Consider the following 87,898-nt stretch of genomic DNA (forward strand, 5'->3'; position numbering starts at 1 on the left):
GGTGTCCCAATTCCAGATTTCGTCAGACCGATGCCTCCATCTTAAAGGAAACGAGTAAGGCCGGATAGACCTTACTCGTACATTATGAATTCCAGCTTTGTTTGTATATTCTGCTGACTGCGTATAAATCATCGTTCTCATTCAGCAGCCGTATCTTCATATCCATTGCTCCCCCGCAAGTTTCCATTTAGCCGTCCGCATTAAGACCGCTTATTGCAGCTCTTTAAAAGGGTATTTTTTGCAGTCACCGCAAGAGGAGGCCATGCGTCCAGGGGGAACACGCTCTCTTCAAATCTCTGCCGCCTGCCCGGGTGTCAGAAAATACAGGACCCGCCGGACGACTCGCTTTTCCAATACCTGCTCCAGTGCCCGGCTATATGCCTCCAATTGGGAGCGGTAATGCTCTGCCCGCCGGGCGGTCTCTGCCGCTGTCCGCACATAGTCGGTTTTAAAGTCCACCACAGTGATTCCGGCCTCTGTTTCAAAGCAGCAATCCACCACACCCTGCAGCAGGATACTGTCGCCTCCTGTAGCGGCAGGGTCATACTCCCTGGCATCCATCAGCAGCGTAAAACGGTATTCCCGCAGGACATTCTTTCCGTTTCGGATGTCCTCCGCCAGAGGTGATGTTAGAAAGTGCTCCAGCGCCCGGCAATCTACAGCTGCCGCCTGTTCCTCTGTCAGCAGCTGGCGCAGCCGCAGCCGATCCACCTGATCCGCTACATCAAAATCCCTAAAGTCCAGATACTGCAGAACCAGATGCGTGGCGGTCCCGCGCTCCGCTGCGGTCAGACCCTGGCGTTCCTGGAAAAACTTCGGGCGGGTCAGCGGCCGGATGTAGGGCGTGTGAGCCGCTCGTTCCGCAATTTCCTCATCCAGATTCCTTCCCTTCAGCTGAGTGGCCGTCACCTTTGCCGGCAGATAGGTTTCCCGTTCGTAGGGATACTTGAATTCCAGGAGACTTGCATCAAATGCCGCCGTGTCTCCCGCCTTTTCCGCCTCTGGCAGAAACCGTCGGACAGGGCGCTCCCGGAAAGTATCGCCGTCATGGCAGACTATCTTCCAGGGCATGGTGTCTCCGGTATAAAGGGCATCCACTGTCAATCCTGCCAATGCCCGCAGGGGAGCTGCCTCCGGGCGGCACAGCAGTGGAAGCAGAATCCAATCTCCCAAGCTCTTCCCAGCCGCTACGGTCTCCGGCCGCACCGGGCAGGATGCCTCGGATGCCAGCTTTTGCAAATGCCCCGGGGCATGGTACAGGGCGTCTACCAGAATCAGCTTTTCCTTGGGCCGGGTCACCGCCACATAAAGAATTCTCTGTTCTTCAGAAAGGTTCTCCCGCCGGAGCTTCTCCTCCAGTGCCAGCCGGGCCAGTGTGGGATACTTGATTTTCCTGTTCAAATCCACACGCTTTGGCCCAAGCCCCATCGATGGATGCACCAGGACGGGTGTATCAAAGTCCTGCCGGGAAAAGGCATGATCCAGATCCGCCAGAATTACAATGGGGAATTCCAACCCCTTGGATTTGTGAATGCTCATAAGACGCACACCTGCCGCGGCTGCTGCGCCGCGGGTGGCCGGTGCCTGATCCTGTTCCAACAGCCGCCGCAGCTGGGTCACAAAGGCGAACAGCCCCTTGTAGCCGTTGGCTTCAAATTTCTCTGCATGCTGGCTCAGGGCAATCAGGTTCTCTCTCCGCTCGGCGCCATTGTCCATGGCGCCGAATACCCCCAGCACATTCAGCCGGTTGTAGAGATGCCAAATCAGCCGATAAACGCTCATGTTCCGTGCGGAAGCCCGCAGACCTTCCAGCATCTCCAAAAACGCCGTACACTCCGCTCCTTCATCGGCAGCCACCGCATCGTAAAAATCTCCATCCGGCTCTTTTCCACGAATCAATGCCAGGCGATCTGGCGTAAAGCCAAAGAGGGGTGAGCTCAAAACAGCAATCAGCGGCACATCCTGCCGTGGATTGTCAAGAATCTCCAGCAGCGAGAGCATTACAGAGATCTCCATGGTGTGGAAAAAATCTCCGCTCTCCTGGAAGGAACAGGGGATCTCCTGTTCGGCCAGAGCCTCCGCAAAGGCCGCCGTCCGGTTGCCCGGGGAGCGCAGCAAAATCACGATGTCCTCCGGGCGGCAGGGACGCAGGATGCCATCCTCCCCTGTGACGGGATACGGCTCATCCAAAAGCTGCCGGATACGGGCTGCCACAAACCGGGCCTCTGCTGTGAGCTTCTTCACCGGGCGGTCATTTTCCGCCGACTTCTGCCAGACGGAAATCAGGTGGAACTCCGTGTCGCAGTCCTGGCGCTCCGGGTAGTAGGCGGCGCCGAAATGCAGCGCCTCATCCTCGCCATAGGTCATCTCGCCCATATCTTCAGAGAGAATATTCTCAAAAATAAAGTTGGCGCTATCCAGAATCTCCCGCCTGGATCGGAAGTTCTGGGACAGGAGAATCTTCCGCGGCTCTCCCTCCTCTGCCTCCGTATAGAACCGGTACCGGTTGTACTTTCCAAGGAAAATGGTCGGATCTGCCAATCGGAAACGATAGATGCTCTGCTTCACATCGCCCACAGTGAACAGATTCTGGCCTCTCTTGGAGACCGCCTGAAAAATGGCATTCTGCACCTCGTTGGTGTCCTGGTACTCATCTACCAGAATTTCCCGGTACCTGGCCGCCACCTGTTCTCCCAGACTGGTCTGTCTGCCGTCCCCGTCCACCAGCAGCCGCAGGGCCAAATGCTCCTGATCGGAAAAGTCCAGGCTGTTCAGCCTCAGCTTCTCCCTCTGATAGTCCTCGGAGAATCGCTCCGTCAGTGCCAGCAGCGCCGTCATGGCGGGTGCCACCGCCCGGAGATCCTCCATTGCCTCATCCCCACTGACGTTCAAAAGGCCATCCAGCTTTTTTGCCGCCTCCTTGCAGTTTTCCCAGACCTGTTTGAGCGTGGCTACATCCGGGTCATCCTTTCGTCCCTTTGGGGTGGCAAGGCGCGGAAACACCACTTCTTCCGCGGCATGCCGCGCGGCTTCCCAATCATTCGCCAAAGCCAGCGCGTCAAAGGAAGCAGCCGCACTCAAAAATTTCTCCCCATAGCCCCGGGAGAGGGCCTCGTCCCCCTCTGTCCGCTGGGCAGCGGATCGCAGCAGATCTGCACAGTGCCCCGTCTTCCGCCGAATCACCGCCAAAAGCTCTCTGGTATAGGGCGTATCATCAAAGGCACCGTCCAACTCCGTCCATGCTATCCGGTTTTCCGCCAGCCATCCGGCAGGATCCGCGTGGCTCTGGAGCTTTTCATACAGCTCCAGGACCAGATCTGCCAAGGCTCTGTCATCCCGTCCCGCGCCAAGCGTATCCGCCAGCTGGGCTCTGCCGTCATCTAGTGTCTCGTAGAATTCATTCAGCACCCGATTCAGAACCCGCTGCCGCAGCAGCTGCGCCTCGTTGCCGTCCAGCACTCGGAAATCCGGTGTCAGGGCATGACGCTCCCCCTCCATGGCCAGCAGATGGGTGTTCTCACGCAAAAGGCCGGTACAGAAGGCGTCCACCGTCTTGATATCCGCCTGATATACCCGCAGCAGCTGCCGTTTGAGCAGCAGATCCCCTGGATTCTCTGCCAAACGCTTACTCAGTTCCGCAGCGATCTTGCTCCGCAGCTCTGCCGCGGCCGCTTTGGTATAGGTGATGATTAGGAAGTCGTCGATGTTGCAGCGCTCCTCTGTCACATACCGGAAAAGGCGCTCCACCAACACTTTTGTCTTACCGGATCCTGCGGCGGCAGAAACCAGCAGCGCTCCGCCCCGATTCTCCACCGCCGCCTGCTGGGCGGCTGTCAAAACAAGCTTTGCCATGTCAGGTTTTCCCTCCCTTCTCCTCTTCCTCCAGCATCTGCCAAAAGACCTCCGCCTTCACCGGCAGGATGTAGTTGAGATGGTCTCTGTCCCGGCCGTCCTGGAAATGGCAGGCACCAGACCAGTCGCAGAATTTGCAGAAGCTGTCATCCTCGCTGTGGCAGCAGGGATCTGCGTCGATGTTTCCATCCCGCACCTCGCGGGTAATCTGGTGCAGCAGCTTTTCCACATACTGCCCCAGCCTGCCCAGCTGGGCAGCTGAAGCCAGACTCCCCGCCACATTGCCGTCCCGGCTCACCCGCAGCGGCAGAAAGCGCGGGGTCTCCAGGGCTTCATGCTCCATGGCCTGCAAAACCTCCGGTTCGGACAGCAGCAGCCCCGTGCGGCGCAGCTCTTTTTCCCGCTGAATCTGCAGCCTTTCCGGCGAAATGTTTCGCTCTGCCGCCAAAATCTCATCCCGGGCCGGCAGATACAGGACACCCGCCGGTTCAATTTCCATGCCAAACCGCTGCTTTCCTTCCTTCTGCAGTGCAAACAGGTACAGAAGCATCTGGATGTCCAGGCCCATCCGCACCGCGGCCAAGTCAAAGGCCTTCCGGCCGGATTTGTAGTCCACAACCCGGAGGTACAGCTTGTTGTCTTTTACCCAGCCATCCACCCGGTCGACCTTGCCGCCTACCCGCATCTCACCGTCTGGCTCTGCAATCACTACTGCCGGTAACTGGCCGTTGTCACCAAAGCTCAGCTCAAACTCCAGCGGAATGAAATCCGAATGGCGCATCTCCTGTGCAATCTGATCCACCACTGCATAGGCAGTGTTCCGCAGCCGGGCAAAGAGATAGCGGAACCGGGCATTCCGGTTCTGAAAGTTGTGAAGTTCCTGCTCCACATACTGGTCAATATAGCGCCGCACCAAGGCGTGGAGTTCTTCCACTTCCACTTGGGCAAAGCCACCCCTGCCCAGCACCTCCTTTGTCACATGTTCCAGCAAAAAGTGGAGGAAGGTACCAATCTGCGGCGCATCAAAGGCGGCGGCCTCCCGGGGCCGCGCCTTCAGTCCGTATTCCATAAAGTAGGCAAAGTGGCAGGATCGCAGCCGCTCCAGCCGGGAGGCGGTCATCCGGATGTGACTTCCGTACAGGGCCTGTACCGCCGCCGGGGACAGCGCCCCCCGCTTCAGCCCAGCGGCCCGTTCCATGGCCGTAAGCCGTTCCCGGAAGCAGTCTCTCTCCTTAAAATACCGCCAGAGGCTTCCATCCGGTGCTTCACCAGCCGTCTCCAGAGCGGGTACAACTGCTGATAGGCGATACTCCTTTTCAGATGTATCTCTTTCAAGCCGAAGCGAAGGAAACAGGGCCTGCATCCGGCCGATCACAAAGGCAGGACGCAGTTCTGTGCCGGAGACATCTGCCGTCGGATAGCTGACAGTTAAACCGGCCGTGGGTTGTGCCAGGGCCGCATAGAGATTCTGCAGCTCAATCCCCATTTGTTCCATACCGGTGGGTGCCAGAGTGATTCCCCGCTGTGCCAGTTCGTCCCGGTCTTCCTCGTTCAAAATGCCGCCTCTCTGTCCGGCATTTGGCAGCACATGGTCATTGGTGCCCAGCAAAAACAGATAGCTTGTGGTGTGGCGGTCATTCCGGGTAATTTCCGAAACGCTGACCTGATCCAATGACACTGGGATTGTTCCCACGCTGTATTGGGCCGCCACCTGCTGCAGCAGTCTGAAAAATTCATCCAGTTCTATCGGTTCATCGCCCAGAATCTCTGCAAACTGGTCTAGTATGCCGCAGAGAATTTCCCACAGCTGCGCCGTCTCCTCCGCCTCCTGAAGCTGCCCGTTCTCCGCCTGGGCCTGCATCTGCTGTTCAAGTGTTGCCTGTAGCTTCAGATCTTCCATAAAGCTGTAAAGTACATGCACTTTATCAAGCGCTGTCTTTCCATCCTTCAGGCCACGAAACAGCTGCAGAAGCGGTTTTTGCACCCGGCGGCGCAACAGGTTGATTTCCTCCAGCCGTGCCTGCTGCCGATCGTTCCAACGTGCACCGTATCCCTCGGGGTGATCCGTCCAATCCGTCTCCCTCAGCCACATCTGACCATGAATTTCCCATTTCAGAACATAGTTCTCCAGCACATCGCACTCTTCTGGACGCAAGCCCGCCAAACCTGTTTTCAGCCAGCGGAACATATCCTCGTATTCAAATCCGTTCTCAATTGATGACAGCACGCCTATCAGCAGACTCCACACCGGCTTTTCCAGCATGTCGCTGCGGCGGCTTAAATAAACCGGGATGCCATACCGCTCGAAAATCACTTCAATCAGACTTTCATAGTCTCCCATGCGGCAGGTTCCCACCGTAATGTCCCGATAGCGGCATTTTCCCGCAGCCACCAGGCGGCGGATATCTGCCGCAGTCTGTTCCACCTCGGAAAAGGCGGTATCCGTCTCCCGGATATGGATGGGCGCGGCATCTCCCTCATAGGAAAGATTCTCCCCAAAAAAGTACTGCTCCAAATGGCCAAGGGCGCTGCGCTCCTGCACTGTCAAATAGACGCACTCACAGCTGCAGCCAGCCTGCTGTGCCAGACGCACCAGCTGATCCCTTGTTTTCAGAGAAGCTTCAAACATCTCCTCGTGACTGTCTTTCTCTCCCAGAAGTGTCACTGTGACGGACGCCGCCTGCCGCAGTATAATTTCCAGCGCCCGCCGCTCTTGGGCATTGAAATAGGTGAAACCATCAATAAAGAAATCCTTTCCGACAGCGTAACCGGACTCCTCCAGATAATCGCACAGCTTGCTCATCCGGTCCCGCCGGTCAAAGCCTGGCCGGCAGAGCCGGGCCTCATAGGCACCGTACAGCAAGCTCAGATCCAGCAGCTTCTCCCGGGTGGCCCCCTGGATTTCCTCGGCCTGGGTATAGAGCTTCTCCGGCGTTACCTCATAGCTGCGCAGTTCGTCAAACAGATCCAGCATCTGCTGCAGAAAGGCCGCCTTTTGAGAGGGCCTGCGGTAAACCCGCAGCTTCGGCGCCACCTCCATCAACGCTTTCTGCAGCGTCAGCAGCTTTCCTCCGGCATCCAGCGTTACCTGAGAAATCCCGCCGGTAATCGACAGCACCCGGTCACTGAGACGCCGGAAGCTCAGCACCTCCGCATGACGGCTGGCCGTGGGGCCGCAGACGCGGCAGAGATCGACCTCTGCCTGGTGGGAAGCGTGCTCCGGCACCAACAGAATCTGCCTGCCTGTGTCCCCCAGATCTGCAATCCGGCGGAGTACGTAATCCGATTTTCCAGTCTTGGCCCGGCCGATTAAAATGGTCAGCATGGCGGACCTCCTTGCACCGTTTTTTTGATATGATACCACAATTTTCGCCTTGTTCATAGCCCCGTTGTCTTTTTCCGCCCGGTGTGTTATTCTGAGAAAAATGTCAAAACAGGAGGCTCCCGCCATGCATATCCCCCAGGGAACAACCGAAACCCTGCAGCTGGAATTGTTCCAACCCGCGCTGGAGGCTGCGCTGCAGCCCGCGCCCGACTATGACGTCAGCCGCTGGCTGTATGTCCCCAACCGTTATTCTGAGTACCGGTACATTCTGGGCACCAGAGGAGAGCGGCCTTTAATCTGTGTAGGTATCAATCCCTCCACCGCCGCACCGGATGACCTGGATCCCACCCTTCAATCCGTGGAGCGGATTGCGCGCTCCAATGGATATGACAGCTTTTTGATGTTTAATGTCTATGCGCAGCGGGCCACCCGGCCCGACGATATGGAGCCATCCTGCAATGCCGCCCTTCACGCTGAAAACCGGCAGGCCTTCCGTTATCTGCTGTCTCTTTCCAATTCTCCATCTGTCTGGGCTGCCTGGGGCAACATTATTTTGAAGCGGGATTACCTGATGGACTGCATGCGGGACTTTGCCGCCGACGGTGCTGCGGCAGGGGCCCGGTGGTATACCGCCGGCCCCCTGCTGAAATCCGGCCAGCCCCACCATCCCCTCTATCTGAAGGGGGACACCAGGCTGCTGGACTTCGACATCGAGGCCTATCTGAAAAGGAGGTGAGAACATGAAGCAAGCTGTTTTGTCTGCTTTGATCGTTCTGCTCTGCGGCTTTCTCGGGTGCTTTCTCGACCTTGCAGGCTGCATTTTGTCCGCTGCGGCAGCCTCCACAGGCTGCATCGTTTACGCAATTGCCTCTAAAAATACCTAAATGCAAAAAAGGTGCCGCCGGGCAATGCCCGGCGGCACCTTGATTTTATTTCAGCCAGCGGCGTACCGACTCCAACGGCACCTCCATCCGCTTGGCAACGCCCTCTTCCGTAAGCCCTGCGTCACGGAAACGCTTTGCCACCGCCGGGAGCGGCTCTCCTACCTCCACGATGTGTCGGTCCGGATCATATAACCGTACCACCTGCTGACCCCAACGGTGTTCCATCGGCGGCCGCACCAGCTCCACCTCGGGGTGGCTTTTCAAAATCTTCAAAAAGGCGTCAAAGTCCTCTGCCACAAAACAGAGCTCATCAGCATTCCCGTCAAATGCAATCTCCTCCGGCCGCTTTTCCAAGCATTCCGCCCAAGCCTCCAGCGTCTGAAGAGACAGTCCTCCGCTCAGCACTGCGCTGGCACCATAGACATTGATGGCCTCCAGACCCAAAATGTTCCGGTAAAACTCCAGGGATCCCTGCAGATCACGCACGGCCAGAAGGGTGTTCTCCAATTTCATGTTCGATGCCCCACCGCAATCACTCAAACCTCTCCTTCAACTGGCCCCACAGCTCCATGGTTTTGAATTTCAGCACATAACCCTCGTTCTCCTCGGTGATAAGTCCCACCTCATTCTCTGAGAAGCCGGCGGCCAGGGCCGCTGTGGGCACGTCCTCCGCCGCCGCAGTGCACAGCGGCGGAAACACCACACACCACCAGTTCTGCCCTTCTCCCTTACCGATGACAATCCGCAGTGCCAGATAGTCCCCTGCCGGCAGGGTAAAACCATCGTACTCCTTGGTTGGAAAGGCCGTGTCCGCTAACTGGGCAGTTACGGAGTAGTCATATCCGGCAGCCGAAATCTCTTCCGCAGCAATACGCTCCAGCTCCAGCAGCTGCCCCCGCAGGCGTGCCTCTGCTTCCTTCCGGTCGGCAGACTGCTCTAAAATCTCGGTTGCTCTTGCCAATACCACATCCCGGACCTGCAGCTTCAGCGCCTGATCCTCCTCGGAATCCGAATTGGCCAGCACATGGAGCCGCACCACCTTGTCCGCCAGCTCCGCCTGGCTCCGAAGCGACATGGTGCCGATCAGCAAAAATACCGCTGCTCCCGTCAGTAAAATGATTTCAATTGTTCTCCAAGCCTTGGATGGCCTTGCTGCAGTTTTCATCGTCATTTCCGTCCTTTTTCCTATGTAGGCCGCAAAGGCCTTTTCTGGAATCATGGACGGAAATTTTCATTTTTATTCGTTTCCTTCACAAATTTTTTTCAAAGGCCTGGCCTGAAACACCTGCATATACCGACCTTTCAGCACATCTTCTGCTTGCTTGGCGGAAGTAGCCTCCTCAAAAATTCCAAACACCGTGGGACCCGATCCGGTCATGGCGGCGTTCAGTGCACCACCGTGCAGCATCACATCCTTAATCAATTGAATCTCCTGCCGCTCCTCTGGCGCCAGCACTTCTTCAAACACGTTGCCAAGTTCTCCGGCAATGGCGGAAAGCGCTCCCTTTTCCAGTGCAGAGGCCATGGCATCCAGATCCGGATGGTTTTTCAGCGTCTCCACCCGCACCCGCCTGAACAGGTCCGGCGTGGGCAGGTCAAATTCTGGCTTGCAAATCAAAATCCGGCAATCCGGCAGCGGCGGCAAAGCTGTCAGACTCTCTCCCCGCCCCTCCGCCATGGCCGTTCCGCCACGTATGCAGAAGGGCACATCGCTGCCTACCGTCAGGCCGATTTTCTCCAACGCCGCGTCAGATAGTTCCGGCGCATACCGCCTCCGCAGCGCCCGCAGCAATGCCGCCACATCGGCGCTGCCCCCTCCCATCCCAGCATAGGCGGGAATCCGTTTCTCCAAATGGAGCCGCAATCCGGGCATGGGGCAGCTGATTTCTGCAAAAAAGGCCTCTGCTGCCTGCTCCTCCATCGTCTTTTTTCCCTTCGGAAGCAAAATTCCATCCGCCTCCATCATAAATCCTGCATCCGACTCCCAAACAGTCACCGTGTCGCAGAGAGAGACGCTCTGCATCACCATCCGCAGGTCGTGATAGCCGTCCGGCCGTTTTCGGAGAATATCCAGCGCCAGATTCAGTTTGGCCGGAGCCTTCTCTGCCGTAACATGCATTTGCCATCGCCTCCCATTCTGTCAGGAAACACTATACCATAGTTTTGATCGAAGGAAAAGCAGGAGGCTCCGGGAAAATCCCGGGGCCTCCTGCAGCGGACATTCTAAAAAATGCCCCGTTTCCTTTGGATGGCTTCCATGATGATATAAACCACACTGACTGATAATTGGAACACAACCGGCAGGAGCAGCAGCGCAATCAAGACTGGATTCCCGCCAAAAACACTCTGCAATCCTCCAAACATCATTTGCTCCTTTCTCCAAGCTTGGTGATAATTGCCAAGCGCCGCACAGTTTCGCCATCCTCCTTTGGTTAAATTTTAACACCTTCTGAACAAAAAGAAAAGCCCCTGCGTCAAAAAATTTTTCGACGCAGGGGTCTGTACGACTGTCTTATTTGATTTTTCGTGCCTCTACATAGTAGCGCTTATCCTGGGCATGGCCCATGGAGAAGGTCTTTCTAGGCAGGACACCGTCTGCAATCACAGTCTTGAACAATTGTTCCTTGCCCATGGCGGGCAGCTTGAAGCCGATGTTGCCCGGCTTTCCGCCCAACTCATCCGTCACCTCGTCGCCGTGGATGTAGTCCACCTCGCCGCCGTTTTCCTTGAGGTAGGCGTCAATAAAGGCCTGCAGCGTTCCCACCGCCAGCTGCACCTTGGGCTGCGGCACCGTCAGGAAACCCTGGTGCCCGGCGTAGGTATAGGCAATGGTGTGACCGTTGCCCTGTCCTTCGTAGGCGCCGGGATAGAAGGCCTTGAATGCCTCCAGCATCTTCTCCGGCTCCACACCGAAGACAACCCGGTGAATCGGTTCGAACTGGAGAGCGCTGTCGTGGTTGTTCACTACCTCCACCAGAGCGTACCGGGCGGGGAGACTGGCCCACTCGCTCTCCGGCGTGACCTTCTTCAGATTTTCATAGCACTGCTTGGCAGTGGCCAGGGAGTGGTTTCCGTCACCCACGGCAAACAGCAGCGGTGCCGCGCCCTTAACGCCGTACTTCTTCTCCATCTCCGCCTCGCTGCACAGGGCAGTCAGCGCATCCGCCGCGGCGTCCACCTGCCCGTCCGTCAGCTTCCAGCCGGTCAGATGACCGCCGCCCTGCTGCAGGTCAAAGTCATAGACCTTCTCCATCCGGCCGCTCTGGGCAGTCATGGGTTCAATCACTGTCCGCTCGGGGTCATCAATCAGCAGCATCACGTGAGGCAGCTCAATGGGCGCATCCTGGCGGACCTTTACCCGGGGCGGGATGCGGGAGAGGACTGTGCCTTCCGTGGCCCGAATCAGTGCGCCGCTGCCGGGTGTAAAATCATACTGGTCCAGATCCACCATGCCGATGAGTCCGTGGCGGACAAGCCCGTCAGACTGGGTCCGCTCAATATACAGCAGGGAATCCGGAAGCATCCGGAAAAAGCCGCTGTCCAGATAAGCCTTCATGGAGGCGTTGATTTCCGCAATGTGGGCATCAACCTCCGGATCGTTTAGCTTGGCCTCTGGCAGAATCAGCCGCAGCGTGGAGGGAGCCTCTCCAACCGTCTGCTCCACTGCCTCCCAGTACTCCGGCTGAGAGGTAAACTGATCACAGGCCACCACGGCCCAGCGGGTCATGTCTGCGTCCTTGGGCAGCAGGATATCAGCGGGATAAAAACCGAGCTTTTCAAATTTGGGGTTCATACGGCGTCATCCTTTCCTTATTTCCATTTTTTCAATTCCCGGATCGTTTTCGCAATAATATATATGAGAACTGCCGCAAGCAGAATCAATGGAGGTACAATCCAGATCACCAGAATGGGTTTTCCGAATATCTCATTGAAAAAAGCCGCAAACATACCCATGTCATTTTCATATAACATAGCAGTTCCCTTCCAGCACCTCTTTTACAGGGCAGCCTTGATGGCGGCCAACAGGTCGTCAAACTCCTCATAGGCGGGCAGCTCTGGGTGATCTGCCTTAATCTTCTCCGTGCTCTTAAAAAGGAAGCCGGCCTTGCTGGCCTGGATCATGCCCAGATCATTATAGCTGTCGCCGCTGGCGATGGTTTCATATCCAATGGACTGCAGCGCCTTTACGGTGGTCAGCTTGGACTGTGGGCAGCGCATCTGAAAGCCGGTGATCTCACCGCTCTCTGCAACCTCCAGGGAATTGCAGAAGATGGTAGGCCAGCCAAGCTTTCGCATCAGGGGCTTGGCAAATTCCTCAAAGGTATCGCTGAGAATAATCACCTGCGTGAGGGAACGGAGCTCGTCTAAAAATGCCTTCGCACCAGGCAGCGGATCGATTTTTGCAATGGTCTCCTGAATCTCCCGCAGGCCGAGGCCGTGCTCTTTCAAAATGCCAAGGCGCCACTTCATCAGCTTATCGTAATCCGGCTCGTCCCGCGTTGTCCGCTTCAGCTCTGGAATTCCGCTGGCCTCAGCAAACGCGATCCAGATTTCGGGCACCAGAACACCCTCCATATCCAAACATACAATATTCATACATATTCCCCTTACCATTGGAATTTTTGTGCGGTTTCCACTTTTTTCATACGGCTATAATACCAAAACATTCCGCACTTTTCAACGCAAAAAGCACCGGACAGGGGTATTCTCCGTCCAATATTTTTATTATACATACCACCACACTTTTTTTCAATTGAAATTACATTTTTTGGGGAAACGGATCATTTCTGCTTTTCTCTGTATGGTTTTTTGAAAACCGGACAGACTAATGCCAAATCCCTGCCTGACGGCATGATAGGAGGTTTGAACATGGTAATTGACAAGATTGCACTGATCCTGGCCATCGTCGGTGCCCTGAACTGGGGCGGTATCGGCCTTTTTGGCTTTGATACGGTGGCCTTTCTCTGCGGCGGCCAGATGGCCGTGCTGTCCCGGGTTATTTATGCTCTGGTGGGTTTGGCCGGCCTGTGGTGCATCACGCTGCTGTTCCGCACCAATGAGGAAACCGGACACGCACCTCACACAGCCTAATCATACAAAAGCCAGAAGGGCGGGGCGCCGTTTCGGCACCCCGCCCTTCTGTGATCCGTGTAATTATTTTTTTTGAAGTTTCTTTACAAGTGCCGCATCCGGGGTGACATTGACTGTTTGATAGGTGGGGTAAATCACCATACCAGGCCGCGCGCCTGCCGGTTTTTTTACATATTTTACTTGGGTGTAATCCACAGGGACATTACCGCTCTCCCGGGCTTGGGAGTAATAGGCGGCAATTTGGGCCGCCTCCACCAGCGTGTCGTCGTCTACCGTCCGCCCCTCCGTGCAGAGAATCACATGGGAACCATGGATTTTCTGGGTATGGAACCAGAGATCCCGGTGATCGGCATCCTTCAGGGTCAGCTTGTCATTCTGGCGGTTGTTCCGTCCCACCAGCACCCGAAAGCCGGTGGAAGTACAAAACTCCCGTGGTCTGGCCGTGCGCTTCAGCTCCTTTTTCCCTTTTCCCTGCCTCCGCAGGAACCCGGCGTCCTTCAGTTCGTTGCGAATATCGATGAAATCCTGCTCTGTCTCTGCCTCCGCAATCTCTTCCAGCACACTCTCAAAATAGGTGAGATCCCGCCGGGCAATCTCCATCTGCTCTTTGAGATAACGCTCCGCCGTTTTGGCCTTGGTGTATCTTTTATAATATTTTGCCGCGTTTTGCTGGGGTGTCAGCAGCGGATCCAAAGCAATCGTGACGGATGGGCAGTCCGCCTCATAAAAATTTTCGCAGGTCAGCTTGCTCTGTCCACGCTCCATGCGATAGAGGTTTGAGGTAATCAAATCGCCGCAAATCCGCAGCTGATCCCGGTTTTGCGTCTCGGCGTAGTCCTTTTCCTGCAAAGCCAGCTTTCTGCGCAGCCGGTCCCGGCTGCCGGCCGCTGTTTTCACCAGATCCGCTCCTCGCTGACGCACCCTCTCCTGCTGCTCCCGCGCCTCATAAAAATCATCCAGCAGCTTGGAAAAGCTTTCGTACTCCACCTGCTCCATGGCGGCGCCGTACTGGGCAATGGGAAGGCAGGAAAACTCCGCCGGCTTCCCGTCCCGCCGCAAGCAGAATGGTGTAAAGTTATTTTCCTTTATAATTGTTATATACTGTCCCAATTCCCGCCAGAGTGCGTTTTCTGCCGCGGTATCCAGTTCAAAAATTCTGCGATCCGTCTCCCCTGCCGATCGGAATGCCAGTTCCCGTGCCGTCAACGGGGATATGCCAAAATAAGTGTCCAATAAGAACGCATCCAGCTGCCGCTCTGGATTTGCCGTCTTCAGCGCGGCGCGGAACCCCTCCTCCGTCTCCTCCGTCACTGGCAGCCGTCCGGTGGGGGCGGGCGGATCGTAATAAAGCCCCGGCAGAATCTGGCGCTGCGCCGACATCTCCGCATCCACCCGGCGTAAGCAGTCGATGACCCTGTCCTCTCCATCCAGCAGAATCAAGTTGGAGCGCCGCCCCATGGCCTCCAGCACCAATGTACGCTTTCCCGGACGGCCGAAGTCGTCTGTGATCTCCAGCTCTAGCCGCACCATCCGCTCCAGCAAAGGCTGCTGAAGGGCTGCAATCTTTGCGCCGGTCAGATGCTTTCGCAACAGCATGCAGAACATCGGCGGCTCTGCCGGGTTATCCCGAAGCTGTTCTGTCAACTGAATGCGGGGTGCGTTGGCGCCGGCATTCAGCAGCAGCCGTTTCCCCCGCAGCAGCAAAATCACCTGATCCTTTGCAGGCTGCTGCACTTTGTCAATACGAAGCCCCAATACCTGGGGGCGCAGCTCCTCCACGATTGCCTGTAAACAGACGGCATCCAATGGCATCTCATTATTCCTCCATCATCATGCAAAACAATTGATTGATGCGTTCCCGCCGGCCCTGCAAATACAGCCAGCCCAGCAGCGCCTCCAGGGCGGTTGCCTCTCCATACTGGGCCCGGCTGGCATGGCCGGGAACAGAGTGGACCTGGGCATTGCGGCCCCGCTTGAACACCGCCAGTTCCTCCTCTGTCAAAAGCGGCAGAATCCGCTGCGCCTTCTCAGACTGAGACTCTGCACACACCAGCCGGATGGTAGCCTGGTGCAGTCCCTTCCCGGTGGCCTTTCCGTGAGCGCACAGCCACGTGCGTACCAGAAGCTCAAATACAGCGTCACCGAGATGGGCCAAGCCAATCGAGCTGATGGTGCGGATCTGATCCGCCGTCAGCGTTGTCTCAAAGTAGTTTTCCATAGGATTCTCCTTGTGTTTTGCAATTTGCGAAAAATTATACCACAGCTTTTCACATTTGTCACGCCGGACTGCAGCGGCTTTCCCCGGTATGATACCGCCATCCGCTCCCATCTGCAGATCACGGTCCACGGCAGGCATATCCGCGCTTGATTGGTTAAGTTGAGAACCGCCTTGGTCCGTCCTAGCAGGTTTACGCCCCTCCCCGTTCTTTTTTCGTACAGGCTTGTAAACACCGCCTTTGGCATGGTATAATACGTTCAACTTCACCGGCCGATTCCTTCATGGCTACAGGCAGTGCCGGATAACAATCAGACGAAAGCTGGAATCATTTTATGACGACAATCCATCCTCAATCTTGGAAAGACGACCTGCCCGCTTTCCGCGAAAAAGCGGCGGCTTTCTACGCAGGAACTGTGGACAAGGCCGCCTACAAGGGCTTTTCTGGTCTGTACGGCAGTTATGCCCAGCGGGGCGGAAAGGCCAGTATGCTGCGCCTCCGGATGACGGCAGGCCGTGTGACAAAGGAAAAGATGGCATTTGTTGCCCGTGCCATCCGGAGTTATTCGGTGCCGCGGATGCATTTCACCACCTGCCAGACCATTCAGCTCCATGATTTGCAGTTGGAGCCCCTGTGCGCCATTATGGAGCAGGCGCTGGATCACGGCATTGTCACCATGGGCGGCGGCGGTGACTTTCCCCGCAATGTAATGTGTTCTCCCCTCTCCGGCGTGGAACAGAACGAGTACTTCGATGTCTCCCCTTGGGCGGAAGCCGCCGGCGACTATTTGATGACCTTCATCAAAGCGGAAAAAATGCCCCGCAAGCTGAAGGTCGGCTTTTCCAACTCTCCCGACAATGTGCCCCACGCCACTTACCGAGACCTCGGCTTTGCGGCCCGGCCGGACGGACTGTTTGATGTGTACAGCGCCGGCGGCCTTGGCAACAATCCCCGTTTCGGCGTGAAGGTCGCGGAGGCAGTTCCGCCCGAGAAGATCCTGTATTATATCAAGGCCATGTGGCTGACCTTCCGTACCTATGGCAACTATGAAAACCGCGGCAAGGCCCGCACCCGCTACATGCAGGAGGCACTGGGCGGGCCGGAGGCCTATGCCAAGGCATATGCCGAAAAGCTGGAAGAGGTTTTCAAAAGCGGCGAAGATTTGGATTTGCATCTCTCCCCCCGCACAGTTGAAAAAAATGGGGATGGATCAACCGCGGACGGTCCCCGCATTCTCCCCCAGAAGCAGTCTGGGCTCTATACGGTTGTGTGGCATCCCCTGGGCGGGCAGCCTGATCCAAAGGTCTTTTGTACGCTCAGCGATATACTGGCGGAAATTCCGGAGGCAGAATTGCGTCTTTCTCCGGATGAGACAGCTTACATCGTGAATCTCACCGGCGAAGAGGCCCGCCGCATACTGGCAGTGACGGAAGACGGTGCGCACAGCCTGTTTGAAACCTCCGTCAGCTGCATCGGCGGCGTGACCTGCCAGGTTGGCACCCGGGACTCTCAGGGGCTTCTGGCCGCGTGCATCGCCGCTGTCCGCCAGGCGGATCTGCCGGACGGTGCGCTGCCTCAAATCCACATCTCCGGCTGCCCCTCCTCCTGCGGAACCCATCAAACCGGAGTTCTCGGCTTCCGCGGCGCGTCCAGGCAGGTGGACGGTGTGCCTCAGGCGGCCTTTGCCCTGTTTGTCAACGGCGAAAGCCGCCAGGGTCAGGAGGCCATGGGCCGCAAGGTGGGTGTTCTGCTGGAACGGGATATTCCCGGCTTTTTGATAGCTCTTGGCCGCGAAGTCGCCGCCAGCGGAATGGATTTCTCCGCGTGGAAGGCGGCGGTTCCGGATGGTGTGGACCGGCTGGCCGCTCCTTATCTGGCATAAAACCGGTCCGTTTTCCCTGTTTTTAACCAGCCGCCTTTTAAAGGCGGCTGGTTTTTTGAATCCGCCCCGCATCTCTTTTTCATCCCATTTTCATTTAGGAGGTGGTCTGATGGGATACTTTCCATTTTTCATGGAGCTCTCCGGCCAGCCGGGCCTGGTGGTAGGCGGCGGCGCCGTTGCGCTGCGCAAGGTCCAGAAGCTGCTGCCATATGGTCCTTCTCTCACCGTTGTCTCTCCGCAGTTCACGCCTGAGCTGCTGGCTATTCCCAATCTGACGCTGGTGCAGCGCCCGTTTCAGGCCCAGGATTTGGACACTGCGCTCTTTGTCATCGCCGCAACGGATCAGGTTTCGCTCAATCATATGGTTTCCAACCTGTGCCGCTCCAGGCGGATTCCCGTCAACGTAGTGGATGACAAGAATGCCTGCACCTTTCTCTTTCCGGCCCTGGTTCAGAAAGGCCCCCTGTCCGTCGGCATTTCCACCAGCGGAAGCAGCCCCGCGGCCGCAGTCTGGCTGAAAGAGGAAATCGATGCCCTGCTGCCCCGGCGGATGGAAGACATTTTATTCTGGCTGGAATCGCAGCGTCCGTTGTTGAAGGCGCGCTGTCCGCAGGCATCTCAGCGGGCAGCCCTCTCCGCCCGGCTGTTTTCGGCTTGTCTTGCCGCCGGGAGGCCGCTGGATAAGCAGGAGCTGTTCTGTATATTGGATGGGGAGGTGCGCCCATGAAAAATGGCTGTGTCTATCTGGTCGGGGCCGGCTGCGGAGAAGCCGACTTGATCACGCTGCGGGGAATGCGCCTGCTGCAAAACTGCGACGCGGTGGTATATGACGATTTGATTGATCCGGCGCTGTTGGATCTGGCTCCCACCGCTGCAGAACGGATTTATATGGGAAAGCGGTGCGGAAAACACTCTGCCGCACAGGCGGATATCTCCTCCAAGCTGGTAGCATTGGCCCAGGCCGGCAGTCGGGTGGTCCGCCTGAAGGGCGGCGATCCCTTTGTGTTCGGCCGGGGTGGGGAAGAAATTCTGGCGCTTCAGAAAGCCGGTGTTCCCTATGCCGAGGTTCCCGGTATCTCCGCTGCCATCGCCATCCCGGCGGCGGCCGGGATTCCCGTCACCCATCGGAACGTCAGCCGCAGCCTCCATATCATCACCGGCCATATCGCCGACGATCCCGACGCACTTCCCGCTCAGGTTGCCTGGCTGGCCCGCTCAAAGGGCACACTGGTCTTTTTGATGGGCCTGCGGCATCTGCGGCAAATCTGCAGCCAGCTGATGGAGGCCGGGTGTCCCCCGGATACTCCGGCTGCCGTTATCTCCGGTGGAAACGCCTCCCATCCCGCCACGATCCGAAGCGTCCTGTCCAATCTTGCGGAATGCGCCGCTGGCCTCTGTCCTCCCGCGGTCATTGTCGTGGGACAGGTGGCAGCCCTTGACCTCTCCTCCCGGATTTGCCGTCCTCTGGAGGGCGTCCGCATTGGTGTAACGGGTACCCAGGCCGTTGTCGGCAAGCTCTCCCGCTCCCTGGCCGATTTGGGCGCCCGGGTAGCCTGGGTGGAACGCGCCCTGCCGCAGGAGCTGCCGGTGGAGCTTGACCTGCTTTCCCTGTGTACAGAGCTCTCCCACTGGGTCGTTTTTACCAGCGTCAACGGCGTAGACCTGTTTTTCCGTTCCCTTGCCAGACAGCAAGTGGATCTGCGGCGCCTTCGCTGCCGTTTTGCCGTCATCGGCGAGGCCACCGGTGAGGCGCTGACGCGCCGTGGAATCTATCCGGAGATCTGCCCCGCCGTCCATACCAGCCACGCCCTTGCCGATGCGCTTCTGGCTGCGGCCGATCCGGATGAGGAGATCTTTCTCTTCCGCTCCGCCCATGGCTCTCCGGAGCTTCCCCGGAAGCTGACGGCTGCGGGACTCCATGTGCGGGAACTGTCTGCCTACTGCCTTCGGTCGGACCCCGGTGCCGCTGAAACCTGGGCAGAGACCGTCTCTCATCTGGATTATCTGGTTTTTTCCAGTGCCGGCAGCGTGGAGCGGTTTCTTCAGCAATACGGCAGTCTCCCGGGACGGGCCGTCTGCGTGTGCATTGGCCCCGTAACCGCGCAGGCACTCCGGCAGGCCGGATGTTCTCCTCTGGTGGCGGCGGAAATTTCTACCGCCGGCATCATAAAAACCATTTTAGAAGCACACGCACAAACAGCAGAGGCCGGTGTCTGACCGGCCTCTGTGTTTTGTATCCTTATTCGTAATAATAGCGCCAGCCCTTTTCCGTCTTTACCCGGCACAATGTGATTCCAAAGACCCGGTTCAATATACCGCTGCGATAGATCTCCTCTGGCGTGTCCGCGGCACACAGCATGCCGTCCGACAGAACCGCCAGACAATCCGCCGTCCCCATGGCCAGGCAGAGATCATGCAGCGCCAGTGCGACCGCCTTTCCCTGTTTTGCCAGGCGGTGCGCCATTTCCATCACCGCCAGCTGGTGGGCCACATCCAGATATGTTGTCGGCTCATCCAGAAAGATCGCCGCAGTGTCCTGGGCAAGAGCCATTGCCAGATACACCTTCTGGCGCTGTCCGCCGGAAAGCTCCGTCATAGGCCGATCCGCCAAATCCGCCGCATCCGCCTGCTCCATTGCCTGGGCAGCCAGGAGGCGATCCTCCGGGCGGTACCGCCTTGGGTAGGGCAAATACGGAAACCGCCCGTGGAGAACCATCCGGAAGGCGGTGATGTTTGGAACATTGCGGGACTGGGCCAGATAAGCCGCCTTCTGCGCCAGAGCGCGGGGAGACAGCTGCTCCACCGGAGCGCCGTCTATCAGGATGTCTCCGCCCAGCTTTGGCTGCAGCGCCAGCACTGTTCGGATCAGCGTGCTCTTCCCACTGCCGTTTGGGCCAACCAGCACCGTGACCTGCCCCGGCCGGAAAGTCAGGCTGACATGTTCCAGCACCAGACGGCCCGGATAACCCACCTGCAGATCCTTCAGTTCTATCATAGGATCCGCCCTCCTCTCTGCCACAGAAGAAGCCAGATAAAAAAGGGGCCGCCTGCCAGCGCAAGCACAATGCCGACCGGCAGCTCATACGGGAGAAACAGGATGCGGGCGGCAAGGTCGCACAGCGTCAGCAGCACCGCGCCGCCCAGCGCAGAGGCCGCCGTCAGCAGACGGCTCTCCTCCCCCACCAGCCGCCGCATTATATGGGGCACAATCAGCCCCACAAAGCCCAGCAGTCCGGAAAAGCTGACCGCCGCCCCCGCCAGTGCGGCGGAAATTGTCAGCAGCACCAGACGGGACCTCTTCGCAGACAGCCCGAGGCTCTGCGCTGTATCCCGCCCCAGAAGAAGCAAATCCATCTCATCCGCCATGGAAAGGGCTGCCGTCAACGCAGGGAGAATCACCCATGCTGCAGGCAAAAGTCTTGCCATCGTCAGTCCGGAAAGGCCACCGATGCGAAAGTCCGAGTACCCGTTCAGCGCCTCTGGGACAAAGGTGACCACCGCATCAATTCCAGCGCTGAAAATACTGGAAACCGCTACTCCCGCCAGCACCAGCGTAAAACGGGACGCTCCTGTACGCTCCGCAATCAGCAGCACCAGCAGCACCCCTGCCAGCGCTCCCAAAAACGCCATCACCGGCACATAGGCCGCCGCTGTCGGCGCTATGGCACAGCTCAGTGCCACCATCAGCCCCGCCCCGGAGTTGACGCCGATGATATTGGGCGCTGCCAGCGGGTTGGAGAGCACATTTTGGATAATGACGCCGGAAACCGCCAGGGCTGCGCCGGCCAGCAGGCATCCGCAGGTGCGCGGCAGCCTGGCATAGTGGATGATATGTGCCGTTGGGGTGTTTTGAAGCTGTCCTGTCAGCGCCCTCCACAGATCCCCCGGCGGCACGGATACCGCGCCAAGAGAGATGCTCAAGAACGCCGCCAGACAGGTCAGTACCAGCAGGACGGGCAGCACCGCCCTCCTACGCCCCGCTGTCCGGATAGAGAATGTTCGCCAGCTTTTCATACGCCTCGCCCCATCGTGCATTTGGTTTCAGATTATATAGGTGGTCGTCCATCATATAGCAGCGCCCCTCCTTGACAGCCGTCAGGGTCTGCCAGGCCGGGTTGGACAGAAGTGTCTGCTGCAAAACCTGTTCCGCGGCTGTAGAATCCGCTCCCTGAAGGACCATGAATATGTAATCCGGGTCCTGCATGAGGATTGTCTCCAGGCTCAGTTCCTCCAAAAGGCTGTTTTCGCTGTCCGCAATATTGACGCATTCCAGATCCGACAGCATCTCTCCCAGCACGCTGTCCCTGCTGTTTTTCACCTTGCAGCTGGAACCAGTGGCCCGCACATACAGCACGCGGGGGCAGGAGCCGTCTGCCTGTGCTCTGGCTGCTTCCACCTGCTCCTCAACTGCCCGGCCGTATTGCATGAATCGCTCTGTCTGTCCTGTGAGCCTGGTGCAGATCTCCAGCATGTTCAGATACTCCGAAAAGCTGGCAACCTTGAAGTAAGCGACAGGAATCCCGGCCTGCTCAAAGGTATCCAGCAGCTCCACATCTGCCGCAGTGTTGCTGCTGGCCAGAATCAAATCCGGATCCGATTCAAACAGGCGCTCTACATTCGGCTCCTTAATTGCCCCTAAATTGACAACCTCTTCTCCAAGATCCAGAGCAAAGCTTGTCCAGGCGTCGTTGGCGGCGGCGGCCAGCGTTTTGTGACCTCCCGCCAGACACCAGATGTCCGCAAAGCTCCCTATCATGGCCGCCACGCGCTGTGGCCTGGCCACACACACCGTCCGTCCCAAATCATCTGTAAATGTAACGGTATCTTCTATATCGGCGGAGTCCAGCCGCTGTACCTCATCCCCGCCGCAGCCAGTCAGCAGCAGGCAGCACAGCAGAATCGCTGTCAAGTATCTTTTCATTCCATTCCTCAGTTTTCTGTGTTCTGCGGAAACATTCCTCTACAAGTTAGCGTCCATTCCGTGCAGCAGCAGTTCCCGCGCCATATATAACAAAAAACTCGTTTTGTTTCCAAAACGAGTTTTTCTGGTGGAGATAAGCGGGATCGAACCGCTGACCTCTTGAATGCCATTCAAGCGCTCTCCCAGCTGAGCTATACCCCCATATTGTCTTGTCCGATGTCTTGAACTCGGAACATTTGCTAGTATAGCAAAGCATCTTTCAATTGTCAACATCATTTTTTATTTTTTTCATTTTTTCTTTTCACCTCCGGCTGTTTCAAATATCTCCAAAATCGTTTTTACTTTTTAAGGTTTTCTATGCTTCTGGCAGCTTTCATAAAATGCCCTTGCAATCTCGCTGGTTTATTGTTAACATAGAAATGATCCTTTTGTGTATGGAAAAGAGGTGATCATCCATGGTAATCCACGAATCTGCAGAAGATTATCTGGAATCGATTCTGGTTCTGCAGGAACGGCGCGGCCAGGTACGATCCATCGATATTGTCAATGAGTTGGGCTATTCGAAGCCAAGCGTCAGCATTGCAATGAAAAAGCTGCGGGAAAACGGCTACATCTCCATGGATGCCGATGGCAGCATTACCTTGAATGAAAGTGGCCTTGCCATTGCCCAGCGGGTTTACGGCCGCCATAAGACCATCTCGAAGCTCTTTGTTCTGCTTGGTGTTTCCCCACAAATTGCTTCAGAGGACGCATGTAAGGTAGAGCACGATTTAAGTGAGGAAACCTTCCGTAAAATTTGTCAATTTGTTCAGGAATCCGGTCAGCGTTTGCCGCCGGAAAACCAGGAGGGCTGATATTGCCCTCCTGGTTTTTTTGTCTTGCCTGAGTGCCGCATTCTTCAGCCGGATTGGAATTTTCCTTGCGCAGATACAGAAAAGGGCGTACAATATCCGGCGGTGATATGTGTTGAAAAAGTTTTTGTTGTTTTGCAGGCGGGAGGCCGTATTTGTGTCAGCGGCACTGGCAGCGGTGGCTTCCATGCTGCTGATTCCCCCCTCTCCATCCTATTTTGAATACGTGGACATGGCAGTTTTAAGCCAGTTGTTCTGCCTGATGGCGGTTGTTGCCGGATTGGGCAGCACGGGTGTCCTGGACAGTCTTTCCCGCTTGCTTTTGCAGCGTATACACACCGCCGGCCAGCTTACCGCCGCCTTGGTGTTTCTGTGCTTTTTTTCCGCCATGCTGCTGACCAACGATGTGGCTCTTTTGACCTTTGTTCCGCTGACGCTTTCTCTGCTTCCTCCGCAGGCGGAACCGCGGCGCACTTGGACTGTAATTTTGGAAACCGTGGCAGCCAATCTGGGCAGCCTGGCTACTCCCGTCGGAAATCCGCAAAACTTGTTCTTATATCATCACTATGGGCTCTCCGTCGGAAGATTTTTTCAGATCACGCTTCCCTTGACGGCTTGTTCCATGGCGGCAGTCTTCCTTTTGTGCCGGCTGATGCCAGGCCACCTGGTGTCAGCCGCAGTCTCGATGCCGCAGGCACGCCCGCTGAAGCGGCGCGGCGCCGTCAAATACGGGTGGCTTTTCCTGCTGTGTCTCCTGACGGTTTTTCATGGGGTTTCCTCCTGGCTGTGCCTTGCTGCCGTAGCAGCGGTCCTGCTTGCGACAGACCGGGGCCTTCTGAGGCAGGTGGACTGGCTGCTCCTTGCTACCTTTGTCTGCTTTTTCATCTTTGTCGGCAACCTCTCCGCCGTCCCGGCTGTCAGCGGATTTCTCTCCAGCACGCTGTCCGGGCATGAACTGCTGGTCAGTGCGCTGACCAGCCAAGTGATTTCCAATGTGCCGGCCGCCGTTCTTTTGGCCCCCTTCACCTCCGAGGTGCGCGGGCTGCTGCTGGGTGTCAATATCGGCGGACTGGGAACGCCCGTGGCCTCTTTGGCCAGCTTGATCTCCTACCGCCTGTACAGTGCTGCACCGGCACCGAACCGTGGCAGATACCTTGCGGTTTTCAGTCTCCTCAACTTCTCTCTACTGTTCCTGCTCCTGTTTGTTTTCTGCATATTCTTTTAATTGGATAACCGCCCCGGCATCCGGACGGGCCTCCGGGCCCCAGCTTTCCATCTGTTAAATAAGCTTATAGTGCGGGATCTCCTCCCCGCAGATTCTCCAGCGCATATAGTCATCGGCCACAATCACCGGAAAGGCCAGCAGATACCACAACGCCATATACAGCGGGCAAATCTGTCCCAGGAGATTGCCCGGCATGTAGCTGTAATCCCAGATTCCAAGCTTCAGCCATAAGTTCAGGATGCATCCGCTGATAAACTCAATGGCGGTGATGATAGCTGCCCCCAGAAGCGCCTGCCACACCAGCGGTATGTTCCAGTTCAGAACCTCGTTAATGCGGCCCACACCGAGAAAGCACAGGCCTCCCACCAAAACCATTGCCGGATGACTCCAGCCCCGCCAAATCAGTTCCAGGCAAAAATACCCCATTCCGCCGATGAGAAACAGCAGTAGCTCCCGTCCCAAATTCCGCAATTTTCCCATAGAATCCTCCTGCCTCAGCCAAAGAGAAACTCTCCCCGGCTGCATAAGCAATCGGCGGCCGTAAAATGCCGAATCGTCCGCCGTTACCATCAGGATATCCGGCAGGCGCTAAAACTTGCATACTCCTTTTCAAAAAATAATCCGGCTGCCGCATCGTAAAAACCGTCGGGGAGCACAATGTGCTCCCCGACGGTTTTGCAATTCCCTTTATTCTCAGTACGGGCCAAGCGCGTCCAGCGTTTCTCCATCCAGATCCATCCATCGGATTTCGTGCTCCGTCATCAGGATGCAGCTGTGGCTGCTGCCATCCTTTGGAAGGGAGACAGAGCCCGGATTCAGGTACCAGACATTCCCTGCCCGCTCCTTCAGCGGCACATGTGTGTGCCCGTAAATCACATATTCCGCGCCGCGCAGCAAGTCGGCCCCTGGTTGTTTTTGAAGGTTATAATGGTGGCCGTGGGTGAAAAACAGACGTCTGCCGCAGAGATTCTCCACGCGGTACTCCGCCGTGATGGGGAAGTCCAGCACCATTTGATCCACCTCCGCGTCACAGTTTCCCCGCACGCAGAGGATGTGGTCCTTTATTCGGTTCAGCATCGCAATGACCTCCTTGGGCGCATAGCCCTCCGGCAGGTCGTTTCGCGGGCCGTGATAGAGAATGTCCCCCAGCAAAACCAGCTGTTCCGCCCGTTCTGCCTCCATCCGCTCCAGCATCCTGCCGCAGTACAGGGCGCTGCCGTGAATATCAGAGGCAATCAAAATTCCCATGTCGCACCTCCTGGTAAACCGTTCTCCACCCTATGGTATGGAGAGCCGTTCCGCAAGTTCTCTTTTTCTCAGTAGCCCCGCGCCTTCAGGAACGCCGTCAGATTTACATAAAACTCCCGGACATCAAAACCGGGGATGTTCTCCCGGTTCAAATCCACTACATCTCCGTGGGAAATCCCCCGCTTTCCCACCGGATCCAGCAGTGTAAACGCACTCCCCCACCTGGCGGAGTCCACAGACACCAGCCCGTCGTTCAGGCCGTCAAAGTGCTTCACAATGGGATAGGTCATGTTCAGGGGGAATTTTCCATGCTGGGCCTTTTTGCAATAGGACATAACACTCTCATACAGCACGCCTTCCGCATCCGGTGTTGTCTCGTTTCGCGCAAGGCATGCGGACTCGGTCAAATCTGTCACGGCCGCCAGAAAGTCGGGATTTGTGTCCCCCAGCCGTCTCAAAGCCGTGTTATAAGCGGCTGCAATCTTCTGCCGGGCGCTCTCCGGTACCTTTCCCAACAGATATTCCGCAAAGATACAGCCCCGGTGGGGGGTATTGATGGTGGTAAGCGTCGCCACGCAGGATGCACATCCGGCGTGGGCGATGGCGGCGCGGCTGTCCAGTCCGCCCTTGGAGTGGGCGATGATGTTCACCTTTTCGCAGCCCGTCTCCTCCAGAATCTGCCGGATGCGCTCCGCCAGCTCCCGGCCAGAGTCCTCCACCGACGCAGCGGACTGCTGCTGGCCGTAAAAAACAGTGGCTCCGTTGCGCTTCAGTTCCTTTGGAATGCGGCCCCAGTAGTTGACATAACGAAAGTCTCGGAAGAATACGCCGTGAACCAGGAGAAGCGGATACTTTGTCTTGCAGATCTCGCTCTCCGCCCGGGTCTCGTCCAACTCCCACTTCTCCGTCTCAAACTCCACTTCGTCGGATACAATGCGGATGATCTTTCGTAAGTACCAGATGTTCAGAAACGGCACCCAGCCGCATAGGGCCGCCAGCACGCGGTGCTTGAGCCCCAACTGCACGGAGGTAAGATACACCCGGATCATGCCGTTCCAGAAGAGGGCGGCCTCTGCAAAAACGATGGTAACAGCAGTTATGAACCATATTGCTTGAAACAGCCCGGCGAAAAACCAGCCGCTGTTGGCATCTCGAATGACAGAGGGAAGCAAAAGGGCCATCCACACTGCATTGATGGTAGCGGTGATCAAAAACAGCCGCAGCAATTCACAGCCTGCCGCCAACTGGCGGATGCGCCTTGTAGGCGCTGCCTCCTTTGGAATCGGCCGCACATTGATGTACACAAATGCCGCTGCCAGAAGGATTCCTGCCGCCCAGCTAAGAGATCCGCCCCCAAAAAGCAGGAAAATCCAGACAACACTGCATGCAGGCAAAATTACCAGTACATGCAGCGCCCGCCTCACCGTTTTCACAAAAACACCTCGTTCTCCTTCGGCTCCGTGAACGTCTGCTCCAGCATGGCCACGTGGGACAAAAACGCCTCATCGTCAAAGTATTTGGCCCCCCTGGTACACTTCCGTACGCAGGCTTGGCACTTGATGCAGGTGCCAGGCACGTTGGTGATGTCGCCGGGGTCAATGGCGCCCATGGGGCACACCCTGGCGCAGGCACCGCAGCCGTGGCATTTCGTGAGATCCGTCTTTGGCTTGGCCTTTAAAAATTTTGCCGGCTGGCCGTCGGTCCCCTTCGGGATATAATAGGGAGCCGCCGCATCTCCAGGAACGGAAATAGGAGGCGGAACCTCCGTCAATCCCTGTACCTTTGCCGCCACGCGCTTTGCAAACTGACCGGCCTCGTACAGATCGCTCCAGCCGGGCCGGCCATAGGCCAGTTCATCGGTGAAGGCATGGCGGCACACAAAGGCGGCGCCTGCCGCTGTGTGAAAGCCATCCGCCTCCAGCACCGCGCACAGCTCCGCCAGGGAGTTGTCATAGCCGCGGTTGCCGAAGGTCACCACCGGCACTGCCAGCGCCCCGTTTCCATGAAAGCCGCTCTGGAGATAGGGCAGCAGCTTATTCGGTGTTTTTCCAGCATAGGTTGGTATTCCCAAAAATATCAGATCATTCTCTGTAAAGGCATATTCCTGTTCACGTCCTCTTGGAAAAGTGATATCCACCGTCTCCCATAGGGCCCCCAGCTGAATTGCCGCTGCTTCGGCCAGCGTCTCCGCAACACGCCGGGTACCTCCTGTGGGACTCCAATAAATGGCCAGAACCCGCCTGATCTCCATGGTGCTTTCCCTTTCTTTCCTCGCTGCTGTGCAGGAGACGCAGGCACCCTTTTGGGGTGTCTGCGTCTCTTCACAGCGAAAAGTCTTCTTCTTTCAATTTTTCCGTGTCCAGAGATGCCGGCCTTGGGGGTACCCGCTTCAACGGGTCATATCGGAATGCGCGGCAGTGATCCTCCACCGCCACAATCCCCCGCTTCATACAGGCAACTTCCCGCTCATTGATCTGCTGCCCCCGCTGGCAGTACGCACAGCGCGGATCAATATTCTTCCGGAATAACATACAAAGGTCATCCCCTTTACAGGTGTTTACAGGGTATACAGCTTCACCGCGTCTTCTTCCACCGTGGCCTTGACCTGGGTCACCGGTGTCTCATAGCTGTCAATGATCGTTGTGGCCATGGGATCCTCCAGCTCCTTCTGAATGGTACGCCGCAGGTTTCTAGCGCCATATGTCCGGGAGAAGGATTTGTGGGTCAGCCAGGCCACCAGTGCGTCATCATAGGTGAAGGTAATGCCTTTCTCCTTCAGGGAGCCCGCCAGCTCGCCCAGCATGATGCGGGCAATCCCCTGGAAGTTTTCCTCGCTGAGACGGTTGAAGGTGATCACCGCGTCCACCCGGTTGATAAACTCCGGCCGCAGAAACTGCTGCAGGGCCTTCATGGCCCGATCCGCATCCTGTTCGTTGGCGGTACGGCCAAAACCCACGGTTCCCTCTTTGCTGGCACTGCCGGCATTGGAGGTCATGACAATGATGGTATTTTCGAAGTTGACCTTTCGTCCGTGGGCATCGGTGATCTCGCCGTCGTCCAGAATCTGCAGCAGCACATTCAGCACATCGGGATGTGCCTTTTCAATCTCATCGAACAGCACCACGGCATAAGGCTTGCGGCGGATCTTCTCCGTCAGCTGGCCCGCCTCGTCATAGCCCACATATCCGGGAGGGGAACCGACAATCCGGGAAACGGAGTGCTTCTCCATAAACTCGGACATATCCAGCCGGATCAGGGCGTCCGGGGTATTGAACAGGTCGCTTGCCAGCTGCTTCACCAGCTCCGTCTTGCCCACGCCGGTGGGGCCGACGAAGATGAAGCTGACCGGCTTGTGCTTGGGGGAAATTCCCACCCGGTTCCGCCGTACAGCGGCGGATACGGCGGAGATGGCCTCGTCCTGGCCGATGATGTGCCGTTTCAGGCGTTCTTCCAGCTGGGAAAGCCTCTGGAACTCCTGCTCCCGAATCTTGGCAGCCGGGATTTTTGTCCAGAGCTCAATCACATGGGCCAGATTTTCCATAGATAGCTGCGGATCTCCCTTTTCCTGCAGGGCCGTCATCTCGGTGTTCAGCTGCAGCTCCCGGCTTTTGAGAAAGGCCATCCGCTCGTAATCTGGCTCTCCGCCGTCTGCCGTAGCTTTTTCCTCCAGCATTGTCCGCTCTTTTTCATAATCGTCCAACTCCCGCTGAATCTGCATCCGCCGGGAGATGTCGGGATCCTTCAAGTTCAGATCGGAGCAGGCCTCGTCAATTAAGTCGATGGCCTTATCCGGCAGAAAGCGGTCTGTGATGTACCGTTCAGACAGTACCACCGCCTGGCGCAGAATTCCATCTGAGATCTTCACACCGTGGAACTGCTCGTACTTGGGAGCCAGACCCTTAAGGATCTGGACTGAGTCTTCAAGGGAGGGCTCAGTCACCGTTACCGGCTGGAAGCGGCGTTCCAGTGCCGTGTCCTTTTCAATGGACTTTCGGTATTCGTTGAAGGTGGTGGCGCCAATCACCTGAATCTCCCCTCTGGAGAGTGCGGGCTTGAGGATGTTGGCGGCGTTCATACTGCCCTCGGCATCACCGGCTCCCACGATGTTGTGGACTTCGTCGATCATCAAAATGATATTGCCCAGGCGTTTTACTTCATCAATCAGGCCCTTCATGCGGGATTCAAACTGGCCGCGGAACTGCGTACCCGCCACCAAAGCCGTCAGGTCCAGAAGATACAGCTCCTTCTCCTGCAGCTTAAAGGGTACGTCTCCGTTTACGATTCGCTGGGCCAATCCCTCGGCAATGGCAGTCTTGCCCACTCCTGGCTCACCAATCAGGCAAGGATTGTTTTTCTGGCGGCGGTTGAGAATCTGCACCACCCGCTCAATCTCCTCTTTTCGGCCGATCACCGGATCCAACTTGCCCTCCTTAGCTTTCTGGGTCAAGGAGATGCAGTAATTCTCCAGATACTTGCGTTTGCCGTTTTTGGTGTCCTTTTTTTCGCGGCCGGTACGGGAGGTGTTCTCTTCTGCTCCCTCTCCCTCTTTGGAAGAAGCGGAATCTCCAGAGGAGAACAGTCGGTTCAAAAACGGGAAAGTGGCAGTCTTTCCATCCTCTTCCTCGTCGTCTCCGCCTTCTTCCCCGCCAGGCAAGTCCTCCACATTCTCCACGCCATTCAGTGCCTGCATCATCTCACTGTTTAGGGTGTCCAGGTCATCATCCGAGATGCCCATGCGCTTCATCATATCGTCCACCTGGGGCAATCCCATCTTCTTGGCGCACTTCAGGCACAGGCCCTCGTTGACGGTTTTGTCGCCCTCCAGCTTTGAGATAAAGACCACGGCAACATTCTTTTTGCATCTTGAACATAACGTCGGCTGCATTGTGTATACCTCCACGCGCCACTCGGCGCTTTCGATGAAATAGAAGCCCGCCCTTTTCGGGGGACCTTCGCCGGTATACCCGGCATTGCTCCGCACGCAGGCGGAATGCAGAATCAGACCCCTGAGCCTCTTTCTCAGGATGTCATTTCAGAAACGCCAATGCGCTCAAAGGCGTATTGGTCGTAAAAAACCGCAGAACATAGGTAGCTCCAACCGCCTCCGTATCAAAAGAGACGCCGAAACGCCGCAGGAGCCATATGGACAAAAGCAGCAGCAGCGCCCCCTCGGCAAGCCCAATCACACCACCGCCCAAGGCATTCAGCAAGTGCAGTCCCGGAAGCCGAAGCACCAAATCCAGCGCCCGGAGCACAAGCTTCAGCAACAGCAGCAAAACAATAAAGGACAGAATGTACAAGGCTGCATAAATGAATGACTGTGCAATGCTTTCTACAACCGCCATGGCAAGAGAAGCGCCCGTCTCCTGTACCTTTTCGTGAGCTTGTTCCGCCAAAGAGGCCCGCACGTCGCTGTCCAAGCCCATCATGGCCAGCAGATCTTCAATAGAAAAGGTCCCTTCCTCCACTGCTTCCTCGGGCATCTGTATTTCCGGTGCCTGCGCAGTCACGGCAGCGTCCAGCTTATTTTCAATATGGGCCTGCATCAGCGGCATCACCACTTTGACTGCCGGCTTGGACAATGCATTCGCAATCATCCCGGCGCCCATCAGCGCCACAACCACCGCCAGCAGTCCCGCAAAGGCCCGAAACAGCCCCCGGCAGGCACCGTAAATCATAAACCCCACCAGAATAGCGGCTGCGAACAGGTCTATTATAACAGGTACTGTCATAGTTGCCTACCTTCCCGCATGTAAACGTTCTGTGAATTTCCAATCATTTTTTTCCTGTTAAGGCAGGTATAGACTGGCCGAGTCGGCGGAAACCAGCAGTGCAGATCCGTCCTTCCGCATAATGACCTCCCTGGCATAGTCCGTGTCGGCAAGGGAGGCGTACTCTTGTAAATCTTGATTATACACCACCAGCTTGTTCATGTACAGTACCGCCAGGTACCGTCCCGCTGCAGACAGGCTGCGCACCTCCTCATGTATGTCCAATGAGGCAATCTCCGTGCCGTCACTTGCCACGGTCACCAGCCGTCCTACGCTGCCGGACTGATACCGGTTCAGCAGCAGCGCGGTGAAGCCGTCCCCGGCAAAGTCAAACTCCCGCAGGTACTCGTTTCCGTAGCCATAGGTTGTCTCCACCTTCCCTGCCGGGTCTGCAAAGGACAGACAGGTATCGGACACCGTCACCAATTTATTATCCTGTTCTCCAATGGCCAAAACCAACCCGTCAGAGATGTCATAGTCAGCCACAGGATCTCTTTGTGTCAGGTCATAAATCACGATATTACTGACAAAAACGCTGTTCTCCTGCCCCAGCGTCACCGCCGCCAGGAATGCATCATCATCTGTCACACAGGCGTCCGTCACGAACCGATGGGAGGATTTGAATTCGAAAATCTCCCTCATCTTCGCATCATAAACATGAACGCTGCCCTTGTAATTCCGTTTCTCCGCCGTCACTGCAAGATACCCGTTTGCGTTCAGGTTTGCGGCAATGAAGGGTTCTTCCTCAGCGGCGGTAAGGTGCAGCTTCTCCCCCTCGGTGTTCACCACGTACAGCTCCGTGCCGCCCACGTCGTAAGCCACCACGCAGCCGCCTCCCACATCCAAAGCCGGCGCCTTCATCTTGACCGCCGCGGACCAGACCTCATCCCCGCTTTTGTCCAGCACCTTCAGAGAGGTGTCGGAGAGCACCACCAGAAAATCCTCCAGCGCGGCAAAGCGGTTGCTGGAGGATGCGTCATAGGTATAGCCACTTTCCTCTGCGCCACCATAGGAGAACCAGCGCTTCAAAATGTCAAAGCCGGTGCCGTCCCGCCAGGCTGCCACCAGCACCACGCCCAGCACCACCACCAGCGTCAGGAAAAAAATCAGAAAACGGCGGAAGCGGTGGGGCTTTTTGCCCTGCTCCGCCTCTCCGTCGTCATCATTCCAGATATCCTTTGTTGTATCAGCCATTGAGTCGTTCATCCTCATACCACAGTCTTGTCAGGTACAATCCGCCGGGAGGCACGGTGGGGCCGGCGGCGGTGCGGTCCCCGCGCTCCAGAATGGCGGGGATGTCCTCAGGTGCGAATTTTCCCTCCGCTGCGTACAGCACCGTACCGGTGATGGCCCGTACCATGTTATACAGAAAACCGTTGGCACAGACCTTCAATTCCAAAAGGTCTCCGGTCCGGGTGACATCACACCAGTAGATGGTGCGGACGGTGGACTTCGTCTCCGTCCCCACGGAGCGCACCGCCCGGAAATCATGGGTCCCCACAAACATATGGGCAGCCCGGTTCAAAAAGTCCTCGTCCAGCCGCTTGGGGTAAAAGTACGCGCGATTGACATAAAACGGATTTTTAAACCGCGAGTTATAAATGCGGTAGGTATATTCCTTCTTGACACAGGAGCCGATGGCATTGAATTCCTCCGCCACCTCAAAGGCCTCCTTCACCGCGATGTCCTCCGGTGTATGGGTGTTGACGGCAAAGGGCAGACGGTCCAGCGGAATCCGGGACTCGGTGCGGAAATTGGCGATGTAGTGTTCCGCGTGAACACCGGCGTCGGTCCGGCCGCAGCCGGTGAGATGCACCTTCTCCCCGGTAATCTGCCCAATGGCCTTTTGCAGCGTCTCACAGACGGAGACGGCGTTTTTCTGCACCTGCCACCCGTGATAGGCGGTGCCGTTGTACATCAGTTTTAAGGCAATATTGCGCATGCTTTCTCCTTCATCAAAGGCGTGTCTCTCACTCCGGCCAATGAAGCCTTGGCGATTCATCGGACATCAGCGGCGCCGCTTCCTCCGGGCCGGTTTCCGTAATGGTCAGGCGGGTGTGGGTGAACTCATAACCCAGGCCGCTGTCGTCTGTGCAGGCAAAGGCCACCAGAATTTCGTCGCCGGGGGCGCAGGCAATTTCCACCGGCTCCGGCCGTTCGGCCGTCGCATCCGCGAAATGCGCGGTGTCTTCCAGATAATAAGTATAATAGGACTCCTGTGTCAGATTCGGGTCCAGATAGGCGGTCTCTTCCCAGACCAGCGCACCGTTGCGGTAGACCCGGAACTGCGGGTCGTTCACCCGAACACTCTGATACTCCCGGTCGCAGATGTCAAAACAGGTATCCGGGGACAGCCTCAGCACGCCGTCCTGGTATCCCTCCCAGACCGGGCCGCCCCAGCCGTTGGATTGATACGGCAGCAGCATGGAGACATATCCCCATCCGCCCAGCTCCTGCCGGGTAAAGACGCCATCCCGCTCTACCGCAACCGCCATGGTCAGCTCCTGCTGCCCCTCTGTGGGCAGCGAGAGCGGCGCAGTATAGGTTCCATTTCCCGCCGCCGCCATGGGAATCTCGAAAGACGTCTCTCCCAGTTTTACCACAAGGACCGCCTTCGTGTCTTCCTGCCAGGATTTCAGCGTCACGGACATCTCCGCCAGCAAGGCCTTTTGCTCCCTGTCCAGGCCGGTGGGCTTCAAATCCGAGGTCTCCACCGGCTGTCCGGCCTGTTCAATGCCGTCGGCCACCCGGCCGGAGATGCTGTAAACAGAGTCGTTGACTCGTTCCAGGTCGTTATTCAGGCCCAGAATCCGTCTCTCAAGATTTCCAATGGTGTTCTGCTGTTCCAGGACCACCGCCAGCAGCACCGCGCTCAAAATCAGCGAGGCCAGCTGCATCCAGTTCTGTTTCAGCCAGCTGTGTTTATTCTCATTCATAGGCGCTCCTTTCCCTTTTCTCAGGAGATTGGTGTGAGTTGAATCAAAACCAGCTCCGGTCGGTTAAAAATGCGGGGGACCTTCGTGCTCTCCCTGGCCAATCCCCGGCTGACAACCAGCGTCGTGTCATTCATATCATATCGGCCCCCGGCGTATGTGGGAAAAAATCCCTGTCCTGGAGCGTAGAGACCGTTTAAAAAAACAGGAATCCGCCATTGCCCGCCGTGGGCATGGCCGGATACGATCAGATCAAACGCGTATTGGCGGTAAGTCTCAATTCCCTCTGGCCGGTGGGCCATCAGGATGGTAAACATGTTCTCGTCCAGCGTTTCTCCAACCTGGGCCAGCTGAGCATCCAGCGCTCCGGACTCCGGGTCGTCCACACCGCCGATCCGGATAACCTGCCCATTGGCGGTGGAAAAGCACATAGAAGCCCCCCGCAGCGGAATCACGCCATATTGCTCCATGGTCCGGCAGATTCGCTCCGTCTCTCCGGCCCACCACTCGTGATTGCCGGTGACATAGAAGCAGGGATAATCTGCAGCCAGCGCAGAAATCGCCGTCCAGGCGTTTTCCTCCGGCAGCATGTCGTCCACAATGTCCCCTGCCAGTAGCACCGCATCGGGGGACTGAGCCTTCACCGCATCCAGCAGTTCCCGCTGATCTTCGCCGTAAGCACAGCTGTGCAGATCCGCAAGCACCGCCAGCCGGATCTCCTGCTCTAGCTTCTCCGTGGAGATCTCATACGTCACCATCCGCAGCCGGGTGTCCAGTGCTGCCGCCAGAAAAAGCAAAAATACGCCGCACGCAGCAACAGTATACAAGGCTTTTCGCTTCACAGCCCAAACTGTCTCAGAACGAGTACTCCTGCGGTGATGGCACCGCCCAAAAACAAGGCGATCCAGTCCCGCCGGGCGTACTGGAGCACATGGAGCTTGGTCCGCCCCTCACCGCCGTGATAGCAGCGGCACTCCATGGCCACCGCCAGCTCGTCCGCCCGGCGGAAGGCACTGATAAATAGCGGCACCAGAATAGGAATCAGGGCCTTGGCCTTCTGCATCAGGTTTCCGCTTTCAAAATCCGCGCCGCGGGCCTTCTGGGCGGACATGATCTTATCCGTCTCCTCAATCAGCGTCGGGATAAACCGCAGAGCGATGGACATCATCATGGCCAGTTCATGAACCGGGACATGAAGCTTCTTCAGGCCGTTCAGCAGCCGCTCCAGTCCGTCGGTCAGGCTGATGGGACTGGTGGTATAGGTCATCAGGAAGGTACCCATAATCAGCAGCATAATCCGCAGCACCATGAAAATGGCGTTGTGCAGTCCGGTATCCGAAATATGCACCGGCCCCCACTCCACCAGATACCGGGTGCCGGGGGTGAAAAACAGATTCAGAAGGCCGGTAAAGAGAATGATAAACAGGACCGGCTTCAGTCCCCGCACCAGTGCCTTGACGCCGACCCTGGAAATCCGGACACAAACCGCCAGCGTCAGCGCCAAAAGGCCGTAGGAAACCACGCTTTTGGCGCAGAACAGTGCGATGATATACAGCGTCACCAGTAAAATTTTCGTTCTGGGGTCCAGTTTGTGGGCCGCGGTGTCGCCGGGGAAAAACTGTCCAAGGGTAATGTCCTTCAGCATGCCGCACCGCCTTTCCGGGCAGCCAGCAGCTCCTGCTCCAGTGCCCGCACGGTGTACACCGCCGGATCGATGGGCAGCCCCTTTTCTTTCAGCCGCATGGCAATGCGTGTCACCTGAGGCACATCCAGTCCGGCAGAAATCAGCTCGTCCGCCCTGGCAAAGACCTCTTGGGGCGCACCGCTCATCAGCACGTGGGCGGATTTCAATACCAGAATCCGATCCACATTCTGGGCAATTTCGTCCATGCTGTGGCTCACCAGAATGATGGTCCGCTTCTTGTTCCGGTGGTAGTCCCGGATATTGGCCAGCAGGTTTTCCCGTCCCGCCGGATCCAGTCCGGCGGTGGGCTCGTCCAGAATCAGCACCTGCGGCTCCATGGCTATGACACCCGCCAGAGCCACCCGGCGCTTCTGACCGCCGGAGAGCTCAAATGGGGACTTGAACAGCTGATCGTCCCGGATACCCACCAGTCTGGCAGCCTCCCGGACACAGTGATCCAGTTCCTCCCCGGTTTTTCCCATATTGGCGGGGCCAAATGCAATATCCTTATACACAGTCTCCTCAAAGAGCTGGTACTCCGGATACTGGAACACCAGGCCTACCTGAAATCGGACATCCCTGATTTTTTTTGGTTCCGCCCAAATATCCTTCCCATTCAGCAGAATCTGGCCGGAGGTGGGCTTCAAAAGGCCGTTCAAATGCTGAATCAGCGTGGACTTGCCGGAGCCGGTGTGTCCGATGATCCCCAGAAACTCTCCGCTGTACACATCAAAACTCATATCCTCCACCGCACTGCGCTGGAAGGGAGTCCCCACGCCGTAAGTGTGGGTCAGATGTTTGATTTGTAAAATTGATTCCAAGTTTTCTCGTTCCTTCCGCGCCGCTGCAGATTCCCAATGTCTGCGGGGGCAGTCTTCTGTGCGGCCATTCATTTTACGGCAACGGCGTGGGCAATGGCATCTGCACACTCCTCCACCGTCAAAGCATCCAACGGTACGTCCAGCCCGTCCTTCCGCAGCCTGTCCAGCAAATCCACGGTGTCCGGCACGGTCAGGCCCATATTTCGCAGCGCTTCAATCCGCGTAAAAACCTGCCGTGGGGTGCCGTCCATGGTCACCTTTCCGTTGTCCATCACCACCACTCGGTCGGCATCCTCTGCCTCATTCATGTGATGGGTAATCAGCACCACAGTCATTCCCTTTTCCCGGTTCAGGCGGTGGATAGTAGACAGCACTTCCTGCCGCCCGATGGGATCCAGCATGGCAGTGGCCTCATCCAGCACAATACAAGCCGGCTCCATGGCAATCACGCCCGCAATGGCAATCCGCTGCTTCTGTCCGCCGGAGAGCAGATGGGGCGCATGGCGGACAAACTCGCTCATCCCCACTGCGGCCAGCGCATTGTCCACCCGCCGCCGGATTTCCGCGCTGGGAACGCCCAGGTTTTCCGGGGCGAAGGCGATGTCCTCCTCCACCACATTGGCCACAATCTGGTTATCCGGGTTCTGGAACACCATACCAACCCGCTGCCGAATTGCCAGCAGCAGGTGCTCATCTGCGGTATCCATACCCTCCACGTAGACCTTGCCTCCTGCCGGCAGCAGAACGCCGTTAAAGGTCTTGGCCAGCGTGGACTTACCGGAGCCGTTGTGCCCCAGTACCACCACAAAACTCCCCTGTTCGATTTCCAGATCCACATCTTGCAGGGCGAATATCTGCGCTTCCCCCTCCATGGCGGGATAAGCATATTTTAAATTTTCCGTTTGTATCATGGTTGCCATTGTTGTTTCACTTTCCATCGTTTTCCGGCTGTTTTGGAGTTGCCGTTTCTTTCAAATACAAATTACTCTGAAAACCAACGCCCTGTTGCGCCGCAGGGCAGGGCCAGCCCCGTCTCCGTCACCGGAAGGCCCAACTCGTCCCAGGTGCACTTTCCGCCGTATTTCTCTGCCACCAGCAGGTGCAGCAAATACCCCAGCACAGAGGGGGCCAGGCCAGTGGTATAGGAATTGATCAGTACAAACAGGGGTTTGTCCGACAGCACGCCAGCGCATAGCTTGACAAAATCGTAAAGGTTGTCCTCCAGTTTCCAGACCTCGCCGCCGGGTCCCCGCCCGTAGGAGGGCGGATCCATGATGATGGCGTCATAGGTCTTTCCCCGCCGGATCTCCCGCTCCACAAATTTGCCGCAGTCGTCAATGATCCAGCGAATGGGTGCGTCCTCCAGACCGGAGAGCTTCGCATTCTCCTTGGCCCAGGCCACCATGCCCTTGGCCGCGTCCACATGGCATACGCTGGCGCCCGCCTTGGCACAGGCCACGGTAGCGCCGCCAGTGTAGGCGAACAGATTCAATACCCGGATGGGCCGGTCAGCGCGTCGGATTTTCTCCATGGCAAAGTCCCAGTTCACCGCCTGCTCCGGAAAGAGTCCCGTATGCTTGAAGTTCATGGGCTTTACCTGAAAGGTCAAATCTCCATAATGAATTTTCCAGCTCTCTGGAAGCGCCTTTTTTTCCCAATGGCCTCCGCCGGACTGAGACCGGAGGTATCGACCGCCCGCCCGCTTCCAGGCAGGATTTTTTCTTGGGCTCTCCCAGATCGCCTGAGGGTCCGGGCGCACCAGAAGCTGCTTATCCCAGCGTTCCAGCTTTTCTCCGCCCCCACAGTCCAAAAGTTCATAATCCTGCCATTGATCCGCGATCCACATAGCTGTTCCTCCGATGTCAACGTTACATAGTAAATCAGTTTATTATACCTCTTCCGGAAGTTGTTCGTCAATTGTATCCCGCTGGCGATCTGTCAAAAATTTTCTTCAGCACTGAAAACGGTTCGAATCGTCTCGCCGCGAGCGTTATGTATCAAAAAGCGGGAGCCGTCGTTACCGCTCCCGCTTTGTTATCGTTGTTCCAGCAGTTCCCGCGCAAATGCCCGGGTTCTGTTCTCTTTTCCGCTGTCCATGAAGACCGTATCGTAACCCATGTGCCGCTCAGTGTGGCTTCCAAGGTATTGAAGCCCGGAATGCTTTGCATACCGCTGCATCCCCTCGATAAAGAGGTCGGCTCCCTTCTCCGGCGGATAACCGCAGGTCAGAAGCAGCGCCATAGCCTTCCCCTTCCAAAGGGAGGGGCCTCTCTTCTCTCCATAGAACTTGTTCATACCATACACCAGCCGATCCAGCAAGGCCTTCATTGGCGGTGTACAATACCAGGAATAGATGGGTGTTGCCAGTACCAGAAGGTCGCTGCAAAAAATGCTGTCGGCAATCTCCTGCACATCATCCTTCTGGCTGCAGCCAAACACATCCCACGAGCTCTGACAGCTCCGGCAGGCACAGCAGGGCCGAATTGTCCGATCATAGAGGCAAACCATCTCCACCTCCATCCCGCCGCCGCGCAGTTCTCTGCAAAAGGGAGCCAGCAGGGCGGCTGTGTTGCCATGCTGGCGGGGACTGCCCATTAAAATCAGAGCCTTCATAAAACAGCGGCTCCCTTCGACTTTGCCGGCCGAATCATCTTTTGCGGCAGGGGAGCAGGCTTTGGTTCCTGTCGCTCCGGGGAGGGTGTCTGCTTCGGCAGCCGCTCCCGGGCAACCGCCAGCATCAGCTTGATACGGTTTTCCTGGTTCACACGGGTGGCACTGGGATCATAGTCAATGGGGGTAATGTTGGCCTGGGGATACAACTCCCGGATCTTGTTGATCATTCCCTTGCCGCAGATGTGGTTGGGCAGGCATCCAAACGGCTGGGCACAGACAATGTTCTCATAGCCCGCCCTGACCAGTTCAATCATCTCAGCGGTCAGCAGCCAGCCCTCGCCCATCTTGTCGCCTGTGGAAATCACGCCGTCCGCCAGCTTCACCAATTCCCGGAAAGGTAGCGGTGCGTGGAAGCCATTGTCCTGCAGCACCTGAATCATAACGTGCTCCATACGTTCAATGTACTTCAAAATCACATCGGAAACGTGTTTTTCCAAAAAACTGCCTCCATACAGCCTTGCGGTTTCCGAGGGGTTGTATGCGCAGTACTGCACGAAGCCCATCAGCCCCGGCAGGTTGACCTCACAGTCTTGATCGGCCAGAAAATTTTCCAAATCGTTGTTGCCCAATGGGGAGTATTTGACATAGATCTCTCCCACCACACCGACCTTCACCTTCGGCACCCGGTGTACGGGAATCGCGGCAAAGTCCGCGGCAATTCGGGGCATGGCGGCCTTGATTTCCCTCTGAGAGTAGCCCTTATCCTGACGCACCCAGCCGCAGATGGTGTCCAGCCATTGTTTCTGCAATGCAACGGCAGTACCCCTGCGGAGTTCATAAGGCTCCGTCTGGGCCTTCAAAGCCACAAGCAGATCACCGTAATAAATAGCCGCCAGCAGCTTGCGCATAAAGGGCACGGTCATGGGAAAGCCGGAGTCCTTCTCAAGGCCGGAGAAGTTCAGGCTTACCACCGGCACCTGGGGATAACCTGCCTTTACCAAGGCCTTCCGCAGCAGATGGATGTAGTTGGACGCCCGGCATCCACCGCCGGTCTGGGTAATAATCAAGGCCGTATGATCCAAGTCGTATTTCCCGGATCCCAATGCATCCAGGAACTGGCCGATGACCAGCAGCGCCGGATAGCAGGTGTCGTTGTGGACATATTTCAGTCCCAGCTCGCAAACCTGGCTTCCGCAGTTTTCCAGCAGTTCGCAGGTATATCCCGCCTGCTCCATGGCCGCCGCCAAAATCCGGAACTGAACGGGAGCCATGTTTGGAATGAGAATCTTATGAGTCTTTTTCATATCCGGAGTAAATTTTGGGTAGTTTTGAAATGACAGATCCATGGCTCACGCCTCCTCTCGTATTTCATTCTGCTCATCCAGTGCGGCAAAAAGGCTTCTCAGCCGGATCCGTACCGCACCCAGGTTCGTAATCTCGTCGATTTTCAGTTGGGTGTACAGCTTGCCGCCCGCCTGCAAAATTTCTCTGGTCTCATCTGTGGTAATGGCATCCACCCCGCATCCGAAGCTCACCAGCTGCACCAGGTCCATGTCAGGCTGTGTACAGCAGTATTTTGCCGCCGCATACAGCCGGGAGTGATATGTCCACTGGTTCAGCACCGTGGTGGGGAATTTCTCCACCCGGTCAGAGATGGAGTCCTCTGTCACGACTGCCGCACCGAACTGTGTAATCAGGGTGTCAATGCCGTGGTTCACCTCCGGATCCACATGGTAGGGCCGTCCCGACAGCACAATGACGCGGCGTCCCTCCGCCCGGGCCTGATCGATGATTCTGGCCCCTTCCTTCCGAATCTGAGCCATGTGATTGGTATATTCCGCATAGGCCGCATCAGACGCCTCCCGCACCTCCGCCTTGGAGATACCCGGGAAGTATCTGCCCAAAATTTCATGGATCTTCCGGTTGAAGTCCTTGGGCCGGTGGAGCCCCACATAGTCATAAATAAACCGGGTCTCCTTTACTTCCGGACAGTTTCCGGCAATGACCTCGGGATAATAAGCCACCACCGGGCAGTTGTAGTGGTTGTCTCCCAGCCCTTCGTCAATGTTGTATGTCATACAGGGGTAGAAAATGGCGTCCAGGCCAAGCTTGCTGAGAAACCGGATGTGTCCGTGGGCCAGTTTCGCCGGGAAGCAGGCGGTGTCGCTTGGAATCGTCCCCTGTCCTTTCAAATACAGATCCCGGCTGGAGAGTGGGCTGTGATACACAGAAAAGCCCAATTTTGTGAAAAAGGTATGCCAGAACGGGAACAGCTCCCATAGATTCAAACACAATGGAATTCCAAGCCTGCCGCGTCTGCCGGGCACCGGCTTATAGTTTAAAATGAGCTTCCGTTTGTATTCGTACAGGTTCCGTTCCCCAGTATCCGCCTTTCCGGTGATGGGCCGGTCGCAGCGGTTTCCGCTGATAAAAGTGCCGCCGTCAGCAAAGGTGTTGATGGTCAGCTGGCAGTTGTTGCCGCAGCGTCCGCAGATCTCGCTGCGGGTCTCCTGCCGGAAGCCCGCCATTGCCTCCCGATCCAACAGGCTGCTGACCTGGCCGGCCCGCGTCTTCCCCCGGCCATACAGCGCCGCTCCATAGGCGCCCATAAGTCCGGCGATATCCGGGCGGATCACCTCCGCCCCCATCTCCTTCTCAAAGGCCCGGAGCACTGCTTCATTATAAAAGGTACCGCCCTGGACAACGATATTCCGCCCCAGTTCCTCCGGAGATGAGGCGCGAATGACCTTATAGATGGCGTTTTTCACCACGGAGATGGAGAGGCCCGCAGAGATATTTTCAATGGTGGCGCCGTCCTTCTGGGCCTGCTTTACGCTGGAATTCATAAACACCGTGCACCGGCTGCCAAGATCCACAGGCCGGTCCGCAAACAGCCCCAGCCCAGCAAACTCTCTCACATCATATCCCAGCGCCTGGGCAAAGGTCTGCAGGAAACTGCCGCAGCCAGAAGAACAGGCCTCGTTTAAAAAGATGTTGCTGATGGCCCCATCCTCAATTTTGAAGCATTTCATATCCTGGCCGCCGATATCGATGATGAAGTCCACATTAGGCAAAAAGTGCCGGGCGGCTGTGAAGTGGGCCACCGTCTCCACCACACCGTAGTCTGCGTGGAAGGCAGCCTTTGCCAAATCCTCTCCATATCCCGTGGTGGTGACGGAGGCCACATGGAGGGCCGGATGCTCATCATAGAGGGTCTGCAGCACCTCCCGGATCAGCGGTACAGGATTGCCCAGATTCGGCCGGTAGTCGGTAAAGAGGATTCGCGCCTCTTGATCCATCACCACCAGCTTCACGGTGGTGGAGCCAGAGTCAATCCCGATATGCACCGGAGCGGCGTAGTCTGCCGTAAAGGGCACCCGCGGCACCGTGGACTTGGCATGGCGCGCCTGAAACATCCGATATTCCTCTTGATCCGCAAACAGGGGCGGCTGGCTGCGGTAGGTTTCTGCCGCGCCCTTCTCCCGCAAGCGGTCCGCCACTTTGTTCAGATCAAACCTCTGATCTGCGTAAAAGGCAGCGCCCATTGCCACGAACAGCAGGCTGTTCTCCGGGCAGACGCCAGCTACTCCCAGTGTTTTGTCAAAACTCTCCCGCAGGCAGCGTGAAAAAGTCAGGGGTCCGCCCAGATACAGGATGTTCCCATGAATGGGACGTCCCTGGGCCAAGCCTGCAATGGTCTGGTTCACCACCGCCTGATAGATACTGGCGGCAATATCCTCCGCCTTTGCTCCTTGGTTAATCAGGGGCTGTATATCGCTTTTGGCAAATACGCCGCATCTGGAGGCAATTGTGTACGTCTTTTCCGCCCTCTGGGCGGCAAGGTCCATTTCGTCGGCTCCCATTTTCAGAAGGGTCGCCATTTGGTCAATGAATGCTCCTGTACCGCCGGCACAGGAGCCGTTCATCCGCACCTCCATGCCGCCCGTCAAAAACAGGATCTTTGCATCTTCGCCGCCCAGCTCGATGATCACATCCGTGCCGGGAGTCAGCCGATTGGCTGCCACACGGGTAGCAAAGACCTCCTGTACAAAAGGGACTCCCACACTCTCAGCCATACCCATGCCGGCAGAACCGGAAACTGCAAATTCTGCTCTTCCGCCCGGAACATATAAATCTGCCATGCGGCGCAGCAGTTCTTCTGATTTTTCCAGGATATGGCTGAAATGCCGTTCATATGTACTATAAATTATATTGTCCGTGTCATCCAGCACCACGCATTTAATGGTGGTAGATCCCACGTCAAGGCCCACTCTCAAGGTTTTTCCTCCTTCAGGAAAACGGTTACGCTGTCGCAGATGGCAGGTATCCATAAGATATCACATTAGCTTGTATCATACTCTTTTTCGTCTGGATGCGCAATCGTCAAAATCCCGAAAGGCTGTGAAGAATCTGTTAAAAACTCCGTTTCTTTCCGTGCTTGGCCTTTCGAGAGTTTTGTGATATACTTGTTTTCATTCCTGCTGAAAGGACGTGTACGTCTCATGGATTCCGTTTTGCTGCACTGCTGCTGCGCTCCCTGTTCCCTCTCCTGCATCGATCCGCTGCGGAATGAGGGAATTGAGCCAGTGGCTTTTTGGTATAACCCCAATATTCATCCCTGGAAAGAATATCAGGCCCGCCGGGACTGCCTGCTGGAATACGCCCCGACAATCGGAATGGAGATCCGGGTCCTGGAGGACTACGGCCTGCGGGAGTTTGTCCGCCATGTGGCGGATGACATCGACCGCCGCTGTACCTACTGCTACGAGCACCGGCTGGAGGGCACCGCCCGGTACGCCGCAGAGCATGGCTTCCCCGCTTTTACCACCACGCTCCTGGCCAGCATCTATCAGCAGCACGATTTGATTGCCGCGGCCGGGGCGCGGTTCGCCGAACAGTACGGCGTTCAATTCCTCTACCGGGACTTCCGCCCAAATTTTCGCGCCGGGAACCAGCTGGCCCGTGAAAAGGGCTTTTATATGCAGAAATATTGCGGCTGCATCTTTTCTGAGGCAGACCGCTATCAAAAACAGATTGACCGGGATCTGGCAAAATACACAGAATAAAATTTCCCTGCAGAAGCAATACGCTTCTGCAGGGAAATTTTCTATTCTTTAAAAAACCGCCTCTGTTCTTTCATGTCTTGTCGGGCCTTCCCTCCGGCTTGGGATATTTTCCCTTCAATTGTCCCTCCCCTATTATTGACAAACCGGATAAATTCTGTTACAATTCGGTTACAATATTTTCAAAGGAGTGTTCCCATGCCAGAAAGCAAGTCCGCAAAAGCGGAAGGTCTGATTTACAAGGGCCACCCGCTCCGCCGTGTAGACAATTTAATCTACTATGGAACGATGGCTGAAAAATATATCATTATGATGCAGGTTCTGGATACCAAAAAGGAACTGGATCTGGATGTCGCCACCAAGGTTTCTGTTCAGCTGCAGCTGACGGATCCAAGTCTGAAATCCAGGGACCGTGTGCTCAAAAAGAGTGAAAAGGACAGCCTGTACGCAGCGATGGACGTCGCCGCTATCTGGCTGGACCGGGCACTTTCCGGCAAGGAAAAATAAACCCGGCTCCACTCCCTGCCCTACAAATGATATCATATAAGACGAAAGGAAGCGTAACACCCATGACACACTTCGCAGGAAAAGCAGCAAAGGTTCTTATTCTCTCTGTCATTTTCACCATGCTGCTTGCAGCCACCGCCATGGCCGCTGATATGGCTGTTGCCGTCGGCGCTACCACCGGTTCCTCCCTGAGAATGCGCGCAGATGCCTCCACTTCCTCCTCCGTCGTGACGACATTGGATAAAAGCGTAGCCGTTGCCGTTTTGGACAACTCCATTGAGGGCTGGTATAAAATCAACTATGCCGGCAATGTGGGCTATGTCTCCGCTGATTATCTTGTCGTTGATCAGGATAATCTCTTTTCCTCTTATGGGAAGGTGAATTCCGACGGTGTCAATGTCCGCTCTGCGGCCTCTACCGACAGCGAGATTCTTGCCTCTGTGGATGCCGGCACCGTCGTCACCGTCAACGGCTTTGAAGACGGCTGGTACGATGTCACGTGTGAATATGGCACAGAAGGCTATATCCGCAGTGACTTTTTGGATTTGACCGATTCTGCCTCCAGTTCTTCCTCTGGAGGATCGATTGTATCCACCGCCAAACAGCACTTGGGTACCCGCTATGTATACGGCGGTGCCTCCCCCAGCGGGTTTGACTGTTCCGGTTTTACCATGTACGTATATGGTCAATTCGGCTATTCCCTGCCGCATACCGCCACAGGCCAGTGGCAGAGTGGGATCGGAAGCAAGGTGTGGTCTATCTCCGCACTTCAGCCCGGTGACTTGGTATTCTTCAACGATCCAAGCCGCAACGCGGGTAAGGCCTGTTCCCACGCTGGTATTTATGTTGGGGACGGACAATTTATTCACTCCTCTTCTTCCCGGAGCAACGGCGTAATTATCAGCGATTTGACCGGCGGCTACTACAACACCTATTTTGTAGGCGGAATTCACGTGTAAGTTTTACATAGAATCATAAAGAAGCGGCACGCAGATGCGTGCCGCTTCTTTATGGAAATCCGCCGTGTCTCAATTGACACGGCGGATTTTTTGACTGTTCTCAGACTGTAACCCGGTCTTTCCTGCAAAATAGCAAACCATGCCCGATTCAGTCCATCCCCTGGTGCCGTTTCGCAGCAGTCAGAATGTTCTGCATCAGCATGGCCCGGGTCATGGGGCCCACGCCGCCGGGCACCGGTGTGATGTAAGCCGCTTTGGGCTCCACAGCGGCAAAGTCCACATCGCCGCAGAGCTTCCCTTCCGCATTGCGGTTCATGGCCACATCGATGACTGCCGCGCCTTCCTTCACCATGTCGGCAGTCACCAAACCCACCCGGCCCACAGCAGACACCAGAATGTCCGCCTCCCGGGTGTACTTTGCCAGGTTCGGTGTCCGGGAGTGACAGGTAGTCACCGTGCCGTCCGCCTGCATCAGCAGTGTTCCCATGGGCTTTCCCACGATATTGCTGCGTCCCAGCACCACACATTGCTTTCCCTGGACCGGAATGTCATATTCCTTCAGCATCTCCATCACGCCTGCGGGCGTGCAGGGCAAAAACACCGGATCTCCAATCACCAGGCGCCCCACATTAAAGGGGTGGAAGCAGTCCACATCCTTTTCCGGGGCGATGGCGTTCAGAACCTGTTCCTCATTCAGCTGTTCCGGCAGTGGCAGCTGAACCAAAATTCCATCCACATCCTCGTCACCGTTCAGCTGTTCAATCAACTGTAAAAGCTCCACCTGTGCGGTTTCAGCGGGCAGCTTGTGCTCAAAGCTCAAAAAGCCGCACTCTGCGCAGTCTTTTTCCTTGCCTGTGACATAGACCCGGGATGCCGGATCGTCTCCCACCAGGATGACCGCAAGGCCCGGCTTTCGAGCAAGGCCCTTTGCCTCCTCCGCTGCCCGTGCTTTCACCTTTGCCGCCAGCGCCTTTCCATCAATGCGTGTCGCCATTGTCCGTCTCCTCCTGATGATCCGCCAGATCTGCCTCCGCCTGCTCAGCAGGTACTCCTTCCGGACACTCTGCATTCTCTTCCTCCGCGGGCATCGTCAAAGAAGCGTCCGCCTCTGCTGCCAGCTTTGCTCTCGCCACCTGATTCACCAGCAGATCTTCTGCAGAATGCTTTTTGCCCGCAAGATTGTAAAACAGCATCCCGGCGGCAACCACCACCATCACCATACTCAATGCCTGCGACACCCGGATAGGCTCTCCCATGAATGTCCAGTCAAATAAATACAGGCTGTCGGTGCGCAGGCCCTCCACCCAAGAGCGGCCCAAGCCGTACCAGAGGAAGTAAAACCATGTGTTCTCTCCGTCAAAACGCCGTCCCTTGGTCACAACAAACAGCATCAGCAGCAGTCCCACCAAATTCCACAGGCTCTCATAGAAAAATGTGGGGTGCACCTCAATATACTGGGTGGCACTGGTCCAAAGGCGCATCCGCCAAGGCAGATCTGTCAAACCGCCAAAAGCCTCCCGGTTAATGAAGTTGGCCCACCGCCCGATGCACTGACCAAGAATCAAACCCATGACGCAGAGATCTGTCATAGCTCCCAGCTTCAGTTTTTTTACGCGGGTGTAAATAAATGCCACCAAAAAGCCAACAATCACCGTACCGTAAATGGCAAGTCCGCCATCCCAAATGGCTACTACTTTTCCCCAGTTTAAGGAGCCGTCGGCATTTTTATACAAATCCAGATAAAAAATGACATAGTAAATGCGGGATCCCAAAATACAACTGGGCACTGCCCACAGGACCATGTCCAGCACGTTGTCCTCCGTCAGGCCAAAACGTTTGGCTTGCTTCATGCACAGCAGCAAACCAGCCAGCATTCCCAGAGCCAGAATGATGCCGTACCAATAAATGCCATGCCCAATGTGAATGGCAATGGGATCTGGATTAAACTCCCAGTCGCCGAACAGCCCCGGGAAGCTGATCGGCATGTTCTTCAATGCTGTCAAACCACATTCTTCCTTTCTTTTCTCGCCGGGAGTTCCTTACTCCCGCGGCACAATCTCGGACAAGACTGCCCGGTCCGCTGTCAGGTTGTCCCGCAGGAAGGCTGTAATATCGTCTTTCGTAATGGTGTCAAATACCTGGGGGAAACGGAAGGGGTCATATCCATGGAAATATCCCTCTGTCAGGGAAACTGCAATATTTTCAAAGGAATTCAGCCCCCGCAGGTTCTCACCAAAAGAAGCCCTGCGCACCCGTTGATAAAATTCCTCCTCAATTCCATCAGATACCAGCCGTTCCGCCTCTTTTTGAATTTCTTCCGCAACCCGGCGTGCATCCTTGCTGTCACCGCCGGCATAGAGGTACGCCACTCCCGGCATCATTTCAAAAGCACCGCCGAAACTGGTGTTGATCAATCCTTGGTCATACAGCCTGAGATACAGTGGACTGGACTCTCCCAGCAGAAGATCGCAGGCCATGTCGCCGATGAGGTTGGTCCGCAGAAACGTCTCTCCATTTTCCACTGGTGTGCACTTATAGCCGGTTAAAAACTGCGGCATGGCAACCTCCATGGCCATCTTTGTCTCCTTTTTCACCACTTCCGCTGGCTCCCGGCCATAATCTCGCGGAACTGCCGCCCCCCCCTCCCGGGGCAAAATCCGTCGGGCCAAATCCGCCACATGAATGGGATCCACATTTCCAACCACTGTCAAAATCATGTTGGACGGGGTGTAAAAGGCCTTATGGCAGTCATACAGCGTCCGGGCCGTAATCTTCCGGATGCTCTCCACCGTGCCCGCAATCGAGGTCCGTGCCGTACTGTTGCTGTACAGGGCTTTCATCATCCGGGTATACAGCTGCCAGTCCGGGTTGTCCTCAATCATGCGGATCTCCTGCCCGATGATTCCCTGTTCCTTCTCCACACTCTCATCTGTGAAGTAGGGCACAGATACAAAGGAGAGCAAAATCTCCAAGTTTTCTTCAAAGTGGGCCGTGGAATCAAAGTAATAGCCGGTCATGGCGTTGGCTGTGAAGGCGTTTGGCTCCGCGCCGTTCTTTGCCAGTTCCTGCAGGGCGTTGCCCTCCTTGGTGTCAAACATCTTGTGTTCCAGGTAATGGGCAATGCCCGCCGGGGTATCCAGCCATTTGCCATCCAGCTGAAAGCGGGTATCCATCCCGCCGTAGCGGGTGGCAAAAAAAGCGTAGCTCTTGGCGTGCTCAGGCTTTGGCACCACGCAGATCTGCAAACCGTTAGGCAGCACCTCCCGGTAAACAGACTCCCCAATCCGCTCGTAAAAGCTCTGTCTCATTCCGCTGCCTCCTTCCCCTTCAGGAAATACACCGTATCCAGAGAAACCGTCCGCATGGCGGCAAAAATCCGGTCCGCCGTGACGTTTTGTATTTCCTTTGCCAGCAGATCCGGCGTCTCCGCCTGTCCGGTGGCAGCCTGTCCCAGATAGAAGTTTTCCAGCTTTCCCTGGGAGTCTCCCATGGAAGCATAGGCATTCAGCAGCGTGCTGCGGGCGCCCTCCAGCTCCCAGTCCTCCAAATCACCGTCCTGCACAGCCTTCAGCTGCAGCGTAATCTCATCGTAGGCCTTCTGATAGTTCTGGAACTCAATGCCGGAGGACACGGTAATCATTCCCTTCTGGCGGTGATAGACCGAGGAGGCGAAATAGCAGAGGGACAGCTTCTCCCGCACATTTAAAAACAGCTTGGAGTTGCTGGATCCGCCGAAGATGGTATTTCCCATCAGCAGCGCGGCAGTATCCTCACTGCCGCAGGCAAAGCCCATCCCCAGCTTTCCCTGTGTCACGTCCATGGCGTCCTCCACCACCTTGACCTCCGGACGAAGCACATGGGGCGTTGCCAGGGCAATGTCCCGGATGCCATCCCGCGGCAGCGTGGCCAGCGCGTGAAGCAGCGCCTGCTCCACACGCTCCAGCGCCGCGCTGCCGCTGTATATCAGCTCCAGGCGGGCAGTGGAGATCAGGTCTCCGTACTGGGCGTACAACTTCTGCAGCTGCAGTTTTTCCACGCTCTTTTCGTCACCCAGCCTGGAAATTCCATATGGCTCCCCAGTGCACATCTCCTGCAGCAGCCGCAGATCGGCATAATCCCGCTTATCATTGATGATGCTGCGGACTGCGTCTGCCAGGTTCTGCTTCTCGCTTTCGAAATAGGCGGGCACAAACCGCCCCCGCTCTGTGGCGGGATCGCAGATCAGCTCTCCCAGTATATCCGCCACCGGTTCCAGCAGCTTCTCACCGCCGGGCACAAAGCTGTCGTCAATCAGGCTGGCCACAAAGCCCACGCACTGATTTTCGCCCCTTTTTCGGACGGTATAATCGATGCGCGCGCCATACAGGCGGTCCAGCTGCTCTGACAGTGCCCCCAGATCCGGGCAGCTGACGGTGCCCCGCCGCAGCACTGCCGGCAGCAGCGCACATGCTGAAACCCGCTCCTGGCTCAAGGGCGTCACAAACTGGGCCGACAGCAGGCTGGTTTTAAATTTCTGCGCCGGAAGATACGTCAGGTATACCCCAGCGGCAATTTCTTTTCTGGTTCCTTCCACTGTTTCAGCTCCTTCTGCCGCACGGGGCAGCTCCCCGGCGGAATTTGAATCATTTATCGAGATATAACATTATAGTATATCTTCCCATATAATTCAAATTCTATTTTCCCTTCTTATCCAAGCACGTCCTCCAGCACCCGCTGGAAATTTCCATGGGCAATTTTTTCACGCTCTTCCACTGTCATACCCAGCTGCTCCAGCCAGTAGAACAGATTTTTGATCTGGGCGGCATCCTCCAGCCCTTCCGCGCCCTCGTTGCCCGGCCCCATAAAGTGGCAAAAATCAAAGCCGCAGCCAACATGTTCCACGCCGATGACATCCGCCATATGAGCCGCATGCCGGGCCAAAGTCCGGGCGGTCTGCTGCCTGTGATCCTCGTGAACGAAACCGTGATAAGCATTCAGCCCTACCACGCCGTCTACATCCCGAATGGCCCGCAGCTGGTCGTCCGACAGATTCCGCCGCACGTCGCACAAACGCCGGCAATTGGAATGAGATGCAATCACCGGTGCTGCCGTCAGCTTCATCACATCCCAGAAACTCCCGTCATTCAGATGGGACACATCCACCAGCATCCGCTTTTTCTGCATCCTTCGTACGGCCTGCCGTCCCAGCTCCGACAGGCCGCTGTAAGCGTCTCCCCCTGCACCGGTGGCGAAGGCATTCTCCTCATTCCAGGTCAGCATTCCGGTTCTGGCTCCCGCGTCATAGTACCAGTCGATGCCGCGCAGCTCCGTCCCGATGGCCGCCATGCCCTCGATTCCCAGGAAAGCATAGATCTTCCCCTCCCCCCGGGCAGCTGCCGCTTCCGTCCAGCTATGTACCAGCCGCATGCGCTCACACTCCGCAAGGTCATCCCTGGCGTAGGAAAGCATCTGGTGCGTCCGTCCGAGAAATGCCTCCGGTGCACACCAATCCGTATCCTTCCAAAAGGTCTCCCCCACTGCTGCACTGGTCCAGACCGACAGCACCAATCCCTCCAGGCCGCCCTTTTGCAGCCGATCCAGATGGCGTCTCTCCAGCACCCGGCTCTCCCCCGCCAGGCGCCGCCGCGCCACATCGTACAGCAGATCGGAATGCGCGTCAAATACCATGTTTTCTCCTCCAGTTCCCCTGTCATTTCTCCCATCCTATGCGCTTCCCCGCAATTCTGCAAGCAATCCTTATAAAAAAGCGCCCACACCTGATTTTTTCTGAATTTCTTCCCAGTTTCCCCTTGACTTTTTCATCAAATTCCTGTAAACTATTCCTCGTTGTAAAGGTATAAAACTTTACAGAAAGGAGTCTTCTCGATGAAAAATCAGACTTACCGCATGACCATGCTCTTCGATTTTTACGGAGAACTCCTGACAGAGCGGCAGAAAGAGTTCTTTGACCTCTATTATAATGAGGACCTGTCCCTGGCGGAAATTGCGGAAAACGCAGGGATTTCCCGTCAGGGTGTCCGGGATGTCGTTGTCCGGGCGGAGGGTGTCATGCAGGAAGTGGAGGACAAAACCGGCCTCATCAAACGTTTTGAGGCACTCCGTCCCCATCTGGACGCTATCGAGGCTGCCGCCGCAGAGATCAAAACCATCAACTACCGTCAGTATGAGGATGCCCGGCTCAGTGAGTTGGCCGATCTCATCCATGCGGAAACCGCTGCATTGAAGGAATAATCTATGGCATTTGAAGGTCTCACTGAAAAACTGAATGCAACGTTCAAAAAGCTCCGGGGCAAGGGCCGTCTGACAGAAAATGACGTTCGGGAGGCCATGCGGGAAGTCCGTCTCGCCCTTCTGGAAGCGGACGTTGGCTATAAGGTGGTCAAGGAATTTGTGTCCAAGGTCACGGAGCGTGCCGTGGGCACCGACGTGCTGGACAGCCTGACCCCCGCTCAGCAGGTCATCAAAATCGTCAATGAGGAATTGACCAGCCTGATGGGCGGCGGTACCGCCAAGCTCTCCATGGCCAACAACGGCCCCACTGTGGTCATGATGGTGGGCCTGCAGGGCGCCGGCAAAACCACCACGACCGCGAAGCTGGCCGGGCTGATGCGAAAGCAGTATACAAAACGCCCCCTTCTGGCGGCTTGTGACGTCTACCGCCCCGCCGCGATTGAGCAGCTGAAGGTGGTGGGCGGCCAGCTGGATCTGCCGGTTTTTGAGCAGGGGCAGGGAGATCCGGTGGAAATCGCTCAAAACGCCCTCCGCCACGCGAAGGATCACGGCAGCGATATGGTCTTCTTGGATACCGCAGGCCGCCTCCACGTGGACGAGACACTGATGGACGAGCTGAAGCGGATGAAGGCCGCCGTCCATCCCAATGAGATTTTGCTGGTGGTGGACGCCATGACCGGCCAGGATGCGGTGAACGCCGCGTCTGCCTTTGACGAGGCTCTTGGCATTGACGGCGTGATTCTCACCAAGCTGGACGGTGACGCCCGCGGCGGCGCCGCCCTCTCCATCCGGGCCTCCACTGGAAAACCCATCAAATTTGTGGGTACCGGCGAAAAGCTGGATATGATCGAGCCCTTCCATCCAGACCGCATGGCCTCCCGGATTCTCGGTATGGGCGATATGCTGTCCTTTATTGAAAAAGCCCAGCAGACGTATGATGAGAAGCAGGCGGCCAAGCTGCAGGAAAAGATGCGGAAAAACCGTCTCTCCCTGCAGGACTATTATGAGCAGCTTCAGCAGCTTCGTGGCATGGGAGATTTAAGCCAGCTGGCGGGTATGATGCCCGGCGGCATGGGGAAGCAGCTGCAGGGCGCCAGCATTGATGAAAAGGCGCTGGCCCATACAGAAGCCATCATCCTCTCCATGACTCCGCTGGAGCGGGAAAATCCACAGATTCTGAATGCCAGCCGGAAGCGGCGGATTGCCGCAGGCTGCGGTCTGGAGGTCGTGGATGTGAATCGGCTGCTCAAGCAGTTTGATGCCATCCAGCAGCTGACAAAGCAATTCTCCCGGGGACGGATACCCCAGATGGGTGGCCGCGGCCCCATGTCCGGGTTTGGACGGAAAAAGCGGTTTAAATAATTTTGTATATAAGTGCACGGCATTTATAGAAATATTCGATTTTTTTAATTTTTTTGGAGGTAACAAACATGGTTAAAATCAGACTGCGCCGTATGGGCGCCAAGAAGGCTCCCTTCTATCGCGTTGTGGTTGCCGATTCCCGCTTCCCCCGGGACGGCCGTTTTATCGAGGAGCTTGGTACCTACAACCCTTGCGTGGCTCCTGCCGAGATCAAAATTGATACCGAGCGCGCCCAGGCCTGGATCAAGTCCGGTGCCCAGCCCACCGATACGGTCAGAGCTCTGCTGAAAAAAGTAGAAGTCCTCTGATTCGGAGGGCGGAGCATGAAAGACTTGCTGCTCTACATCGCCAGAAACCTCGTGGATGATCCCGACGCCGTCTCTGTTACGGAAGTGCAGGGCGATCAGGAACTGACGTTGGAGCTGCGCGTCGCCCCCGACGACATGGGCAAGGTCATCGGCCGTCAGGGTCGCATCGCAAAGGAGATCCGGACCGTGATCCGCTCCTATGCCCAGCGTACCGGCGTAAAGGTTTCCGTCGATATTGTAGACTAAAAAGAAGCGGTGCAGCTGCACCGCTTCTTTTTCTCACTCTACCGCTATAAAATCCATATTCCCAGCCGGAGTATGCTCACAGTACAACCCGGCTCATGGTGTAATCATCTGCCCCAGAGATAGGAATATGCGCCTAATCTCCGCAGGGCTGCGTCCATTCTTTGCATTCTGTTTGCTTCAAAATCCCATACCTGTGCTCAAAAAGCACCTCTTGTCCTTCTGGACAAAGTACGCTATAATGTCCGCAGTATTATGGTGGTTTGTACCGCTCTCGCCAAAGTTGTCAGGGGGAATCTCTCTATGGCCCGGCTTTTCACCAACAGTTTCACCTTTGCCGAAATCGCCGTAAAACATTTCTTGAGCGGTGAAGAGGCCTACCAAAAGCTCCTCCCTCTCTTCTCTCAGGAGGATGTGGATGCCATGTATCAGCGCAGCCTTCTCGAAATGCCTGCGGAACAGGAGTTCAGCATTTCCATTTGCTTTTCTGCCATGGCACTGGAGGCATTCATCTATGATTACGCCGCCCGAAATCTAGGGGACGGCTATGTCTCCAAGTATCTGGACAAGCTGGATCTGACCTCCAAGTGGCTGGTGATTCCCCGGCTTATCACCGGTTCTGTCATCGATCCCGGCTGTCGGGCAATCAATTTGCTCCGGGAACTGGTTCAGGAGCGAAACCGCCTGGTCCACAGCAAATCCAAGGCAGTTTCCTTCACTCCGGAGTTTCTGGAATGGTTTGCAGAAACACAGTCGTATCTGCCGGAACGCCTGTCAGCGCTGAAAGGTCTTATGGCGGTCTATCATCTGGCTGCGCTGCTGGACGGTCTGGATGGCGAAGCGCACGCCCGGTTTTCCCTATCCATCGGCAGCTGCTACAATGCCGATAACCCCGCTGATTTTACCATGCACGAGGACTGGGCTTCCATTTTTCCCCTGTTCCGCAGCCTTTCTAAGCAGAATCCGCCTCGCCGAACTACGAAATGATAAGGAGACGATCTCCATGAAACTGGAACGTATTAAAATTGGCCGCATTGTCAACGCCCACGGTATCCGGGGAGAAGTCCGGGTTCAGCCCCGGGGCGGTGATCCGGCCTCTCTCACCCACTTCAAAACCTTTTTGCTGGACGGCCAGGCTGTCACCCCCACTGCCAACCATGTTCACAAGAGCTTGGTACTGATGAAGTTCCCCGGTGTGGACGATATGAACACCGCCCTGGCTCTGAAGGACAAGGACCTGTATATCCGCCGGGAAGACGCCAACCTGGAGGATGGCCAGTTCTTTGATGATGAGCTGCTGGGCCTCCGGGTTTTCGACGAGGAAACCGACGAGGAACTGGGGGAGCTGACGGCAGTGGAGAATTATCCGGCCCATCAGGTTTATACTGTCCGCGGCACGCACGAATACCTGATTCCTGCCGTGCCCGATGTGTTTATCAAATCTGTGGATATGGACGCGAACCGCATGACCGTCCATATTCTGGAGGGGATGGCCACGGATGCAGATTGATATTATGACGCTGTTCCCGGAGTCCGTGGATGCCATGCTGAACGTCAGCATTCTGGGCCGTGCCCAAGAGCGGGGATATATTGCCATCCGCACCCATCAGATCCGGCAGTACACCACCAACAAGCAGATGCAGGTGGACGACTACCCCTACGGCGGAGGCCGCGGCGCCGTCATGCAGGCGGATCCGCTGTACCACTGCTGGGCGCACATTGTGGAAACCTATGGTCCTGGCCGCACGATTTTCATGTCCCCCTGCGGCCGGACCTTCAATCAGGAGGTGGCGAAGGAGCTGAAGGCACAGTATGACCATCTGATTCTCGTCTGCGGCCACTACGAGGGCATCGACCAGCGCTTTATCGACGAGTGTGTGGACGAGGAACTCTCCATGGGCGACTTTGTTCTCACCGGCGGAGAAATTCCTGCCATGGCGGTGGCGGATGCCGTATGCCGCATGGTCCCCGGCGTTCTGCCGGATGCCGAGTGCTTTCAGGAGGAATCCCACTGGAACGGCCTGCTGGAGTATCCCCAGTACTCCCGCCCTGCGGAATGGCATGGCCGCCAGGTGCCGGAGATTCTGCTCTCCGGGGACCACGGCAAAGTGGCCGCCTGGCGGAAGAAGGAGAGCTATAAGCGCACCATCGTCCGCCGTCCGGATCTGTTTGCGCAGTTCGACGCCTCCCAGCTAACCACCAAGGCAGAGAAAAAAATTCTGGCGGAAGCACAGGCGGAGCTGGCGGAGGAAGCGCCCGAATCCTGATTGCCTTGTCTTTCGTTTTGAAAAAAAGCCCGGTTCTCCCGCCTTCAGGAGTCCGCAATCAAGAACCAGCCCCGTCCATTTAAAAAATGGACGGGGCTGGTTCTTTATCAGGCGACAGCTCCGCATCTGTCCCTATGAGAATCCTCGTGGATTTTTGAAATTTTTCCGCTTCCCGGAGAACACTATAAAAAAGCCCCTTGACAAATACCCCCCAGGGGTATATATTACAGTTCAGAAAATACCCCCCAGGGGTATCATCCTCTGGAGAACAGGAGGTCCCATGCGGGAAGAAACATACGACATCTCCGGAATGCACTGCGCGGCGTGCAGCGCATCTGTGGAAAAGGTTACCCGGAAGCTGCCGGGTGTGGAGCGAAGCGAGGTCAATCTGACCACGGAGATCATGACCATCACCTATGATGAAACCCAGGTGACGCCGGAGCAGATTGTGGCCAAGGTGGAGAAAGCCGGCTTTGGCGCAGTTCTCCATAAGGAGCATCAGGAAGCTGCGGTGCCGGACACAAAGGACGCCGCGGAAGCAGAGTTGCGGCGAAAAAAATGGGAACTGGTGACAGCAGGAGCTTTCTCCCTGGTACTGCTGTATGTCTCCATGGGGCAGATGCTGCCCTTCGGATTGCCCGCCCTGCCTCTGCCGGATATTTTCTCCATGCACACCCATCCGGTGAACTTTGCAATTTTACAGCTGCTTCTGACCATTCCCGTGCTGTACTGCGGGCGGCATTTCTTTACCGGCGGCTTTAAGGCCCTGTCGAACCGGAACCCTAACATGGACTCCCTGGTGGCCATCGGCTCCGCCTGTTCCTTTGTGTACAGCGTGGTGATGACCTTTCTCATCTCCGACGATCCCCACGCCTATGTCCACAATCTCTACTATGAGTCCGCCGCCGTGGTGCTGACGCTGGTATCCCTGGGGAAATTTCTGGAGAGCCGGAACATGCAAAAAACCAAGGGGGCTATTACCGCGCTGATGCAGCTGTCTCCGGACACTGCCATTTTGGCGGAGAGCGGCAAGGAGGTACCCACCAAATCCCTGAAAACCGGCGATGTGGTGCTGGTGAAACCCGGTGCCCGGGTTCCCGCCGATGGTACGGTTTCCCAGGGGGAGAGCAGCGTCAACGAAGCTATGCTCACCGGGGAGAGCCTGCCTGTGGAAAAAACGGTTGGCAGCGAGGTCATCGGCGGGAGCGTGAACCTGAACGGTATCCTGTACGTCACCGTGACCCGCACTGGCGAGGATACCACCCTGGCCCGGATTATCCGCTTCGTGGAGGACGCCCAGGGACGGAAAGCACCCATCTCAAAGACGGCTGACAAAGTGGCCGGGATATTTGTTCCCACGGTCATCGCAATTGCCCTGCTGGCCGCCGCCGCCTGGGCAGTGGATGGACAGCCCTTTGCCTTTGTGCTGCGGGTATTCACCTCCGTGCTGGTAATTGCCTGCCCCTGCGCCCTTGGTCTGGCGACTCCCACCGCCATTATGGTGGGTACCGGACTCGGCGCACGCCACGGCATCCTGATTCGCTCCGGTGAAATTCTGGAAATCACCCACAGTGTGGACACTGTGGTTCTGGATAAAACCGGTACGGTGACAAAGGGAGAGCCTGCCGTAACGGAAATTCTTCCCCACCAGTGTGAAAAAGGTGTACTGTTGGAAACTGCCGCGGCAGTGGAGGCCGTCAGTGCTCACCCATTGGCAAACGCCATCTCTGCTTATGCAAAAGCCCATGGCTTTGACGGCAGCAAGCGCCCGGAGAGCTTTGAAAGCCTGTCCGGCCGGGGCCTGAAGGCCCAATTGGATGGGAAGACCGTGCTGGCAGGCAACCGGAGGCTCTTGGAGGAATACGGCGTGGATGTCTCTCCCCTGCTGCTGAACGCGGATCGTCTGGCGGCGGAGGGGCAGACGCCCATGTACTTTGCAAGGGAAGGCGCGCTGCTGGGGCTTATCAGCATAGCAGATCCGGTAAAAGAGACCAGCGCCGATGCCGTCCGCCGGATGAAGGAGCAGGGTATTCATACAGTGCTCCTGACCGGGGACAACCAGGCGGCAGCCCGCCACATCGGCAGTCTGGTGGGTGCGGACGAGGTGATTGCCGAGGTGCTGCCCGAGGAGAAAGCCGGTGTCATTCAGGACTTACAAGAGAAAGGCCGTACCGTGATGATGGTGGGTGACGGCATCAACGACGCCCCAGCCCTGACCCAGGCGGAAGTTGGCTGTGCCATCGGTAGCGGCAGCGACATCGCCATTGAGTCCGCTGACATCGTATTAATGCGGGACGATTTGGAGGACGTCAGCCGGGCCATCCGCCTAAGCCGCCTGACACTGCGGGATATCAAGCAGAACCTGTTCTGGGCCTTCTGCTACAACACCATCGGTATTCCCATTGCGGCCGGTTTGCTGTATCTTTTCGGCGGGCCGCTGCTCTCTCCCATGTTTGCCGGCGCTGCCATGTCTTTGAGTTCCGTATGCGTGGTGGGCAATGCTCTGCGGCTGGGGCACGCCAAACTGTAAAGGAGGATTTTATGGCATCTCACGAGAAAAACCAGGATGGCAGTGCAGACGTGTTCGCCATCATGCAAACCCAACTGGGACTGACGCCGCAGGAGATTGGCGCCGACTGCTGCCGCCATAAGCACCGGGAGCAGCCGGAGGCAGACGCCCTGCTGCGGCGACTCAGCCGCATTGAAGGCCAAGTGCGGGGCGTCCGCGGCATGGTGGAAAAAGAGGCCTACTGCACGGATATTCTGGTGCAGGTCTCCGCCATCCAGTCGGCGCTGAACGCTTTTGCCCGGGAACTGCTGGGCAGTCATATCCGCACCTGTGTCGTGCAGGATATTCAAAACGGAAAGCTGGACGTGGTAGATGATTTGGTCTCCACCATTCAAAAAATGATGAAGTAAATTGACCCAATGCATATGAGAAAATTAAAAGGAGGATTCTGAACATGACAACCATTTCTGTACCCGATATGATGTGTGAAAACTGTGTAAAGCGCATCACCAACGCCCTCTCCGCCGCGGAGTTGAACTTTACCGTCAGTCTGCCGGAAAAGACCGTTACCATCGACGGCTGCGAGCACTGCGTCAAGACGGCCATGGACGAGTTGGACGATTTGGGTTTTACTCCAAAAATTCAGTAAGAAGTTTGTAAAACGTGTCTTTTTCTTGAAAATCAGTCTGTATTTCCTTCTCAGGGTACAGACTGATTTTTTTGTACATATCTTGTTATCACTTTGTTACTTTTCATTGAAGCATTCCACATTCTCCCAGTTTTTTCTTGTCAAATTTCGGTGAAAGTGGGGGACATAACACCTGTTTCTCACCAAAAACTTGACAGAAGTGGGGCTATGGTGTATACTAACCCCAGTTTTTCGATTGGTAACAAAAGTTACAAGTTGTTTTTCTTTGGAGGATTCCCTGGTATGGTTCTTCCAAAAACCGGGAAAAATGAACTCGGAAAACCACTTACAGGAGGTATGTTTTTTGGACACACAATACTTGCTCCAAAAACTGCATCATTTCTGGAAGCGTCACGGTTTGCCCGTGTTTATGCTCTTTGCCGTTATTGTTGTTTCCGGCGCTGCCACGGACCGGGCCAACGCCCTGTATATTCTGACGGGTGCGGAGGACTCTGCCATCGTACTGGACGAATCTGCCCAAGTACAGGATTTTTCCTCTCAACTGGTATTTCTTTCTACCAGCAGTACCGGCTTTGATGTAACGCTGGCTTCCGGAAAAAATGTCACCATCAGCTATGATGGGCAAACCATCTCCACCCAGTCTAAAAAAGAGAGCATCTCTGCACTGCTGACCCGGATGCATATTATTCCGGGCCCCTTGGACATGGTAGCAGTCGATCTCTCCGGCGACAGCGTGGAACTGACAGTCGGCGATCAGCTGACTTACTATGACCGGGTGACAGAGACCGCCGCTTATGAGACGGTCCGGGTTGCCAATCCTGACTTGCCGGAGGGCACGGAGCTGCTTGTCCAAGCCGGCGCCGACGGCGTCCGCACTTCTGTCTACGAAGTGGTGTGGTCCGGCGGCGAAATGATCTCCCGCCAATTTGTGGAGGAGCTGGACAGCACCGCTGTGGACGAGGTGATTGAATACGGCACTGCCAAGGAAGCGTCTGCCTCTGCAGCTGCACAGCCCATTGCCGGCATATCCAAAAATGCTGACGGCAGTGGTACTCTGACACTGGCAGACGGCACCACACTGGACTTTTCCGGCGTCAAGTCCATGACAGCCACTGCCTATACCGCCGGGCACGGCGGTGCGGATTATACCACGGCTACCGGCACCTTCGTCAAGGTCGGCACTGTGGCGGTGGACAAGAGCGTCATCCCTCTGGGCACCCGGATGTATATCGTCACCAATGACGGCGTGGTCTATGGCCAGGCAGTGGCTGCAGATACCGGTGTACGGGGTAATAAGGTTGATTTGTACTACGACACGTATCAGCAGTGCATCAACTTCGGACGGCGTAGCTGTACCGTGTATATTCTGGGATGAAGAACTCCCCGGCAGGTAAAAACCTGCCGGGGAGTTCTATGTTCATGACGGATCCTTTTTTCGTTTCAGAAGGGCACTTCTGTTCTGCGGATGCGTCCTTTTTACAGCGTCTCCAGCAGGGGCGGAAGTTCGCCGAGGCGGCGGATAACGAAATCCGGGATGATGTCCCGGCGGGACGTCTCTCCCTCCGGGCAGTACAAACAGGTACGGATTTCCGCATTGATCCCGCCTTGAATATCCGAGGTCAGACTATCTCCCACCATCAGCGCAGTCATCCGGTGAAAGTTGAGGATGGCGGCAAAACAGCGGTCAAAAAACGCCTTGCCGGGCTTGTCGCACCCCACCTCTTCCGAAATAAACACTCCCTTGAAATAGGCTCCAATTCCCGCTTTCTTCAGGCGGCTGTACTGAACAGCGGCGGCACCGTTGGAGGCCAGGTACAGGTCGTACCGGGGAGCCAGCTCCCGCAGAAGCTCCAGCGCGCCGGGAATCAAAAAGTGGCCCTCCGCCAGATAACCCTCATAGCGGTCACAGACGGATCTGGGGTCCGCCTGTACGCCCAGCTCCTGAAACAGCAGCTCAAAGCGTGTGGTCAGTACTTGCTCCCGGGTGAGAATTCCCGCCTCCAGCAGTTCCCACTGCCGCTGGTTGATAGCGTGATACCGGGCCAGGACACTGTCTTCCGCCGGAAGTCCCGTCTCCATCAGCGCCCTGCGAAGGGCGACGGCCTCCGCATGGGTAAAGTCCAGGATGGTATTGTCCAGGTCCAAAAAAACAGTTTCTATCATTGGCCATCTTCTCTCCGATTCTTTTCATTTTAAAATTTATTGAATCATATCCGACGGATTTTTGCAAGGCCGGAACTTCCCTTCTTTTCAAATCACCGAAAATCTGGTATACTGATTCTCACCTGAGAGAAAGGCGGCTGTGCCATGAACCTTTGCAATTACAATACCATCCGGGAGCTGCTTGGGCGGCACGGATTTCATTTTTCAAAATCCATGGGGCAAAACTTCCTCATCGACCCGCAGGTTCCCGCAGATATTGCTGCAGCCTCCTGTGCCGACGAGCACTGCGGGGTGCTGGAGATCGGTCCCGGCATCGGCCCGCTGACGGCGGAGCTGTCCCGGAGAGCCGGGAAGGTGGTCTCGGTGGAGCTGGATAAGTCTCTGCTGCCCGTTTTGGCAGAGACCATGGCCCCATACCCAAACGTGGAAATTGTGCCGGGCGATGTGATGAAGCTGGATCTTGCGGCACTGGCAGCGGAGAAATTTGGCGGGCTCACCCCTATTGTCTGTGCCAATCTGCCCTATAACATCACCACGCCAGTGCTGGAAAAGCTGGTGGAGACTCCATGCTTTCAGTCTGTCACCGTGATGATTCAGCGGGAAGTCGCCCGGCGGCTCTGTGCAGCCCAGGGTTCTTCCGACGGGGGTTCTTTTTCCCTGTTTCTGCAATATCATATGGAGACAGAGCTTCTTTTCGATGTACTGCCTGAAAAGTTTCTGCCGCCTCCAAAGGTGACCTCTTCCGTCATCCGCTGTGTGCGGCGGGACCGGCCCGCCGTGGAGGTAGAGGATGAGGCGTTTTTTTTCAAAGTGATGCGGGGCGGCTTTTTGCTGCGTCGGAAAACACTGGCCAACAGCCTTGCCGCCGCGCTTCCGGCAATGTCCAAGGAGTGTATTCAGGCGGCCATTGCAGAGTGCGGACTGCCCGCCGATATTCGCGGAGAAAAATTGACGCTTCAGAACTTCTCAGATTTGGCCGTTTATTTGGAAAGGCACAAAAAGCAAACGATTTAGTACTTGATTTTTGGAAGATTCTACGGTATCATTGATAACAATCACATTTTTTGAATTCCCTGAAAATGATTCTGACAGGAGGAGCAATTATGTCCACAAAAGCCTATTATCCCAGAACTGAAATCGGGCCCGGAAAAGTTGGTTTTTCCAAGACCCGTTCAATCATCGAGGCACCTTTTTACGGCAACAATGTGGTGAAGGTCAACTCACTGCGGGAGGCCTATGACTTGGCAAAGAACTCTCCCGGTACCATCGTCACCGATATGCCTGTCTACCGGGGCGAGGAGTTCGGCCTGGAGCCGGACGCTAAGGTACTGCTGTTCAACGACGGATCCATCACCGGCCGCTACGCTCCGGCCCGCCGCATCACCGGCAAACCCGGTGTGGATACTACCGCTCTGGACAAAATTGTGATGGACGCCGTATACGACACCCGCTGGAAGACCATGTACCATGCCGAAACCTATATCGGTCTGGATCCTGAGTTTATGGTCAAGGCCCACCTGCTGATTCCGGAGGGTGAGGAAAATCTGCTCTATAACTGGATGCTGAACTTCCAGTATCTCTCCGACGAGTACACCAAGATGTATAAGCGATCCAAGCCCGTAGGAGATGGAAAAGAACCGGACATCTACATCTTCTCTGATCCCCAGTGGGCCGGTGCGCCGGGTCAGGAAGCGGTCTGTGACCCCAAGTGCCTGTGCTATTTCAACACAGATACCAACTGTGCGGCGATCCTTGGCATGCGCTATTTCGGTGAGCACAAGAAGGGCACGCTGACCCTGGCTTGGGCTATCGCCAACCGGAACGGCTATGCCTCCTGCCACGGCGGTCAGAAGGAGTACACACTGGATGACGGCAGCAAATACGTGGCGGCGGTGTTCGGCCTGTCCGGATCCGGCAAGTCCACCCTGACCCACGCCAAGCACGGCGGCAAGTATCCCTCCATCAAAGTGCTCCACGATGACGCTTTCATCATCAACTCCGATACCTGCGCCTCTATTGCCCTGGAGCCCACCTATTTTGACAAGACCGCCGACTATCCCGTGGACTCCCCGGACAACAAGTATTTGCTGACCGCCCAGAACTGCTCCGCCACCCTGGACGAGGACGGCAAGGTGGTTCTGGTCACTGAGGATGTGCGCAACGGCAATGGTCGTGCCATTAAGAGCAAGCTCTGGTCCCCCAACCGGGTGGATAAGATTGACTCTCCGGTGAACGCCATCTTCTGGATTATGAAAGACCCCACTATTCCCCCGATTGTGAAGCTGAAGGGCGCGTCCCTGGCCTCTGTCATGGGTGCCACGCTGGCCACCAAGCGCTCTTCTGCCGAGCGGCTGAAGGCCGGTGTGGATCCCAACGCCCTGGTGGTGGAGCCCTATGCCAACCCCTTCCGCACCTATCCGCTGGTAAACGACTACGAGAAATTCAAGAAGCTGGTGGCCGAGAAGAACGTTGCCTGCTATATCATCAACACGGGAGAGTTCATGGGCAAGAAGGTGCAGAAAGAGGACACCCTAGGCGTTCTGGAGGCCGTTGTGGAAGGCAAGGCGCAGTTTAAGCCTTGGGGCCCCTTCTCCGACATTGAGATCTTCGAGTGGGAGGGCTTTGTGCCGGATCTGACCGATCACGAATATGTCGCCCAGTTGAAGGCCCGGATGGCCGACCGGCTGGACTATGTGACAAAGCTGGACGCCGTTGAGGGCGGGTTCAACAAACTGCCCGCTGATGCCGCAGAGGCCATTCGGCAGGTGGTGGAACAGGCTAACAGCCTGTAAGATGCAAGCCTGTTCAAATGCTTTAAAAGGTTCGCTCCGTTTAACACGGAGCGAACCTTTTTTATATTTCCATTACGGTTCCAGATAGGATTTGGTGTGGCTGCGAAGTTGGTTGCTGCCGGTCAGGGCCGTTTCCGGCGGCCATCTCCCGTCCCTGTTTGATCCCCTCCCAATCTCCTCCGCCGAAAAGGCCTGACTTACCCTTTTGGAGCAGGGGGCAAGTACCCTCAGCCGTTGGAATTTTGCACTTGGCCTGATGCATGAATTCCCAAGATCAGGGTAACCTAGAGAAGAATTCTTCCAGAAGGAGTGTCCTGTCTTATGTTTAAACACGAAAAAATGTTGTTCCACCCAGTCGGGGTGGAGAAGGCCAATCCACAGTACGCCGCGTTGCTCCAAGAGCAGCTTGGAGGGGGCAACGGCGAGCTGAAAGCTGCCATGCAGTATATGTCTCAGAGTTTTCGCATCAAGGATCCCGCAATTAAGGATCTGTTTCTGGACATTGCGGCTGAGGAGCTGGGCCACATGGAAATGGTCGCCCAAACCATCAATCTTTTAAACGGTCATGACGTGGACGCAGAAAAGGTAAAGGCCGGTGAGATTCAAAGTCATGTGATTCTGGGGTTGAATCCCGGCCTCATCAACGCCTCCGGTTACTCCTGGACTGCTGACTATGTGACCGTCACTGGTGATTTATGTGCCGACCTTTTGAGCAACATTGCCTCCGAGCAGAGGGCCAAAGTGGTCTACGAATACCTTTACCGCCAGATTGACGATAAAAAGGTACGGGAGACAATTGACTTCCTTCTTAACCGAGAAGAAGCGCATAATCAGATGTTTCGGGACGCCTTTAACGAAGTGCAGGACTCCGGATCCAATCAGGACTTTGGTACCACCAAAGCGGCAAGAATGTACTTCTCCCTGTCCAATCCGGGAAAAAACGCCTTTGCCGGCGGTGATGTAAAGGCCCCTAAATTTGAAAAGTAACAACAATGCCCGGTGGGAATCCCGCCGGGCACATGTTTTTCAGGGAACACGGATCGTCTGCCCTGGATAAATCAGATTCGGGTTTTGAATGCCGTTGACTTTTGCGAGGGCGGAAACCGTGGTATGAAATTGACGGGCAATTCCCCACAGGGTATCTCCCGGCTGAATGCGGTAGGTGTGTTCAAATGCCGGCTCCCCTCCGCCGGATTCCGGAATGCGGAGAATCTGGCTTGGATAAATCAGATTTGGGTTTTGGATATCGTTGGCCTTTACAAGATCAAAAACTGTGGTGTGAAACTGACGGGCAATTCCCCATAGGGTATCTCCCGGCTGAACCGTATAAGTGTTTTCCTCTGTCCACTCTTTCGTCAGCAGGACCGTCCCGGTAAAACGATCCAGATCCACGCGGCCTGTGATACCGGGTAAATCTCCCTGGTCTGTATACTGGAATCCTGCCCAGCCGCTCCAAACCTCTCCCTCCACCTCTGGTTCTTCAGCGCCATAAGCCGCAGCCCACAGTGGATAGGTGGAAAAATCCGTATCATTCCAGACGGCTGAGGCCGCCCAAGCGTCGGCATACAGCAATGGTACGCTGCCGGTCTCCTCTTCCAATGCACGAAGGAAGGTCAATCCAATGGTGCGAATCTCCCGGATAGAAAGTCCGTCAAAGGCCTCAAAATCCATCGCAGGTCGGCAGTCATACTGCGTTTTTGATAGGAGCGATGCAAAATAATGCGCTTGGGCTTCCGCTTCCGCCTCAGAGCGGGCAGTGACATAGAAGTAAAAGCCCCGGTGGATATCCGCCGCAGCTGCTTTGGCTGCGTTTTCAGCAAACCGGCTGTCAGCGGTCTCTCCAAATCCTGCACGAATATAAACAACTTCCACCGCTTCTCTCAACTGTACAAAATCAATTTCTCCTTGGAAAACACTGACATCTGCACCGTCATAAACAGGAGATGACGGTGATGGTTCCAGTGCAAAAGGCGCAGTTGTCAGCGCCAACACGGTAAAAAATGACATCACGACGGCCAAAAAATGTTTCATGCGGCTTTCCTCCCCCAACAGCATATGCCAATCTGCTGCTTGGCGTGAAAAAGCCCGTCGAAACCGACGGGCTTTTTCTCACACATGAGATCGGTTCACTTTTCATGAGGAGACCCCATCCGCCGTTTCCTTTTCCAGACAATGCAGGGCTCTTCTCTGCGGCCCCCAGCAGGAGCCCCCCTCTTTTTTGCCGCAAGGCCAGTTCGCTTTTTAAGCCCGTTCTGGAAATTTGGCGCACAGCATATCCAGTTCGTCGATCAAATCCCGCATCTCTTCCCTTGTCAGGCGCACCTCCACATCAGCAGTATCCAAATCCTCCATGGTGTTTGGCAAAGCGAAGGAAACCATCACCAGAAAAGCCTCTCCATCCGTCTGGGCGGACAGCGTAAAATACGGCTCCGCAAAGCTGCTGTCATAGCGTTCTTTTAGTCCAGCGCAGAGTACCTTCAATCCAGCGGCCATCTCCTTCAGCTCATAGGTCAAAAGACAGCTGTTGGAATCTTTAATCACCATTCCGTTATCATCTGTATACATGGCCCGCAGCACCAGCCAGTTTCTGTCGTCGCTGGTGGGATCACCGCCGTCGGCCGGAAATTCATAATTGGATATCTCCAGTTTCAGACTGACCTCTTCATTTTTAAAAAGCATACTGCATCTCTCCTCTCGTGGAGTCGCCTGCGGCGTCAATCATTATGGTGAACCGCATAGAATTCGTCGTAATCCTTCAGCTGCTTCTGCAGCAGGGCCGGGGTGTCCAATCCATAGGGGCAGCGGCTCTTGCATGCATTGCAGTGGATACAATTTTCAATGCGGTGCATTTTCTCATGCCATTCGTCGCTCATATATTTTTCGTACGGAGAACGGCGCAGCAGCGCGCTCATCCGGGCGGACTGCGGAATGTCGATGTCGGCAGCGCAAGGCAGACAGTACCCACAGCTGCGGCAGAAATCACCCGCCAGTTCTTTTCGATCCTGCGCAATGACTTTTTCAAGTTCCGGAGTCAAGTGGACATCCCGGGCTGCCAGCTCCAGCCACTGATCCAGCTCCCACTCATGCTGGATTCCCCAGATAGGCACCACATTGTCATACTGCTGTATAAAGGCATAGCAGGCCTCCGCATTGTTCAAAAGGCCGCCGGAGAGGCCTTTCATGGCGATGAAGCCCATATCCTTCTCTTTGCACTGGCGCACCAGTTCCAAATCCTTCTCACTTGCCAAATGACAGAAGGGGAACTGCAGTGTTTCAAAATTGCCGGAGTCAATAGCCGCCTTAGCCACAGGCAGGCGGTGGTTCGTGATGCCGATGTGGCGGATATACCCCTTCCGTTTAGCCTCCAGCACAGCGGCAAAGGGGCCGTCCGGATCGGTGGGATCCGGCAGATCTGCCGGGTTATGGAACTGGAACAGATCGATGTAATCCGTCTGCAGCATACGGAGGCTCTGCTCTATATGCTTCTGGACTGTCTTTTTGTCCTGGCCGCCGCTCTTGGTGGAGATGACCACATTCTGGCGGACATCATGGAGCGCAGATCCGAGTTTTTCCTCGCTGTCCGTGTACATATTGGCAGTGTCGAAATAATTGATGCCGGAATCATAGGCCCGTCGAATCAGCTTGACGGCATCGCTGTGGCTGATGCGCTGAATGGGCAGTGCTCCAAACGCAGTTTTTGTTACCCTCAGTTCCGTACAGCCCAGCCGAATCATTTCCATGTTTCTTCCTCCCTTTTCCTGTTTCAACCCGTTCGGCATCCTTTTTGATATCTTTGGTATTGTATCACAATTTTTGCAGGATGCAAATATTGACGGACTCTTGGAAACATGTTATATTGAAAAAATGGAAAAGGAATTACATTTAAAACTGACGGTTCGTCTCTATACAGATGATAACCAGCGTTGCTTTGGCCCTGGGATCGCCACACTGCTCTCCCGGGTACGGGAGCATCATTCTCTGCGTGCTGCCGCTGCCTCCATGGGGATGGCCTATTCCAAGGCTTGGCGGATCATCCGCACGGCGGAGGGTGTATTTGGCTGTAAGCTGCTCTCCTCTACCATCGGAGGCCAGCATGGCGGCGGCGCGGTTCTTACACCCCAGGCAGAACAACTTCTAGCCGCATATGAGGCATATTGCGCAGATGTAGAGGCCTACAGCCTGGAAAAGTTCCGTGATATGTTTGGTTTTTATCACACGCTGGACAAGTCCTGAACGCTTTTCCATGTGCTTCGGCTCTTGCATCTGCCATGATTCAAAACGACAGCTGAGCCACCACAGTATTTCTATCTGTAAGGCCATCTCGTTTCCGGAATGCCCTTACAATTTGATCAAATTGAGCGAGATTCCATCTCTGCACGCGATTGCAAAAAAGGCAGGCCCGGCGGGCCTGCCTTTTTTGGGAATGTTCTCATACTTCCGGTTGGGTTGGATCCACTTCCGTGGGACTGGAAACGGGGTGCTCCTTGTGCTCCACCATGGTGCGGATGAGTTCCACCGTTCCGCCCAAGCCTAAGTAGCTGCTGTCCAAACAGAAGTCGTAGCTCTCCACCGCCCCCCATTTCTGAGAGGAATAGTACTCATAGTAGGACGCACGGCGTTTATCCGTCTTGACAATCAGTGCTTTAGCCTTCTCTTCCGTCAAGTGTTGACGCTTGGCCACACGGGCGATCCGCGTATCCATCGGCGCATGGATAAACAGGCTCAGATGGTTGGGGCGATCCGCGAGGGCGTAATCCGCACAGCGGCCAATAATGACACAGGGCCCCTGATCGGCAATGTGGCGGATGGTGTTGAAGGTCGCCAGATACACCTGCTGCTCCAGAGAGTCGCTGGCTCCGCTGCCGGGGAGGCTGAACATGTAGGAGTCCATTGCGATGGAGTACAGCAGGCTCTTGGGCCGCTCGTCAAAGTTCTCAAAAATCTTTTCGCACAGGCCGCTTTTCTCTGCCGCAGCCCGCAGCAATTCCTTATCATAAAACGGGATCCCCAGTTCTTTCGCCACACGGATGCCGACTTCCTTACCGCCGCTGCCGAACTGCCGTCCGATTGTGATGATGGTTTCCATGGAAAACCCTCCTCTCTTTGGTAAATTTATTATACCGCGAAAGTGGGACTGCGTCAAACAAAAACTTGTGAAAATTTTGTCTATCTTCTGCATACAATCGCCACCTATGGGTGCAGCCAAATATTTCGGGTGCGCTCTAAAAATCGCTGCCCTGCTCTACATTGTCCCGAAGGAATGCGTGATGAATGGCATTCAATACCCGTTTTTTATCGCCGCTCCATGCCGGTGCCAAAAGATCCCGCTTTGCACCATCACCTGTAAGGCGGTGAATAATCATACTTCTTGGAATGCTGCGGACACAGATTTCCAGCGCTGTAATATACGCCTCCAGATCCATGACCGGCACATTCCCCGCCTGCCAGTCCGCTGCCAAATCCGTCCCCCGCAGGATATGGAGCAGATGGAATTTGATGCCGCCGGCACCCGATCGGCCAATATAGCGGGCTGTCTCCGCCATCATTTCCACCGTCTCACCCGGTAATCCCAGAATCTGATGGGTGACAACCGTCACACCAATGGCGTTCAGCTGCTCCACAGCCCAATCATAAACCGGAAGCCCATATCCCCGGCGGAGATAGGCGGCCGTCTGCGAGTGGATGGTCTGCAGGCCCAGCTCCACCCACACGGGTTTGATGGCCGCGCATGCCTGCAGCAGCTCCAAAACCGGCTGTGGGAGGCAGTCTGGCCTGGTGGCCACGGACAGCGCCACCACGTCCTCCGGCGCCATGGCCGCCGTATAGAGCGCCCGCAGCCGCTCTACCGGTCCGTATGTGTTGGTGAAGGACTGGAAATAGGCAATATATCTGGCGTTTGGTCCGGATTTTGCCGCCACCCGCTCCCTGGCGGCTTCCAACTGGACGGATATGCTGCCGGTTTCTGCAAAGGCACCGGCGCCATCGCAGAAGATGCAGCCTCTGGTGCCCAGAGTCCCGTCCCGGTTGGGGCAGGAACAGCCTGAGGACAGCGCGAGCTTATAAACTTTTGTTCCATACCGGGCCTTCAGCATATCATCCAGCCGATTCCAATACATCGGTATCTCCTCCCCTGTTCTTTCCTATGATACCCCGACCGGTCTGGAATTGCAAACAGGTTATCAAAAGCCGCCCGGCCAAATAGCCGGGCGGCTGAGTGCTTTTTATTCGGGCATCGGTTTGCCCAATCGGCGATACATGGTCTTTTTCACTGCCCGAAGAATGTTTTCATACCCGGTACAGCGGCACAGATGGCCAGAGAGAAGCTTACGGAGTTCTTCATCCGTATACTCCTTTCCACTCTCCAAAATCTCCACTGCCGTCAGGATAAAACCGGGAGAGCAGAAGCCGCACTGAATGGCCGCCTCATCCACGAAAGCCTGCTGAATATCACTGAGTTCACCGTTTGGTCCCAACAGCCCCTCCAGCGTACGGATGTGCTTTCCCTCCGCCCAAACGGCCAGATAGATGCAGGAGTTAAACGCTTCGCCGTCAATCAGGACATTGCAGGCGCCGCATTCCCCTACCTCACAGCCCTTTTTTACCGAGGTCATCCGAAAATCATTGCGGAGCATATCCGTCAGACTGGCCCGAACATCCACTGTGCGCTCCACATCCCTGCCATTGAGGTTAAAGTGGACAGTCTGATACTGCGTCACGTGCTTTTCCATCACAGTTCACCTCCTGCCAGTTTCACCGATTCGAGAAAGGCCCGTCGTGCGCTCTCCACCGCAATGTGCATCCGGAAATCCTTTGCGGCGCGCCAGGAATCCCGGGGATTGATATCCTCCTTTACCGCCCGGGCAAAGGACTCTGCCAGTTCCGCAGAGATCGGCTGGCCGGCTGCCAGCTCCTCTGCATGGACAGCCCGCAGCGGGATTGGCCCCGCCACGCCGAAGGCCACGCGGGCCCGCTCCACTGTCCTTCGGTCGTCGGAGAGACGGACGTTGACAGAGGTTCCCAGGGTTGCGATGTCCATGGCGTTCCGCATGGCGTACTTGATATAGTGGCCATGGGTATTCTCATAGCTGTCTTTCGCGATCAGGACCGCCGTTTGAATCTCGCCGGGACGGATATCCACCTTGCCGGCCCTGATGTAAAATTCCTGAATGGGAACTCTGCGGATTCCGTCCGGCCCCGTCAGTTCGATCACGGCATCATAGGCAAAGAGCGTAGAAGCGGAGTCGGCAGAGGTGACGCCATTGCAGGTATTGCCGCCGATGGTGCCGATGTTCCGAATCTGCGGGCCGCCCACCTGGTCCACGGCCTCTCCCAGAACATTCACATGCTTTTGAATCAGCGGATCGCGCGTGATGTGGGAAAAGCTGGTAAGGGAACCGATGCGCAGCGCACCATCCGCCTCCAGCCGGACACCACGGAGCTCATTCAGACCATAAATGGAAATCAGCTCCACACCGGCGCGTTTCCCCTCCCGCATCTGAACCAGCACATCGGATCCGCCCGCAATAATTTGGGCATCCGGGTGCTGAAGGCGGAGGGCCACGGCATCGGCCACGTCTTTTGCCTGATACAGGGCTTTCATATCATACATGGTGGTTCCCTCCTTTAATCTTCAATCAGCCCAGCCTCTTTGAACTCCCGATAGAGGACATGAGGGGTGATGGGGCAGCAGTCGATGGCAACGCCGGTGGCGTTTAAGATGGCATTGCGGATTGCCGGTGCGCCGGAGCAGGCCGGAGGCTCGCCCAGAGATTTGGTGCCGTATGGAGAAGTGGGCTCCGGGTTCTCCACAAACCGCGCCTCCAGTGTAGGATGGTCCATAAAGGTGGAGAGCTTATAGTCCAGCAGGTTGTTGTTCAGGGGTTTTCCGCTCTTTTCATCAAACTTCAGCTCCTCAGAAAGGCCGTATCCGATGGCCATGGACATGCCGCCATGAACCTGGGCCTCCGCCAAGGCGGGGTTGATGAGGACGCCGCAGTCATGGATGTTCACCATATTCAGCAGCTTCACCCTGCACATGGGGATGTCCACCTCCACCTCGGCAAAGGAACAGCCGAAGGAGAATGCGTTGGTTTTGATCTGCGCCGTGGTCTCGGCGGTGATATGCTGGCTGTCCGTCATGGAATACAGGGCCTCTGTTGCCAAGTCACCCAGGGACTTCAGCACACGTCCGTCAGACTTCCGGACAATCTGCCCGTCCACCAAATCCAGATTCCTGACAGGCATCCGGGTCTGGTCGTGGGCAATTTTCAAAATCCGTTCCCGGAGCGCGGCAGCAGTCTGCACGATGCTGAAGCCGCCGATATAGGTCTGGCGGGAGGCATAGGCGCCTGTGCCGAATGGCGTCACATCTGTATCCTGGGAAGAGACCACATGCACATCGCACAGGGGAATTCCCACCGCATCTGCAACCATCTGGGAATAGGCTGTATCACAGCCCTGGCCAATCTCCGTTTCTCCCGTCTGGAACTGGAGGGAGCCGTCCTGGTTCAAAACCATACGGCAGGAGGAGGATTCCAGTGAAATCGGCCAAACCGCTGTGTTGTACCAGAACACCGCCAAGCCGACGCCGCGGCGGACTGGGCCGGTCTGGTTTTTATACTGCTCAAACTTTCGGGCGTAGTCAAGGAGCTGCATGCCTTTGTCCATGCACTGATTAAAGGTATCGTGGTACAGTTCGTTTTTGGAGAAGCCGTCCACATACCCCACAGGCATCAGGTTCTTCCGGCGGAACTCCATCGGCTCCATTCCAATGGCCGCACAGATGTCATCAATATGACACTCGCCGGCAAACATGGCTTGGGGAATGCCATATCCGCGCATGGCGCCGGCAGCAGGGCGGTTGCTGAAAACAGTCCAGCAGTCGCACTCCAGATTGTCGCAGGGATAGAGCTGCGGGAATGCACCCATTCCCTTGGCCACAACGCCGTGTCCATGGGAGGCATAGGCCCCCTGGTTGGAAAACGCCTCGAACTTCCGGGCCACCAGCTTGCCATCCGGGCGGACGTAAGAGATGATATGGGTACGGATGGCATGGCGGACGCGGTTGGAGACAAAGGTCTCCTCCCTGGTGCACTCCACTTTCACCAGCCGGCCCCCCACCTGGGTAGAGCACCATGCGCACAGGGGCTCGTACAGCGCATCCTGTTTGTTCCCAAAGCCGCCGCCGATATAGGGCTTGATGATCCGAACCTTGCCCCAGGGAATCCCCAACGCCTGGCCCACAATCCGGCGGACAATATGAGGGATCTGCGTGGAACTGACCACTACCACTCGGCCCGCCTCCATATAGGCAAAGCAGCCATGGTTTTCAATGTGGCAATGCTGAACTGTGGGGGTGTCATACCACCCCTCCACCCGGATAAGGCCCGGCTCCTGCCGAGCGGACTCATAGTCGCCCATACGGATGTCACTATGGGCCAAGATGTTATGTTTGTATTTCTCGTGGAGCTGCGGTGCACCGTCCTCCATGGCCTTCTGGGCATCCAAAACAAACGGGAGCTCCTCATATTCCACCTTCAACGCCCGAATACCCTGCATCGCCGCCACTTCGTCCTCCGCAATGACGACTGCAATTTCATCACCGTAATAACGGACGTGCCGATTCAGCAGCAGACGGTCCGCCACATCCTGGTGGCCGGGATCCGTAGACCACGGGTGGCCGGCCGTCGGAAACGGGAGATCCGGCACATCAAAACAGGTCAGAACCCGCACCACACCGGGGATCTTCTCTGCCTCTGAGATGTCGATGGTTTTTACATAGCCATGGGCAATGGTGGAATGACAGATTTTTACGATGAGAGTGCTGCGGTCGCACAGGTCATCCATGTACTTGGCACGGCCGGTAGCCTTTTCATAGGCATCCACACGGACAACACTTTTTCCAACACTCTTGTTCATAGGGCGTTCCCTCCTTATCAATATGAAGTTTTGCCCGGCATTGACTTGTACGGGCGAAAACGGATATACTAAGTAAATAGAAAACGAGGTGATCTCACATGAGACAAGCATTAAAATTAGGCTGCGTCATCATGGCCGCCGGGAATGCAAAACGGTTTGGGGAAAACAAGCTGGCAGCTCAACTGGATGGCAGCTCTTTGATTCTCCGGACCCTGGAGGCTGTTCCGGCAGAACAGTTTCGTGCTGTAGCTGTTGTAACGCAATATCCAGAAATCATCCACCTCGCAAAGGATTTTCACTTTACAGCTATTCATAACGTCAATCCAGAGTATGGAATCAGTCACACAATCGAACTGGGGCTGACTGAACTGCACGACTGCGACGGAGTGATGTTTTTGGTGTCTGATCAGCCGCTTTTAAGGCGTAAAAGTGTGGAGGCACTGGCAAAGCTCTGGAAGTCCCAGCCCGACCGGATCGCCGCCCTTGGTCATGGCGGTGTGCGGGGGAATCCCTGTGTATTCCCGTCCTGTCTGTTTCCAGAGCTGCTGGCACTGACAGAGGACCATGGTGGCAATACGGTTATCCGGCGGCACGAAGATCTGTTGACAATACTGGAGGTGGACGCCGCAGAGCTGCACGATGTGGACACCGCGGAAGCTCTGGCAGAACTGTGCGCGGAGACGTCTCCATGAATCCGGTGGTTTACCGTTTTGACGCCAGGATCCGAAAGGTATCGGACGTTGATGGAGCCTATGTAGAAATTCCATTTGATGTGCGGGAGGTTTTTGGCAAGGGTCGGGTCAAGGTTCATGCTACCTTTGACGGCATTCCCTATGACGGAAGTCTGGTCCGAATGGGCACACCCGGGCACATTTTAGGGCTGCGGAAGGACATCCGAGCAAAGATTGGAAAGCAGCCCGGCGAAATGGTGGCTGTTACCGTGCAAGAGCGGGAATAAGCAGGCGGCTGCCGCGAAGACGCGGCGGCTGCCTTTTGCTTTGTGCGGGAAAACCCTTTCAGACGTCCGAAAACTGGCACCATCACTCACAGTGGCTTGTAAATACGCCTACGGGTTTTACGCCGCTTCTCCCTGGATGGGGGAGATCACTTCCGGGTGTAGGGCGTACCCTCCAGCGGAAGGCTGGTGCGGAATTTTCCGTCGTAGCGGTAATAGGCGTCGGCAATGGCAGGGGCGGTGGGAATAGAGGTGATCTCTCCAATGCCGATGGCTCCGCAGGCCACGTTCAGCCCCTTCTTCTCCACAATCACGGGAGTAATCTCTGGAATCTGATTGGCTCGGAATAAGCCCAGGGTTCCGTATTTCGCAGTCGGTTTACAATTTTCCAGCGGGTACCGCTCCGTCAGGGCAAAGCCCATGGACATCACCACACCACCTTCAATCTGCCCCTCGACGGAGGTCGGGTTCACCGCCTTGCCCACATCATGGGCCGCGACGATACGCGCAATTTGCCCCTCTTCATTCAGGATGCACAGCTGTGTGGCATAACCGTAGGCGATGTGGCTGACCGGATTTGGCACCGGTGCGCCCAACGGATCTGTTTTTCCAAGGTATTCCCCATAAAACTCTTGTCCGTTCAGCACTGTCAAGTCTTTTCCCTTTAATGCTTTTTTCAAATCCTGACAGGCCCGGCGGCAGGCCTCACCCGTAAACAGCGTCTGCCGGGAGCCGGAGGTAGTGCCGGAATCCGGTGCGCAATATGTGTTGGAGCGCTCGTAAATCACCTTTTCCCGGGCAATGCCCGTCTCCCCGCAGACCATCTGCGTGAGGACCGTGCCCAGGCCCTGTCCGATACAGGAGGCACCGGCGAAAATATGGACGGCACCCTCTTCAATCACCAGCCGGACCCGGCCGGTATCCGGAATACCCACACCCACCCCCGCGTTTTTCATGGCGCAGGCAAGGCCGGCGTATTTTGCCGCGTCATAATAGGGCTTGATTGCCTCCAGTGTCTCCACAAGGCCTGTGGATTCATCCACAATCTGGCCGTTAGGCAGCTCCTGACCGGGGCGGATGGCATTGCGGTAACGGATTTCCCATGGGGAAATGCCCACAATGTCCGCCATCTGGTTCAGCAGGCTCTCAATACAGAAACAGGTCTGAGTCACGCCGAAGCCCCGGAATGCTCCCGCGGGGGGATTATTCGTATAGTACGCCCAGCCGTCAATCTCAAAATTCTGATAGTTATAGGGGCCTGCAGCATGGGTGCAGGCCCGTTCCAACACTGGGCCGCCCAGGGAGGCATATGCCCCCGTATCTGCAATCACCTCAGCAGCTACGCCCTGGATGATGCCGTTTTCGTCGCAGCCCAGGGAGAATTCCATCTCCATCGGGTGACGCTTGGGGTGAATCAAAATACTCTCCTGCCGGGTGAGCTTCACCTTGACGGGGCGCTTAACAAGATAGGCGATCAGAGCAGCGTGATGCTGGACCGTCACGTCCTCCTTACCGCCGAAGCCGCCGCCCACCAGACAGTTGCGAACCTTCACCTGCTCGGCAGGCAGACCCAGCATCCCCATGATTTCGTGCTGCGTATCATAGGACCCCTGATCGGTGGAGAGCACCATCACGCCGTCCCCATCCGGATAGGCCACGGCACACTCCGGCTCCAGGAAAGCATGCTCCGTCCAGGGCGTTGAAAAGCGCTGGGTCAAAACGTGCGCCGATTTGGCAATGGCCTCCGCCGGGTTTCCCCGCTGAATGTGCTTGTGAGCCAGAAGGTTGCCGGATCGATGTACCAGCGGGGCATCCGGAGCCATGGCTTCCCGGGGACTGCGAACCATAGGGAGCTCCTCATAGTCCACCCTCACCAGGCTCTTGGCCTGAGCCAAGATCTCCGGCGTCTCAGCAGCTACCAGGCAAATGGCATCCCCCAGATAGTGGGTAATGTCCCCCACGGCAATCATAGTATCCCAGTCCTTTGCCAGATGTCCCACCTTATTTTGCCCCGGAATATCGGCGGCAGTGAGTACGCAGGCCACTCCCGGCAGTGCTTTGGCCTCCTCGGTGTGAATAGCCAGCACCCGGGCGCGGGGATATTCTGATCGGACGGCGCTTCCATAGAGCATGCCGTCCAGGTAGATATCATCCGGATACTGGCCTTCTCCCGTCACCTTCTCCCGGACGTCCACCCGGGGAACCCGCTGGCCCAAGGACCAGTCCGTGGGCGGCGCAGGCACCTCGCCGGTGCGGAAAACCTCCGCTGCCAGCAGGATGGCATCAATAATTTTTACATACCCGGTGCAACGGCAGATGTTGTTGCGGATGGCATAGGCCGCCTCCTCCCGGGTTGGATGCAGGTTCGTATCCAGCAGGGCCTTGGCGCACATGACCATGCCCGGGATGCAGAAGCCGCACTGCACGGCCCCGGCCGTGCCGAAGGCATACGTATAGACGTCCTTTTCAAAGTCCGTCAGCCCCTCCACGGTCAGAATACGCTTTCCCTCCAGCTTATCGGTCTGGGGAATACAGGCACGGGTCGGCTTCCCGTCAATCAACACTGTACAGGTACCGCAGGCTCCCTCGCTGCAGCCATCCTTCACACTGGTGAGGCCCAGTTCGTCCCGCAGATAACGGATCAGCTTCTGATTGCGTTCAACAGTGACGGTCCCGCCGTTTACGGCGAATGTTGACATGATGAACTCCTCCTCCACATCCGTGCCCGCTCCCGGTCCCACGGCCTTGAATCGTTGTTTTCCAGAAAGGTCGACCTTTCCGCTTAGCTTCATTATACAATACTTTGCTACCTGCTGCAACTGTACTTTGGCCGGTTCGCTATTCTATCTGACAGATAGCGGTCTCTTGCTTTCCAACGGCGGAAGCTCCCAGCCTACCACAAGCACGCCGCAGCGGACGGCAACACGCGCCGTCTCCTCCAGAATGTGATTGCTGACCCCAATGGGAAACTCCGGCGTCAGCACGGCATCCTGCAGCGGATACTGAACCCCGCTCTCCTCCACGCCGTCGGCCCGGTCTCCCAGGCAAAACACAGACAGCAATCCCCATTCCACTGTTTTCTTTACAGTAATTGATTCGTCTTCAATGACTGTCCAGCAGAAATCGTCGTCAAACAAAAAGCCCTTTGCGCCCCGGCGCCGGAGGTACAGTAGGGACTGGAGGTTTGCCAGAGTGTGATCCAGCCGTTTACCCCCGGTTCCTCCGTAAAGGAAAAACTCTGTACAGCCATGCTCCAGACCGGTCTTGATGGCCAACATAGTATCCGTATCATCCTTTTCCACCGGTGAGCGGTGGATATTGGAAAAATCCACCGGCTGCTCCATAGAGTCAAAATCACCCAGCAGAAGATCCGGAACGATGCTGTTTTTCTGGCAGGTCCGGTAGCCTGCGTCAGCGGCAATGACAAAATCTCCCGGTTCGCCGGGGCGCTCCCGCAGACCGAAAAAGGTCCCGGCAGCAAAAATAAAACAGCGCTTCACAGGAAAGTCTCCTTTGATAGCAGTATTTTTCACAGTTTACCATATTTCTTGTCAGATGACAAACAGAAGTTCCGGGCAAGTGACGGCCCGCCCGGGGTTCTCCCAGGCGGGCCACTTGGTTCATTGGATATGCTCCTCACAAAAATTGTCCAGCACACGGAACCCCATCTCTCCCGGTGCTGCCACCGGAAAAGTGGCAATGGTCACCGGATCAAACGCCGGACAGAGGCGTTTTTCCGGTTCAAGCCGCAAAACCGGCGTTTGCGTGGGCTGGTCATTGCTTGCCCTCGGCATAGAAATCACCCCTATGCCAGTCTGGCCGATCCGGGAGCAAATCATGCAGAAGCGCGGCGGCTTTCATCTGAATTCACATCTCTGGATTCTGTGCCAGAAGCCGCGTGCAGCCCATTCCGGCAGGGCACGCGCATGGCGCAGCATTCCCGCCGTCCTGTTCCGCAGATGTCGTTGCGCTCAGACCTGATCCATCAGCCGAAGTCCTGCGTCCTTGTTTCCGGCGACAATCAAATGTGTATCCGGCTGAAAACGGTATTCCGGGTCCAGCAGCGGTTCGATCTCATCCCCCTGCTTGATCCCCAGAATATTGACGTTATACCGGCGGCGGACATCGATTTCCGCCGCTGTCTTTCCCGCCCAGTCTGTTGGGGTTTCAATCTCAAACACCGCATACTTGGGCGTCAATTCAAAGTATTCAAAGGCATTGCGGGCGGAAAAGCGCATCGCCACCCGGAAGGCCATATCCATTTCCGTGTGAATTACATGGTCCGCTCCAATTTTTTTCAGAAACTTGATCTGTTTTTCCCGATCCGCCCTGGCAACCACGCATTTTGCCCCCAGATCCTTCAGTGCGGCTGTAACCTCCAGCGAACACTGAAAATCGTCGCGGACACAGACAAAGCATACATCGAAATTCCCAACCCCCAGAGAGGCAAGCATCTGTTCGTCCTGGCAGTCTCCCACACAGGCGGCCGTGGCAATGCTGGCCAAAGGCGCTACCCGCTCCTCTTCCCGGTCCACTACCATCACCTCATTGCCAAGCTCCATCAGGCGGGTGGTGAGGTGCCGCCCAAACCGGCCAAGCCCGATGACCAAAAAAGATTTCATTTCGCACACTCCCCCTTTAACCAATTAAAATCTTCTCCGGAATGTTCCGTAGCTTTGGCACCGGCCGATCCGGCGTCACCGCTGCTGCCACAGACATACTGCCCACCCGGCCCACAAACATCAGCAGAATCACCGCTATCCTGCTGGCCACCGGCAATTGAGGTGTAATTCCCCGGGTCAGGCCCACAGTACCGATGGCAGAGATAGCCTCGAACAGGGCGTCATCCAGGGAGATTCCCTGCAGGCACAGCACCATATAGCCCAGCATACAGACCATGGCATAGAGACTGACGGAGGTAAACGCCCTGCGCACCGTGCCGTTATCCAGACGGCGGCGGAATACATTGATATCCTCCTGCCGCCGGATGTGCGCCGCCGCACAGAGCACTACCACCGCAAAGGTATTGACCTTGATGCCCCCGCCGGTGGAGCCGGATCCCGCGCCGATAAACATCAAAATCATCGTCAGAAGGGTCCCGCTCTCACTGAGCGCGGTTAAATCCACCGTATTGAATCCTGCCGTCCGCGGTGTCACGGACTGGAAGGCCGCCATCAGCAGCTTCTGTCCGGCAGAACGGCCCGCAAAGGCACAATCTCCTTCCAGCAGGTAGAACGCCAGGGTGCCCATGAGAAACAATGCCCAAGTCCCGGTCAGAACAATTTTGCTGTGAAGTCTGTACCGGCGGAAACGTACTCCATGCGTGATCACATCATCCCACACCAAAAAGCCCAGACCGCCCGACAGAATCAGCGCCATCAGCACCAGATTCAGCAGCGGCTCCCCTGCCGCTCCTGTCAGGGAGGCGCCGGTTCCCAGCAGATCGAAGCCGGCATTGCAAAAGGCAGAGACCGCATGAAACACCCCCATCCAGATCCCCCGCAGCACACCGTACCGCGGGATAAACCAGAATGAAAGCAAAACTGCGCCGCCCCCCTCACACACAGCAGTGACCAGCAGCGCCCGGCGGGTCAGCCGTACTACGCCGCCCACCTGCAGCGCGCCTATCGTGTCCATCAAAACGGAGCGCTGGTGCAGGCCGATACGCCGGTGCAGCAGAAAGGCGGCCAGAATGGACACCGTCATCAGGCTGAGTCCGCCGATTTGGATCAGCACCAGCAAAACCGCCTGACCGAACAGGGTGAATTGGGTAAAGGTATCATACAGCACCAGGCCTGTGACACAAGAGGCGGAGGCCGAGGTAAACAGTGCATCCAGGAAGGGCAACGGATACCCGCTTCTGGAGGAGACAGGCAGCATCAGCAGCAGCGCCCCTGTCAAAATCAGGCCGGCAAAGCTGACAGCCAGCGTTTGCACGGCATTCAGTTGAAAACGGCGACGATTCATGAAATCCTCCTGTGCCGGCAGGCAGCTGCTCTCAATTTCCGATACCAGATGTGCTTATCTTACCACGGAGCAGCGCGAACATACAAGAGATGTTTCTCCGTTTTCTCCCACTGGCACAAAGAAAGCTCCCGGAAGATCAACTCCGGGAGCTTTCCTTAAAAAAACAGGCACCCGGCAGAACCGGAAATCATCCCATTTCCTGTGCGGGGCGATCAGAACTCCAGGTTAACCCGCACATCATCCAGGCTGGGTGCCTCAGCAATCAGCCCCTGGGCCAGCATCCACTCCATATTTTCCTGCCAGCAGGCATCGGTCTGGGACAGGAAGGCCGCATCACTGGTCTCCATCAGAGGCAGCAGCGTTTCCATGCTCTTGCGCTCCACAGTCTCTGACAAGGGGAAGTTCTCTGCATTCTGGTTATCCAGCAGAATTTGAAGCGCTTCCTCAGGGTTGGCCTGCATATCATCAAAGCCCTTGGCGCAGGCCCGCAGGAAGGACTTCAGCGTGTCGGCATCATGTTCGATTGCATCGTCGTTGGCCAGAAAAACCCCCTCATAATAAGTGGGAACACCGTAATCGTCCAGATCGAACCAGTTGACGGCAAAGCCCTCTTCCTCCATCTGGGGAACCTCGTGGTTTACAAGGCACCCAATGGTGGCGTCCACGTTTCCGGTGGTCATGGAACTCATCAAGTCAAATCCTACATCCACCATCGTAACATCGCTGTAATCAGCACCCACGTTGTCCATGATGCTGCGAATCAGCGCCTCGGACAGCTCCGTGCCTGCATACCCCACGGTCTTCCCCACCAGATCAGCTGGCGAGGTAATGTTTTTTTCCTTCAGGGACAGGATAATGTTCAGAGGGGCCTGCACCACGGCACCGATGGACTTCACAGGTACGTTCTGCTCTGCCCGGGCCTGAATGACATCCTGCTGATAATACAGGCCGATATCTGCTTTGCCGGCCGCCACCATCGAAATGGCGTCATTGGCGTTGGAGGGGAAGCGGATATTGACCTTCAGTCCCTCTTCAGCGAAGTACCCCTTATCGATGGCCTCGTACAAAAAGGCGTGCAAAGCATTGGGATACCAGTCCAGCACCACATCCAGCTCCCGCAGTTCCTCCCCCTTATCTCCATCGCTGCCGGCAGCGGCATCATCGGATCCGCACCCGGCCAGCAGGGACAGCATCAGCAGAGCGGATAACATAAGCGCAGTGAATCTTTTCATGATAAAACTCCATTCTTTTCTTAAAAATCTCTCTGTGGACTCTATGGAACAAGGTGTCAGGACTCGCCTCTCCATTTCACAACTTTATTTTCCAAAAGCCCCACCAGTGCCACCACCAGCATGGCCGCCGCACTCAGCAGGACAATGGGGGCAAACACGCCGGCGCCGTCCAGCTGGGTCATCATCCGGCGTGAGAAATAGCCAAGGCCGCTCTGCGAGCCCAACCACTCCCCGATTGCGGCGCCGATAATGCTCATGGGGATGGCCATTTTAATGGCGGAGAAAAAGTACGGCAATGCGCATGGAATTTTAATTTTCAAAAAAATGTCCCATTTGGTGGCACCGTAAGTCGCCAGCAGCTCACTCATCTCCACCTTGGCAGAGCGAAAGCCGTCGCACACCGTAATGGTGATGGGAAAAAATGTGATGAGCACAGTCACCAGCACCTTGCTCCAGATGCCATACCCGAACCACAGCACGAACAGCGGGGCAATCGCAGTCGTTGGGATGGTCTGAGAGGCTACCACCACCGGATACAAGCACTTTTGCAGCAGCGGGCTCCAGTCCATGGCCACTGCCAAGGCAAGGCCCAGTCCGATGGAAATCAGAAGGCCAATTCCGGTAACAGCCATAGTGGCGGGTAAGTGAACCGTGAACAACGGCTCCCGCAGCTCCCAGAGGCGCTGGAGAATTTGGACAGGCGTTGGCAAAATGTAGGCGGCGTTCACCCGCATGGCCCCCAGCTGCCACAAAAACAGCAGGAGGAACAGAAAAATCAGCGCCGGCAGGTTTCCCCGATTTGCTTTTTTCATGGCTGCACCTGCTTTCGCAACACATCAATAAGGTTCTCCCGCAGGGACACCATCTCCGGCCGGGTCAGGCACTCCCGGGTACGGGGATACTCCGCCGGCACCGGAATCTCGGTCAGCGTGTGGATAGGCGTCTTCGTAACTGCCAGCACACTGCCGGAGAGAAAGATGGCCTCCTCCACATCGTGGGTGATGAAAAGGATGGTTTTCTGATGCTTTTCCCACTGTTTCAACAGCCACTCCTGCATGGAGATGCGGGTCAGAAAATCCAGCGCTGAAAAGGGCTCGTCCAAAAGCAGCAGATCGCTGCCTGTGAGCATGGTCCGGGCAAAGGCCGCCCGCTGGCGCATGCCGCCGGAGAGCTCCTCCGGCCGCTTGTCCCGGCAGCCCTCCAGTCCAACGTCTGCAAGTGCGTCGTCAATCAGATCCCGCTGCTCTGCCCTGGAACGGCCGCCCATGATCTCCAGTGGAAGGGCCAGATTCTCTCCCACGGTTCGCCACGGAAACAGCAAATCCTTCTGCGGCATATAACCGCAGTAATGCTTCTGCTCCACAATGCTGCGTCCACCCACATAAATAGAACCGGACTTTGGTTTCAGAAGCCCGTTGGTCATGCGGAAAATCGTGCTCTTCCCGCAGCCGCTGATTCCGATGATACAGTGGAAGGAGCCCTGCTCCACAGAGAAGCTCAAGTCATCGACAATATTAAATTTCTCGCCCGGATATTGGTAGGAGACATGGTCAAACTCCAGAAGACTCATTGCCGCATCTCCCAGGCCATGTCCCAAAAGCCAAGCTCATACCGGCTGCAGTTGACAAAAATATCTGTCAGATGCTCCAGTTCCTCCGCTGTGGCATCCGCTGCCAGTCCGTCCATCAGCTCAATAAGTGTTTGGTTGGTAGCAGCATAGTCATCAGAGGCGTATCCTTGGATCCACTCGCCGTAAAAGGGGTGCTCCGCAGCCCCCGGAATCTTTGCCAGTGTCTGTCCGATCTCTGCATAGCTCCATGAGCAGGCCAGGATGGAGGCTACAATTTCCATGGGGCCGCCCGCCTCGGCCACAGAGAGCATATAGTGGGTATAGGACAAATTGTCCAGGGCGGGTTTTACGGAAAACACCTGTTCCTCTGTGATGCCAAGCCTTTTCATATAGGCCCGGTGAATCTTCATCTCTCCGCCCAAAATGGCATCTACATTTTTCGCAAAGGTGCGCATCAGCTCCGGATCCCGGGCTTTCACTATCCCCAAGGCAAATACCCGGGCATAGTCAAACAGATATAAGTAATCCTGAAGCATGAAGTGCTGGAATTTTTCCACCGTCAGCGTGCCGTCGCCAATTCCGGTGACAAACGGATGGGTAAGACAATTGTTCCAAATGGGTTTTGCCGCCTGATAGAGCTGCTGGGAAGTGGTCATCGTGTATTCCTCCGTTCCAATCTATTTCCAGCCAGGAGACCGGAAAGCAAAAAGCAGGGCATCCCATCGGGATGTCCTGCTTTACGATGTATCATTGCGAACCGGAGGAAAAACGGCCATCGCCGTATCTTCCGCCAAACCGCCGAAATCGCTGCATTCGGTCTGCATCCCTACGTTGGCATGATCCAAATCAGGTGAGGTCGAGGGAATACACCCTCCTCTCAGCCCTCTTGTGAGGACTCCCTTGCAGACAACAGTATATTCTTTTTCCACCTGGATGTCAAGTCTCTGGAAAAATATAGGTGACATGGCAGAATTCCACTCTAAATATAGGATTACAGCTATATTGACCCTTGTGCTTCTCACCGAGACTGACATAATCGTACTCGCTGCGGGAAATGCTTTCGCTCGCCCTGACGCCAATAAAAGCCATGCCAGTAAAATTGTGCAGTCCCGTATATTCCCGTAATGTTAGCACCTGCGGGGCCGTTTTATGGACACTGCAACACCATCTTGTTACTGTCGCTGGCGGGCCAAATTGTTTCCACGTCTGTGACGGGTTATAATCGGATTTTGCGCGGAGAAATATGATATTGTTTTCGTTACATTCTCGCTCTATAGTATCCACGATCCTATATGTGTCCGGAAATTCCATGCCGGTATCCCCAAACAGCACTTTGAACTTGTTGTGCGGCAAGGATCGTTGGACTAAATCAAGCGTAACAATGCTATCTTTGCCGCCGCTGAATGCAACATAGAACACATCCACTTTTGCCATGTATTCAACATAGGTGTTGTAAATCTTCTTAATTGTCTCTGCAGCAAGCTTTTCAAGAAGGTCACGATTCTTCTCGACCATAGCCGGGATGTCAACGAAGCGTAGGGGCGTTCCATTCGGTTCGGGTTCTTCAAAAAGCACAATCTCCGGAGCGGTACACATGCTCCCACCCTTCGTCTTTGCAACCAACCTCCCCCTGTAAAAATAGTTATTGGCCTCTGCCCACATATAAGGATAAGCATCGTTTTTTTCGTAATTCCAATATTGATCAAACCCCAATATATCAAGCTCTTTATAGTATACCGGACGCGGTTCCTTGCTGAACGAAAGCGGTGAGCTATTCAGCAATAGACCGCCGGTCTCGTTATCCCAGCTATACGAGTACATATCAATCAGTGTCCTTCCTGTTTCTTTGTGCGTTTGCCTGGATGAGAAGCGATTCAATGTTGGAATATCTACGCCGAGCGAGGTATCCTCTATCGCTTAAGAGTTGAAGCGCAGATGCCTTATTCAACTCAATATTGCTGTTCGCCAGAAGATCTACAATAAAATCATCAAATGTTTCCAGCCCAGCGCCCCGTTTTACAATCGCGCCTGCACATTCCGTGCCATTGTAAGAGCTATGTAAAAGCATATATTTTTGACTGTATTCCGCCACATAATGCTCCAATAAAAAGCTGTTCCACGGAAATCCTGCATACGGAAATGTGCCAAAGTTCGTAATGTCCTGAATGGAAATATAATTACCTGCGCATACCCGATCAAGCGCGGCATCCGTCTCCGCAATCGAAAACCGGGCCTGATTCTTCGAAACAAATTCCTCCTTGCTGATTCGTAAGGAATTTTCATATATCTGTTCAAAGTAAATCACGGTTGCAAGTTCACTTGCCAAAGACTGAAGTTCCCCCAGCGAAAATCTATCGCGTTTCTTCGCGTAATTGGAAAATACATCTGCCATGGAGAGCTCTTGTCCAGTACGACTAATGATATTCCCCTTAAATGAGAAACGATTTCCCAGCTTGTACTTCAGCGCATCACGGAATCCATACACGGAGCAGAAGTTATTGTTTTCAATGATATATGGGTATTTTGCTTCGATTGCATCATACAACTCATTGCCGCCGACGAACTCTTTTTCCTCGATGGAATAAGTGATAATTGCTGCAATATCTTCAAGTTCTTCAGCTGAAAGGCTAACAGCGCTTTCGTGGAAATACGTCCCTTGACCGTTGCTGATAAATTCGCTGTTGCTTGCAAGAATAAACTTTATCTTACTTGCCGGGAGATGAGATAATTCAGAAAAAATTTCTTCATACGCCATCGGTCGTGCATGTTCTCGCAAACAATCCCGAACTTCGGTTAATGGGTCGATTTCCACATTCGCTTTTTTGGCAATAAAGTTTCTGTTGAAGAAGACATTTTTTAGGCCCAAGTGCATCAAATACGCCCGCAGCATATCTGCATCATGGATGTGAGAATCAAGAAAATCCTCGGAGAATTTGTTATAAAGCGCTTGAAAGTAAACAGCTTCTTTCCCGCTAACAAAACTTTCATCAATATAGTGCAACAGTGATTCTTTCAAATTCTCACGCAACATGATGTCTGGCAAATACGCTTTCCCGTCATATAGAAGACAGATCTTGCTGATATTTTGAGTTATTAACTCATCAGAATCCTCCAACTCTTTTCCGTTGATTGCTGAATAGTATTTCCGGAACCTTCTAATTTCCAGAGACGACTCCATGCGGAATCCTTTTCCAAAGTTCTCTTTCAGCACAGAAGCATATTCCTCAATCTGGGCATTCTCTTCTGTTTTCTGTTCCGCACCCTTAGGTAGCTTCGATGGCACAGTAATTTGAGCCGCACCTATAAAAAGCACAAACTTGCTCAATGCAGCCCGAAACCGATTATGCTGTTTTGCATTGTACTCTAAGAAGTCATCATCTTCAAGAAGTTGCGCTATGGTTGCCTGTGCAGCAGCTTTATCGCCAGTATAAAGTTTCCACGGTGAAAAGCTGTGTTCCTTGGCGAATGTTTCACAGTTGTTAATTGCAGAGGAATAGCTTCTGCACGTTGCCTCGGCCATTTTCAGCTCGTCGCGCAAATAACACATGAATGCTGCACTATTGACGATTTCCACAGCACAAGTCTTATCATCAGTAACATGTGCAATATTTGTTTTTAAAGTATTTCTTTCAGATGATCGTTTTCTTTTCTCATAGCCAATTAAAACATCCTCATAATCCGCCCCACACCAATCGAGTATGAACCTTATTTTCGCCGCAATATCACTCGCACTTATGTTGGTCTCCAAAGCATAGTCGGTTCTGGGGATAAACTTCGGCGCAATCATAAAACTGGAATTCATAATGTACGAGTAAGGTCTATCCGGCCTTACTCGTTTCCTTTAAGATGGAGGCATCGGTCTGACGAAATCTGGAATTGGGACACC

At 55.7% G+C, this 87,898-nt stretch carries 83 protein-coding genes, 1 tRNA gene and 1 riboswitch; of the genes, 28 read left to right on the plus strand and 56 right to left on the minus strand.

Annotation, left to right across the window (positions count from 1 at the left end):
- Nucleotides 1-288 precede the first annotated feature (288 nt).
- Both addA and BMZ81_RS08900 read right to left on the minus strand, forming a co-directional pair.
- Nucleotides 289-3,852: a helicase-exonuclease AddAB subunit AddA gene (gene addA, locus BMZ81_RS08895; RefSeq protein WP_091131100.1), complete on the minus strand. Its 3,564-nt coding sequence runs from the start codon at nt 3,850-3,852 to the stop codon at nt 289-291.
- A gap of 1 nt (nt 3,853) precedes the next feature.
- A complete protein-coding gene (locus BMZ81_RS08900; protein WP_091131263.1) occupies nt 3,854-7,177 on the minus strand; it encodes a PD-(D/E)XK nuclease family protein in 3,324 nt (1,107 codons plus the stop codon).
- Between the two features lie 124 nt (nt 7,178-7,301).
- On the opposite strand from BMZ81_RS08900, the gene BMZ81_RS08905 reads away from it, so the two are divergent.
- On the plus strand, nt 7,302-7,913 hold the full coding sequence (locus BMZ81_RS08905) for a DUF1643 domain-containing protein (RefSeq protein WP_091131103.1): 612 nt from the start codon (nt 7,302-7,304) through the stop codon (nt 7,911-7,913).
- Between the two features lie 4 nt (nt 7,914-7,917).
- Entirely contained in the window at nt 7,918-8,061 is a 144-nt protein-coding gene (locus BMZ81_RS14070) for a hypothetical protein (RefSeq protein WP_177187266.1), read from the plus strand.
- A gap of 45 nt (nt 8,062-8,106) precedes the next feature.
- Here the strand turns inward: BMZ81_RS14070 and BMZ81_RS08910 are convergent, their stop codons facing one another.
- From BMZ81_RS08910 to thrH, 5 genes are all read right to left on the minus strand, one after another.
- Nucleotides 8,107-8,574: a VOC family protein gene (locus BMZ81_RS08910; protein ID WP_091131104.1), complete on the minus strand. Its 468-nt coding sequence runs from the start codon at nt 8,572-8,574 to the stop codon at nt 8,107-8,109.
- Between the two features lie 19 nt (nt 8,575-8,593).
- Complete coding sequence (gene spoIIR, locus BMZ81_RS08915) at nt 8,594-9,226, minus strand: stage II sporulation protein R (RefSeq protein WP_091131264.1); 633 nt, start codon at nt 9,224-9,226, stop codon at nt 8,594-8,596.
- Between the two features lie 72 nt (nt 9,227-9,298).
- On the minus strand, nt 9,299-10,180 hold the full coding sequence (ispE, locus tag BMZ81_RS08920) for a 4-(cytidine 5'-diphospho)-2-C-methyl-D-erythritol kinase (protein ID WP_091131107.1): 882 nt from the start codon (nt 10,178-10,180) through the stop codon (nt 9,299-9,301).
- Nucleotides 10,181-10,573: 393 nt separating this feature from the next.
- Nucleotides 10,574-11,854 carry a DUF1015 domain-containing protein gene (locus BMZ81_RS08925; protein ID WP_091131108.1) on the minus strand — a complete coding sequence of 427 codons (1,281 nt, stop codon included), beginning with the start codon at nt 11,852-11,854 and terminating at the stop codon, nt 10,574-10,576.
- A gap of 203 nt (nt 11,855-12,057) precedes the next feature.
- Nucleotides 12,058-12,657 carry a bifunctional phosphoserine phosphatase/homoserine phosphotransferase ThrH gene (gene thrH, locus BMZ81_RS08930; protein WP_091131111.1) on the minus strand — a complete coding sequence of 200 codons (600 nt, stop codon included), beginning with the start codon at nt 12,655-12,657 and terminating at the stop codon, nt 12,058-12,060.
- Between the two features lie 273 nt (nt 12,658-12,930).
- Between thrH and BMZ81_RS08935 the strand changes: the two genes are divergently transcribed.
- Complete coding sequence (locus tag BMZ81_RS08935) at nt 12,931-13,152, plus strand: DUF378 domain-containing protein (protein ID WP_091131112.1); 222 nt, start codon at nt 12,931-12,933, stop codon at nt 13,150-13,152.
- A 63-nt stretch (nt 13,153-13,215) separates the two neighbouring features.
- Here BMZ81_RS08935 and BMZ81_RS08940 read toward each other — a convergent pair whose 3' ends face one another.
- The gene (locus BMZ81_RS08940; RefSeq protein ID WP_091131115.1) at nt 13,216-14,964 is read right to left on the minus strand and encodes an Rqc2 family fibronectin-binding protein; all 1,749 of its coding nucleotides are present in this window, start codon (nt 14,962-14,964) and stop codon (nt 13,216-13,218) included.
- 4 nt (nt 14,965-14,968) lie between these two features.
- Nucleotides 14,969-15,370, minus strand: coding sequence for a Mini-ribonuclease 3 (locus BMZ81_RS08945; RefSeq protein ID WP_091131267.1), 402 nt, complete (start codon nt 15,368-15,370; stop codon nt 14,969-14,971).
- A gap of 332 nt (nt 15,371-15,702) precedes the next feature.
- Here BMZ81_RS08945 and BMZ81_RS08950 point away from each other — a divergent pair, with 332 nt between their 5' ends.
- The 3 genes from BMZ81_RS08950 to cobA all read left to right on the plus strand — a co-directional run bounded on the left by BMZ81_RS08950 (nt 15,703) and on the right by cobA (nt 19,467).
- Nucleotides 15,703-17,250, plus strand: a complete 1,548-nt coding sequence (locus BMZ81_RS08950) for a nitrite/sulfite reductase (RefSeq protein ID WP_091131118.1) — start codon at nt 15,703-15,705, stop codon at nt 17,248-17,250.
- Between the two features lie 109 nt (nt 17,251-17,359).
- Nucleotides 17,360-17,977, plus strand: a complete 618-nt coding sequence (locus tag BMZ81_RS08955; RefSeq protein WP_177187267.1) for a precorrin-2 dehydrogenase/sirohydrochlorin ferrochelatase family protein — start codon at nt 17,360-17,362, stop codon at nt 17,975-17,977.
- Nucleotides 17,974-19,467 carry a uroporphyrinogen-III C-methyltransferase gene (cobA, locus tag BMZ81_RS08960; protein ID WP_091131122.1) on the plus strand — a complete coding sequence of 498 codons (1,494 nt, stop codon included), beginning with the start codon at nt 17,974-17,976 and terminating at the stop codon, nt 19,465-19,467. Before BMZ81_RS08955 ends, cobA begins: the two co-directional genes overlap by 4 nt.
- Nucleotides 19,468-19,489: 22 nt before the next feature.
- On the opposite strand, the gene BMZ81_RS08965 is transcribed toward cobA, so the two are convergent.
- The 4 genes from BMZ81_RS08965 to BMZ81_RS08980 all read right to left on the minus strand — a co-directional run bounded on the left by BMZ81_RS08965 (nt 19,490) and on the right by BMZ81_RS08980 (nt 22,372).
- Nucleotides 19,490-20,245, minus strand: coding sequence for an ABC transporter ATP-binding protein (locus BMZ81_RS08965; protein ID WP_091131124.1), 756 nt, complete (start codon nt 20,243-20,245; stop codon nt 19,490-19,492).
- On the minus strand, nt 20,242-21,264 hold the full coding sequence (locus tag BMZ81_RS08970) for a FecCD family ABC transporter permease (RefSeq protein ID WP_091131126.1): 1,023 nt from the start codon (nt 21,262-21,264) through the stop codon (nt 20,242-20,244). Before BMZ81_RS08970 ends, BMZ81_RS08965 begins: the two co-directional genes overlap by 4 nt.
- Nucleotides 21,221-22,171 carry an ABC transporter substrate-binding protein gene (locus BMZ81_RS08975; protein ID WP_091131129.1) on the minus strand — a complete coding sequence of 317 codons (951 nt, stop codon included), beginning with the start codon at nt 22,169-22,171 and terminating at the stop codon, nt 21,221-21,223. The genes BMZ81_RS08970 and BMZ81_RS08975 overlap by 44 nt, the downstream gene beginning before the upstream one ends.
- A 125-nt stretch (nt 22,172-22,296) precedes the next feature.
- Nucleotides 22,297-22,372 (minus strand) — tRNA-Ala (locus tag BMZ81_RS08980).
- Nucleotides 22,373-22,626: 254 nt separating this feature from the next.
- Between BMZ81_RS08980 and BMZ81_RS08985 the strand changes: the two genes are divergently transcribed.
- Nucleotides 22,627-23,025: a metal-dependent transcriptional regulator gene (locus tag BMZ81_RS08985; RefSeq protein WP_091131132.1), complete on the plus strand. Its 399-nt coding sequence runs from the start codon at nt 22,627-22,629 to the stop codon at nt 23,023-23,025.
- Between the two features lie 154 nt (nt 23,026-23,179).
- Nucleotides 23,180-24,247, plus strand: coding sequence for an SLC13 family permease (locus BMZ81_RS08990; protein WP_207645620.1), 1,068 nt, complete (start codon nt 23,180-23,182; stop codon nt 24,245-24,247).
- 54 nt (nt 24,248-24,301) lie between these two features.
- Here the strand turns inward: BMZ81_RS08990 and BMZ81_RS08995 are convergent, their stop codons facing one another.
- The 18 genes from BMZ81_RS08995 to BMZ81_RS09080 form a co-directional block, all read right to left on the minus strand.
- A complete protein-coding gene (locus BMZ81_RS08995; protein WP_091131135.1) occupies nt 24,302-24,727 on the minus strand; it encodes a putative ABC transporter permease in 426 nt (141 codons plus the stop codon).
- Nucleotides 24,728-24,940: 213 nt separating this feature from the next.
- Entirely contained in the window at nt 24,941-25,495 is a 555-nt protein-coding gene (gene yfcE, locus BMZ81_RS09000; RefSeq protein ID WP_091131137.1) for a phosphodiesterase, read from the minus strand.
- Nucleotides 25,496-25,563: 68 nt separating this feature from the next.
- Nucleotides 25,564-26,928, minus strand: coding sequence for an alpha/beta hydrolase (locus BMZ81_RS09005; protein WP_091131140.1), 1,365 nt, complete (start codon nt 26,926-26,928; stop codon nt 25,564-25,566).
- Nucleotides 26,925-27,746 (minus strand): 4Fe-4S binding protein, encoded by an 822-nt coding sequence (locus BMZ81_RS09010; RefSeq protein WP_091131142.1) that lies wholly within the window; start codon nt 27,744-27,746, stop codon nt 26,925-26,927. The genes BMZ81_RS09005 and BMZ81_RS09010 overlap by 4 nt, the downstream gene beginning before the upstream one ends.
- 70 nt (nt 27,747-27,816) lie before the next feature.
- On the minus strand, nt 27,817-28,026 hold the full coding sequence (locus tag BMZ81_RS09015; protein ID WP_091131145.1) for a hypothetical protein: 210 nt from the start codon (nt 28,024-28,026) through the stop codon (nt 27,817-27,819).
- A 26-nt stretch (nt 28,027-28,052) separates the two neighbouring features.
- A complete protein-coding gene (locus BMZ81_RS09020) occupies nt 28,053-30,380 on the minus strand; it encodes an ATP-dependent Clp protease ATP-binding subunit (RefSeq protein ID WP_091131147.1) in 2,328 nt (775 codons plus the stop codon).
- A gap of 142 nt (nt 30,381-30,522) precedes the next feature.
- Nucleotides 30,523-31,227, minus strand: a complete 705-nt coding sequence (locus tag BMZ81_RS09025; protein ID WP_091131149.1) for a CvpA family protein — start codon at nt 31,225-31,227, stop codon at nt 30,523-30,525.
- A gap of 57 nt (nt 31,228-31,284) precedes the next feature.
- Complete coding sequence (locus BMZ81_RS09030; protein WP_091131152.1) at nt 31,285-32,460, minus strand: DUF5711 family protein; 1,176 nt, start codon at nt 32,458-32,460, stop codon at nt 31,285-31,287.
- Nucleotides 32,453-33,208 carry a tRNA pseudouridine(38-40) synthase TruA gene (truA, locus tag BMZ81_RS09035; protein ID WP_091131154.1) on the minus strand — a complete coding sequence of 252 codons (756 nt, stop codon included), beginning with the start codon at nt 33,206-33,208 and terminating at the stop codon, nt 32,453-32,455. Before truA ends, BMZ81_RS09030 begins: the two co-directional genes overlap by 8 nt.
- Nucleotides 33,209-33,236: 28 nt before the next feature.
- Nucleotides 33,237-34,202 carry a hypothetical protein gene (locus BMZ81_RS09040; protein ID WP_091131156.1) on the minus strand — a complete coding sequence of 322 codons (966 nt, stop codon included), beginning with the start codon at nt 34,200-34,202 and terminating at the stop codon, nt 33,237-33,239.
- A 20-nt stretch (nt 34,203-34,222) separates the two neighbouring features.
- A complete protein-coding gene (locus BMZ81_RS09045; RefSeq protein ID WP_242942607.1) occupies nt 34,223-35,041 on the minus strand; it encodes a metallophosphoesterase in 819 nt (272 codons plus the stop codon).
- A complete protein-coding gene (locus BMZ81_RS09050) occupies nt 35,038-35,844 on the minus strand; it encodes an energy-coupling factor transporter transmembrane component T family protein (RefSeq protein WP_091131158.1) in 807 nt (268 codons plus the stop codon). Before BMZ81_RS09050 ends, BMZ81_RS09045 begins: the two co-directional genes overlap by 4 nt.
- Nucleotides 35,838-36,704, minus strand: a complete 867-nt coding sequence (locus BMZ81_RS09055) for an energy-coupling factor transporter ATPase (RefSeq protein WP_242942608.1) — start codon at nt 36,702-36,704, stop codon at nt 35,838-35,840. Before BMZ81_RS09055 ends, BMZ81_RS09050 begins: the two co-directional genes overlap by 7 nt.
- 68 nt (nt 36,705-36,772) lie before the next feature.
- The gene (locus BMZ81_RS09060) at nt 36,773-37,624 is read right to left on the minus strand and encodes an energy-coupling factor transporter ATPase (RefSeq protein WP_091131162.1); all 852 of its coding nucleotides are present in this window, start codon (nt 37,622-37,624) and stop codon (nt 36,773-36,775) included.
- A gap of 62 nt (nt 37,625-37,686) precedes the next feature.
- Nucleotides 37,687-38,550: a class I SAM-dependent methyltransferase gene (locus tag BMZ81_RS09065; protein ID WP_091131164.1), complete on the minus strand. Its 864-nt coding sequence runs from the start codon at nt 38,548-38,550 to the stop codon at nt 37,687-37,689.
- A 188-nt stretch (nt 38,551-38,738) separates the two neighbouring features.
- Nucleotides 38,739-39,317, minus strand: a complete 579-nt coding sequence (locus BMZ81_RS09070; RefSeq protein WP_091131166.1) for a flavodoxin family protein — start codon at nt 39,315-39,317, stop codon at nt 38,739-38,741.
- On the minus strand, nt 39,314-40,663 hold the full coding sequence (locus tag BMZ81_RS14395; protein WP_091131169.1) for a 2-hydroxyacyl-CoA dehydratase: 1,350 nt from the start codon (nt 40,661-40,663) through the stop codon (nt 39,314-39,316). Before BMZ81_RS14395 ends, BMZ81_RS09070 begins: the two co-directional genes overlap by 4 nt.
- A gap of 3 nt (nt 40,664-40,666) precedes the next feature.
- Entirely contained in the window at nt 40,667-43,594 is a 2,928-nt protein-coding gene (locus tag BMZ81_RS09080; RefSeq protein ID WP_091131170.1) for an acyl-CoA dehydratase activase, read from the minus strand.
- 225 nt (nt 43,595-43,819) lie between these two features.
- On the opposite strand from BMZ81_RS09080, the gene BMZ81_RS09085 reads away from it, so the two are divergent.
- From BMZ81_RS09085 to BMZ81_RS09095, 3 genes are all read left to right on the plus strand, one after another.
- Complete coding sequence (locus tag BMZ81_RS09085; RefSeq protein ID WP_091131173.1) at nt 43,820-44,383, plus strand: epoxyqueuosine reductase QueH; 564 nt, start codon at nt 43,820-43,822, stop codon at nt 44,381-44,383.
- A 195-nt stretch (nt 44,384-44,578) separates the two neighbouring features.
- Nucleotides 44,579-44,887 (plus strand): hypothetical protein, encoded by a 309-nt coding sequence (locus tag BMZ81_RS09090; RefSeq protein WP_091131175.1) that lies wholly within the window; start codon nt 44,579-44,581, stop codon nt 44,885-44,887.
- A 62-nt stretch (nt 44,888-44,949) separates the two neighbouring features.
- A complete protein-coding gene (locus BMZ81_RS09095; RefSeq protein ID WP_091131177.1) occupies nt 44,950-45,846 on the plus strand; it encodes a C40 family peptidase in 897 nt (298 codons plus the stop codon).
- Nucleotides 45,847-45,994: 148 nt separating this feature from the next.
- On the opposite strand, the gene folD is transcribed toward BMZ81_RS09095, so the two are convergent.
- The 5 genes from folD to BMZ81_RS09120 all read right to left on the minus strand — a co-directional run bounded on the left by folD (nt 45,995) and on the right by BMZ81_RS09120 (nt 51,513).
- The gene (folD, locus tag BMZ81_RS09100) at nt 45,995-46,840 is read right to left on the minus strand and encodes a bifunctional methylenetetrahydrofolate dehydrogenase/methenyltetrahydrofolate cyclohydrolase FolD (RefSeq protein ID WP_091131180.1); all 846 of its coding nucleotides are present in this window, start codon (nt 46,838-46,840) and stop codon (nt 45,995-45,997) included.
- Nucleotides 46,824-47,849, minus strand: a complete 1,026-nt coding sequence (gene lgt, locus BMZ81_RS09105; protein ID WP_091131182.1) for a prolipoprotein diacylglyceryl transferase — start codon at nt 47,847-47,849, stop codon at nt 46,824-46,826. The genes folD and lgt overlap by 17 nt, the downstream gene beginning before the upstream one ends.
- A gap of 36 nt (nt 47,850-47,885) precedes the next feature.
- Nucleotides 47,886-49,154 carry an EF-P 5-aminopentanol modification-associated protein YfmH gene (locus BMZ81_RS09110; protein WP_091131184.1) on the minus strand — a complete coding sequence of 423 codons (1,269 nt, stop codon included), beginning with the start codon at nt 49,152-49,154 and terminating at the stop codon, nt 47,886-47,888.
- Nucleotides 49,151-50,419: an EF-P 5-aminopentanol modification-associated protein YfmF gene (locus BMZ81_RS09115; protein WP_091131187.1), complete on the minus strand. Its 1,269-nt coding sequence runs from the start codon at nt 50,417-50,419 to the stop codon at nt 49,151-49,153. The genes BMZ81_RS09110 and BMZ81_RS09115 overlap by 4 nt, the downstream gene beginning before the upstream one ends.
- Nucleotides 50,420-50,532: 113 nt before the next feature.
- A complete protein-coding gene (locus tag BMZ81_RS09120) occupies nt 50,533-51,513 on the minus strand; it encodes a dipeptidase (protein ID WP_091131190.1) in 981 nt (326 codons plus the stop codon).
- A gap of 198 nt (nt 51,514-51,711) precedes the next feature.
- Here BMZ81_RS09120 and ylxM point away from each other — a divergent pair, with 198 nt between their 5' ends.
- The 11 genes from ylxM to BMZ81_RS09175 all read left to right on the plus strand — a co-directional run bounded on the left by ylxM (nt 51,712) and on the right by BMZ81_RS09175 (nt 60,790).
- Nucleotides 51,712-52,077 carry a YlxM family DNA-binding protein gene (gene ylxM, locus BMZ81_RS09125; RefSeq protein WP_091131193.1) on the plus strand — a complete coding sequence of 122 codons (366 nt, stop codon included), beginning with the start codon at nt 51,712-51,714 and terminating at the stop codon, nt 52,075-52,077.
- A gap of 3 nt (nt 52,078-52,080) precedes the next feature.
- Nucleotides 52,081-53,439, plus strand: a complete 1,359-nt coding sequence (gene ffh / locus BMZ81_RS09130) for a signal recognition particle protein (protein ID WP_091131195.1) — start codon at nt 52,081-52,083, stop codon at nt 53,437-53,439.
- A 68-nt stretch (nt 53,440-53,507) separates the two neighbouring features.
- The gene (gene rpsP, locus BMZ81_RS09135; RefSeq protein ID WP_022290838.1) at nt 53,508-53,747 is read left to right on the plus strand and encodes a 30S ribosomal protein S16; all 240 of its coding nucleotides are present in this window, start codon (nt 53,508-53,510) and stop codon (nt 53,745-53,747) included.
- A gap of 15 nt (nt 53,748-53,762) precedes the next feature.
- Entirely contained in the window at nt 53,763-53,993 is a 231-nt protein-coding gene (locus tag BMZ81_RS09140) for a KH domain-containing protein (RefSeq protein WP_022290839.1), read from the plus strand.
- Between the two features lie 300 nt (nt 53,994-54,293).
- Nucleotides 54,294-54,977: a hypothetical protein gene (locus BMZ81_RS09145; RefSeq protein WP_091131198.1), complete on the plus strand. Its 684-nt coding sequence runs from the start codon at nt 54,294-54,296 to the stop codon at nt 54,975-54,977.
- A gap of 16 nt (nt 54,978-54,993) precedes the next feature.
- A complete protein-coding gene (gene rimM, locus BMZ81_RS09150) occupies nt 54,994-55,500 on the plus strand; it encodes a ribosome maturation factor RimM (protein WP_091131201.1) in 507 nt (168 codons plus the stop codon).
- The gene (trmD, locus tag BMZ81_RS09155) at nt 55,490-56,257 is read left to right on the plus strand and encodes a tRNA (guanosine(37)-N1)-methyltransferase TrmD (protein WP_091131203.1); all 768 of its coding nucleotides are present in this window, start codon (nt 55,490-55,492) and stop codon (nt 56,255-56,257) included. The genes rimM and trmD overlap by 11 nt, the downstream gene beginning before the upstream one ends.
- Nucleotides 56,258-56,537: 280 nt before the next feature.
- Nucleotides 56,538-58,787: a heavy metal translocating P-type ATPase gene (locus BMZ81_RS09160; protein ID WP_091131205.1), complete on the plus strand. Its 2,250-nt coding sequence runs from the start codon at nt 56,538-56,540 to the stop codon at nt 58,785-58,787.
- A gap of 11 nt (nt 58,788-58,798) precedes the next feature.
- Complete coding sequence (locus BMZ81_RS09165) at nt 58,799-59,176, plus strand: metal-sensing transcriptional repressor (RefSeq protein WP_347498060.1); 378 nt, start codon at nt 58,799-58,801, stop codon at nt 59,174-59,176.
- A 44-nt stretch (nt 59,177-59,220) separates the two neighbouring features.
- Nucleotides 59,221-59,415 (plus strand): heavy-metal-associated domain-containing protein, encoded by a 195-nt coding sequence (locus BMZ81_RS09170; protein WP_091131208.1) that lies wholly within the window; start codon nt 59,221-59,223, stop codon nt 59,413-59,415.
- A 343-nt stretch (nt 59,416-59,758) separates the two neighbouring features.
- Nucleotides 59,759-60,790: a G5 and 3D domain-containing protein gene (locus BMZ81_RS09175; protein ID WP_242942609.1), complete on the plus strand. Its 1,032-nt coding sequence runs from the start codon at nt 59,759-59,761 to the stop codon at nt 60,788-60,790.
- Between the two features lie 101 nt (nt 60,791-60,891).
- Here the strand turns inward: BMZ81_RS09175 and BMZ81_RS09180 are convergent, their stop codons facing one another.
- Nucleotides 60,892-61,578: a YjjG family noncanonical pyrimidine nucleotidase gene (locus tag BMZ81_RS09180; protein ID WP_091131209.1), complete on the minus strand. Its 687-nt coding sequence runs from the start codon at nt 61,576-61,578 to the stop codon at nt 60,892-60,894.
- 144 nt (nt 61,579-61,722) lie between these two features.
- Between BMZ81_RS09180 and rsmA the strand changes: the two genes are divergently transcribed.
- The 3 genes from rsmA (at nt 61,723) to BMZ81_RS09195 (ending at nt 65,357) form a co-directional block, all read left to right on the plus strand.
- Nucleotides 61,723-62,592: a 16S rRNA (adenine(1518)-N(6)/adenine(1519)-N(6))-dimethyltransferase RsmA gene (gene rsmA / locus BMZ81_RS09185; RefSeq protein ID WP_091131211.1), complete on the plus strand. Its 870-nt coding sequence runs from the start codon at nt 61,723-61,725 to the stop codon at nt 62,590-62,592.
- Nucleotides 62,593-62,681: 89 nt separating this feature from the next.
- Nucleotides 62,682-64,370: a phosphoenolpyruvate carboxykinase (ATP) gene (locus BMZ81_RS09190; RefSeq protein ID WP_091131213.1), complete on the plus strand. Its 1,689-nt coding sequence runs from the start codon at nt 62,682-62,684 to the stop codon at nt 64,368-64,370.
- A gap of 321 nt (nt 64,371-64,691) precedes the next feature.
- On the plus strand, nt 64,692-65,357 hold the full coding sequence (locus BMZ81_RS09195) for a manganese catalase family protein (RefSeq protein WP_091131215.1): 666 nt from the start codon (nt 64,692-64,694) through the stop codon (nt 65,355-65,357).
- 39 nt (nt 65,358-65,396) lie between these two features.
- Here BMZ81_RS09195 and BMZ81_RS09200 read toward each other — a convergent pair whose 3' ends face one another.
- From BMZ81_RS09200 to BMZ81_RS09210, 3 genes are all read right to left on the minus strand, one after another.
- The gene (locus tag BMZ81_RS09200; RefSeq protein ID WP_177187268.1) at nt 65,397-66,401 is read right to left on the minus strand and encodes a LysM peptidoglycan-binding domain-containing protein; all 1,005 of its coding nucleotides are present in this window, start codon (nt 66,399-66,401) and stop codon (nt 65,397-65,399) included.
- 210 nt (nt 66,402-66,611) lie between these two features.
- The gene (locus BMZ81_RS09205) at nt 66,612-67,049 is read right to left on the minus strand and encodes a WapI family immunity protein (RefSeq protein ID WP_091131219.1); all 438 of its coding nucleotides are present in this window, start codon (nt 67,047-67,049) and stop codon (nt 66,612-66,614) included.
- A 35-nt stretch (nt 67,050-67,084) separates the two neighbouring features.
- Nucleotides 67,085-68,110, minus strand: coding sequence for an aldo/keto reductase (locus BMZ81_RS09210; RefSeq protein ID WP_091131221.1), 1,026 nt, complete (start codon nt 68,108-68,110; stop codon nt 67,085-67,087).
- A 124-nt stretch (nt 68,111-68,234) separates the two neighbouring features.
- Between BMZ81_RS09210 and BMZ81_RS09215 the strand changes: the two genes are divergently transcribed.
- Entirely contained in the window at nt 68,235-68,603 is a 369-nt protein-coding gene (locus tag BMZ81_RS09215; RefSeq protein ID WP_091131277.1) for a winged helix-turn-helix domain-containing protein, read from the plus strand.
- A 196-nt stretch (nt 68,604-68,799) separates the two neighbouring features.
- On the opposite strand, the gene BMZ81_RS09220 is transcribed toward BMZ81_RS09215, so the two are convergent.
- From BMZ81_RS09220 to xdhA, 5 genes are all read right to left on the minus strand, one after another.
- Entirely contained in the window at nt 68,800-69,456 is a 657-nt protein-coding gene (locus BMZ81_RS09220; protein ID WP_091131224.1) for a cytidylate kinase-like family protein, read from the minus strand.
- A 136-nt stretch (nt 69,457-69,592) separates the two neighbouring features.
- Nucleotides 69,593-70,486, minus strand: coding sequence for a tRNA modification radical SAM protein MnmL/YtqA (locus BMZ81_RS09225; RefSeq protein WP_091131225.1), 894 nt, complete (start codon nt 70,484-70,486; stop codon nt 69,593-69,595).
- Nucleotides 70,487-70,591: 105 nt separating this feature from the next.
- A complete protein-coding gene (gene xdhC / locus BMZ81_RS09230) occupies nt 70,592-71,098 on the minus strand; it encodes a xanthine dehydrogenase subunit XdhC (RefSeq protein WP_091131228.1) in 507 nt (168 codons plus the stop codon).
- Nucleotides 71,098-71,979 (minus strand): xanthine dehydrogenase subunit XdhB, encoded by an 882-nt coding sequence (gene xdhB, locus BMZ81_RS09235; RefSeq protein ID WP_091131230.1) that lies wholly within the window; start codon nt 71,977-71,979, stop codon nt 71,098-71,100. The genes xdhC and xdhB overlap by 1 nt, the downstream gene beginning before the upstream one ends.
- Before the next feature lie 14 nt (nt 71,980-71,993).
- Nucleotides 71,994-74,288: a xanthine dehydrogenase subunit XdhA gene (xdhA, locus tag BMZ81_RS09240; RefSeq protein ID WP_091131233.1), complete on the minus strand. Its 2,295-nt coding sequence runs from the start codon at nt 74,286-74,288 to the stop codon at nt 71,994-71,996.
- 98 nt (nt 74,289-74,386) lie between these two features.
- On the opposite strand from xdhA, the gene BMZ81_RS09245 reads away from it, so the two are divergent.
- Both BMZ81_RS09245 and BMZ81_RS09250 read left to right on the plus strand, forming a co-directional pair.
- Entirely contained in the window at nt 74,387-74,980 is a 594-nt protein-coding gene (locus BMZ81_RS09245) for a nucleotidyltransferase family protein (RefSeq protein ID WP_091131236.1), read from the plus strand.
- On the plus strand, nt 74,977-75,246 hold the full coding sequence (locus BMZ81_RS09250; RefSeq protein WP_091131239.1) for a DUF1905 domain-containing protein: 270 nt from the start codon (nt 74,977-74,979) through the stop codon (nt 75,244-75,246). The genes BMZ81_RS09245 and BMZ81_RS09250 overlap by 4 nt, the downstream gene beginning before the upstream one ends.
- A 146-nt stretch (nt 75,247-75,392) precedes the next feature.
- On the opposite strand, the gene xdh is transcribed toward BMZ81_RS09250, so the two are convergent.
- The 11 genes from xdh to BMZ81_RS09300 form a co-directional block, all read right to left on the minus strand.
- Complete coding sequence (xdh, locus tag BMZ81_RS09255; protein WP_091131240.1) at nt 75,393-77,942, minus strand: selenium-dependent xanthine dehydrogenase; 2,550 nt, start codon at nt 77,940-77,942, stop codon at nt 75,393-75,395.
- Nucleotides 77,943-78,086: 144 nt separating this feature from the next.
- Nucleotides 78,087-78,743, minus strand: a complete 657-nt coding sequence (locus BMZ81_RS09260; RefSeq protein WP_091131243.1) for a thiamine diphosphokinase — start codon at nt 78,741-78,743, stop codon at nt 78,087-78,089.
- A 120-nt stretch (nt 78,744-78,863) separates the two neighbouring features.
- Nucleotides 78,864-79,037 carry a hypothetical protein gene (locus BMZ81_RS14075; protein ID WP_177187269.1) on the minus strand — a complete coding sequence of 58 codons (174 nt, stop codon included), beginning with the start codon at nt 79,035-79,037 and terminating at the stop codon, nt 78,864-78,866.
- A gap of 177 nt (nt 79,038-79,214) precedes the next feature.
- Complete coding sequence (locus tag BMZ81_RS09265) at nt 79,215-79,865, minus strand: potassium channel family protein (RefSeq protein ID WP_091131246.1); 651 nt, start codon at nt 79,863-79,865, stop codon at nt 79,215-79,217.
- A gap of 16 nt (nt 79,866-79,881) precedes the next feature.
- Nucleotides 79,882-81,210 carry a TrkH family potassium uptake protein gene (locus BMZ81_RS09270; protein WP_091131249.1) on the minus strand — a complete coding sequence of 443 codons (1,329 nt, stop codon included), beginning with the start codon at nt 81,208-81,210 and terminating at the stop codon, nt 79,882-79,884.
- A 212-nt stretch (nt 81,211-81,422) separates the two neighbouring features.
- Complete coding sequence (locus BMZ81_RS09275) at nt 81,423-82,442, minus strand: ABC transporter substrate-binding protein (RefSeq protein ID WP_091131250.1); 1,020 nt, start codon at nt 82,440-82,442, stop codon at nt 81,423-81,425.
- A gap of 56 nt (nt 82,443-82,498) precedes the next feature.
- Nucleotides 82,499-83,254, minus strand: a complete 756-nt coding sequence (locus BMZ81_RS09280) for an ABC transporter permease (protein ID WP_091131253.1) — start codon at nt 83,252-83,254, stop codon at nt 82,499-82,501.
- On the minus strand, nt 83,251-84,012 hold the full coding sequence (locus BMZ81_RS09285; RefSeq protein WP_091131256.1) for an ABC transporter ATP-binding protein: 762 nt from the start codon (nt 84,010-84,012) through the stop codon (nt 83,251-83,253). The genes BMZ81_RS09280 and BMZ81_RS09285 overlap by 4 nt, the downstream gene beginning before the upstream one ends.
- Nucleotides 84,009-84,668 carry a thiaminase II gene (tenA, locus tag BMZ81_RS09290; protein ID WP_091131258.1) on the minus strand — a complete coding sequence of 220 codons (660 nt, stop codon included), beginning with the start codon at nt 84,666-84,668 and terminating at the stop codon, nt 84,009-84,011. The genes BMZ81_RS09285 and tenA overlap by 4 nt, the downstream gene beginning before the upstream one ends.
- 149 nt (nt 84,669-84,817) lie before the next feature.
- A riboswitch (TPP riboswitch) is annotated at nt 84,818-84,924 on the minus strand.
- Nucleotides 84,925-84,948: 24 nt separating this feature from the next.
- Entirely contained in the window at nt 84,949-85,833 is an 885-nt protein-coding gene (locus BMZ81_RS09295) for a phosphoadenosine phosphosulfate reductase domain-containing protein (protein WP_242942610.1), read from the minus strand.
- A 1-nt stretch (nt 85,834) separates the two neighbouring features.
- Complete coding sequence (locus tag BMZ81_RS09300) at nt 85,835-87,799, minus strand: hypothetical protein (protein ID WP_143072761.1); 1,965 nt, start codon at nt 87,797-87,799, stop codon at nt 85,835-85,837.
- Nucleotides 87,800-87,898 lie beyond the last annotated feature (99 nt).

The organism is Oscillibacter sp. PC13, from assembly GCF_900115635.1.
In the GTDB taxonomy this organism is placed as follows: Bacteria; Bacillota; Clostridia; order Oscillospirales; family Oscillospiraceae; genus Oscillibacter.

Bases quoted from the DNA above. Each gene is read 5' to 3' on its own strand.
- BMZ81_RS09245 (WP_091131236.1), top strand. From the start codon at position 74,387: ATGAGACAAGCATTAAAATTAGGCTGCGTCATCATGGCCGCCGGGAAT.
- BMZ81_RS08900 (WP_091131263.1), bottom strand. From the start codon at position 7,177: ATGCTGACCATTTTAATCGGCCGGGCCAAGACTGGAAAATCGGATTAC.
- BMZ81_RS09275 (WP_091131250.1), bottom strand. From the start codon at position 82,442: ATGAAAAGATTCACTGCGCTTATGTTATCCGCTCTGCTGATGCTGTCC.
- xdhB (WP_091131230.1), bottom strand. From the start codon at position 71,979: ATGTATGATATGAAAGCCCTGTATCAGGCAAAAGACGTGGCCGATGCC.
- BMZ81_RS09145 (WP_091131198.1), top strand. From the start codon at position 54,294: ATGGCCCGGCTTTTCACCAACAGTTTCACCTTTGCCGAAATCGCCGTA.
- BMZ81_RS09200 (WP_177187268.1), bottom strand. From the start codon at position 66,401: ATGAAACATTTTTTGGCCGTCGTGATGTCATTTTTTACCGTGTTGGCG.
- BMZ81_RS08910 (WP_091131104.1), bottom strand. From the start codon at position 8,574: ATGAAATTGGAGAACACCCTTCTGGCCGTGCGTGATCTGCAGGGATCC.
- BMZ81_RS09285 (WP_091131256.1), bottom strand. From the start codon at position 84,012: ATGAGTCTTCTGGAGTTTGACCATGTCTCCTACCAATATCCGGGCGAG.
- BMZ81_RS09250 (WP_091131239.1), top strand. From the start codon at position 74,977: ATGAATCCGGTGGTTTACCGTTTTGACGCCAGGATCCGAAAGGTATCG.
- addA (WP_091131100.1), bottom strand. From the start codon at position 3,852: ATGGCAAAGCTTGTTTTGACAGCCGCCCAGCAGGCGGCGGTGGAGAAT.
- BMZ81_RS09060 (WP_091131162.1), bottom strand. From the start codon at position 37,624: ATGGCAACCATGATACAAACGGAAAATTTAAAATATGCTTATCCCGCC.
- trmD (WP_091131203.1), top strand. From the start codon at position 55,490: ATGCAGATTGATATTATGACGCTGTTCCCGGAGTCCGTGGATGCCATG.
- thrH (WP_091131111.1), bottom strand. From the start codon at position 12,657: ATGAATATTGTATGTTTGGATATGGAGGGTGTTCTGGTGCCCGAAATC.
- BMZ81_RS08965 (WP_091131124.1), bottom strand. From the start codon at position 20,245: ATGATAGAACTGAAGGATCTGCAGGTGGGTTATCCGGGCCGTCTGGTG.
- BMZ81_RS09065 (WP_091131164.1), bottom strand. From the start codon at position 38,550: ATGTGGATCGCGGATCAATGGCAGGATTATGAACTTTTGGACTGTGGG.
- BMZ81_RS08950 (WP_091131118.1), top strand. From the start codon at position 15,703: ATGACGACAATCCATCCTCAATCTTGGAAAGACGACCTGCCCGCTTTC.
- BMZ81_RS08945 (WP_091131267.1), bottom strand. From the start codon at position 15,370: ATGGAAAACTACTTTGAGACAACGCTGACGGCGGATCAGATCCGCACC.
- ispE (WP_091131107.1), bottom strand. From the start codon at position 10,180: ATGCATGTTACGGCAGAGAAGGCTCCGGCCAAACTGAATCTGGCGCTG.
- BMZ81_RS09070 (WP_091131166.1), bottom strand. From the start codon at position 39,317: ATGAAGGCTCTGATTTTAATGGGCAGTCCCCGCCAGCATGGCAACACA.
- BMZ81_RS09180 (WP_091131209.1), bottom strand. From the start codon at position 61,578: ATGATAGAAACTGTTTTTTTGGACCTGGACAATACCATCCTGGACTTT.
- tenA (WP_091131258.1), bottom strand. From the start codon at position 84,668: ATGACCACTTCCCAGCAGCTCTATCAGGCGGCAAAACCCATTTGGAAC.
- BMZ81_RS09165 (WP_347498060.1), top strand. From the start codon at position 58,799: ATGGCATCTCACGAGAAAAACCAGGATGGCAGTGCAGACGTGTTCGCC.
- BMZ81_RS09215 (WP_091131277.1), top strand. From the start codon at position 68,235: ATGGAAAAGGAATTACATTTAAAACTGACGGTTCGTCTCTATACAGAT.
- BMZ81_RS09300 (WP_143072761.1), bottom strand. From the start codon at position 87,799: ATGATTGCGCCGAAGTTTATCCCCAGAACCGACTATGCTTTGGAGACC.
- BMZ81_RS08935 (WP_091131112.1), top strand. From the start codon at position 12,931: ATGGTAATTGACAAGATTGCACTGATCCTGGCCATCGTCGGTGCCCTG.
- cobA (WP_091131122.1), top strand. From the start codon at position 17,974: ATGAAAAATGGCTGTGTCTATCTGGTCGGGGCCGGCTGCGGAGAAGCC.
- ylxM (WP_091131193.1), top strand. From the start codon at position 51,712: ATGAAAAATCAGACTTACCGCATGACCATGCTCTTCGATTTTTACGGA.
- BMZ81_RS08905 (WP_091131103.1), top strand. From the start codon at position 7,302: ATGCATATCCCCCAGGGAACAACCGAAACCCTGCAGCTGGAATTGTTC.
- BMZ81_RS08955 (WP_177187267.1), top strand. From the start codon at position 17,360: ATGGGATACTTTCCATTTTTCATGGAGCTCTCCGGCCAGCCGGGCCTG.
- BMZ81_RS09295 (WP_242942610.1), bottom strand. From the start codon at position 85,833: ATGTACTCGTATAGCTGGGATAACGAGACCGGCGGTCTATTGCTGAAT.
- BMZ81_RS09190 (WP_091131213.1), top strand. From the start codon at position 62,682: ATGTCCACAAAAGCCTATTATCCCAGAACTGAAATCGGGCCCGGAAAA.
- yfcE (WP_091131137.1), bottom strand. From the start codon at position 25,495: ATGGGAATTTTGATTGCCTCTGATATTCACGGCAGCGCCCTGTACTGC.
- BMZ81_RS09210 (WP_091131221.1), bottom strand. From the start codon at position 68,110: ATGGAAATGATTCGGCTGGGCTGTACGGAACTGAGGGTAACAAAAACT.
- BMZ81_RS14075 (WP_177187269.1), bottom strand. From the start codon at position 79,037: ATGCCGAGGGCAAGCAATGACCAGCCCACGCAAACGCCGGTTTTGCGG.
- BMZ81_RS09280 (WP_091131253.1), bottom strand. From the start codon at position 83,254: ATGAAAAAAGCAAATCGGGGAAACCTGCCGGCGCTGATTTTTCTGTTC.
- BMZ81_RS09110 (WP_091131184.1), bottom strand. From the start codon at position 49,154: ATGAGACAGAGCTTTTACGAGCGGATTGGGGAGTCTGTTTACCGGGAG.
- xdh (WP_091131240.1), bottom strand. From the start codon at position 77,942: ATGTCAACATTCGCCGTAAACGGCGGGACCGTCACTGTTGAACGCAAT.
- BMZ81_RS09170 (WP_091131208.1), top strand. From the start codon at position 59,221: ATGACAACCATTTCTGTACCCGATATGATGTGTGAAAACTGTGTAAAG.
- ffh (WP_091131195.1), top strand. From the start codon at position 52,081: ATGGCATTTGAAGGTCTCACTGAAAAACTGAATGCAACGTTCAAAAAG.
- BMZ81_RS09205 (WP_091131219.1), bottom strand. From the start codon at position 67,049: ATGCTTTTTAAAAATGAAGAGGTCAGTCTGAAACTGGAGATATCCAAT.
- BMZ81_RS09010 (WP_091131142.1), bottom strand. From the start codon at position 27,746: ATGGAGATCAGGCGGGTTCTGGCCATTTATTGGAGTCCCACAGGAGGT.
- truA (WP_091131154.1), bottom strand. From the start codon at position 33,208: ATGCGCAATATTGCCTTAAAACTGATGTACAACGGCACCGCCTATCAC.
- xdhC (WP_091131228.1), bottom strand. From the start codon at position 71,098: ATGGAAAAGCACGTGACGCAGTATCAGACTGTCCACTTTAACCTCAAT.
- BMZ81_RS09220 (WP_091131224.1), bottom strand. From the start codon at position 69,456: ATGGAAACCATCATCACAATCGGACGGCAGTTCGGCAGCGGCGGTAAG.
- BMZ81_RS09095 (WP_091131177.1), top strand. From the start codon at position 44,950: ATGACACACTTCGCAGGAAAAGCAGCAAAGGTTCTTATTCTCTCTGTC.
- BMZ81_RS09040 (WP_091131156.1), bottom strand. From the start codon at position 34,202: ATGAATGAGAATAAACACAGCTGGCTGAAACAGAACTGGATGCAGCTG.
- BMZ81_RS09090 (WP_091131175.1), top strand. From the start codon at position 44,579: ATGCCAGAAAGCAAGTCCGCAAAAGCGGAAGGTCTGATTTACAAGGGC.
- BMZ81_RS09050 (WP_091131158.1), bottom strand. From the start codon at position 35,844: ATGCTGAAGGACATTACCCTTGGACAGTTTTTCCCCGGCGACACCGCG.
- BMZ81_RS09025 (WP_091131149.1), bottom strand. From the start codon at position 31,227: ATGACAGTACCTGTTATAATAGACCTGTTCGCAGCCGCTATTCTGGTG.
- BMZ81_RS09265 (WP_091131246.1), bottom strand. From the start codon at position 79,865: ATGAAATCTTTTTTGGTCATCGGGCTTGGCCGGTTTGGGCGGCACCTC.
- BMZ81_RS14395 (WP_091131169.1), bottom strand. From the start codon at position 40,663: ATGGATCTGTCATTTCAAAACTACCCAAAATTTACTCCGGATATGAAA.
- BMZ81_RS09160 (WP_091131205.1), top strand. From the start codon at position 56,538: ATGCGGGAAGAAACATACGACATCTCCGGAATGCACTGCGCGGCGTGC.
- BMZ81_RS08940 (WP_091131115.1), bottom strand. From the start codon at position 14,964: ATGCCATTGGATGCCGTCTGTTTACAGGCAATCGTGGAGGAGCTGCGC.
- rsmA (WP_091131211.1), top strand. From the start codon at position 61,723: ATGAACCTTTGCAATTACAATACCATCCGGGAGCTGCTTGGGCGGCAC.
- folD (WP_091131180.1), bottom strand. From the start codon at position 46,840: ATGGCGACACGCATTGATGGAAAGGCGCTGGCGGCAAAGGTGAAAGCA.
- BMZ81_RS08970 (WP_091131126.1), bottom strand. From the start codon at position 21,264: ATGAAAAGCTGGCGAACATTCTCTATCCGGACAGCGGGGCGTAGGAGG.
- BMZ81_RS09030 (WP_091131152.1), bottom strand. From the start codon at position 32,460: ATGGCTGATACAACAAAGGATATCTGGAATGATGACGACGGAGAGGCG.
- spoIIR (WP_091131264.1), bottom strand. From the start codon at position 9,226: ATGAAAACTGCAGCAAGGCCATCCAAGGCTTGGAGAACAATTGAAATC.
- BMZ81_RS09015 (WP_091131145.1), bottom strand. From the start codon at position 28,026: ATGTTATTCCGGAAGAATATTGATCCGCGCTGTGCGTACTGCCAGCGG.
- BMZ81_RS08925 (WP_091131108.1), bottom strand. From the start codon at position 11,854: ATGAACCCCAAATTTGAAAAGCTCGGTTTTTATCCCGCTGATATCCTG.
- xdhA (WP_091131233.1), bottom strand. From the start codon at position 74,288: ATGAACAAGAGTGTTGGAAAAAGTGTTGTCCGTGTGGATGCCTATGAA.
- BMZ81_RS14070 (WP_177187266.1), top strand. From the start codon at position 7,918: ATGAAGCAAGCTGTTTTGTCTGCTTTGATCGTTCTGCTCTGCGGCTTT.
- BMZ81_RS09270 (WP_091131249.1), bottom strand. From the start codon at position 81,210: ATGAATCGTCGCCGTTTTCAACTGAATGCCGTGCAAACGCTGGCTGTC.
- BMZ81_RS09140 (WP_022290839.1), top strand. From the start codon at position 53,763: ATGAAAGACTTGCTGCTCTACATCGCCAGAAACCTCGTGGATGATCCC.
- BMZ81_RS09195 (WP_091131215.1), top strand. From the start codon at position 64,692: ATGTTTAAACACGAAAAAATGTTGTTCCACCCAGTCGGGGTGGAGAAG.
- BMZ81_RS09085 (WP_091131173.1), top strand. From the start codon at position 43,820: ATGGATTCCGTTTTGCTGCACTGCTGCTGCGCTCCCTGTTCCCTCTCC.
- BMZ81_RS08975 (WP_091131129.1), bottom strand. From the start codon at position 22,171: ATGAAAAGATACTTGACAGCGATTCTGCTGTGCTGCCTGCTGCTGACT.
- rimM (WP_091131201.1), top strand. From the start codon at position 54,994: ATGAAACTGGAACGTATTAAAATTGGCCGCATTGTCAACGCCCACGGT.
- BMZ81_RS08985 (WP_091131132.1), top strand. From the start codon at position 22,627: ATGGTAATCCACGAATCTGCAGAAGATTATCTGGAATCGATTCTGGTT.
- BMZ81_RS08995 (WP_091131135.1), bottom strand. From the start codon at position 24,727: ATGGGAAAATTGCGGAATTTGGGACGGGAGCTACTGCTGTTTCTCATC.
- BMZ81_RS09020 (WP_091131147.1), bottom strand. From the start codon at position 30,380: ATGCAGCCGACGTTATGTTCAAGATGCAAAAAGAATGTTGCCGTGGTC.
- BMZ81_RS09225 (WP_091131225.1), bottom strand. From the start codon at position 70,486: ATGTATTGGAATCGGCTGGATGATATGCTGAAGGCCCGGTATGGAACA.
- BMZ81_RS09120 (WP_091131190.1), bottom strand. From the start codon at position 51,513: ATGGTATTTGACGCGCATTCCGATCTGCTGTACGATGTGGCGCGGCGG.
- rpsP (WP_022290838.1), top strand. From the start codon at position 53,508: ATGGTTAAAATCAGACTGCGCCGTATGGGCGCCAAGAAGGCTCCCTTC.